We start from the raw sequence: 115343 nt of genomic DNA, 5'->3' as shown, positions 1-115343 counted from the left end.
GCGTTCTCGACGTCGCCACCCTTGGCCGACAGGCGGATGAAGCCGCCACCGTCGAACTTGTATTCCAGCATGCCCTTCAGGCGCCAGCCGGCATAGTCGAAGGGATTGTCGCGGACACCCGGGCTCGACTGGATGTAGCCGCCGACGTTGAACGCCAGCTTGTCGCTGATCGGCGCGGAATAATAGAAGTCGCCGCGCTTCATGCCGTAATTGTATGCGGTGACGCGCGCCTGGCCCTCGGCGTGGTCGAAGTTCGGCCGTTTGGAGATGAAGTTGATCGTCGCGCCGGCGCCGTTGACCGTCAACACACCCGACGATCCGCCCTTGACCGCTTCGAGCCGGTCGATGGTCAGATCCTGATCGAAGAAGAAGTCGGCGCCGCCACCACCGTAGAGGATCGGCATGCCGTCCTCTTCGAGCTGGATGAAGCGCTGGCCGCCGCCCTGCAGGCCACGCACCGAGTAATTATTCGAGACCTGGCCGGCGGTACCCTCGACGAAGATACCGGGGACCAGCTCGAGCATGTCCGCGGTCGAGCGCGGCGCGCGACGGTCGATCGCGTCACGATTGGCATAAGTGATGTCGGCGGACGCGCTGATCAGCGGCCGATCGCGCGAGGTCGTGCCGGTGACGACGATGTCGCCGAGATCCTCGTTGCTCTGCGCGGGGGCGGTGTTCGGATCAGTCTGGCCGGTCGCCGGGGGCGTGTCGTTCGCCACCGTCTGGGCTGCGGCCGGAGCCAGGGGCAGCGCGGCAGCGCCGAGCAGAAGCGCAACCCGAAGGCTGCGACGCGAAATGGACAACACTATCCTCTCCCGAGATCACCCAAAGGCGCGGTTCGTCCGACGCCCTGATCCCTTTTTATGGCCGCAACGGACTGGCGACAATCGATGCCACGATCATGTAACCGCTTTCTCGGCGACTGTTGCAGCACGGCAACGCCCGGCGTGGGGCAGAAATTCGGGGATACGGGCCGGACATCGTGAGGCGGGAGCAGAGGCGGACGTTCGCCGTTTTCGCCATAGCGACCGGCCACCGAACGCGATCCCACCGCGACGAGCCATTGAACCCGGCCGCCGGCCGACGGGCCTCAGAACAGCAGCTTGACTCCGACGATGGCGAGCACCGTCGCCAGGATCGGGCGCAGCACGCTCTCGCGCATCGATCCGGCGAGCAGGCTGCCGACGACGATGCCGGGGATCGAGCCGATCAGCAGCGACCCGAGCAGGCCGAGGTCGACCGAGCCGAGCAGCCAATGGCCGGCGCCGGCGAGCAGAGTGAGCGGCACCGCATGCGCGATGTCGGCACCGACCAGGCTTTTCAGCGGATGGCGCGGATAGAGGACGAGCAGGGCGGTCATGCCGAGCGCACCGGCGCCGACCGACGTCAGCGAGACGAGCACGCCGAGGATCGCGCCGAGCAGGATCGTTAGCAGCCCCGGCCGCCGCCCCTCGCGTTCGCCGAGCCGCGGCGTCAGCGCCGCAACGATCCGGTGGCGGAGCAGCGTCGCCACGGCGGAGACGACGAGGACGATGCCCAGCAAGGTTGCCAGCAGATGCTCGGTCGCCGGCGAATGTTCGCTGGCGCGGCCGAGCAGCAGCAGCGTCACGATCGTTGCCGGCACGCTGCCGGTCGCCAGTCGCCCGACGATCCGCCAGTCGAGCGTGCCGCGCCAGCCGTGGACGGTGGTGCCGACCGTCTTGGTCGCCGCGGCGTAGAGCAGGTCGGTACCGACCGCGGTCGCCGGGTGGAAGCCGAAGGCGAGCACCAGGATCGGCGTCATCAGCGATCCGCCGCCGACCCCGGTCAGCCCGACGAGCACGCCGACCAGCACGCCGGCGAGCGAATAGAGCGGCTCGATCGTCATTCGGCGGCCATCGGCTCGGCGTCGGCGCTGCGGGCGCGGACGCCAGCGTTCATCGTCTCACGGCGCATGGTCGGCGGCTCTGGACTCCTGCACGGGCGGGAACCCGAACGCGCGCTGGGTGAAGGGCTCAACCCGCGTTCCGGCTCGGCGTGTTGACGCCCATGCTGGCGAGGTAGCGCTTCACGTTGCGCGCCGCCTGGCGCAGCCGCTGTTCGTTTTCCACCATCGCGATGCGCACGAAGCCCTCCCCATTCTCGCCGTAGCCAACCCCTGGCGCAACCGCGACCTGGGCGTGAGTCAGCAATTGTTTGGAGAACTCAAGGCTGCCTAAGTGCTTCAGCGCGGGCGGCAGGGGGGCCCAGGCGAACATCGAGGCGGGCGGCGCGGGGATGTCCCAGCCGGCGCGGCCGAAGCTTTCGACCAGCACGTCGCGACGCTTGTGATAGAGCTGGCGGTTCGCCTCGACGATGTCCTGCGGGCCGTTGAGCGCGGCGCAGGCCGCCGCCTGGATCGGGGTGAAGGCACCGTAATCGAGGTAGCTCTTCACCCGCGTCATCGCCGCGATCAGCTTACGGTTGCCGACCGCGAAGCCGATCCGCCAGCCGGCCATCGAATAGGTCTTGCTGAGCGAGGTGAATTCGATCGCGACGTCCTTGGCGCCCGGCACCTGCAGGATCGAGACGGTCGGCTTGCCGTCATAATAGAGCTCCGAATAGGCGAGGTCGGAGATGATCCAGACCTGGTTCTCCTTCGCCCAGGCGACGAGGCGTTCGTAGAAGGCGAGGTCGACCGTCTCCGCGGTCGGATTGGACGGATAGTTGACGACCAGTACCGACGGACGCGGGATGGTGAATTCCATCGCGCGCTGCAGGCTCTGGAAATAGGCTTCGTCGGGCGTCGTCGGCACGGCGCGGATCGTCGCGCCGGCGATGATGAAGCCGAAGGTGTGGATCGGATAGGACGGATTGGGCGCGAGGATGACGTCACCCGGGGCGGTGATCGCAGTGGCGAGGCTGGCCAGCCCCTCCTTCGACCCCATGGTGACGACGACCTCCGTCTCCGGATCGACGTCTACCCCGAAGCGGCGGCCGTAATAATTCGCCTGGGCGCGGCGCAGGCCGGGGATGCCCTTGGACTGCGAATAGCCATGCGCCGACGGCTTCTGTGCGACCTCGACCAGCTTCTCGATCACGTGCGGCGGCGGCGGCAGGTCGGGATTGCCCATGCCCAGGTCGATGATGTCCTCGCCACCGCTGCGCGCCGCCGCCCGCATCGCATTGACCTCGGCGATGATATAGGGCGGCAGGCGTTTGATGCGGTAGAAGTCGTCGGACATGGGGCACCTTGTGGTGGGAAGGTGCCCCGAGTCTTACCCGTCGTGACGCGGCGAGGCCAGTCCGGGGCGAAATGGAGCGATCACCCTATAAGGAGTGCCACCTCTTGGTCGGTGCATGGCCATGCCGCGGCGGACATGACCATGCGTCGGTCAGAACCGGAAGCGTACGCTGGTCTGGATGGTGCGCGCCTGCACCCGGATGCCGACCGGCAGCGCATTATAGGCGCCGAAGTACGACGGCGTATTGTCGTGCAGTAGGTTGGTCGCCTCCAGGCTGAAGGTCGCATATCTGACGGGCGTGACGTTGATCGCGGCGTCCAGGCGGGACGTACCCCGATTGTAGACGGAGTAGCCAGGGTTCACATAGTCGATCCCCGTCTTGTATTTCGAACGGAAATTATAGGCGAGGCGCGCGCTGAACACCGGGGTTTCATAGATCAGCGCCGCATTGCCGCTGTACTTGGATGTGAATGGAGCGTCGTAGAGCCCCTGCGTGTCGGCTACGGTGTCGGCATAACCCAATTGCAGCGACGCTGTCGGGATATAGGTAAAGTTCGCGTTGACGCCGAAATGACGCGCGAAGCCGGGCAGGAAATCGAAGAAGGTGTTCAGCTGCGATTCGATGCCGAAGATCTTGCCGGGTCCAGCGTTGCGCGGCTTTCCGACGATATAGAGCCCGTCTGCGGCGTTAGGGTCCGGAGCGAGCCCCGCTACTGCTTCACGTTGCTCGGTATAATAGATAAAGCCGATCTGATTCTTCAGGAACGCGCCCACCGACACGAGGTCGCCCTGGCCCCAGTAATATTCGAGCGATGCATCGTAATTGTTTTCCTGCACTGGCTTGAGATCGGGGTTGCCGGAATAGACCCGTCCCGCCGTGGTGGCATCGAGGATGTTCACAGCCGACCGCATGCTGTAGAAGTCCGGACGCTGCACGTTGTGCGTGTACGACAGGCGCAATTGTAGCTTGGGTGTGAAATGCAGCCTCGCGGTCGCACTCGGAATCAGGTCGACATAATTGGCCTTGCTGCCAATCGGCGTATAAATGACCCCCTGACCGTAATCCGGTGTGCCGTTCGGCAGAAATGCACGCCACTGATAGCGCGAACTGACCGCATTGCCCCAGGTGTTGACGTACCGGAGGCCCAATTCGCCATCGACGGGAAAGCCGGCTGTGAACGCGTAGTTCATCTGGCCATAGAAGGCGAAGGTCCGTTCGTGCTCCTGGAAGCTTTCGCCGGGATCGGTGGTGGCGGGTACCGGGAGGGTCCAGTCACGCCCGGTCAAATCGGCACCGTTGTTGATGATGTAGGTGCGCAACGCGCCGAAGCGATCATACGTGCCCGCTCCGCTCAGCTGGTACCAGGTCGGCGCGTTGGCGATCTGCGGTGTCACCGACGAGATACCGATGCCCGTCGCGGAAGAGACGGCGCCCAGCGTCGGTGCGGCCGCCGTATTGAAGTAGAAGGCGTCGCGATACCCATAGTCGCGATAGGCGGTCCGCTTCGAGAAGCGTGATCCGAACTGCAGCGAGCGAACCAGCCCGGTCGGGCTCGCCTGCACCGTCACGTCGAATTTCGCGGCGAACAGCGTGTCCTGATTGTCGCCGCGCTGATCATGGACCTGATACAGCTTGTAATTGGCCGGGTTGCCGAGGTCGCTATTTGGATAGGTGACATACGGGCCGCCGCCCGGCACCAGCGGCGAATTGAAATCGACATTGATGACATTGCCACCGGTCAGGCGATACTGCGTCTGGTCGAAATACTGGTAGACATCGGTCCAGTTGTACTGGGCGCCGAGGTTGATCTGTACCTTGTCCGAATTCCAATGCGTTTCGAAATTGGTGTTGTAGGTGTCCGACTTCGTCTTCTGGTAAATGGCCAGCGGCCCGCCTGGAACGCCTTCGTTGCCGTTGTTCGTGATCGTCACCGACCGGATGGTACCGTCGCTGTTGGCGACCAGATTGCTGTACGATCCCTGGTCACTGTTGGTCTGGATCCGGATATTGTTCCGTTCGTCGGTCGACCGGACGCCGAAGTACGAGCCTTCCAAGACGAAATCGAGCCTGCTGTTCGCGCGCCATTGATAAGCGACGTTCAGTGACGGCCGTTCGACCGATCCGGTTTCGACTCCGTAATTGATCGCGTAGGGAATGATCGTATTCTGCTGCGATACCGGAAGACGCGAGTTTGAACCGCTGCCGGTGAAGAAGCCGATCTGCTGCGGCGATTCGCTGACGATATAGTTCTCGAAGTAATTGTTCTTCGTGTAGGAGCCATTGACCAGGAAGCCCATCTCGCCGATCGGCGTGTCGAACCGCTCGGCGACCAGCAGGCTGGCATAGGGGCTCTTGGTGTCGCCGAGGTCCGAGAAGGTTTCTCGGAAGCTGCCGGCGAGCGTCAGTCCCTTCACCAGGTCGAGTGGCCGGCGCAGTTCGACGTTGACCGTGCCGGCGATGCCGCCTTCAACCTGGTCGGCGCTTCGCGTCTTGTAGACGTCGACCGACTTCAACAGCTCGGCCGGAATGTCGGCCAGGTTGAGCGCCCGTGTGCCGGCCGTTCCGGCCTCGTTGCCGTTGATCGTGGTCTGCACGTCGGAGAGGCCGCGGATCGTGACATTCTGCCCTTCCCCGCGCGCACGGTCGATCTGCACGCCAGAGACGCGAGAGAGCGCTTCCGGCACATTGTTGTCGGGCAATTTGCCGACATCCTCTGCAACCACCGAATCGACGATCTGCTTCGACCGACGCTTGCGGTCGACGGCCTTCTTCACGCTTTCACGCAGGCCGACGACGATCACGTCCTCGTCGGCGGGTTGTGGTGTCGTCGCATCCTGATCGGTGATGACGGGCGGTACGGGTCGATCCTGCGCATGGGCCGCAGTGCCGATCATCAACGCCGCAACCGCCCCCGAAGTCAGCAATGCTCCCCGTGCCATGCCATTTCCCCTGTTTCTGCTGAATCTGCTCAGCTTATTTGTCAGGGTATACGTTATGCGAAGATGGTGCTGTCAAGACCGTATGTTGCGTGCTGTGTGCCCTCAGCCACAAAAAATGTCTTCTGGCCCAACCTTTGTAGCAAAAGGCCGCCCGACCCGATGGTCGGACGGCCCCTCAAGCTTTACGAACTTTGGTGGAGAGAGCGCTCAGCCCTTGGCCGCGCCTATCCAAGCATCGACCTGCTCCTCGAGCACGCCGAGCGGCAGCGCGCCGCTGGCAAGGACGACCTCGTGGAAGTCGGGCAGCTGGAAGCGGGTGCCGAGCGCGGCCTCCGCTTTGCGGCGCAATGCGGCGATGCGCAGCTGGCCGACCATGTAGCTGGTCGCCTGGCCGGGGTTGTTGATGTAGCGGTCGACCTCTTTCACCACGTCGCGCTGCGACAGCGGCGCATTGGCGGTGAAATAGGCGATCGCCTGGTCGCGGCTCCAGCGCTTGGCATGGACGCCGGTGTCGAGCACCAGCCGGCACGCGCGCCAGACCTGCAGCGACAGCATGCCGAGCTCGGCATAGGGATCGGCATAGGCGCCCATCTCCTTGGCGAGCCGCTCCGAATAGAGGCCCCAGCCTTCGGTATAGGCGCCGTAATAGCCGAAGCGGCGGAACTTGGGCACGCCGGTCAGCTCCTGCGCGCGGGCGATCTGGAAATGATGGCCCGGCGCGCCCTCGTGATGGGCGATGCCCTCGACCTGCGGCTTCTGCACCTGGGTCATGTCGGCAAGGTTGACGTAGAAGATGCCGGGTCGCGAGCCGTCGGGCGCGGGCTGGTTATAGAAGGCGACCGCCGCCGTCTCCTGCCGCCACGGCTCGACCGCGCGCACCTCCAGCGCCGCCTTGGGCAGGCGGCGGAAGAAGCGCGGCGCCGCCGCCATGGTCTGGGCGATCGCGGCGCGCGCGTCGGCCAGATAGTGCTGCCGCCCCGCCTCGTCGTTGGAATATTTGAAGCGGGGACTGGTGCGCAGCTCGGCGAACAGCTGTTGCAGCGTGCCCGTATAGCCGATGCGCGTCATCACCGCCTGCATCTCGCCATGGATCGCCTTGACCTGGTCGAGGCCGAGCTGGTGGATCTGATCGGCGGTCAGGTCGGTGGTGGTGTAATAGGCCAGTCGCGCTTGGTAATAGGCATCGCCGCCGGGCAGGCTCCAGGCGCCGTCATTGCCCTTGGCCAGCGGCTCGATCGCATCGAGCGCGGCGAACAGCACGTCGAAGCCCTGGCGGAACGGGCCGGTCAGCGCCGCAACGGCGTCGGCGATCAGCTGCGTCTTGGTCGCGGCGGGGGCGTCGAGCTTGCCGACCTTGGCCTTGAAATCGGCCAGCACGGTGCTGTCGGCGCCGCCGTCGAACGGCGCGCCGGTGATCACCTTGCGCGCGTCGCCGCGCGCCGGCGCAAACACCATCTTGGGCGGGACGATGCCCTTGGCGGCCTGGGCGCGCATCTTCGCCGCCACCTCCTGCATCACGCGGCGGGTGTCGCGCAGCCGCGCGATATAGGCCCGCGCATCGGCGACGTTGTCGACGCGATGCTCGTTGATCAGGAAGACCGGGATCTCGCCCGCCGGGCTGCCGTTGGTCGAGACGGGGAAGGCATAGTCGCGGAACCGGAACTGGCGCGCGTCGGTCGCGACCTGATCCTCGAACAGCCGATAGCTCAGCTTCGCCTGGGCCCCCAGCCGCGCGAGCGGGAAGCGGCGCTTCATCTCGGCGAGTTGGCTTTGCTCCAGTGCCAGGCTCTTCTGCGCGGCGGCGTCGGTATAGTCGTCGAGCTTGTCGTTGTTGGTCTTGAGGCCGAGGCTGGTCTGGCCCTGCGGGCTGAGCGCAAGCTGCGCGTCGAACGCCGTGTCGAGGAAGGCGAGCAGCGCGGCATCGTCCGGCCCGGCGGCGGGCGCCACGGCCTGGGCGAGCAACGGCGCCGGCACCAGCGCCGCCGCGGCAGCACCGCCCATCATCCTTACATAGGTCCGCCTGTCGATCCGCACCATTCCCGCTCTTCCTTCGCTGTTTCAGGGAGCTAGGCCGGTTCGTCGCGCCGGAGCAAGCGCATTTCCCGCCCTCTGCCGGACTCGGCGGCAATGCCGGTTCCCCGCGTGGCGCGAAGCCGCTATGCCGGCCGGCGGAGAGGAAGCGCCATGGCCGACCCGAAGGATCCCCGTTCGACGCCCGATCTCGCCGAACTGCAGCATTGGACCTGGGTGATGGGTCGCGCGCAGCAGATGGCGATGGAGCAGGGGCTCGACTGGTTCGACGCCGCCCGGCTGCCGGGCGTCACCGACACGCCCGCCGCGGCCCAGGTGCGCGATTTCTGGACCGACAGCCTGACGCTGTGGCAGCGTTTCCTCGATCCCGCCGCCGCGCCGCCGCCACCCGCCGCCTCGGACGGCGACGCACGCGACAAGCGGTTCAAGGATCCGGCGTGGCGCGACGATCCCTGGTTCGACTGGCTGCGGCGCAGCTACAATCTGGTCGCCGATCATATGCTGCGCGGCGTCGACCAGCTTGAGGGGCTGGACGACAAGCAGAAGCAGCAGCTCCGCTTCGCCGCCAAGGGCTTCGTTGATGCGATCAGCCCGTCCAACTTTCCGGCGACCAACCCGGAGGTGATGGCCAAGACGATCGAAACGCGCGGCCAGAACCTGCTCGACGGGCTGCAGCACATGCTCACCGACATCGGCAAGGGGCAGATGACGCACAGCCCGGCGGGCGCATTCGAGATCGGCCGCGACCTGGCGACGACGCCGGGCAAGGTGGTGAAGCGTACGCCGCTGTACGAACTAATCCAATATGCGCCGACCACGGAGCAGGTGCTGGCCACGCCGGTGGTGATCTTCCCACCGTGGATCAACCGCTTCTACATCCTCGACCTGACGCCGGAGAAGAGCTTCATCCGTTGGGCGGTGGACCAGGGCCTCACCGTCTTCATGGTGTCGTGGAAGTCGGCCGACGCGACGATGAAGGACGTGATCTGGGACGATTATGTCGGTGCGCAGGTCGATGCGATCGACACCGTCCGCGGCCTGCTCGACGTGCCGGCGGTGCATGCGATCGGCTATTGCGTGGCGGGCACGACGTTGGCGGCGACGCTGGCGCTGCTCTCGGCCTGCGGCGCGGCGGACAAGGTCGCCTCCGCCACCTTCCTGACCGCGCAGGTCGATTTCGCCGCGGCGGGCGACCTCACCCATTTCGTCGACGACGAGCAGCTCGCGCTGATCGGCGCGCTGTCGCCGCAGGGGTTCCTCGACGGGCGCTACCTGGCCGCGACCTTCAACCTGTTGCGCGGGCGCGACCTGATCTGGAGCTACGTCACCAGCAACTATCTGCTCGGCAAGGATCATGCGCCGTTCGACCTGCTCCACTGGAACGGCGATGTCACCAACCTGCCGGCGAAATGGCATCTGTCCTATTTGACCGATCTGTACCGCGACAATCTGCTGGTGCGGCCCGGCGCGCTGTCGGTGGCGGGGGTGCCGCTCGACCTGACCAAGGTGGCGACGCCAGCCTATGTCCAGGCAGGCCGCGAAGATCATATCGCGCCGCCGGAAAGCGTATGGAAGATCACGCATCTGTTCACCGGACCGCTGCGCTTCGTGCTCGCCGGGTCGGGCCATATCGCCGGGGTCGTCAATCCGCCGGCGGCGGGCAAATATCAATATTGGACCAACGATCACGCCGCTGACTCGCTCGACGAGTTCGTTGCCGGCGCGACCGAGACGCGCGGCAGTTGGTGGCCGGACTGGGCGGCGTGGCTGCGTGCCCACGGCGAGGCGACCGTGCCGGCCGACGGCGCACGCAGGCCGGGGGAGGGCGCGCTACCCGCGCTTGCCGACGCACCGGGGGACTATGTCCGCGCCCGCTGAAGAGCGGATTTCGTAGCGTTTTCTCTTGCATCCGGCCGAAACAGGCCTTATTGTGCAGTGCAGCAAAACGCTGGAGCAGGACCATGGCAGACTCGCCCCCCAAGCCCGCCCGCAAGTCGGCGAAGGCCGGCAAGCCATCCGCCGCCATCGCCCGTGCCGCCGACGTGGTGCAGCAGACGCTCGCCGCCGCACCGGCGATCCCGCCCGCACTCGCCGCCCCCGCCGCCCCGCACGAGGCGCCGGTCGCGGGGCTGCCCGAACCGATCAAGCCGACCGGCGCACAGCCGGCCCCGCGCGCGGCGACACCGCCCGTGCGCCCCACCCCCGCCGCAGCGCCCGTCGCGCCTGCCGCACCCGCAGCGAAGGACATCAGCATGGACACGATCGATACCGCCAAGAGCACCGTCGACAACGCCACGGCCAAGGCCGAGACCCTGTTCAACGAGGCCGGCGACCGCGCCAAGGGCGCGATGGAAAAGGGCCAGAAGTATTTCGAGGATGCCGCCGACTTCGGCCGCGGCAATCTGGAGGCTTTGGTCGAATCGTCGCGCGTCGCCGCCCGCGGCCTCGAGACGCTGAGCCAGGACAGCGTCGCTTACGCCAAGAAGGCGTTCGAGGAGGCGACCGCCGCCGCCAAGCAGCTCGCCAGCGTCAAGTCGCCGACCGAATTCCTCAAGCTGCACAGCGACTATACGCGTAACGCGTTCGACTCGCTGGTGGCGGAAAGCTCGGCGCGCGCCGAGGCGGTGCTGAAGCTCGCTGGCGAGATCGCACAGCCGATCTCCAACCGCGTCGCGCTCGCCGCGGAGAAGATCAAGGTCGCTGCCTGACGCACGGCCTTCCCGATTATGGGACGAAAGGGGCGGCCGCAGCGATGCGGTCGCCCTTTTTGCGGCGACAGGGCCTTGCCCCGGCGCACCGGCGTGCCATATTTCGACGCCTTACCATGACAGCCGAACCGATCCACATGGCGCAGCGCCGCGACGATGGTCAGGACGATGGCACGGGCACCGGCCTCGCCACCAAGACGCGTGCGCGGACCAAGCAGCCGACGCCGTATCGCGTGCTGATGCTCAACGACGATTACACGCCGATGGAATTCGTCGTCCTGTGCCTGCAGCGCTTCTTCCGCATGAACATGGAGGAGGCGACGCGGGTGATGCTGCACGTCCATCAGAAGGGCGTCGGCGTCTGCGGCATCTTCTCCTACGAGGTCGCGGAGACCAAGGTCGGCCAGGTCATCGACTTCGCGCGGCAGAACCAGCATCCGCTGCAGTGCACGCTGGAAAAGGCGTGAAGGCCCGTTCCCGCCGATAGGGCAGGGACGAGGCTCTAGCGCCCGGCGGGCAGCCAGGCGAGGTCGACCCCCGCGCCGCGCTCGACATGGTTGGCGGCGCGCATCAGCCCACTCTCGTTGACGAAGGTGAAGCGCCCGCCGTCGCGTGCGATCAGCCCTTCGTCCTCCAGCTGGCGCAGCATCCGGTTGACATGGACCGCGGTCAGGCCGGTGGCGTCGCCGATCTCTTCCTGCGTCAGGCCGAGGACGAAGGCATCGTCGACCCGGCCGTCGCGCACGCGCAGCCGGTTGCGGATCTCGATCAGCAGCGCCGCGACGCGCGCCTTGGCCGAGGTGCGACCGAGGCCGGCGAGGCGGTCGGTCAGCGCCACCCGCTCCATCTGGTCGAGCGCGATCAGCAGGGCGGCGAGCCGCGGATGCTGGCCGATCACTTCGGCGATCAGGCCGCGCTCGAGCGGGGCGACCGCGCATTCGGTCAGCGCCATCACCGTTTCCGGCGAGCTGCGATAGACCAGGCTGGCCATGGCGATCAGATCGCCGGGGAACAGGAAGCGCAGGATCTGGCGGCTGCCGTCGGGCAGGATGACATAGCTCATCATCGTCCCGCGTTTGACGACGAACAATTCGCTCAGCCGGTCGTGCTCGCGCAGCAGCACCGCGCCACGGCGCAATTGCCGCTCGCGCTGTTCCAGCCGGTCGAGCGCCGCCGTCTCGCTCTCAGACAAGTCGATCAGTTCGCCGACACGTGCGGCGAGGCAGCTGGCCACGCTGTTGGAACCCCCAAAACCTTGCCTGTTGCACAAAGCAAATGGCCAAGATTGCTGCATTAAAATCGATCAAGGGTCATTTCGCACTCGTACCGGCAGTGGAACCGAATCGCGTCTGTTGCGGGCGCGCGGGGGAGCGCTTAGACGCCATCCGATGGACCGTATCCTTATCCGCGGCGGCCATCGCCTGTCCGGCCGCCTGCCCATCTCCGGCGCCAAGAACGCCGCGCTGACGCTGATGCCCTGCGCCTTGCTCACCGACGAACCGGTGACGTTGCGCAACCTGCCGCGGCTCGCCGACGTCGACGGCTTCGGCCATCTGCTCAACCAGCTCGGCGCCTCGACCGCGATCCAGGGCACGCGGCCGGAGGATTTCGGCCGGGTGATGACGATCCGCGCCGGCATGCTGACCAGCACCGAGGCACCCTATGACATCGTGCGCAAGATGCGCGCCTCGATCCTGGTGCTCGGCCCGGTGCTGGCGCGCGCCGGCCAGGCGCGGGTGTCGCTGCCCGGCGGCTGCGCGATCGGCAACCGACCGATCGACCTGCACCTCAAGGCGCTGGAGGCGATCGGCGCCGAGCTGGAAATGGCGGCCGGTTATGTCACCGCGACCGCGCCGGGCGGGCGGCTGTCCGGCGGCCGCTACCGTTTCCCGGTCGTCTCGGTCGGCGCGACGGAGAATGTGCTGATGGCGGCGGCGACGGCGCGCGGCACCAGCGTCATCGAGAATGCGGCGCGCGAGCCGGAGATCGTCGACCTGTGCAACCTGCTGGTCGCGATGGGCGCGCGGATCGACGGCATCGGCACCGAGACGCTGGAGATCGAGGGCGTCGACCGGCTGCACGGCGCCACCTATGCGGTGATGCCCGACCGGATCGAGGCGGGCAGCTACGCCTGCGCCGCGGCGATCACCGGCGGCGAGCTGGAACTGGTCGGCGCGCGCGCCAGCGACATGCAGGCGACGGTCGACGCGCTGCGCGAAGCCGGGGTGACCGTCACCGAGACGCGCGACGGGATCAAGGTCGCCGCCGACGCGCCGCTCGGCCCGGTGACGCTGTCGACCGCGCCCTTCCCGGGCTTTGCGACCGACATGCAGGCGCAGTTCATGGCGATGCTGACCCAGGCGGACGGTGCCAGCGTGCTGACCGAGACGATCTTCGAGAACCGCTACATGCACGTGCCCGAACTGGCGCGGATGGGCGCCGACATCCAGGTGCACGGCCGTACCGCGGTGGTGAAGGGCAAGAGCGCGCTGGTCGGCGCGCCGGTGATGGCGACCGACCTGCGCGCGTCGATGAGCCTGATCCTCGCCGGGCTGGTCGCCGAGGGTGAAACCGCGGTCAGCCGCGTTTACCATCTCGACCGCGGTTACGAGCGGCTGGAAGAGAAACTGTCCGCGGTCGGCGCCGACATCGAACGCGTCAGCGACGGCTGATGCGTCAGGCGATGCGGTCGGGCACCTCGGCCGCATCGTCTTCGATCGCCGCCTGCGGTGCGACCGCCTCCCAAGGAAAGACGTACCAATCCTTGGTCGTGGTGCGGTCGATCGTACGGGCGCGATAGTCGACGCGCTGCGCGGACACGACATTGTCGATCAGCGTCGCGAAGCGGATATGCGCCGCCGGCGCCCCGGCCGCGGCGAGCTTGTCGCGCAGCAGCCCGATCGTCCGGCCCGAATCGTTGATGTCATCGACGAACAGCAGGCGCTCGCCGGCGCCCGCCCGCGTCGCCAGCCGGACCAGCACGTCGTCGGCGAAATCCTTGACGTTGCTCGACAGGTCGCAGGATAGCGTCGCGAGGCCGGTGGCGTGGCTGAGGTACACCGCCGGCACCAGCCCGCCGCGCCCGATGCCGATCAGGTAATCCGCCCGCCAGCCGGCGTCGGCGCTCAGCGCGGCCGCGAGCGCGCGCACGTCGGCGACGAAGGCGTCATGGCCGATCGGGGTGAACACCGGCATCAGGCAGCCCCTTCCACATAGGCGTCGACCGCCGCGACATGGCGCGCGATCGTATCCGCCGGCAGGAACGATCCCAGGAAGCTGTTGCGCGCCAGCGTCGCCAGCTGCGCGTGCGACAGGTCGCGCGCCGCCGCCGTCGCACGAAAATTCTCGGCGATATAGCCGCCGAAATAGGCCGGGTCGTCGGAATGGATCGTCGCGCGCAGGCCGAGATCGAGCATCCGGTCGATCGGATGCGCCGCCAGCCGATCGACGTTGCGCAAGGCGACGTTGGACAACGGGCAGACGGTCAGCGTCATCCGCTCGGCGACCAACCGCGCGACCAGCGCGGGATCTTCCAGGCTGCGGTTGCCATGATCGATCCGGTCGACGTGGAGCACGTCCAGCGCCTCACGGACATAGTCGGGCGGCCCCTCCTCGCCGGCATGGCAGCACAATTTCAGCCCGCGCTCGCGGCTGGCGGCGAAGACGCGGGCGAATTTGGCGGGCGGGTTGCCGAGCTCGGAGGAATCGAGACCGACGCCGACGAAACGATCGAGCCACGGCTCGGCGAGGCGCAGCGTCGTCAGCGCATCCTCCTCGTCGAGATGGCGCAGATAGCTCATGATCAGCCCCACGCTCATCCCGTGCCGCGCCTCCGCCTCGGCGATGCCGGCGGTGAGACCGCGCATCACCGTGTCGAAGGCGACGCCGCGGTGGGTATGCGTCTGCGGATCGAAGAAGATCTCGGCATGGGTGACGCCGTCGGCGGCGGCGCGATCGAAATAGGCGACGGCGAGGTCGCGGAAATCCTCTTCCGTGAGCAGCACCGCCGCGCCGGCGTAATAGATGTCGAGGAAGCTCTGCAGGTCGGTGAAGCGATAGGCGGCGCGCACCTCCTCGACGCTGGCGAAGGGGATGGCGACGCGATTGCGGCGGGCGAGCGCGACCATCAGTTCGGGCTCGAGGCTGCCCTCGATGTGCAGATGGAGTTCGGCCTTGGGCAGGCCGGTGCAGAAGGTCGCGAGATCGGTCATCCGCGCCATCATCGCCGCGGTGCGGCGGATCGGCAAGGTTCTTCCCGCGGGATCACCCTCACCCTTCCGGCGCGACGCGCCTCCCTCTCCCGATGGGAGAGGGAAGGGGCCCATCGCCAGCGGCGATGGGAAGGGTGAGGGTGACGCGGCTGGCCGGGGCGTGGCCCTCAGATCGCCGCCAGCGCCTGGTCGAAATCGGCGATCAGGTCGTCGGCATCCTCGACGCCGATCGAGATGCGCACCAGATTGTCGGTGATGCCCAGCGCCTGCTTGCGCGCCTCCGGCACCGACAGATGCGTCATCGCCGCGGGATGCGACGCCAGCGTCTCCGTGCCGCCCAGGCTGACCGCCAGCTTGGCGATCTTCAGCGCGTCGAGGAAGCGGAACGCCTCCGCCTCGCCGCCCTTGACCAGCAGCGAGAAGGTCGAGCCGGCGCCGCTGCAATGGCGGTCGTAGATGTCCTTCTGGCGCGCATCCTCGATGAAGCCGAGATAGCCCATGCTGTCGACCTTGGGATGCTGGCGCAGGAAGGCGCAGACCTTGGCGGCATTCTCGCCCGCGCGGCTCATCCGCAGCTCCAGCGTTTCCAGCGACCGCAGCAGCATCCACGCCGTATTGGGGTCGCAGATCGTGCCGATCGTGTTGCGCATCGAGCGGATCGTGTTGATGTGCTCCTTGCTGCCGAGCACGCCGCCGGCGACCAGGTCGGAATGGCCGCCGGCATATTTGGTCAGGCTGTAGACGACGATGTCGGCGCCGTGCTGCAGCGGCTTCGACCAGAGCGGCCCGAGGAAGGTGTTGTCGATCGCGATCGGCGGCTTGGTCGGGCTGTTCGCGAAGATCGCGTCGCGGCTGGCGCGCACCGCCTCGACGTCGACCAGGGCGTTGGTCGGATTGGCGGGGCTTTCCAGATAGATCAGCGCGACATTGCCGCTCGCCGCCTTGCTCAGCACGGCGTCGATCTCGGCGCGCGTCGCGCCCGCCGGGAAGTCGAGCCAATGCACCCCGAACCGGCCGAGGATGCGTGCGATCAGCGTCTCGGTCGCCGCATAGAGCGGCCCCGAATGCACGATCGTGTCGCCAGGCTTGACCATCGACAGGAACAACGTGGCGATCGCCGCCATGCCGCTGGAAAAGGCGAGCGCGTCCTCCGCCTCTTCCCATACTGACAGGCGATCCTCGAGGATCTCCTGATTGGGGCCGTTGAAGCGCGAATAGACGAGGCCCTCGGCACCGCCCGGCCGCTTGCCGGTGACGCCTTCGAAATGGCGCTTGCCGGCGGCGGCATTGGGGAAGACGAAGGTCGAGGTGAGGAAGATCGGCGGCTTGAGCGATCCTTCCGACAGCGCCGGGTCGAAGCCATGGCCCATCATCAGCGTCGAGGGCTTGAGCTTGCGGCCGGCGATCGTCTTCGGCGTGGTCGGGCCGGCGTCGGGCGCGGGCACGCCGGTCATGTCGGCTACGGTCTCGCGGTTCGGCATCGTCATCTCCTTGTGATGCGGGAGCATAACGCCGGATCGTAACGGAGGATACCAGTTTGCCGCGCGGTCCGTCCTCGTCAGCCTGTCGTCCCGGCGTGAGCCGGTGTCGGGTGAGGCGGGCTGGCTTTGGGGTTCGCGCGAAGACGCGAAGACGCGAAGACGCAGAGGAATGTTCGCGCGGAGGTATCCCGCGTTGGGGAGCGGCTCCGATTCTCAATCTGGCGAAGGAAGAGCCGCTGTCGCGGCAAGCGCATCATCTCCGCGTCCTCCGCGCCTCCGCGCGAACCAAAATCTTCGCGTCTTCGCGCGAACTCAATCCGCAACCCCGATCACGCTGATCTGCCGCCCGTAATCCGCCTCCCTCCGATGCGTCGCGCGGCGGAAGCTGAAGAACCGCTCTTCGCCCGCATAGGTGTCGAGCCCCAGAGTCTCGACCCGCGCCACTCCGGCGGCGGCGAGGCGATGCGCGACATAGGCCTCGAGGTCGAATTGATGATGCCCCATCCGGCCGTTGGCGAAGAAGCGCTCGTTGGCCGGATCGGCGGCGGCGAAGCGCGCGAGGAACGCATCGTCGACCTCGTAGCTTGCCCGCGCGATGCACGGACCCACTGCGGCGACGATCCGGCCGCGGTCGGCGCCCAGCGTCTCCATCGCGGTCAGCGTCGCATCGGTGACGCCGGCCAGCGCCCCCTTCCACCCCGCATGCGCCGCGCCGACCACGCCGGCGGCGGGATCAGCGAACAGCACCGGCGCGCAATCGGCGGTCAGGATGCCGAGCAGCAGTCCGGGCCGGTCGGTGACCAGCGCATCGGCGCGCGGCCGCGCCGCCTCGTCCCAGGGCGCGGTCACCACCAGCGCATCGGCGGAATGGACCTGATAGGGGGTGACCAGCGTCGCGCCGGGCAGTACCGCCGCCGCGGCGCGACGCCGGTTCTCCGCCACCGCCGCCGGATCGTCGGCCGAACCCAGTCCGACGTTGAGGCCCGCCGTGCCGCCCACCGACACCCCGCCGCGCCGTCCGAGGAAGCCGTGCGGCACCGCCCCGAGCGCGCGGGCGCGGATCACCTCCACCCCGTTTGGATCTCGCGGGTTCACAGCGCCAGCCGCATCAGATCGTCCTCGTCGCGATGGTTGCCGACCATGAAATCGTAGAGGCCGACCGTCGCGAATCCGTAGCGCTCGTAGAAGCGCCGGGCGCGGTGGTTGTCGACATAGACCGACAGGAACAGTTCACCGGCGCCGCGCTGCCGTGCGGTGGCGATCACCCAATCCATCATCGCCTGCGCCAGGCCGCGGCCATGCTGGTCGGCGGCGAGGTACAATTGCCTGAGCTCGATCATCGGCCCCGTCGGCGTCACGGGAAGCGAATGCGGCCCCAGCTTGGCGAAGCCGACCAGCCGGCCATCCTCTTCGGCGAGCAGGAAGGCGAAGGCGGCGTCCGCGATCTCGGCGCGCCAGCGTTCCAGCGTCAGCCCGTCTAGGAAGGCGGCGAGATCCTCCGGTGCATAGAGATGCCCGAAGGTGGCGGTGAAACAGTCGCGCATCAGCGCGGCGATCGCCGGCGCGTCGGCGGCGCTCGCCGGGCGCAGCGTCGCGCTCATGCGCCGAACCCCGCCGGCACCGGCCAGTCGCGCTGCGTCAGCGCCAGTGCGCGGAACAGCTCGCCCATCTCGCCCATCAGCCGGTTGCGGTCGGCGAGCACTTGCCCCTGCCGCTCCGGTGTCGCCCGCGCCAGCGCGCTGGTCCGCGCATCGATGCCGAGCTGGCCGAGCAGGTTGCGCTGGCTGATCGGTCCCCAGGCGACCGCACCCTCCGCCTGCGCCGCGGCGGCGAGCGTGGCGAAATCGACATGGGCGCTGAGGTCGACCTCGCCCGGCGTGTCGAAGGGGTTGGCGAAGCCGTGGCCGCGCACCGCCTGCAACGTGTCGCCCAGCGCCGGCCCCTCATAGCCGTAATCGATCGCGAGCAGCGCGCCGCCCTGGCCGGCGATCCGGCCGGCGAGTGTGCGGACGATGCCGACCGCCGCCGGCGACGTTTCCAGGATCGCGCCGGCGGGGGCGTCGCGCAGCCGCTCGGGCAGCAGCTCGCCTGGCACCGGCTTGCCCGCGATCGGCAGGAACAACGTATCCTGGCAGGCGATCAGCCGCTCGTGCCAAGCATCGCTGCGCCGGATCAGCTGGCGGATCGGCAGCGCGTCGAAGAATTCGTTGGCGACGACGATCAGCGGCCGGTCGGTCGGCAGTGTCTCGACCGAATCATGCCAGTGCGCCTCGGCGAGTCGCTGCGCCTGCGCCGCGCGCAGCGTCGGGCTCGTCTCGACCAGATGGACCGGCGGCGTCAGCCCGGCACGCGCCATCGCCCGGCGCGCATCGGCGGCGAGGGTGCCGCGGCCCGGCCCCAGCTCGACCCAGGCGATCTCCGGCCGGCCGGCGCGGTCCCACAAATCGGCGCACCATAGGCCGACGAGCTCGCCGAACATCTGGCTGATCTCCGGCGCGGTGACGAAATCGCCGCCCGGCCCAAGCGGATCGCGCGTCGCATAATAATGCGCATTGGCCGCCGCCATGAACTGCGACACCGGCATCGGCCCGGCGAGCGCGATCGCGCGCGCGAGTCGTTCGGGCAGGGGGCCGTCGTCGGGGGGAGAAGAGTGCGTCACGCGCGACGAAATGACGGCGCGGGGGGCGGGGCGCAAGGGCCACTCCCGTTCCCGCTTATTCGTCATCCCCGCGCAGGCGGGGATCCAGACGCGCAGGTCCCCGCGTGAGCCGCACCGGCAGCGTCTCCGGCCTCCCGCCTCCGCGGGAATGACGACGAAGGACGGCCGTGAGTCATTCTCCTCACGTCGTCATCCCGGCGCACGCCGGGACCCATGGACACGCAACGATCGGTGGTTGCGCGCCATCACCACCGGACCGTATCCATGGGTCCCGGCTTGCGCCGGGATGACGATTGGGAGCGTAGGCGCCCTCGGTCTTTCGAGCGTGGGCGAGCCCCCCTAAGCGACGCTCTCCGTCCCCCAGGTCGGCTCCACCCGTACGCGGCGCTTCGGCGCGGTCAGCATCAAATACAGGCCGCCGGCGATCATCGGCACGCACAGCCACTGGCCCATATGGATATGCGTCGCCTCGATGAAGGTGCCGCGGAACTGCGCGTCCGGCTCGCGGAAGAATTCCACCGTGAAGCGTGCGATGCCATAGCCGAGCACGAACAGGCCGGTCAGCCGCCCCGGCTGGTAGCGCGCCTTGGTCCGCCAGAAGGCGAAGGCGAGCACCGCGAACAGCAGCACGCCCTCCAGCGCCGCCTCGTACAGCTGGCTCGGGTGGCGCGCCGGCTCGGGCACGCCGAACGGCACGGTGCGGTCGAAGACGATCGCCCAGGGCACGTTCGCCGGCTTGCCCCACAATTCGCCGTTCACGAAATTGGCGAGCCGCCCGAAGAACAGGCCGAAGGGCACGCAGCAGGCGATATAGTCGTGCACGCGCAGCCAGTTGAGCCCGTGTTTGCGCGCGAACAGGATCAGCCCGATCGAGGTGCCGATCACCCCGCCATGGAAGCTCATGCCGCCGTCCCACAGCCTGAGGATGCGGATCGGGTGCAGGATCATCTCCGGCGCGTAGAAGATCACATAGCCGATCCGTCCGCCGAGGATGATGCCGAGCGTCGCATAGAAGACGAGGTCGTCGGCATGGCGCCGCGCCATCGGCGCCCCCGGCTGGGCGAGCAGCTTCAACAGGTACCACCAGCCGATCAGGATGCCGGCGATATAGGCCAGGCTGTACCAGCGCAGCGTGAAGACGCCGATCGAGAAGACGTCGGGGTGCAGCCCGAGGTCGTCGAAACGGATGTGGCCGGCCGCGGGTGCGGCAGCGGCGGCGAGGACGGACAGGATCACGGGCTTCCCCCAGGGCTTTGCCGTCTGCATAGTGGCGCAAACAGATAAGACCAAGCGGAGAGGTTTGATGCGGACCGAACTCGACCAGCGGATGGATGCGACCATGGCCGCGCTGACCGCGCCCGGCGGCATGCTGGCGCTGACGCAGGTGGAGCGCCCCTGGGGCAGCCTGCCCGCGATCGCCGCGGCGCCGCCCAGCCTGCCGCTCTATTTCACCCATTATTGCGCCGAACATGCCGATAAGACGCTGATCGTCGCCGGCGCGGAGCGGCTGAGCTTCGCCGAAACTTATGCGCTGGCGCAGCGCGTCGCCCGTGCCCTCGTCGCGGGCTATGGCATCGGCAAGGGCGACCGGGTCGGCATCGCGATGCGCAACTCGCCGTCGTGGATCGTCCTCTACATGGGCATCGTCATGGCGGGCGGCGTCGCCACCCTGCTCAACGGCTGGTGGCAGGCAGAGGAATTGGGCGAGGCGATTGTTGCGGTCGATTGCGCCCTGGTCGTCGCCGACGGGCCGCGCGCCGAGCGGATCGCCGCCGCTCCCGGGGTCAAGCCGGCGATGGTGACGATCGAGGACCGGCTGCCGCTCGCCCAGGCCTTGGAGCCGGTGATCGCCCGCGACGTCGCCGACACCGCTCTGCCCGCGGTCGGGGCGGAGGACGATGCGACGATCCTGTTCACCTCCGGCTCGACCGGCAAGTCGAAGGGCGCGGTGTCGCAGCATCGCGCCGTGGTGCAGGGCACCTTCAGCTTCCTGTCGCAGGCGCTGATGATGCTCGCCATCGCCACCGCCGACGGCAATGCGCCGACCATCCAGCCGGCGACGCTGCTCACCCTGCCGCTGTTCCACGTCACCGCCGAGGTGACGGTGATGCTGCAGAGCTTCGCCATGGGCCGCAAGCTGGTGCTGATGCCGAAATGGGATGCGCTGGAGGCGATGCGGCTGATCGAGGCGGAGCAGGTCACCTATTTCGTCGGCGTGCCGCTGATGAGCTTCGAGATTCTCACCCATCCCGAGCGCCACCGCTTCGACCTCAGCACCGTCACCGACTTCGCCGCCGGCGGCGCGCCGCGCCCGGTGGAACACGTCCGCCGCCTCAACGAGGAGCTGGGCGGGCCCGCCCCCCTCATCGGCTATGGCCTGACCGAGACCAACGCCGTCGGCGCGGGCAATTGGCGCTCCAACTATCTCAACAAGCCGGCGAGCACCGGCCGCCCGTCGGCGCCGCTGGTCGAGATCGCCATCCTCGACGAGGCCGGCGCGCGCCTGCCGCAGGGCGAGCGGGGCGAGATCGCGATCCGCTCGATCTGCAACTTCCGCGGCTATTGGAACAATCCGGAGGCGACCGCGGCCTGCATCACCGCCGACGGCTTCTTCCGCACCGGCGACCTCGGCTATCTCGACGAGGACGGCTATGTCTTCATCGTCGACCGCGCCAAGGACATCGTCATCCGCGGCGGCGAGAACATCGCCTGCCAGGAGGTCGAGGCCGCGCTCTACGCCCATCCGGCGGTGGCGGAGGCGGCGGTGTTCGGCCTCGCCGACGAACGCTATGGCGAGGTGCCGGGCGCGGTCGTCCACCTGCGCGAGGGGGAAGGAGCGGGTGGGGGCGTCGACGAGGCGGCGCTGCGCGCCTTCCTCGGCGAACACATCGCCGCCTTCAAGGTGCCGACGCGCATCTGGCTCTCCGCCGTCGCCCTGCCACGGCTGGGGACGGAGAAGATCGACAAGGTGTCGCTGCGGAACATGTACCGGGCGCTGGCGGCGGCGTGAGGGGCGGCCTTGTTTCCTAGAAACGATTGGAAAACGGGAAAGGCTGCTTGCCCGATGACCGCGAGTAGCCGGTAGGCATCACTCGCTCCACGATGTTCAAAGCGGTCCAATCGGCACAGGACGCCGCCCATTCTGCTATCTCGACTTTCCCCCGCGCACGGGTGGACGCGGCAAGCACCGCCTGCCGCGTCAGGGCATATGCGGCGATCCGCGGCACGGTACATTCCGCATGTCCGTAAGCCGCTGCAAACAGACCAAGGCGGCGCACCTGCTCGGCAGGGGCATGATCGTCATTGCCTAGATCGAGCCAAGTGAAAGCGGAGTACCCCAAATCCCACAGCCTCTCCCCCGGCTGTGCCGTATCGAAGTCGATCATCGCCGCTGGCATGTCGTCCACGAAGACGGTGTTCGTCGGAGCCCAATCGTTATGACAGGCCACCTCGAACCCGCCCGCCCGGATCGCCGGCATGTCAGCTGTGGCATCGTGAAAGCAGCGAAGCAGCTTGGCGGCTGCTGTCAGTTGATCGTCTGAGTATGCTCCCAAATCAGAGGGCACGACGCCGGGAATGAACGATAGCACCTCGCGGCCGGCATCATCTATGCCTTGGAACCGGGGAGAATGGCGGAAGCCGATACTTTCGAGGTGGAGCAGGCAAGCATGTCCGAACGCCGCCTCACGCATGATCGGACGCCGCACCGTATCGCCGATCCGAACCACGCCGCTTGTGCTGCGACCGCCTGAGAGGGGCTGACCGTCCATCTTGCCAACCTATCAGGACCGTTGGTCTAAGGCTTCCCGCAAAGGAAAGTCCGATGAGAAACGCGGCAGCGTGGCTTAGCCAGGACGATCGCAGCGGCGTGATTCCCGTAAACTGTTCCGAATAGGGTTTCACCGAAACTGCGGGTCGGAGATAGGGAAACGGGAAGGATCATGCCAGACGAAGCGCAACCGACTGAGGCCGCATGCTACGGGCGGCGTCACGATCGCGACGCGGCCGTTCCTCGATTATCGCTGTCCTACAAACAGGGCCGTCGCTAGACTCAGTTGATTTCGACCGCTCTTTTGATCGTCCAGAGTTCTACTGTCGCGCCCTCGCGTAGAGGTGCGACCTTCGAGACTTTTCAAGCCTCCGCGGAACAATCGTTCGTGACTGGGATCGAATCCATCCGTATCAGGCGTCAATTCTGTCAAGACTCGCCGCAAAGCCCCGCTCCCGCAATGCCTTCCCACCATCGCCGCACACCGGTAGAGCCGCGGGCATGGCAGTGATCAGCAGGCGCGGGGTGATCGTCGGCGGCGGCGCGGGCGTCGGGCTCGTCGTCGCCTGGGCGCTGTGGCCGCGCCGCTACCAGCCCAATCTCGCCGCCGCGCCGGGCGAGAGCCTGTTCGGCGCGTGGCTGAAGATCGGCGACGACGGCCATGTCACCGTCGCGGTGCCGCAGCTCGAACACGGCCAGGGCGTCTATACCGCGCTGCCGCAGCTGGTCGCCGACGAGCTCGGCGCCGACTGGCGGACGATCGCAATCGAGCCGGCGCCGCTCAACCCGCTCTACGCCAATCCGCTCGCGCTGACCGAGCTGTTCGAGGGCCAGTTCGACCGCGTCCCGCAACGGCTGCGCGACACGTTGGCCGAGCGCGCGACGCTGATGCTGACCGGCGGCTCGACCTCGATCCGCATGTTCGAGGAGGGCGCGCGCGAGGCGGGGGCGGCGGCGCGGGCGCTGCTGTGCAAGGCGGCGGCGGCACGCTGGAACGTCGCCTGGTCCGATTGCGTCGCCGAGGGCGGCTTCGTCCGCCACGGTACCCAGCGGCTGCGCTTCGCCGAGCTTGCCGCGGCGGCGGCGGCCGAGAGCCTGCCCGAACCGCTGCCGCTCGGGGTGCAGGGCGCGGGGCGGCTGGCGGGGCGGGCGGTACCGCGGCTCGACGTGCCCGCCAAGGTCGACGGCTCGGCCAGCTTCGCCGGCGACATCCGCCTGCCCGACATGGTCCATGCCGCGATCCGCCAGGGGCCGATCGGCGACAGCCGGCTGGTCGGGCTCGATCGCGCCGCGGCGGACCGTATCCGCGGCGTGCTGGCGGTGGTCGAGAATCCGCGCTGGGTGGCGGTCGCGGCGACGACCTGGTGGGCGGCGGAGCGGGCGCTGGCCGCGATCCATCCACGCTTCGCGACGCCGGGGCCGGCGGTCGACGATGCCGGGATCGCCGCCGCGCTCGACGCGGCGCTGGCGCGGCACGGCGCGGCGCTCGGCCGGATCGGCACGGTCGGCGACCGGCTGCAGGGGGGCGGCGTGATCACCGCCGATTATGCCGCCGCTCCCGCGCTCCACGCCGCGCCGGAGACGCCGAGCGCCACCGCCGCCTATCGCGACGGCCGGCTGGAACTGTGGCTGGCGACCGGCGCGCCGGCGGTGGCGCGCGCCGCGGCGGCGCGGGCGGCGGGCCTGTCGGAGGGGGCGGTGGTCGTCCACGTCACGCTCGCCGGCGGGCGCTCCGCGGCGACCTTCGACCCGCGGGTGGCGGAGCAGGCGGCGCTGCTGACGATGCGGCTGAAGCGGCCGGTCTGCCTCAGCTGGTCGCGCGGCGAGGAGATCGTGCAGGACACGATGCGCGCCCCGGCCCGCGCCAGGCTGTCGGCGCGGCTGGCGGCGAACGGCACCATCGCCGCCTGGGGCGCGAAGATCGCTGCACCGGCGACCGGCCGCGCGCTGGCGGCGCGACTGCTGCCGTCGGGCTTTGTCACCGCGGCGAGCGGCGCGGGCCATGCCGATCGCTATGCGGTGGCCGGCGCGATGCCGCCCTATGCGATCCCGGCGGTGGCGATCGACCATCATCCGGCCGAGCTCGCCCTGCGCATCGGCCACGTCCGCGGCGGTGCCCACGGTTACACCTGCTTCTTCACCGAGAGCTTCCTCGACGAGCTCGCCCGCGCCGCCAATTCCGAACCCCTGTCCTACCGGATCGGCATGCTCGGCGGTAATGCGCGGCTGGCGCGCTGCCTGTCGACGGTGGCGGCGCTGGGCGGCTGGGACGGCGGCGGCCCGGGCAGCGGCCAGGGCATCGCCTGCCATGCCTTCCGGGGCAGCTTCGTCGCGGTGCTGGCGGAAGCGGAACTGGCGGAAGGGCGGCCGCGCGTCGGCCGGCTCGTCGCCGCCGTCGACTGCGGGCGGATGGTCAACCCGGATCTGGTGCTGCAGCAGATCGAGGGCGGGCTGCTCGACGGGCTGGCGATGGCGCTCGGCGCGTCGAGCCCGATCGCTGCCGGCCTGCCGACGCACCGCCGGCTCGGTGCGCTTGGCCTGCCGCGGCTCGCCGATTCGCCGGACATCAACGTCGAGCTGATCCGCTCCGACGAAGAGGCGGGCGGCGTCGCCGAGCTGGCGGTGCCGCCGGTCGCGCCGGCGGTGGCCAATGCGCTCTTCTCCGCCACCGGCCGGCGCTGGCGCCACCTGCCGCTGCGCGCCTGAGCGCCTGAGCGCCGCGACGCTGGATCAAGCCGCGCGCCGGCGCGTATAGGCGCTGTCATGCTGCCCCCCGCCGACCACCCCGCCATTCCGCCGCGCAAGGTCGGCGTGCTGCTGATCAACCTCGGTACGCCCGACGGCCCCGACGCCAAGTCGGTGAAGCGCTATCTGGCGGAATTCCTGTCGGATTCGCGGGTGGTGGAGATCCCGCAGCTGCTCTGGCAACCGATCCTGCGCGGCGCCATCCTGACCACCCGGCCGAAGAAGAGCGCCCACGCTTACGGCCTGGTCTGGCGCGAGGATGGCTCGCCGCTCGCAGCGCTCACCCGCGCCCAGGCGGCCGGGCTGGCCGGTGCGTTCGGATCGAACGTCGTCGTCGATTGGGCGATGCGCTACGGCAATCCGGCGATCGCCGACCGGCTCGCCGCGCTCAAGGCGCAGGGCTGCGAGCGCATCCTGCTCGCCCCGCTCTACCCGCAATATTGCGCCGCGACGACCGCCACCGCCAACGACAAGGCCTTCGCCGCGCTCGCCGCGATGCGCTGGCAGCCGGCGATCCGGACGCTGCCGCCCTATTATGACGACCCCGCCTATATCGACGCGCTCAAGGCGTCGGTCGAGGCGCAGCTCGCCGCCCTCGACTTCACGCCGGACGCGCTGCTGGTCAGCTTCCACGGCATGCCGCAGCGGACGCTGGAGCTCGGCGATCCCTATCATTGCCATTGCCAGAAGACCGGTCGGCTGCTCGGCGCGGCGCTGGGGCGCGAGGTGGTCGTCGCCTTCCAGTCGCGCTTCGGCCGCGCCAAGTGGCTCGGGCCGGCGACCGACGAGACGCTGTCGGCGCTGCCTGGCAAGGGCGTGAGGCGGGTCGCGGTGGTCGCGCCGGGCTTCTCCGCCGATTGCATCGAGACGCTGGAGGAATTGGCGATCCGCGGCCGCGAGAGCTTCGAGGCGGCGGGCGGCGAGCGCTTCGCCTATCTGCCCTGCCTCAACGACAGCGCGGTCGGCCTGGCGATGCTGCAGGCGCTGCTCGCCCGCGAATTGATGGGCTGGGCGTAAACCTCGCGTCGGACATCGAAAGTTACGGCCCGCGCCATTGCCGTTTGGCGACGGCGGCCGTAGCGTCAGGATAGCACCGATACGGGAGAGGTTCTGATGGCACGGGTGGCGATCGTCACGGGTGGAACGCGCGGGATCGGCGAGGCGATCAGCCTGGCGCTCAAGGACGCCGGCGCGACCGTCGTCGCCAATTATGCGGGCAACGAGGAGCGCGCCAAGGCCTTCACCGATCGCACCGGCATCGCCGCCTATCGCTGGGACGTCGCCGACTACGACGCCTGCCAGGACGGCTGCGCGCGCGTCGCGGCAGAGGTCGGCCCAATCGACATCGTCGTCAACAACGCCGGCATCACCCGTGACGGCACGATCCTGAAGATGGACTATCAAGCGTGGAAAGAGGTGATCGACACCAATCTCGGCGGCTGCTTCAACATGGCCAAGGCGGTGTTCGCCGGCATGCGCGAGCGCAAATGGGGGCGGATCGTCAACATCGGCTCGATCAACGGTCAGGCCGGGCAGTACGGCCAGGTCAATTACGCCGCTGCCAAATCGGGCATCCACGGCTTCACCAAGGCGCTGGCGCAGGAGGGCGCGAGGTTCGGCGTGACGGTCAACGCGATCGCGCCGGGCTATATCGACACCGACATGGTCGCTGCGGTGCCGGGCGACGTGCTGGAAAAGATCGTCGCGCGTATTCCGGTCGGCCGGCTCGGTCAGGCCAGTGAAATCGCGCGCGGCGTCGCCTTCCTCTGCTCGGAAGAGGCAGGCTTCGTCACCGGGTCGACGCTCAGCATCAACGGCGGCCAGCACATGTACTGACGGCGGCACCGCCGTCACACAAAGGGGCCGGCTCTCGCGAGCCGACCCCCGCCCCCGTTACGCTACGCGGGAGACTTTGACTGCCGGTTCAGCGGCAGTATCCGGGACGATCCGAGCGCTCGACCGCGCGGCCGGCGAGGGCACCGGCACCGGCGCCGAGCACCGTGCCGAGGGTGCGGTCACCGCGGGTATCGATCGTGCGACCGAGCAGGCCGCCGGCGATCGCGCCGACGATGGTGCCGGTCGTGCCGCTGTTGCAGCGACGGTCGCCCCGATCGCGATAATAGCCGCGGTCGCCGCGATAGACGCGGTCCTGATAATAGCCGCGGTTGTCGCCATAGCCGCGGTCGTAATAACGGTCGCCATAGTAGCGCTGCGCGGCAGCGGGGACGGCGGGAACGATCGCGCCGGCGGTCATGGTCAGCGCGGCAGCGGCGAGGCTCAGGGTCTTCAGCATGGGTCTTCTCCCGTGTTCGTTTCGACTTCGGCGGCGGGTCGGGCCAAGGCGCCATTCCGTCGTCGATGATGCGCTTTTGCCTGATTCGCGTTGAGCCGACCCTGAATGCGTGCGTTATCGCGCGTTCAGGCTTTCGCCCCGCGCCCGGCTGCCTATGAGGCTGGCCTATGAGGGCGGCGGTACGCATCCTGTTCGTGATCCTGGCGGTATCGCTGGTCGTACCCGGCTGGACCGGCGAGCCGCGGCTGGCCTTGCTCGGCGACCGTCCCAAGCTGATCGCGAGCCGGGTCGCGCTCGACCCGCGTGATCCGAGCCGCACCCGCCTCGGCGCGCTGACCTATCTGGGCGGTGTCGTCCTGCGCAGCCTCGATCCGGCGTTCGGCGGCTATTCGTCGCTGGCGGTGGTGGGTGACCGTTTCACCCTGCTCAGCGACGGCGGCAATGTCGTCGCCTTCACGATGGAGGGAGACTGGCGCCCGCGGGCGCTGGCATTCCGCAACCTGCCAGCCGGTCCGGGCATCGGCTGGGACAAGCGCGACCGCGACACCGAATCGCTGGTGCTCGATCCGGCGACCGGCCGGTCGTGGATCGGATATGAGAATTACAATGCGATCTGGCGCTATGCCCCTGGCTTCGCGCGCGCGGAGCGCTGGCGCAACCCGCCGGCGATGAAGAATTGGCCGGTCAACGGTGGTCCCGAATCGCTCGCCCGCCTACCCGACGGCCGATTCGTCACGATCAGCGAGACCGGGCATGTGCCGCCGAGTCGCTGGCATGGTTCGCGTCGCGACCGGCTGCGCACCCGCGATGCGTTGATCTTCGCCGGCGATCCGACGCTTGACAGTGCGCCGTCCTTCTTCGCCTATGCACCGGAGGGGAGGTTCGATCCGGCCGATGCCACCGCGCTGCCCAACGGCGACCTGTTGGTGCTCGAACGCGACTTCCGTTTGCCCTACCGCTTTCACAATCGGCTGGCGCTGATATCCGCCGCGCAGATCCATGCCGGGGCGATCGCCCGGGGTCGCACGCTCGCCTATCTCGATGCGCCGCTGATCCACGACAATTTCGAAGGCATCGCGGTGAGCCGCGAGGGCGGGGCGACGATCATCTGGATCGTCTCCGATGACAATCAGTCGCTGCTGCAGCGCACGCTGCTGCTCAAGTTCCGGCTCGATCCGCGCTAGCCGTCGAGCACGCCGCAAACGCCGACAGCCCACCGTTCCAACGTTGAACGGCGGGCCGATCGGGCGTGTTGGTCGTAAGGAGGCTTAGGCCGCCTGAGCGGCGGACAGCTTCTTGACGATGTCGCGCTTCAGACGGCGGCAGCGCAGCGACAGCTTGTCATCATTGGTCTTGACCAGCCAGTTGTCGAGGCCGCCATTGTGCTCGACCGAACGCAGGCCATGCGTCGAGACGCGCAGGCGCACGCTCTTCTCCAGCGCGTCCGAGATCAGCGTCACGTTCTGCAGGTTGGGCAGAAACGTCCGCTTGGTCTTGTTGTTGGCGTGGGAAACGTTGTGACCCACCTGCCGGCCCTTGCCGGTCAGCTCGCAAATGCGCGACATCGCTTTGATCCTGAATTTCGCTTCGGGTTCCGGTTGCCCGGAAAGTCGGCGCCGATAGCGGTTGATGGGCATTTCGTCAACCTGGCCGTCGCGTCGCTGTCATGGTGACGTGCGATGCAACCGGCGTCGGATGGACTCGTTGTTACGCCCGTGAACCATTTTAGGGAAGGGGTGCCGGAATGCGTACGTTGCTCGCTCTGGTCGGGATCATCGCGCTGGTGGTGATCGCACTGATGTACTTCGGCTTCATCAACATCGACCAGACCCGCCCGGCCGTGGTCCAGGCGCCGCAGTTCAAGGCGGACGTCGCGCGGGTCAGCGTCGGTACCGAGAACAAGACCGTCGCCGTTCCGACCGTCGACGTCCAGAAGCCGGCGAACTGATCTTTACCCCCGCCTATCGGGGCGGCACAGCGGCGGAACCATGATCCCGTTGCCGCCCCCGATGCGCCAGGCGCTCGATGCCGCCCGCGAGGCGGCGAATCAGGGGGAGGTGCCGGTCGGCGCGGCGCTGGTCTGGCAGGACGCGGTGATCGCGGTCGCAGCAAACGCGCCGCGAGCCCTCTCCGACCCAACGGCGCATGCGGAGATGCGCGTGATTCGCGCCGCGGCGGCGACCCTGGGCCGGGATCGCCTCGAACAGGCGGAATTGTGGGTGACGTTGGAGCCGTGCGCGATGTGCGCTGGCGCGATCGCCCATGCCCGCATCGGTCGCCTCTATTATGCGGCAAGCGATCCCAAGGGCGGGGCGGTCGAACACGGCCCGCGTCTGTTCGGCCAGCCGACCTGCCACCACCGTCCCGACGTCTATGCCGGGATCGGCGAGGGCGAGGCGGCGACGCTGTTGCGCGATTTCTTCGCCGCGCGGCGCTAGCGTCGGCTCCCTCCCGCCGGTGGGAGGGGGCTAGGGATAAGTCACCGCTTACTGGCGCAGGTCGCTCTGATTGATCGGCACGATCTTGATCTCGACCCGGCGATTCGCCGCGCGGCCGGCATCGGTGTCGTTCGACGCGATCGGCTGGCTCTCGCCGAAGCCGCGCGTGCCGATACGCGCCGGCTGGACGCCGCGGCTCGATAGATAATCGGCAACGGCGACCGCACGGCGTTCCGACAATTGCTGGTTGTAGGCGTCGGAGCCGGTCGAATCGGTGTGGCCGTACACGTCGATATAGGTCTGGTTGTACTGGGCCAACGTATCGGCGACCTGGTCCAGCGTCCGCTGGAACTGCGGCTGCACCGCCGCGCTGTCATAGGCGAAGGTGATGCCCGACGGGATGTTGAGCAGCAGATTGTCGCCCTCGCGCACCACCTGCACGTCGGTGCCGCGTGTCCGCGCCCGCAGGTCGCGCTCCTGCTTGTCCATATAGGCGCCGATGCCCGCGCCGGCGAGGCCGCCGATTCCGGCGCCGAGGATCTTCTCGGTGCGGTCGCGCCGCCCGCCGACGAGGTCGCCGAGCACATAGCCGCCCAGCGCGCCGCCGATCCCGCCGATCGCCGTCTTCGACAGGCGCCGCTCGCCCGTTTCCGGGTCGGTGGTGCAGGCGCTGGTCGCGACCAGTGCGGTCAGCGCGGCGGCGGCGAGGATGTTGCTCTTCATATCGTCCCTTTCCTGATCGGTCCTAAGAACACAGGTCCGAAGCGGCTTGTTCCGCCTGCGATCTGAACCGGCCATGACGCGACCGCCGTGGCACGCAAGCTTTCCGGCCTGCACTGGACGCAGGCCATTGTCGTTGTCGCCGATGTCGGGCAAAGAGCGTCGACACGCCGATGGCTCCGCTCCCGCCCTTCCCCTGGATCGACGTCCTCATCATCCTCGCGCTGGTCGCCCTCAATGGCGTCTTCGCGATGAGCGAGCTGGCGATCGTCTCGTCGCGCAAGGCGCGGCTGGAGGCGATGGCGCGCAGCGGGCGCAGCGGCGCCGCGACCGCGGTGACGCTGGCCGCCGATCCCGGCAAGTTCCTGTCGACGGTGCAGATCGGCATCACCCTGATCGGCATCCTCGCCGGCGCTTATTCGGGATCCAGCCTCGGCGGGCCGACCGCGGCACGGCTACAGGCCCTGGGCCTGTCACAGCATAGCGCGGAGACCGCCGGCTTTGCGCTGGTCATCGGCCTGACGACCTATGCCTCGTTGATCATCGGCGAACTCGTTCCCAAGCAATTCGCCCTGCGCAAGCCGGAAACGGTTGCGGCGCTGGTCGCGGTGCCGATGCGCTGGATCGCGATCGGCTGCGCGCCGCTGGTCTGGCTGCTCGATTCGTCGAGCGCGCTGGTCTTTCGCCTGATCGGCCTCAATCGCGAATCGGAAGACCAGGTGACTGCCGAGGAGCTGCATCTGATCGTCGCGGAAGCATCCAAGTCCGGCGTGATCGAGGAGCATGAGCGCACGATCATCTCCGGTGTCGTCCGTCTTGCCGACCGGCCGGTGCGCGAGGTGATGACACCGCGCACCGAGGTCGACTGGCTCGACGTCAACGCCAGTGCCGACGAGGTGCGCGACGCGCTGCTGGCGTCCCCGCATACCCGGCTGCCGGTGGCGGAGGGGTCGATCGACGCGGTGGTCGGCGTGGTTCAAGCCCGCGACATCGCCGGCGCCCTGTTCCTCGGCAAGCCGCTCGATCTGGCACAGCTAATGCGCAAAGCGCCGGTGGTGATCGACCGGATCGATGCGATGGACGCGCTGATCGAACTGCGCCAGGCCGAGGTGCCGATGGCACTGATTCACGACGAATACGGCCATTTCGAAGGGATCGTCACCCCATCCGACCTGCTGGCAGCGATCGCCGGCGAATTCGTCTCGGACGCCGATCCCGACGACGCGCCGTCGTTGGTCGAGCGAGACGATGGCTCGTTGCTGGTCGCCGGCACGATGGCGGCCGATGCCTTGGCCGAACGGCTCGGCATCGACCTGCCCGAAGACCGCGACTATGCGACCATGGCCGGCTTCGCCCTGGCCGCCTTCCGCCATCTACCGGGCGAGGGCGAGCATTTCGAGGAACAGGGCTGGCGGTTTGAGGTCGTCGACCTCGACGGCCGCCGGATCGACAAGCTGCTCGTCAGCCAGGTCTGATCTGGTCCTGCCGGGGCGGAACCGTCTACTTCAACCGCCGCGGGTCGATGACGACGTGGCGGATGCGCGTCCGATTCCAGGTGTAGGTGACATGGACCAGCCCGTCGTGGGTCTGGATCACCGCGGGATAGGCATAGCCGTCGGGCATCGGCGCCGATTCGAGCGTCAGTACGGGGCGCCAGCGCACGCCGTCGTCGGACAGCGCGACGTTGAGCGGCCAACGCGGGCCGTCGCCGGGCCGGTCGGGCCAATGACCAGCGTGATTGTAAACGATCAGCTGTCGCCCGTCCGCCAGCGTCACCGCATCGGTGCCGGCATTGGGGTTGGGCAGGTCGATGGCGGCGAGCGGCGACCAGCTGCGTCCCGCGTCGCGCGACCAGCTCATCGCCAGCGCGCCCTGGCGGGTGCGTGCGACGATCTCCAGCCGCCCGTCCGGATAGTGCAGCACGCTCGGTTGGATCGCCTCGATCCCCATCGGCGACGCGATCGGCGGCAGCGCTGTCCAGTGAATCCCGCGGTCAGTTGAGCGTTCCATGCGGACGAACCAACGATTGCGTTCGGGCGTGCCCTCCTCGCGGCTGGACGGCGCGATCCAGGCGCCGTCGGACGCGACCGCCATCTTGTTCTTGATGGGGCCAAGGATGCCGTCGGGCAGCCGTTCGCCCGTACCCCAATGGCGTCCCCCGTCAGTGGAGCGGCGGACCATGCCCCACCATTCGCGCGGATTCGGTCCGACCTTGTAGAACAGCAACAGCGGGCCGCCCGGCGATTGGAACAATACGGGATTCCAGGTCGGGTAACGGGGCTGGCCCGGCGTGACGCCGTCGGCGACTACGATCGGCCGCGCCCAGCCATGGCGCGGATCGCGGCGCGCGAACCAGATGGTGACGTCCGGTCGGCCCTCGCCGCTGCCGCCGAACCAGGCGGCGGCGAGCGCACCATCGGCCAGCTCGACGATCGTCGAGGCATGCGCCTGCGGATAGGGAGGGGCCGGGTCGATGAACTCGCTCAGCACGATCGCGGCTGGGCGGGCCACGGCGCCCGTCTCTGCACGAGCGGCCATGACGGCAACGCCGGTGAACGCTGCCGCCGCCGCGGCAAGCAATGGGAAAGTGCGGCTCACAGTCGGCCGAAGACCGCCTCGAAACCCTTCACGTCGCCGGCCGCGAGCAGCCGCGCCTGTTCGACCCAGCGGTCACGGCTCAGTCGGCCGCGGAAGGTGCCGAGTTCCGCATCCAGCGCCGCAGCCTCGTCATCGCTCAGCACCGCCAACTGACCGACGCGGGTGATGCCGAGTTCGGCAAGCCGCGTCGCGACTTTGGGGCCGAGGCCCTTCAACTGTGTTACCGGCGCATCGGCAGGGTCGCTGGCGCTGTCTGTCGACGGCGCCGAGATGGCTTCCTGCTGCGGCCCGGCGGTGAGGGGGGCATTGGCGGCGATCGGTTCGTCGGCGAGCGGCTGCGTCGCGGCGGGATCGCCATCCGCCGGGGGGGGCGCCGGACGTATTGGAGGCTGGATCGTCGCGGGCATTTCGACGTCCTGATGCGTCGCGGCCGACGCGGACGGTTCGGTTGTTGCCGTCGCCGCGGGCGTGTCGCGACGCACCTCCTCGTTATGCGCGACGATCTGCCGCTCGGCGGCCTTGCGCCGTGCCTTCAGTCGAGCCCCCCAGACCAGGCCAAGGATCGCCAGGAGCGCGAAGATGCCGATCACCACCAGATGGGCGGTGGTGAAAAGCGTGGTAGTGTCGGGCAACAGGCTGCTGCCGGGAGCCGAAGTGGCGCTGTCGTTCATGCGATCATCCTAACGTCGCTGCGTCGGTCGGCAAAGATTGTCGTCGCAAGACGGTCGGTCAGCGCGCCAGTTCCCGCCAGCCGATGTCGCGGCGGCAGAAGCCGTCGGGAAAGCGGATCGCATCGACCCCTCGATAGGCGGCGTCGCGCGCGGCGCGGATGTCCGGCCCCGCCGCGGTGACGGCGAGCACCCGGCCGCCGGCGGCGACGAGACGGTCGCCGTCCTGGCGCGTGCCGGCCTGGAAAACCGTCGCGCCCATCGCCTCCGCCGCGTCGATCCCCGCGATCGTGCCACCCGCGGCGGGCGTTCCCGGATAGCCGCGCGCGGCCAACACCACCGTCATCGCGACATCGTCGGTGAACGCCGCAGGCGCGGCCGTATCCAGCCGCCCCTCCGCCACGGCGAGCAACAGGGCGACGAGGTCGCCGCGGAACCGCAGCATCAGCACCTGGCATTCGGGATCGCCGAACCGCGCATTATATTCGATCAGCTTCGGCCCGGTCGGCGTCAGCATCAGCCCGGCGTAGAGCACGCCGCTGAACGGCATGCCGTCCGCCGCCATCGTCCTGATCGTCGGCGCGACGATCTCGTCGATCGCGCGGCGTTCCAGCGCGGGGGATAGTACCGGGGCGGGGCTGTAGGCACCCATGCCGCCGGTGTTGGGGCCGGTGTCGCCCTCGCCGACGCGCTTGTGATCCTGTGCGCTGCCGAACGGCATCAGCGTCGTGCCGTCGGTCAGCACGAACAGACTCGCCTCCTCGCCGGTCAGGAATTCCTCGATCACCACCGGGGCGTCGCCGGCCGCGAACATCGCGTCGAACGCCGCCGTCGCCTCCGCCTCGCTGGTGGCGATCACCACGCCCTTGCCCGCGGCGAGGCCGTCCGCCTTGATCACGACCGGATAGCCGAACGTCGTGGCCAGCGCGGCCTCCGCCTCGGCGCGATTGCCGACGCGGACATAGCCGGCGGTCGGGATGTCGGCGCGGCGGCACAGATCCTTAGTGAACCCCTTGGATCCCTCCAGCTGCGCCGCCGCCTTGTTGGGGCCGAATACCGCTATGCCCGCCGCGCGCAGGCTGTCGCCCAGGCCGTCGACGAGCGGCGCCTCGGGACCGATGATGACCAGGCCGATCGCATGATCGCGCACGAACGCAACGACGTGCCCGTGATCCGTCGCATCAAGGGCGACGCAGGTCGCATGCTGCGCGATGCCGGGGTTGCCAGGCGTGGCGTAGAGCGTATCGAGGGTCGGCGACTGTGCCAGCCTCCACGCCAATGCGTGTTCGCGGCCGCCGGAGCCGACCAACAGGACGTTCATGCCCGATCCCTTTCTCGATGACGATCCGCGGCTGCTAGCCGAGCCGCGCCCCGGCGACAACGCGCTCGCGCTGTCGGTCGGCGAGCTCAGCTTCAAGCTCAAGCGCATGGTCGAGGGCGAATTTGGCCATGTCCGGCTGCGCGGCGAGATTTCCGGCTACAAGCGCGCCGCCTCGGGCCATGCCTATCTCTGCCTCAAGGACGATCAGGCGGTGATCGACGGCGTGATGTGGAAGGGGCAAATGGCCGGCCTGGCCTTCGCGCCGCAGGACGGCGTCGAGGTGATCGCGACGGGCAAGCTGACCACCTATCCTGGCCGGTCGAAATATCAGATCGTCATCGAACGGATGGAGCTGGCGGGCGCCGGCGCGCTGATGGCGCTGTTCGAAAAGCTGAAGGCCAGCCTCGCCGGCGAGGGGCTGTTCGATCCGGCGCGCAAGCGGCGCCTGCCCTATCTGCCGCGTACGATCGGCGTCGTCACCTCGCCAACCGGCGCGGTGATCCGCGACATCCTCCACCGGCTGGAGGACCGTTGCCCGACGCACGTCATCGTCTGGCCGGTCAAGGTGCAGGGTCAGGGCGCGGCCGACGAGGTCGCAGCCGCGATTCGCGGCTTCGACGCCCTGCCGGCGGACGGGCCGGTGCCGCGGCCCGATCTCGTCATCGTCGCCCGCGGCGGCGGTTCGATCGAGGATTTGTGGGCGTTCAACGAGGAGGCGGTCGTGCGGGCGGTTGCCGCCTGCACCATCCCGATCATTTCCGCGGTCGGGCACGAGACCGACACCAGCCTGTGCGATTATGCCGCCGACCTGCGCGCGCCGACGCCGACCGCGGCGGCGGAGCTGGCCGTGCCGGTGCTCGCCGACCTGCGCCTGACGGTGCAGAGCCATGCCGCGCGGACGCTGCGTTGCGCCAGCCGGTATGTCGAGCGCGGGCGCGAACGACTGACGGCGATGGCGCGATTGTTGCCGAAGCGCGACGCGCTGCTCGGTCCGCAGCGCCAACGCGCCGACGAGGCCGGGCAGCGGCTCGACCGCGGCCTCGAGCGGCGCGTCGCCAGCGCCCGCAGCCAGCTCGACCGGGCGGGGGGCGCGGTACGCCCGGCGCTGCTGCAGCGGCAATGGGAGCGACAGCGCGATCGGCTGGCGGCGACCTGGCGGCTGGCGGCGTCGCTCAATCCCGACGCGGTGCTCGATCGCGGCTATGCACGGGTGACGACGCGGACCGGCGATACGCTGATCAGCGCCGCCGCGGCGCGCGAGGCGGGGGCGCTGACGCTGCGCTTCCGCGACGCCCCGCTCGACGTCGTGGTCGACGGCCCGCCCGTGCCGACCGGCAAGGTTGAGGCGAAGCGGGCGCGCCCCTATGTTGCCGCCAAGCCCGATCAGCCGACGCTGCTCTGACAGGATCTCGCATGCTCGTTTCCAATTCCGACCGGCCTGCGCGGCTGCACTATATGGCCAACGGCTTCCGTGTGCTCAGCCCCGGCGACCATGTCACCTGCGCGGTGACCGGCGCGCGTATCCCGCTCGACCTACTGCGCTATTGGAGCGTGACGCGGCAGGAGGCCTATGCCGGCGCCGACCAGGCGAGCGAGGCCCTGCGCCCGCAATGAGGCGGTGGGCCGCCGCGGCGCTGCTCGCGCTGGCCGCCGCGCCGACCTTGGCGCGGCAGGCAGAACCGGTCGCCGGCCAAGCCGCAGATGCGGTGTTCCGCTGGAGCGGTACCGCGAGCCAGGGCGGCCTGATCCATATCTTTGCGCCGATCGGCACGACGACACTGACTCTGGATGGCGTAGCGGTGCCGCTCGCTGGGCGTGACGGCCTGATCGGCTTCGATCGCGATGCCGGTCCCGATGCGGTGCTGACCGCGACCCTTGCCGACGGTCGCAGCGTCAGCCAGCATATCGCCGTCGCGCCGCGCGCGTGGCGGATCGAGCGGCTCGATACGCTGCCACGCTTCCCCGCCCCCGATCCCGTCTTTGCGCAATTGCGCCCGCCCGAACTCGCCCAGATCGACGCCGCGCGGCATCGTCGCACCGATGCGCAAGGCTGGCGCCAACGCTTCCTCTGGCCGGCGACCGGACGCATCTCCGGTCTGTTCGGGGCGCAGCGTGTCTATCGCGGCGAGCCGGGCAGCTACCATGGCGGCACCGACGTCGCGCTGCCGACCGGGACGCCGGTCCGGGCGCCGGCGGACGGGGTGGTGGTGCTCGCCGCCGAAACGCCCTTTACGCTGGAAGGCCATCTGCTGATGGTCGACCACGGCATGGGCCTTTCCAGCGCCTTCCTGCATCTATCGCGGATCGACGTGGGTGTCGGCGACACCGTGCGGCAGGGGCAGGTGATTGGCGAGGTCGGCGCTACGGGACGCGCGACGGGGCCACACCTGCATTGGGGCTTACGCTGGCTGGACGCACGGCTCGACCCGATGCTGGTCGCCGGCCCGATGACGACGCGATAACGTCTGCACGCGGATGCAGCATTTTTGCTGTGTCTGCTCAGCAAACTAGCAATTTTGCGTCGCGAAACCGGCCAAAGCCTGCCGTTGTGTGGCTTTTTCGGCACATTGGTCATGAAAGCTTCATGTTCCGATGAACGCCACCTTTACAGTGCCGACGCAGGTCTGCTTTCTTCCGGGTCATGTCTCTTGGGGGCTGCGTCAGCAGCTTAAAGGGGGCTTGGCACAGCCCGGGGGCGGCACCGTATAAGCGGGCCGACACACCCCCTCGGGCCAAGCGAGGGAAACACATGATCGAAACTTTGAACTTCGCGCGCCGCGCGTTGCGCGCCGGCACGGCGTTCCAGGCGCTGGCGCTGATGGGCGCCGGCGTCGGGCTGGTTGCGCTGGCCGCTCCGGCCACTGCGCAGGATTACACCAACGTCACCGCATCGGGCCGCGTGCAGTCGACCGAGGGGCGGCCGATCGCCAATGCGACCGTCGAACTGCGGTCGGATCGGCAGGGCTTCAGCCGCACCGTCACCACCGACGCCAACGGCGGCTTCCAAGTGCCGCAGATCCCTGCCGGTACGTACACCTTCACAATTACGGCCGATGGCTATGACACCTATACCGAAGCCGCCATTCCGCTGACGCAGTCGGGCGCCGCCAACCAGTTCACGCTGGCCAGCGCGGGTTCCGCGGCCAATTCGGGCGATATCGTCGTCACTGCCGGTCGCCAGCGCGTCGCCGACTTCAACCAGACGACGACCGGTGCGGTCATTAACGTGTCCGACCTCGCCAACCGCGTTCCCGTCGCGCGCGACATCAACTCGATCATCCAGCTGTCGCCGGGCACCGCGCAGGGCGATTCCGCGTTCGGCAATCTGGCGTCGGTCTCGGGTTCGTCGGTCGGCGAGAATCAGTTCTTCGTCAACGGCCTGAACATCACCAACTTCCGCAACTTCCTCGGCGCCAATGCCGTGCCGTTCGAATTCTACGATACGGTCGATGTCAAGAACGGCGGCTATCCGGCGGAATTCGGTCGTGCGACCGGCGGCTTCGTCAACGCGACGACCAAGTCGGGTTCGAACACCTTCCACGCCGGCGCGCTGTTCATCTGGGCACCCCGCGATCTGCGCGACACGTCGCCGAACACCCAAACTGCCGACAACGATTCGGCTTATTCGGAAGACACGCGCGCCGACTTCTATCTGTCGGGTCCGATCATCAAGGATCACCTGTTCTTTTACGGCCTTTATGAGAACCGCTACGTCAAGTCGGGCTCGGGCGGCCTGATCAGCAAGACATTCACCGACACGAAGACCACTTCGCCTTTCTTCGCTGGCAAGGTCGACGCGATCATCACCGACGGGCAGCGGCTCGAATTCACCTATTTCCGTACCACCGGTGAATCGACCAACGTCTATTCGACCTACGATCCGACCACGAACCGTATCGGTGCTTATCAGTCGAACAACATCAGCCAATATGGCGGCGACAATTACGTCGGTCGCTATACCGGCACGTTCGCAAAGTGGCTGACCGTATCGGCCGCTTATGGCCGCAGCAACGACCGTCAGAACACGATCTCCAGCACACCGAACCTTGCGACGGCGATCGACTATCGCTCCGGTACGCCCGGCGTGAACAATGCGGCGGGTGTTCTGGTCCCGGGATCGAATGCCGTCACGACGCAAACGCGCAACGAGGACAAGCGCGAATTCTATCGCGGCGACGTGGACATCTATGCCAAGTTCCTCGGGTCGCATCACTTCCGCTTCGGTTACGATCGTGAGAACCTGACCACGATCGGCACCACAAACTATACCGGCGGCGCATATTATCGCATCTATAGCTCGGCGACGCTGGGCGATTACGTCATTCGCCGCCAGTTTGAGAACGGTGGCTCGTTCACGTCCGAAAACACCGCTTATTATGCTGAAGATCAGTGGTCGCTGTTCGGCAACCGCCTATCGTTGAACCTCGGCATCCGCAACGATCGCTTCGAGAACAAGAACCCCGTCGGCACGACCTTCTACAAGTCGGGCAATCAGTGGGGGCCGCGTCTCGGCTTCACCTTCGATCCGATCGGTAACGGCCGCAGCAAAATCTATGGTTCGTTCGGCCGCTACTTCCTGCCGATCGCAGCGAATACGAACATCCGCTTGGCGGGCGCGCAATACGACGTGTCGGACTACTTCCTGCTCAGCGGCATCGGTGCAAACGGTCAGCCGATCCTCGGCGCGCCGATCAACACGCGCTCGCTCTGCATCCGTAACACGAACCGCAACTGCAGCATCACCGGCAATGGTGTCGTGCCGTCCACAGATACGACGGTCGGTACCAATCTGAAGCCGCAGTCGGTGGACGAATACATCCTCGGCGGTGAATTCCGTCTCGGTCAGTATTGGAAGTTCGGTACCTTCTTCACGTATCGCAACCTGAACCGCGCGCTGGAAGATTCCGCGATCGACCAGGCGGCGATCAAATACTGCAACGCCAACAATCTCGGCTGCGCCGGCCTCTACTCGGGGTTCAGCCAGTACGTGCTGAACAATCCGGGCGAGTCGCTCGATGTCACGCTGCTCGACGGCACCAAGGCGACGTTGACCCCGGCACTGCTCGGCTACCCGAAGGCGACGCGCACCTACAAGGCGATGACCTTCACTGTTGATCGTGAGTTCGACGGCAAGTGGAGCATCTCGGGTTCGTACACGCTGGCATCGAACGTCGGTAACTACGAAGGCGGCGTGAAGTCCGACATCGGTCAGGCCGATACGGGCCTGACCCAGGACTTCGACCAGCCCGGCTTCACCTATGGCGCATACGGTTATCTGCCGAACCATCACCGCCATAACATCAAGCTGTATGGGTCGTACGCGATCTCCGACTTCTTCTCGGTCGGTGCTAACCTGCAGGTGGTGTCGCCGCGTAAGTTCGGTTGTATCGGTGTCGTGCCGACTAGCATCGACCCGTACGCAGCCGCCTATGGCGTTGCCGGTAACTATTGCCGTTACGCCAACGGCTCGGTCAGCAACTCCAATCCAATCGTGCTGGTGCAGCGCGGCTCAGCCTTCCAGTCCGACTGGCAGACCAGCCTCGATCTGACCGCGCAGTTGGTCCTGCCGACCGATGCGATCAACGGCTCGCTGCGCTTCGAGGTCTTCAACGTCCTGAACTCCAAGGCGGTGCTGAAGCGCAACGAATTCGGCGGCGTCGACGACTCGACGCTTTCGGCGGCGAACAATTATAAGCTGCCGACCCAGTATCAGGCGCCCCGTTACGGGCGTGTCACGCTGGCGCTTCGCTTCTAAGCGTCACGATCAGCACGACTCACCTAGGGGCCGGGAAACCGGCCCCTTTTTTGTTGCCCGTGGCGCCCGCCCCCGCTTAGGTCATGACTAATGACGTCGCCTTCCGCCGCATTGGCCGCTCTGCAGACCGCCTTCGGACGGCGGGATCGCCGGACGATCAACGCCATCCTGTATGAGCTTCTCGATCGGGACGCGAACATCGGCGATCGGTGGCCGATGATGGCCGATGTCCTGGCCATGCATGGGGAATGGACGCTGGCGATCCGGGCAAGTGAACGGGCTGTCAGCTCTGTCCCGAACGATCGCGCCCGGCGGCTGGCGCTGGCCGCGGTGCTCGCGCGTAGCGGGCGACACGATGCGGCGCGCGCCGCCCTCGAAAGGCTGCTGACGCAGGCGCCGGACGACGCCGTTCTCCACCATTTCGCCGGCGCGCTTGCATCCGAAGACGGCCGTTTCAACGCGGCCGAAGATCATTTCCGGCGGGCCCTGGCCCGGTTTCCGGCGTCCGGACAGACATGGCTGGAGCTGGCGGCGATCCATACTTTCACTGTGGATGATCCGCTGTTCGGTCAGATGCGTGACATATCCGGGAAGCCGCCGGCGGCGCCCCTGCACTATGCGCTCGGCAAGGCATGGCATGATGTCGGGGAGTTCGATCGGGCCTTTGCCGATTTCATCGCCGGCGCGCGCATCGTCGCGAAGGAACGCCCCTATGATGCGCACACGGACCGCCGCGAAGCGGAGGCCGCCATCGCCGGCTGGCGTTCGCGCGCGCTGCCGGGTGGGGATGGCGGTGCAGAGACCATCCTTATTACCGGCCTGCCGCGGTCGGGAAGTACGCTGGCCGAGCAGATTTTGAGCAGCCATCCGCGTGTTGCGGCGGGCGGCGAGCTCAATGTTCTACCCATCCTGCTCGGCGATCGGCCGCCCGACCGCGGCGATGTCGACGCGACCGCTGACGAGTATCGCCGCTTGGTCGGCGAGCGGCTGACGTGGAACGATCGTGTCGCCGACAAGACGCTCGACCTCGGACGCCGCCTGGGCCAGGCGTTGACCGTGCTGCCCGGTGCACGGTTGATCTGGATGCGCCGCGCGCCGCTCGATCTCGCCTGGTCATGCCTGCGCACCTATTTCGCGCAAGGTGTGCCATGGAGCTGGGACCAGCGGTCGATCGCCCGACATATTCGGATCGAGGAGATGCTATTGTCCTTCTGGCGGGAGCGGCTCGGCGACCGCCTGCTCGTCGTTGACTATGAGGCGCTGACCGCGGACCCGACCACCCAGATCCGGCGAATGGAAGAACATGTCGGGCTCGATCACGACGAGGCGACGCTCGCGCCCCATCACAACACCCGCCCGGTGCTGACGTCGAGCGTGTGGCAGGTGCGCCAGCCGCTCAGCCGCCGCGGCGTCGGTGTCGCCGAACCCTATCGGCGACACCTGGAGCCCTTTCTCCGGGAATATGAGGCGGCTCAGTCGACCTGAAGCGCCAGCTTCCCTTCGCCCTCGTCGACGTGCACCGTCGACCCGTCCTTGACCTCGCCGCGCAGAATCGCCTCGGCCAGCGGGTCCTGCAGATAGCGCTGCACCGCCCGCTTCAGCGGCCGCGCGCCATAGACGGGATCGTAGCCGACCCGGCCGAGCCACGCGCGCGCCGCGTCGGTCAGATCCAGCGTCACCTTGCGGTCGGCGAGCAGCTTGCCGACGCGCGCGACCTGGATGTCAACGATCGGCCCCATATGGCCCTGACCCAGCCGGTGGAACAGGATCACCTCGTCCAGTCGGTTGAGGAATTCCGGCCGGAAGTGCGCACGGACGATCTCCATCACCTGCGGCTCGACGGTCTCGACCGGCTGCCCCTCCTCCAGATTGGCGAGATACTGGCTGCCGAGGTTGCTGGTCAGGATGATCAGCGTGTTGCTGAAATCGACGGTGCGGCCCTGGCCATCGGTCAGCCGGCCATCGTCGAGCACCTGCAGCAGCACGTTGAACACGTCGCCATGCGCCTTCTCGACCTCATCGAACAGCACGACCTGATAGGGCCGGCGCCGCACCGCCTCGGTCAGCACGCCGCCTTCCTCATAGCCGACGTAGCCGGGAGGCGCGCCGATCAGGCGCGCAACGGCGTGCTTCTCCATGAACTCGCTCATGTCGATGCGCACCATCGCGCTCGCGTCGTCGAACAGAAATTCAGCGAGCGCCTTGGTTAGTTCGGTCTTGCCGACACCCGTCGGCCCGAGGAACAGGAACGAGCCGAGCGGTCGATTGGGATCCTGAAGACCCGCACGGGCGCGCCGTACCGCCGTCGACACGGCGCGGACCGCGTCCGCCTGGCCGATGACACGCTGGCCAAGCACCTCTTCCATCTTGAGCAACTTCTCGCGCTCGCCCTCCAGCATCCGGTCGACCGGCACGCCGGTCCAGCGGCTGACGACGCCGGCGATATCGTCGGCGGTGACCTCCTCGCGCAGCATCGCGCCCTTGGTCGCGCCCGCCGCCTCCGCCAGCTGCTTCTCCAGCGCGGGGATGCGGCCGTAGGACAGCTCGCCCGCCTTGGCGAGATCGCCCTGGCGCTGCGCCTGCTCCAGCTCGAGCCGGGCGGCGTCGAGCTGTTCCTTGAGCTTGGCCTCGCCCGCGATCTTGTCCTTCTCGGCCTGCCAGCGCGCAGTCAGTTCCGCCGACTGCTGCTCGAGATTGGCGAGCTCGTCCTCCAGCGTCTCCAGCCGATCGATGCTGGCGGCGTCGGTTTCGCGGCGCAGCCCCTCGCGCTCGATCTTGAGGCGCAGGATACGGCGGTCGAGGCCCTCGATCTCCTCGGGCTTGCTCTCCACCTCCATGCGGATACGGCTGGCGGCCTCGTCCATCAGGTCGATCGCCTTGTCGGGCAGGAAGCGGTCGGTGATGTAGCGGTTGCTGAGCGTCGCCGCCGATACGAGCGCGCCGTCGGTGATCCGCACGCCATGGTGCAGCTCATACTTCTCCTTGAGCCCGCGCAGGATCGAGATCGTGTCCTCGACCGTCGGTTCGCCGACGAAGACGGGCTGGAACCGCCGCTGCAACGCCGGGTCCTTTTCGACGTGCTTGCGATATTCGTCGAGCGTGGTCGCGCCGACGCAATGCAGTTCGCCGCGGGCGAGCGCAGGCTTGAGCAGATTGCCGGCGTCCATCGCGCCTTCGGATTTACCTGCACCGATCAGCGTGTGCATCTCGTCGATGAACAGCACGATCTGGCCCTCGGCGCCCTTGACCTCGTCGATGACGCCCTTCAGCCGCTCCTCGAACTCGCCGCGATATTTCGCGCCCGCGATCAGCGCGCCCATGTCGAGCGCCATCAGCGTCTTGTCCTTGAGCCCGTCGGGTACGTCGCCGTTGGCGATGCGCAGCGCGAGGCCTTCGACGATCGCGGTCTTGCCGACGCCGGGTTCGCCGATCAGCACGGGATTGTTCTTGGTGCGGCGCGCCAGCACCTGGATCGTACGGCGGATTTCCTCGTCGCGGCCGATGACGGGATCGAGCTTGCCGTCGCGCGCCGCCTCGGTCAGGTCGCGCGCGAACTTCTTGAGCGCATCGTAGCGATCCTCGGCGCTCGCGGTATCCGCGGTACGGCCGCCACGCAGCTGGTTGATCGCGGCGTTGAGCGCCTCGGCGCGGACGCCCGCCGCCTGCAGTGCCTTGCCGGCCGCGGTGTTGAGGCTGAGCGCGAGCGCGACCAGCAGCCGTTCGACGGTGACGTAACTGTCGCCCGCCTTTTGCGCGATCTGCTCGGCCTGGTCGAGCACGCGGACTGCGTCGTTCGACAGGCCGGGCGAATTCTGCGCCCCCGAGCCGGAGACGGCGGGGATTTTCGCCAAGGCGGCGTCGATTTCGGTCGCGGCTCGACGGGCGTCGCCGCCCGCGGACTGGATCAATCCGGCCGCCATGCCCTGCTCGTCTTCGAGCAGCGCCTTGAGCACATGTTCGGGCGCGATCTGCTGGTGGTTCATGCGGATCGCGACGGTCTGCGCGGATTGCAGGAAGCCCTTCGCGCGGTCGGTGAATTTCTCGAGATTCATCTGGAGGCCCTGTTTCCTTGGGGTGTCAGATGGTGTTGCATTTGAGCAACACAAGGGGGTGGCAGATCGCGTCGAGAAGATCGCGGCGCCGGACACCGTTCGTCAAGCGACAGTGTAGGGTCGACAAGCCCCAACACTATTGCACGGTCGTTATCGACCGTTATGCTCCCCTCAAACACCGGATGGGGAGACTCCGAATGAAGACGCTTTGGCTCGCGGGCGCGGCATTGACTGCGCTTGCCACACCGCTTTCCGCGCAGACCGCCAAGCCGGTCCCTGCCGCGGAACTGGTCCGTCAGGTCAACATCCCCTATCAGCAGTTCACCCTCGCCAACGGATTGCGCGTCATCGTCCATACCGATCGCAAGGCGCCGGTCGTTGCGGTCAGCGTCTGGTACGATGTCGGCGCGAAACACGAGCCGAAGGGTTCGACCGGCTTCGCGCATCTGTTCGAGCATCTGATGTTCAACGGATCGGAAAACGCGCCGGGCGACTTCTTCGAGCCGCTGAAGCAGGTCGGCGCGACCGACTTCAACGGCACCACCAATCTCGACCGCACCAATTATTTCGAGACGGTGCCGACCGCGGGCCTCGACCGCGCCCTGTACCTCGAGTCGGATCGCATGGGCTATCTGCTCGGCGCGATCACGCAGGCGAAGCTCGACGAGCAGCGTGGCGTCGTCCAGAACGAGAAGCGCCAGAACGACAACCAGCCCTATGGACTGGTGCAGTACAAGGTCACCGAGGGCCTGTATCCCGCGACGCATCCGTACGGCCATACCACGATCGGTTCGATGGCCGATCTGGACGCGGCGAGCGTCGATACGGTCAAGAACTGGTTCCGCGACCATTACGGCCCCAACAATGCGGTGCTGGTGCTCGCCGGCGACATTGATGTCGCCACGGCGAAACCGCTGGTCGAGAAGTATTTCGGGGCGATCAAGCCGGGGCCGAAGAGCGTCCGGCCGAATGCGCCCGTTCCCACGCTCGCCGCGCCCAAGGCGGAGACGATCAAGGATCGGGTCGCCGCCGTGATGGTCAGCCGCTTCTGGACCATTCCGGGTGGCAACGATCCCGATTCGGCCGCGCTCGAGGTCGCCGGTTCGGTGCTCGGTGGGCTGGCCTCGAGCCGCCTCGACAACATTCTGGTCAAGCAGGAGAAATTGGCGGTCAACGTGTCGGCGGGGGCGAGCCCTGGCGCGCAGGTCGGCACCTTCTCGATCCGCGCGATCGTGCGGCCGGGCGTCGACCCGGCGCTGGTCGGGCAGCGGATCGATGCGATCCTCGCCGATTTCCTGAAGAACGGCCCGACCGCGGACGAGGTCAATCGCGTCGTCACCACCCGGGCGGCCGGAACGATCGAGGGACTGGAATCGGTCGGCGGCTTCGGCGGCAAGGCGGTCGCGCTGGCGCAGGGCGCGCTGTTCTACGACGATCCGGGCTATTACAAGAAGCGGCTTGCGGCGCTGGCCGCGCAGACCCCCGCCAGCGTCAAGGCGGCGGCAGACAAGTGGCTGACGCGTCCGGTCTATGCACTGACCGTCGAGCAGGGGCCGCGTGCCGCCTATGAGGAGGCGCGGGTGCCGGCACAGACGCCGGTCGTCGCCGCGCCCGACACGCCGGTGAAGGGCACCCGTGGGCCGCTGCCCGCGGTCGGCCAAGTCGCCGCGCTCAGCTTCCCGACGGTGCAGCGCGCGCGCCTGAAGAACGGCATCGAACTGGTCTATGCGCAGCGCAATGCAGTGCCGGTCACGCAGATGTCGTTGTCGTTCGATGCCGGCACCGCCGCCGACGTGCCGGGCAAGCTCGGTACGCAGGGCGTGACGCTGGCGATGATGGACGAGGGCATCGAGGGCCTGAATTCGATCCAGCTCGCCGAGGCCAAGGAGCGGCTGGGCGCGACGATCGGTGCCGGCAGCAGCACCGATCGCACGCTCCTGCAACTGGAAGTGCCGAGCGCCAATCTCGTGCCCGCGCTCGACCTGTTCAGCAAGATCGCGCGCGCGCCGACCTTCCCCGACGCCGAACTGGCCCGCGTCAAGCAGCAGACGCTCGCCGGCATCGCGCAGGAACTGACCAGCCCGAACGGCCTGGTCGGCCGCGTGGTGCCGCCGCTCGTCTACGGCCCGACCTACCCCTATGCCAAGGCCCAGGGGGCGGGGGATCCGCGCGCGGTCGCCAGCCTGACCCGCGCCGACCTCATCGCCTTCCAGCAGGCGTGGCTGCGGCCCGACAAGGCGAAGGTGTTCGTGGTCAGCGATCGGCCGCTTGCCGAGGTCAAGGCCGCGCTCGACGCGCGCTTCGGCGACTGGCAGCCGACCGGGGCGGCGGGCGTCAAGGACTTCTCCGCGCCGCCGCAGCCGTCCGCGCCGAAGATCGTGCTGGTCGACCGGCCGGACAGCCCGCAGTCGGTGATCGTCGGCGCGATCCCGACCGCGCTGAAGGGGACGCAGGATACGCTGCCGCTGACCACCGCCAACGACGCGCTGGGCGGCAGCTTCCTCAGCCGGCTCAACATGGACCTGCGCGAGACGCGCCATTGGTCCTATGGCGCCAATGGCCGCTTTCAGACCGCGGTCGAGGCCGCGCCCTATGTGATCAGCGCGCCGGTGCAGGCGAACCAGACCGGCCCGTCGCTCGCCTCCGCGCGCGACGACGTCGTCGGCTTCCTCGGCAAGCAGCCGATGACACAGGAGGAGTTCGATCGCGCGATCAAGGGCGGGATCAATGCGCTGCCCGGCAGCTACGAGACGTCGGATGCGGTGCTCGCGGCGATGCAAGGCAACGACACCTACAAGCGCCCCGACGATTACCAGATGACGCTGGCGACCCGGCTGCGCGGCTTCACGCTGCCGCAGCTCAACGCCGCCATTCAGGGCGCGCTCGATCCCAAGCGGACGATCTGGATCGTCGTCGGCGATGCCGCCAAGGTGAAGCCGCAGCTTGACACCCTGGGGCTGCCGGTCGAGGTCGTACCGGCGAGCGCAGTCGCCGGCACTCCTGCCGGCGCGGCGCCGGTCGCGAAGTAACCCTTTGTTTCTCGGAGAGTGATGATGGCCGAAATCGACGGCACCTGGGACTGCACGGTCAAGTCGCCGCTGGGCGACCAGAACATGACGCTGACCATCGCCACCGACGGGGGCAGCTTCACCGGCACCGCGTCGGGCGCGATGGGATCGAGCGACATCAGCGGCGATGCCGCCGGCAATACGATCACCTGGAAGCAGCAGATGACCTCGCCGATGCCGATGACGCTCGACATCGAGGCGACCGCGGACGGCGACACGCTGACCGGATCGGTCGGCGCCGGCGCCTTCGGCAGCTTCCCGCTGTCGGGGACCCGCACCGCGTGAGGATCGCTCCACGCTGAATACCGGGCCCGTCCCGCTCCACCGATGGTGGCAGCGGGACGGGCCTTTTTCGTTGCACCGCCCGCCATGTTGACGGGCTCGTCGTCTTGAGGAGGATGTCGATGAACCGCCCGCTGCTGCTCGCCAGCGCTTTCGCCCTGTTGGCCACTGCCGGCGCCGCCCCGGCGCAGCAGCGGGTCAAGCCGGTGACCTGGACCGAACGGCCCGCCACGCCGCCGGTGGTGCCCGACGCGTACGGCTATACCCGCCGCGTCGTCGACATCCCGATGCGCGACGGGATCAAGCTGCACACCGTGATCGCCATTCCCAAGGGCGGCCGCGACCTCGGCATCCTGATGACGCGCACGCCCTATGACGCGGAAAGCGCGCTCGGCGCCAATCCCAGCGGCTATGCCGCGCCGACCGACGACGGCACCACCGGCGCCGATCCGATCACCGCCGGTGGCTATATCCGCGTCTTCCAGGACGTCCGCGGCATGCACAAGTCGCAGGGCGGCTATGTCATGAATCCGGCCCCGGTCGGCACGCCGTTCAACCCCAGCAAGGTCGACGATTCGACCGACACGTACGACACGATCGATTGGCTGGTGAAGAATGTGAAGGAATCGAACGGGCGGGTCGGCATCACCGGCATCAGCTACGACGGCTTCCTGTCGCTGATGCCGCTGATCAACCCGCATCCGGCGCTGAAGGTGGCGGTGCCGATGAACCCGATGGTCGACGGCTGGCGCGGCGACGACTGGTTCCACAACGGCGCTTTCCGCCAGACGATGATGCCCTATATCCTCAGCCAGCAGGCGACCGCAGCGGCGGACACGCCGTTCCGCACCGGCTATTCGGACGATTACGAATATTACCTCAAGGGCGGATCGGCGGGCGCGATCGCCGCCGCGACTGGCGTCGACAAGATGGGCTTCTTCCAGAAGATCCTCGAACACCCGGCCTATGACAGCTATTGGCAGAGCCAGGCGATGGACAAGGTGCTCGCCGACCAGCCGCTCAAGGTGCCGGTGATGCTGGTCGATGGCCTGTGGGACCAGGAGGACATCTACGGCGCGCCCGCGGTCTATCGTGCGCTTAAGCCCAAGGATACGCGCGGCGACATGGTCTTCCTGTCGGCCGGCCCGTGGTTCCATGGCCAGGAGGCGGGCAACGGCGATGCGTTGGGCGCGATCAAATGGGACAGCGACACCGCCAAATGGTGGCGCCGCAACGTGCTGGCGCCGTTCCTCGCGCATTATCTGAAGAGCGATCAGCCGGCGATGGATGTCGCGCCGGTGACCATCTTCCGTACCGGCACCAACGAATGGCAGCGGCTGCAATCCTGGCCGACGGTCGCCGCGGCATCGGCCACGCGGCTGTACCTGAAGCCGGGCGGCGCATTGGGCTTCACGCCGGCCGACGGCACCGCGCAGACGGTCGACTATGTCTCCGACCCGGCGGCACCGGTCAGCTTCCGCGTCCGGCCCAACAAGCCGACCTACGCCCCCGGCTCGACCTGGCGGCAGTGGCTGGTCGACGATCAGCGCGCGGTGTCGGGCCGGCCGGACGTGATCACCTTCGAAACCGGGCCGCTGACCCAGGCGGTCACCGTCGCCGGCGTGCCGGAGGTGCATCTGAACGCCTCGACCAGCGGCACCGATAGCGACTGGGTGGTCAAGCTGATCGACGTCTATCCGGAAGGATTGAAGGCCGACACGACCATGGGCGGCTATCAGCTGGCGGTGTCGATGGACATCTTCCGCGGCCGCTATCGCGAAAGCCTGTCCCAGGCCAAGGCGCTGACCCCCAATGTCCCGCTCGGCTATCAATTTGCGCTGCCGATGGTGAATCATGTCTTCCAGCCGGGGCACCGGATCATGGTGCAGGTCCAGTCGAGCTGGTTCCCGCTCTACGATCGCAATCCTCAGACCTTCGTGCCCAACATCTTCCGCGCCCAGCCCGCCGATTACGTCAAGGCGACGCAGAAGGTGACGGTGGCGGGACCGGACGAAAGCTTCATCGCGCTTCCGGTGGTGAAGTAACGGCGGCCGGTCCGCAGTTGGACCTCCGCAGATGACCGGGCCGGCAGCACCCGATCGCCGCGCGCTGGCGCTCGCCATCGCACTGCACGGGATGCTGCTGGCAATGCTGCTGATGCAGAGGGCGGCGCCACCGCCTGTACGGGAGGAGGCCCATGCCCTGGCGGTGTTCGACGTCACGCCGCCACCGCCGCCGCCGCCCCCGCCTGAGCCGCCACCGGCGAAGGCAGCGATCCGACCGATCGCGCGTCACGCGTCGGCGCCGTCCGGAGGTTCGCCCCGCCCGCCGCCGCTTGCCGCTGACACGACGCCGGAGCCTTCGGCCCCACCGTCGACCCTGTCTGCAACGGTTCCGTCGCCCTTTGCCGCCGACGGAGTCCCCGACCAATTGGCCGGTCAGGGTGGCGACGGCCGCGGCACCGGACAGGGACGCGGTGACGGCGATGGACCGGGCGGCGATAGCATAGGCTACGGGCGCGCGGAGTGGATCCGCATGCCGACCAACGACGAGATGGTGCGTCACTGGCCCGACCGCTCGCTGCGGCAACGGATCGACGGCACGGTCTATCTGGGCTGCGCCGTTCCCAAACCGGGGCCGCCACGCCGTTGCTGGGTGTTGAGCGAACAGCCGCAAGGGATCGGGTTCGGCCGGGCCGCGCTGGCGATGGTGCCGGACTTCCGCATCCGGCCGGTGACGCGCAACGGGCTCGTCACCGATCTTCCCGTCATCGTGCCGCTGCACTTCGCGGTGAAGCGCACCGCGTCGCGGTTCAGCGGCTCACGACCGTGACGTGACCCATCTTGCGGCCGGGACGCGCCTCGCCCTTGCCGTAGAGGTGGAGGTGCGCGCCGGGCTCCGTCAGCGCCGGCGCCCAGGGATCGTCGCCGATCAGATTGCGCATCTCGACCTGCCCGGTCGGTGTCGTCGAGCCGAGCGGCAGGCCGCAGATCGCGCGGATATGATTCTCGAACTGCGAGGTCTCGGCACCCTCGATCGTCCAGTGACCGGAATTGTGGACGCGCGGCGCCATCTCGTTGAACACCGGGCCGTCCGCAGTGGCGAAGAATTCGCAAGCGAGCACGCCGACATAGCTGAGCGCATCGGCGATGCGGCAGGCCAAGGCCGTCGCCTCCGCTGCCTGCGCCAGCACCGCTGCCGGTGCGGGTACGGTGGAGCGGCGCAGGATCGCGTCCTGATGGACATTGTGCGGCGGATCGTAGCGGACCGCGGCACCGTCGTGACCGCGCGCGATCAGAATGGAAAATTCGTGACTGAAGCGGATGAACCCCTCCAGCACCGCCGGGCCACCGATCGTGTCCCACACCTGCGCTGCGTCGTCGGGACTGGCGATGACCGCCTGACCCTTGCCGTCATAGCCGAAGCGCGTCGTCTTCAGGATCGCCGGACAGCCGATCCGCGCCAAAGCGGCGTCAAGGTCGGCACGGCTGTCGACCGCAGCCCAGGGCGCAGGCCGGCCGCCGACCTGTTCGACGAAGCGCTTTTCGGCAATGCGATCCTGCGCCACGCGCAGGGCGGCCGGGGCGGGATGAACGGGGACGCGGCCGGCGAGCCATTCGACCGGCGTGACGTCGATATTCTCGAATTCGTAGGTGACGACGTCGCAGGCGGCGGCGAAATCGGCGAGGACGATCCGGTTGTGGTAGTCGGCGCGGGTCAGGCTCGACGCGGTCTGCGCAGCAACGCTCTCGCGATCCGGTGCAAGGACGTGGGTGCGATAGCCAAGCTGCGCCGCGGCGACCGCAAGCATGCGGCCGAGCTGGCCGCCGCCGAGGATACCGATCGTCGCGCCGGGATCGAGCCTCATGCCGGATCCACCGCGACACCGTCGGTCTGGCGCCGGCGCCAGTCCTGCAACCGCTGCGACAGCGCATCGTTGGCGGTGGCGAGGATCGCGGCGGCGAGCAGGCCGGCGTTGATCGCACCCGCCTTGCCGATGGCGAGGGTGCCGACCGGGATGCCACCGGGCATCTGCACGATCGACAACAGGCTGTCCTGCCCCTTCAGCGCCTTGCTCTCGACGGGGACGCCGAGGACGGGAAGGTGGGTCATCGCGGCGGCCATGCCGGGCAGGTGCGCAGCCCCGCCGGCGCCGGCGATGACGACCTTGAGGCCGCGGGCGGCGGCGGACTTGGCGTAGTCGTACAGGCGGTCGGGGGTGCGGTGCGCGGAAACGACCTTGGTCTCGTGCGGCACGCCGAGCTCGTCGAGGACGGCGGCGGCGTGGCGCATCGTGTCCCAGTCGGACGTCGATCCCATGATGATGCCGACCAACGGGTCTGTCACGCACTGCTCCTCGCGAGGGAGACGTTGCCTAGCCAATGGTCGGGGGGAGGGCAATGTTTTGGGTGGGTAAAGAGGGCTTCCGCGCTTGTTCGTCATTCCCGCGCAGGCGGGAATCCAGAGACGCTGACGTGGCGGCCTTTACGAAGACCCGCGCGTCTGGATCCCCGCCTCCGCGGGGATGACGGCGATGGGTCCGCGGCGCTCACCCCCCTCTCGTCATCCCGGCGGACGCCGGGATCTATGGACAGCGCGCCACTGGCGGTGATGCGCTGCCTTCGCCGATCACCTCCATGGGTCCCGGCTTTCGCCGGGATGACGAGAGATGGTACGGTCAGCGCTCGCTGAGGTAGTAGCGATCCGTCGCGTTGAGCTGGTCGTCCAGCTCGTAGACGATCGGCTGACCGGTCGGGATCTCCAGCCCGGTGATCTCCTCGTCCGATATGCCCGACAGATGCTTGACCAGCGCGCGCAGCGAATTGCCATGGGCGGAGATCAGCACGCGCTGGCCGTCCTTCAACGCCGGCGCGATGCGCGCATCCCAATAGGGCAGGACGCGGGCGATCGTGTCCTTCAGGCTCTCGGTCTGCGGGATGGCGATGCCGGCGTAGCGGCGGTCCTGCGACAGATCGTAGGCGCTGCCCGGCTCGAGCGGCGGCGGCGGTACGTCGAAGCTGCGGCGCCAGATATGCACCTGTTCGTCGCCGTGCCGTGCCGCGGTCTCCGCCTTGTCGAGCCCGGTCAGGCCGCCGTAATGCCGCTCGTTGAGCCGCCAGTCCTTCTCCACCGGCAGCCACAGCCGCCCCATCGCCTCCAGCGCCAGGTTGAGCGTCTTGATCGCCCGCGTCTGCAGCGAGGTGAAGGTCATGTCGAAGTCGAGGCCCTTGGCGGCCATCAACTCGCCGGCCGCGCGCGCTTCGGCAGCGCCCTTGTCGGTGACGTCGACGTCCCACCAGCCGGTGAAGCGGTTCTCGAGGTTCCAGGCCGACTGGCCGTGGCGGATCAGGACGAGTTGCGGCAATCAAACCTCCAGCGTCAATGTCATGTAGCGGTTCTTGGGACTGTCCGCCGGATAATTGGCGAAGGCGGCGCAGTCGACGAAGCCGAAGCGGCGGTAGAGCGCATGGGCGGGTATGAAATCGTCGTCAGTGCCCGTCTCCAGGCTGAGCCGCACGATCCCTTCGTGGCGGGCATGGGCGATCAGCGCCGTCAGCATCGCCGCGCCGACGCCCTTGCCGCGATGGCCGTCGGCGGTGCGCATCGATTTGAGCTCGGCGTGCGTCTCGTCCAGCCGCTTCACCGCGCCCATGCCGACCAGCGTCTCGCCCTGCCAGGCGGTGAAGAAGGCCGTGCCCGGCTGGGCGAGCTTCTGCGCGCCCAGCGCGAAGCGGAAGGCGGAATCGGTGTTCGCCTTGGCGAAGGCGAGATGCTCGTTGATCAGCCCCGCCACCGCCGATGACAGCGGATCGTCGCGTCGAACCTCGATCACAGTTCGTCGATCATCCCGGTCAGCACCTCCAGGCACGCCACGGCCAGCGCTTGGCTGCGGTCCGGCGACCAGCCGAATTCGGCGTCGGCGTTCGGATCATGGTCCTTGAACGGCATCTCCAAGGTCACCGATACCGCGCCGAACCGCTGCGCCAGCTGGTTCGTCGACATCGACAGGTTGGCATTGCCCGCGCTGGCCTTCTCATAGCCCTTTTCGACCTGGAAATCCGGCGTATGCGCGGCGAGGCGACGGCCGAATTCATAGAATTTCGCGCCGTGATCCTCGGTCCAGTTTGGGATGCCCTCATAGCCGGCGATGAAGTTCGCCGGGATCGCCTCGTCACCGTGCACATCGATCGCGAAGGCGACGCCGGTCTCGTCCATTGCATTGCGGACGCACAGCACTTCCGGGCTGCGCTCGGCGCTTGGCGCGTGCCATTCGCGGTTGAGATTCACGCCTGCGGCGTTGGTACGCAAATGCCCGCGGCGCGTGCCGTCGGGATTCATGTTGGGCACGACGTGGACGGTCGCCTTGGCGAGCAGCGGCGCGGCGGCCTCGCTGGTCAACCAGGCGAGCGCGCCGTCCATCCACCATTCGGCCATCGATTCGCCGGGATGCTGGCGCGCATAGAGCCACACCGGCTTGTCGCCCGAACCGATGCGGAAATAGTCGATCGCCTGGCCATCGAGCGAGGTGCCGAGCTGGCGATGGACGACGCCCGGTGCCAGCGCGGTGCGCGCCACCAGGGCGTCGTGCATCTCCATCGTATAAGGCGCGAAATAGGCGAACCAGGCGAGTTCGGCGTCGAGCCGATAGTCGAACGACAGCACACCGCCTTCGTATCGGGTGTCGATCATCCGCCACGCGTGCCGGTCGGTGCTGGCGCGCGTCTTGTAGCCCGGCCAGCCGAACGGATAGGCCGACTCGCCGGCGTTGACGATGCGGAAGGTCAGCTGCCGCCCGCGCGCGCCGGCGACGCGGAAGTAGAACCACTGGAAGAAGTCCGATTCGCGATCGCGGACGATCTCCAGATCGACACGATCGCCTTCGATGGCGACGAGGCGGATGTTGCCGCCATCGAAGGCGGCGTTGATGTGGATGGTCATCGGACCTCGATAGTGCGACCGGACTCGCCGGGGAACCCCGTGAACAGCGCATGGGCGAGGCGCGGCGCCTGTTCGTCGGCGCGCTTGATGTCGCTGATCCCCTGGGCGCGGCCCTCCCAGACCGGCGACTGGTCGCGTGCATCCTTGATCGTCACCGCCAGTTCGGCGACCAGCAGGTTGGTCGGCCGGCTCTTGCCGATCGGAAAGCCGATGCCGCCGCCCAGGCCGACGCCGCCGCGGCGACCGCCGCTGAAGGATCCGCCGCCGATGCCGATGCTGAACGGCGAGGGGCGGGGCGGTCCTTCCTGCGTGGTGCGGGTGAAGTTGACGGTGGCGACGTAATCGGGACGCGCGCCCTGCGCGGGCAGGCTGTAGCCGGCCTTCAGCAATTCGCCCTCGACCGCGGCGGCATAGGTCTTGAACTCAATGCTCGCATTCGACGCATCGAGCGGCTGGACCGCGATCGTGCCGCGCGCGATCGGGCGATCGAGATGGTAGCGGATCACCTCCGTCGGCGGCAGCGGCTGGGTGGTGGCGCAACCGGCGAGCGCGGCGGCGACGGCGCCGAGCGCCAGGTACGGACGAAGGGACATGGGTACGCGAATCCTATGACTGTTGCGCATGGGAAACGCTCTAACGCCGCCCACGTTGCTTGACTATTGCACCGCTTGTGCCTAGGCGCTCGCGCTTTCCAGAACACATTCCAATTCGAAAAGAAGCGAATCGATCATGAAGATCCGCAACAGCCTGAAGTCGCTCAAGGACCGTCATCGCGACAACCGCGTGATCCGTCGTCGCGGCCGCACCTACGTCATCAACAAGACCAACCGTCGCTTCAAGGCGCGCCAGGGCTAAAACAGCCGTGGGCGTTCCGACCGCCGTCATCTTCGACGTCGGGCGGGTCTTGTACGACTGGGACCCACGGTTCCTGTATCGGCGCCTGATCGACGACGATCGGGCGCTCGATGCGTTTGTGCGCGACGTCGTCACACACGAATGGCATTTCCAGCACGACGCTGGACGCGACTTCGCCGACACGTCGGCGGAGCTGGTCGCCCTCTATCCTGAGCATGCCGAGCTGATCGCCGCCTGGGGACCGCGGTTCCTGGAGAGTATCGGCGATCCGATGCCGGGCATGCACGGCCTGGTCGACGATCTGCACGACCGCGGCACGCCGCTATATGCGATCACCAACTTCAGCCATGAATTCTGGCCGCCGTTCCGCGCGCGCGAGGCGACGATGTTCGATCGCTTTCGCGACGTCGTCGTCTCGGGCGAGGAGAAGATGGTGAAGCCGGACCCGGCGATCTACGCCCTCGCGCTCGACCGCTTCGGGCTGACGGCGGCGGAGACGGTGTTCATCGACGACAATGCGGCGAATATCGCGGGCGCGAAGAGCGTCGGCCTGATCGCGCTGCACTTCACCGGCGAACCCAAGTTGCGGCGCGAGCTGGTGGAACTGGGGCTGCTCTAACCTCTAAGCCCCTCCCCTGAAGGGGAGGGGCTTTCACGGTATCAGCTATAATCCTTCAGCTCGTCGCCGATGATGCGGACGACGTGGATGACGTTGGTCGAACCCGGCGTGCGGAACGGCACGCCGGCCATGACGATGACGCGGTCGCCCGCCTTGGCGATGCCGGTACGCAGCGCCATCCGCTTCGACTTGCCCACCATGTCCTCGAACGATTCGACGTCGCGGGTGAACACCGCATGCGTGCCCCACAGCAGGCCGAGCCGGCGCGCGGTGTCCTTGTTGGGCGTCAGCGTCAGGATCGGCACCGGCGGCCGCTCGCGCGCGACGCGGCGGGCAGTCGAGCCCGAGGTGGTGAAGCAGATGATCGCCGTCGCCCCGGTCGTCTTGGCGATCGACTTGGCCGCCTCCGCCAGAGCGTCGGCGGTGGTCGGGTCGGGGCGCGTCACGGTGAAGTGGATGCGGTCACCGTGGCCGGGATCGCCCTCCACGGAGATGCCGATCGCGTTCATCATCGCGACCGATTCGATCGGCCAGGCACCCGCGGCGCTTTCCGCGGACAGCATGATCGCGTCGGCCCCGTCGTAGATCGCGGTGGCGACGTCGGACACCTCGGCGCGCGTCGGCGATGGGCTCTGAATCATCGATTCGAGCATCTGCGTCGCGACCACCACCGGCCGGCCGAGCCGGCGCGCGGTCTCGACGATGCGCTTCTGCAGCGGCGGCACGGACTGCGGCGGCAGTTCGACGCCCAGGTCGCCGCGGGCGACCATGACGCCGTCGCACGCCTCGACGATCTCCTCGAGCCGGTCGATCGCCTGCGGCTTCTCGATCTTGGCGAGCAAAGCCGCCTGACCGCCGATCAGTTTGCGCGCCTCCCACAGATCCTCGGGCCGCTGCACGAAGCTGAGTGCGATCCAATCGACGCCCTGTTCGACCGCGAAGGCGAGGTCGCTGCGATCCTTTTCGGTCAGCGCTGCCATCGGCAGCACGACGTCGGGGACGTTGAGACCCTTGTTGTTCGACAACGGGCCGCCGACCTCGACCGTGGTGACGATCCGCTCCGCGTCGTGATCGCTGACCCGCAGCACCAATTTGCCGTCGTCGAGCAACAGGCGCGCGCCCGGCTCGATCGCCTCGAAGATCTCGCGGTGCGGCAGTTCGACCCGGGTCGCGTCGCCTGGCGTCGGATCGCGGTCCAGGACGAAGGTGCTGCCGTGTTCGAGCACCACCTTGCCGCCGTCGAACTTGCCGACGCGCAGCTTCGGGCCCTGCAGATCGGCGAGGATCGTCGTCGGCCGGCCGAATTCCTTCTCCAGCGCGCGGATCGCCTGGATGACGGGGATCTTCGATTGCTGGTCGCCGTGGCTCATGTTGACGCGGAAAGCGTCGGCGCCCGCCTGGAACAGGTTGGCGATCATCTCGGGACTGTTGCTCGCGGGACCGAGCGTCGCGAGCACGCGTACTTTCCGCGATCGGGGCGCGATGGCAGTGGTCATGAATAGGCTCCTGGGGAATGGCCGCGGCCTCCTCTAGCTCCTATTGGGTCGGGATCAACCTGTTGGAAGGCCGTTACGTGATGACCGATCCCCTCGACACGCTCGACGATGCCGTCGCGGCGGCGGCGTTCCGCCGCCTCGTCCGCCATCTTCGCCACCGCACCGACGCGCAAAACATCGACCTGATGGGCCTCGCCGGCTTCTGCCGCAATTGTCTGTCCGACTGGGTGGAAGAGGCAGGCGGCCTGTCCAAGGATCAGGCGCGCGAGACGATCTACGGCATGCCGCAGGCGGAGTGGAAGCGCCGCTACCAGACCGAGGCGACGCCCGAGCAGATCGCCCGCATGGATGCCAGCGTCGCCAAGAACCGGCGTGACGACGCAGTGGACGGGGCGCTGGACGAGGCACTAGACGAACCGTTTCCGGCCAGCGATCCGCCGGCGATGACCGAGCCGGGGCGCTGATCGCAGCCGGGCTTGAGCGCGTCGTGGTAAACGCCTAGACGCGCTGCCCTGCCGGCGCTGCCGGTGCATCAGCGAATCATTTCAGGAAGGGCCGCGACCGGTTCGCGGCGGGTGGGACATATGGCCGAAGAACGTGGCGAAGGCATGGGCGGCGGGCAGGTTGCGGCGGACGAGCTGCGCCTGCTGATCGAGCGCGCCGAGCGTCTGGAAGAAGAGAAGAAGGGCATCCAGGACGACATCAAGGACGTCTTCGCCGAGGCCAAGGGCCGCGGCTACGATCCCAAGGCGATCAAGAAGATCATGTCGATCCGCAAGAAGAAGCGGGAAGAATATCAGGAAGAGGAAGCGATCCTAGAGGTCTATATGCAGGCGCTCGGCATGCTGTGATCCGGATGGGCACGGGTTGACCGATCGGCTGGGCGTGTTATTCACATAATACGCTATCGATCGAAAGGTTTAGCCGATGCCCGTCTTCTTGGCCGCCGCCTTGTTCGCGGCGACTCCCGCATCTCTCGCAACGGACGTCGGCCAATTGGTCGATCGGTTCAATGCCGCACGGACGGCGTTCGACGATCGGGGTCTCGCAGCGACGCTGGCGCCCGATTTCCAGGAAATCTCCCCGGTCGGCGATGTCGACAGCCGCGATCAAGTGATCGGCTTCTACCGCGCCGATCAACGCAAGCCGGTGCCGGCGATGACGTCGAGCGAGCGCAGCGTTGCGCTACATCGCGATTGGGCGCTGGTGACCGAGCGGGTATCGTTCGACATGGCCAAGCCCGATGGCACCACGGTGACGCGGTCGCTGCGCGTGCGCTACGTCGCGGTGAAGGCCGGTCCTGGATGGCAGCTCGCCTCCGCGCAATATACCGGTATCCCCAATCGATGACGGGAATGCGCCGCCTCGCGCCATGAGGATCGGAACGACTAGGCGGCCTCCGCCGCGGCGGTCGTCCAGCCCAGCCGCGGAATCGTGATCGAGCGCTTGCCGGACAGGTCGGTGCGCAGCACGAACAATTCGCGGCTTTCGATATAGCCGACCAGGCGGCGAACGCGGCCAAGCGAGCTGGTGCCATAGGTCTCCGCCAGCGCGACGTCGGACGGGCAGGGCTCGCCTTCGCGCGCGGCGCGCGCGACGAGCAGGAATGGCCCGATCATGTCCTCTGGCAGCGTATCGGCGAGCGCCATCGCCTCCGCCCATTCGGGATCGGTGATGTCGAAGATGCCGGCGCGCGCCGCCGACAGCCGCCGAGTGAAGCCGGCGAGGTCGAGCGGCGGCTTGGCCAGTCCCGCCATGCGGCAGCGGACCTGAAAATCCTGGAACAGCACCGACGGCGGCCGCAACGCCGCCTCGCCATCGGCGACGATCGCGCGCAGCACGTCGGCGTAGATCGTTTCCACCTCCTCGTCCGACTTGTCGGGCAAGCGCGCCAGGCTGGGCTGCGTCGGCGTCGGCCGTTCGATCGTGTCGAGCAATTCGTCCGTCGGCACCCGCCGCGGCCGGGGGTCGAAGGTCATCGGGAGCTGCGGCGCGGTTTCCGGCGGCGGCGCGAAGATCAACTGCTGCAGATTCTCGACCGGCGCGGAAGGCAGCGGCGTCAGCTTCGGGCTGCCGGAGCGTGCCGAGGTCTCGACTGCGCCGATCTTCACGGTGATCGGCCGCCGCGACACCGCCGGTCCCAGCGCCAGGAAGGTGCCGCGCGCCAAGTCGCGGATCGATTCGGCCTGGCGCCGCTCCATGCCGAGCAGGTCGGCGGCACGGGCCATGTCGATGTCGAGGAAGGTACGCCCCATCAGGAAGTTGGACGCTTCGGCTGCGACGTTCTTGGCGAGCTTGGCCAGCCGCTGCGTGGCGATCACGCCGGCGAGACCACGCTTGCGACCACGGCACATCAGATTGGTCATCGCCGACAAGGAGGCGCGGCGTACCTCTTCGGCCACCTCGCCACCGGTGGTCGGCGCAAACAATTGCGCTTCGTCGACGACCACCAGCGCCGGATACCAATGTTCGCGCGGCGCATCGAACAGCGCCGAGAGGAAGGCGGCGGCGCAGCGCATCTGTCCCTCCGCCTCCAGCCCTTCCAGGCTGAGCACGACGCTGGCACGGTGTTCGCGCAGACGGCCGGCGATGCGTGCGATCTCGCGCTCCGAATAGTCCGCCGCCTCGACCACGACATGGCCATAGGCGTCGGACAGCGTGACGAAATCGCCCTCGGGATCGATCACCACCTGCTGCACCTGGCCGGCCGAGCGTTCCAGCATGCGGCGCAGCAGGTGCGACTTGCCCGACCCGGAATTGCCCTGGACGAGCAATCGGGTGGCGAGCAGTTCTTCGAGGTCCATGGTCACGGGCGCGCCGCGTTCGTCGCTGCCCATGTCTACGCTGACGGTCATGATCGGATCAGCGTTTGGCCGATCTGGGGGTGTGCGGGCAAGCGCTTTGCGGCGGGTTGGCGGCGAGGGCGCGGCCGGCTAGGCGCGCGGCCGGACCTTTCCTCCGGAAGATACGCGTCATGGCCCAGCGTCCTCCCTTCGCCGACATTGCCCTGCGGCTGCTGAAGAAGCCGAGTCACGCGCTCGATCCCGAGGAACAGCGCGTGCTCGCCAGCATCGATGCGGGCACGCTGGTCAGCCGCGACGCGGCGGACGAGGCGGACTTGCGCGCTAGCGTCGGCGATCGGCTCGCCGATCGCGTTGCCGCGGTCGGTGGCTCGTGGGGCTTCATCATCGCCTTCACCCTGGTGCTGCTCGGGTGGATGATCCTCAATTCCGACGTGCTCGGCCATTTCGGCCTGGTCTTCGATCCCTATCCCTACATCTTCCTCAACCTGATGCTGTCGACGCTCGCTGCGATCCAGGCGCCGGTGATCATGATGAGCCAGAACCGTCAGGCCGCGAAGGACCGGCTGGCGGCGAGTCTCGATTATGAGACCAACTTGCGCGCCGAGTTGGAGATCCTGCGGCTGCACGAGAAGCTCGATCTGCTCGTCGCGGACCGGCTGGCGGGACTGGAGGCGAAAATCGACCGCTTGGCGAAGACGGGTCCGGCAGCTTAAAGGCCGACGATTATCCGTCAGAGGCGATCATGGCAGGCCATTCCAAGTTCAAGAACATCATGCACCGCAAGGGCGCGCAAGATAAGAAGCGCTCGAGCATGTTCTCCAAGCTCAGCCGCGAAATCACCGTGGCGGCGAAGATGGGGCTGCCCGACCCCGACATGAACCCGCGCCTGCGCGCCGCGATCGCCGCGGCCAAGGCGCAGTCGATGCCCAAGGACAATATCCAGCGTTCGATCGATAAGGCGTCGCGCGGCGATGCCGAAAGCTACGAGGAAATCCGCTACGAGGGCTTCGGACCCGGCGGCGTCTCGCTGATCATCGAGGCGCTGACCGACAATCGCAACCGCACCGCGACCAATGTGCGCACCGCGGTGTCGAAGAACGGCGGCAATTTGGGCGCGAGCGGATCGGTCAGCCACGGCTTCGACCGCATGGGCCTGATCAATTATCCGGCCAGCGCCGGCGATGCCGAGAAGGTGTTCGAGGCGGCGCTGGAAGCGGGCGCCGAGGACGTCACCTCGTCCGACGAGGGTCACGAGATCTGGACGGCGCAGGGCGACCTGCACGAGGTCGCCAAGGCGCTGGAGCCGGTGCTCGGCGAGGCGGAGGGCGCCAAGCTCGCCTGGCGGCCGCAGACGATGGTGTCGGTCGACGAGGGCGATGCGGCGACTTTGTTCAAGCTGATCGACGCGCTCGACGACGACGACGACGTGCAGACCGTCTGGGGCAATTATGAAGTCTCGGACGAGGTGATGGAGAAGCTGGGTTGATGAGCCTTGTCCTCCCCGGCACGGGGAGGGGGACCGCGACGCGAAGCGGCGTGGTGGAGGGGGCTGTCCACGAGCGCTGTGCTTGGGGAGCCCCCCCTCCACCAGCCTGCGGCTGGTCCCCCTCCTCGCGCGGCGGGGAGGATCTTGCCACATGATCATCATCGGCCTCGACCCCGGGCTCGGCACCACCGGCTGGGGGGTGATCCATGCCGACGGCAACCGGCTGCGCCATATCGCCAACGGGCAGATCAAGACCGATCCGTCGATGCCGCTGCCACGTCGACTCGCCAACCTCAACGCGGCGCTGACCGACGTCATCCTCGCCGAGCGTCCCGAGAGCGCGGCGGTCGAGGAGGTGCTGGGCAACACCAATGCGCAATCGACCCTGAAGCTGGGTCAGGCGCGCGGCGTCGTGCTGCTGACCGCGGCCAATGCCGGACTGTTGGTCGGCGAATATCATCCCTCGACGGTCAAGAAGGCGGTGGTCGGCACCGGCGGCGCGGAAAAGCGTCAGATCCAGGCGATGATGGCGGTGCTGCTGCCCGGCGCCAAACTGGCCGGCCCCGACGCTGCCGACGCGTTGGCGGTGGCGATCACCCACGCGCATCATCTGGCGAGTGCGCAGGGCATGGCGCGCAGGGCGAGGATTACGGCATGATCGCACATCTCAAGGGCCGGCTGGATTCGACAGGAATCGACCATGCGGTGATCGATGTGGGCGGCGTCGGCTATCTCGTCGGCGCATCGTCGCGCACGCTGGCGGCGATCGGGCCGGTCGGCGAGGCGGCGACGCTGTTCACCGAGATGCTGGTCGGTGAGGATTTCCTGCGCCTGGTCGGCTTCGCCACCGCCGGCGAGCGCGACTGGTTCCGGTTGCTGACCGGGGTTCAGGGCGTCGGCGCGCGCGTCGCGCTGGCGATCCTGTCGGCGCTGGAGCCGGGCGAGCTGTCCCGTGCGGTCGCGGCGCAGGACAAGGCGATGGTCGCCCGCGCCAATGGCGTCGGACCGAAGCTCGCCGAGCGGATCGTGCGCGAGCTGAAGGACAAGGTCGGCGCGGTGGCGACGCTGGGGCCGGCAGCGGCCGCACAGGTCGCTCCGATCGGGGCGGGGGCGGACGCGGTCTCGGCGCTGCTCAATCTCGGCTTCCGCCCTGCCGAGGCAGCGAGCGCGGTCGGCGCGGCGGAAGAGGAGCTGGGACCAGGCGCGACGCTGGACGCGTTGGTCCGGCTGGCCTTGCGCAAGGCGGCCAAGGGATAATCCTCACAGGGGCGTATTGCCCCTTATCCTCCCGTCTTGGCCCCGGCACGCCGTCCGGATCGGCTCCCGGGGTATCAGCGCTCAAACGTCGGGCATGCAGCCGCGGCCCGCCCCTTGGTCAGAAACAGCGTCACCACCGATCGCGGCGGGGCGACCGTGCCGGCCTCGCACGCGGCGCGGTGGGTGGCATCGGTCAGCACCATCTGCACGGACCAGCCCGACGGCACGAGCAGCCGTCGCGAGACCGGCGCCGGATTGACGTGGACGAGCACCAGGCGCGTGCCGTCGGGCGACAGCGCGCCCGCCGTGTCCATGTCGTCGACCGGGACCAGCCGATCGCCGGGGCGGATGAAGCGGCTGAACTGCGCCATTGCCCAATATTTGCGGGTCACGTGGATGGCGTGCGGGTTACTGGCGGGGGCCGCCAGATCGGCCTTGACCAGCCCCCAATTGGAGCCCGGCTTGCCGTCGCGTGCGCTGAGATTCTCGACTGCCTGCCAGAAGACCCAGGCGGCCGGCTCGAGCCGCTTGAGGTCGGCGACGACATGCTCGGCAAAGGCGAGGGGGCTCGTCATCCCCTCGAGATCCTCCGGATCGCCCGGCAATGGCGTGTCGTCCTCGCTCATCCACAGGCGGATGCCGCTCGCCCGCGCGACGTCGCGGACGCCGGTCTGATGCACGGTGCCGTAGCTATGGACGTTGAGCTGCCCGATCCTGGCACGGGTCGCGGCGGGATAGCCGGCCCAATCGACCAGAAAGGTGTGCGAGTTGGTCTCGTCCGGCGCGGCGACCAGCGTGGCGAGGCCGCGCGCGCGCAGCGCCGCGTCGGTCGCGTCGATCATCGCCGCCTGACGCGCCGGGCTCCAATGCGCGCCTTCCTGCGTATTGGCGGCATACCAATAATCGGTGTTGGGCTCGTTCACCGGCGAAAGGGTGCGGAACACGATGCCGTGACGCCGCTGCAACGCGTCCACCGCAGAGGCGAGGTAGCCGGCGAACCGCGCCTCCTGACCGGGGCGGAGATTGTCGTCGGTCGCCTTGACCGCGCCCGAGACGCGGCCCGACACGGTCATGAACCAGGGCGGCGAGTTGGAGAAGGCCTCGAAGATCGGCGCACGTACCCGCGCCTTGACCGCGTCGAGCCACCAGCGCTGGCGCGCGTCCTGTGACCAATCCCAGGCGGCGGGATCGTCGGCGCGCCAGCGGGCGGCGTCACCGACGGGCAGCCGCCAGAAGCCCGGCACCGCCGCGCCGGGGCGCAGATAGGGCTTCACCGTCGCCGCATTGCCGCCGCCGATATTGTAACGCGCGATCGTCCAGCCCAGCCCCTGCCGGCCGTAGAACAGGTCGGCGAGCCGGTTGCGCTCCGCATCGGGCCAGCCGCCGGTGACCTCGGCGAACCAGGCGAGCGCCGTGCCCCAGCCCTCGAAGCGGGTCGTCGCGCGGTCGATCGCCGGGTGCAGCGCCACCGGCACCACGGGCGTGGTGCCGGCGGATTGCTGTGCAGATGCGGGCGTCGCCACGAGCACCAGCGCGGCGAGCGTCGGACGGATCACGCGCGCGACAGACGATAGAGGCCCGCACCATGCGGCGGCAGGGTGCGGGCGATCCGGCCGCCGGCCCGGCCATCGGCCGCTCTCGCCCACAGATCGCGCACCGCGACGCCGCCGTCGAGGCCCAGCATCGCCAGCGGCAGGCCGACCTCGCGCGCGCCGTCGCTGGTGTTGAACAGGGCGAGATAGGTGTCCCCATTCGCCGCTGTCGCCGACCAGATACGCGTGCCGTCGGTGACGAAATGGGGGCGGTTGCCGCTCGATGCCTGATTGACCGCAATGACTTCGGGATTGGTCAGCAACGCCGTGGTCGGCGCGTCGAGATGGCGCAGGTCGCCGCCCATGATCAGCGGCGAACGGGCGATCGACCACAGGGTCATCAGCGTGCGCTGTTCGTCGGGGGTGAATTTGGTGTCGCGCTGCCCCATCGCCAGCCTGCCCAGCGGCAGCATGTCGGCGTCCGGCCAGCGGCCGTCGCCCATATAGGGATTCCAGTTCTCCAATCGGGTGAACTGTGCCGCCAGCAGGCCCCAATCGTCCCAGAAGTCGTCGGAGATGCGCCACATCTCAGCATGGCGGCGGGCATGGTCGCCGCGGACCACCGGCGTCTCGCCCGGCGACATGCTGAGGATCATCGCCCGGCCGCAGCGCTGGATGGCGCGGTGGATCGCCTCGATCTCCGCGGCATGGGCGTCATAGGGGCGGCTGAGGTCGTCGACCTTGACGAAGTCGACGCCCCAGCGCGCATATTCGGCGAAGACGCCGTCATAATAGGCCTGCGCGCCAGGCTTGCTCATGTCGACGCCGTACATGTCGACGTTCCACGAACAGATGCTGGCCGTGTCCGCGATATCCTGCGCGCGATACCGCGTGCCGAACACGGGCAGGTTGGCCTTGACCGCGGCGCGCGGGATGCCGCGCATCCGGTGGATGCCGAAGCGCAGGCCGAGGCCATGGACATAGGCGGCCAGCCCCGCGAACCCCTTGCCGCCGGCGGCCGACGGAAAGCGGACCGGATCCGGCTGGAACCGGCCGTAGCCGTCCATCACCGGCTGGATGTCGCTGTTATAGGTATAGCCCTTGGCGCGCGGATCGTACCATTGGTGGTCGACCGTGAAGATGTCGTAGCCCGCCGGTTTCAGCACGCGCGCCATGATGTCGGCGGTCTCGCGCGCCTGCGCCTCGGTGATGGTGACGGCGAAGCTGTTCCAGCTGTTCCAGCCCATCGGCGGGGTCGGCGCGAGCTGGCCGCCGCTCGCCGCGGCGGCGGGGCCGGCGAGGGCGGGCAGCATCGGCACGGCGGCCGCTCCGGCGATCAAGGTGCGTCGCGATAGCCCGCCCACACGGGTGTCGTTCGTCGTCATTGTGTATCCCCCCGGATAAAGGCGGCGGGATCGGGCAGCGCCCGGTCCGGCCGCCAGTTGCAACGCTAGGCCGGCGCTGCGGGGGCGACCGGCCGCCCCCGCCCAGACGTCAGACCGCCGCCTGCTGATCGGGCAGCGGATTGGTCGGCCTGGACCCGACCAGCGCGTAGAACAGCACGTAGAGCGCGCAGCCCGCCGGGATCAGGAAGCCCCAGTGCAGGCCATAGGTGTCGCCGATCTTGCCCTGGATCGAGGCGAGCGCGCCGCCGGCGATCGACATGATCAGCAGGCCCGAACCCTCCTCGGTCAGCGGGCCGAGGCCGCGGATCGCGAGTGCGAAGATCGCCGGGAACATGATCGAGATGCCCAGGCCCGAGACGATCAGGCCGTACATCGCCGCCGGCCCGGTCACGAAGGCCGCGGTCAGCGTCCCCGCCAGCGCGATCAGCGAGAAGAGCGCGAGCACGTGCTGGGCGGCGATCTTGCGCATCAGCGCGGCGCCGGCGAAGCGGCCGACCATCATCCCGCCCCAGAAGAAGAGGAGGTAGGAGGCGGCATGCTCCTGCGTCAGATTGGCGATGTCGGGCTGCGACACGAAGTTGATGAAATAGCTGCTGACGCCGATCTCGCCGAGCACGCAGAGCGCGATGCCGACGCAGCCGAGGATCAGGTTGCGGTGGTTCCACAGCGACAGGCCGCGGCGATCCTCGGCATTGGCGCGCTGGGTGGCCGCGCCGAGCGCGGGCAGTTTCGCACGGGCGATCAGCACCGCCAGCAGCGCCAGCACGATCGCGACGATGAAATAGGGCAGCTCGGTCGCCTGCGCATCGGCCATCCGCTGCGCCTCGGTCAGCTGCGTGCCGTGCGCCGCGGTGCCGGCGGTGGTGCGGGCGAGGATCAGATATTTGCCGAAGATGATCGCGAGCACGTCACCGGTGGTGTTGAACGCCTGGACCAGCGTCAGCCGGCCCTCGGCGCTCTCCGGCGGGCCGATCACCGCGACATAGGGATTCGCCGCCACCTGCAGCAGCGCGATACCGCACGACACGACGAACAGCGAGGCGACGGTGACGCCGTAGGACACCATCGATGCCGCCAGGATCATGCCGAGCGAGCCCAGCGTCATCACGCCGAGGCCGGTCGTCAGGGCGCGTTGATAGCCGATCCGCTCGATCAGCTTCGCCGCCGGAATCGAGGCGAGCAGATAGCCGATGAACCATACCGACTCGATCAACCCGGTCTGGAAATAGTTGAGCTCGAACACGCTGCGCAGATGCGGCAGCAGCGTGTTGTTGATGACGGTGATGAAGCCCCACATGAAGAACAGCGAGGCGAGCAGCGCGAGCGCGGGCCGGTAGGAGGCGGAAGCCCCCCCGACGGGCGTACCCGCGGATGTGTTGACGAATCCTCCGGCCATCGAACCCTCTCCTTCACGGCGCGCCGTGCCCCACCGATCGCTCCCCGCCCGGCAGAACGGCTTGCGCTCTTATATGTCTGACTATAAGCCGTCCGTGATACGGTCAATCGGAAACGACCGGTCCCGGAGGAGAACGATGCCCAAGCCTTCCACGATGATCGCGCCGGTCGTAGTCGCGGCGCTCGGCCTTGCCGCGCCGGCCGCGGCCTCGACCGCCAAACGCGAAGCATTCGGTACGCTGCCCGATGGCACGCGGATCGAGGCGGTGACGCTGACCGGCACCAATGGCGTCACGGCGCGGATCATGACGCTGGGCGCGACGCTGCAGTCGTTCCGCGCGCCGGACCGTAACGGCACGATCGCCGACATCGCGCTCGGCCACGACGATGCCGCCAGCTACGTCACCAAGCCCAATTTCTGGGGCCAGACCGTCGGCCGCTATGCCAACCGCATCGCCGGCGGCAAGTTCACGCTGGATGGCAAGACCTATCAGCTGCCGCTCAACGACAAGACCAATTCGCTGCACGGCGGCACCACCGGCTTCGACAAGGCGGTGTGGCGGATCGTGTCGGTCCACCAGGGGCCGCAGGCGAGCGTGACGATGGCGCTGACCAGCCCGGCGGGTGACCAGGGCTATCCCGGCAAGCTCGACGTCACCGTCACCTATGCGCTGGACGACAAGGGCGCGCTGACCATCGACATGCAGGCGAAGACCGACGCGCCGACGATCATCAACCTGACCAACCACGCGCTGTTCAACCTGGCGGGCGAGGGGTCGGCCGGCGGCATCTATGCGCAGCGCATGACGGTGCCGGCGGCGCGCTTCACGCCGGTCGACGCGACGCTGATCCCGACCGGCGAGTTGAAGCCGGTGGCGGGAACGGTGTTCGACTTCACCAGGGGGCGGGTGATCGGCCAGGATATCCGCGACGGTCGCGATCCGCAGATTGCGATCGGTCGCGGCTACGACCACAATTTCGTGCTCGACAAGGGCCGCACCGCCGAACCGCAGCTCGCCGCGCGGGTCGAGGATCCGGCATCGGGCCGCGTGCTGGAGGTGCTGAGCACCGAACCGGGCGTGCAATTCTATTCTGGCAATTTCCTGGACGGAACGATCGCCGGCAAACAGGGCCATGTCTATCGCATGGGCGACGCCTTCGCGCTGGAGCCGCAGGTGTTCCCGGACACGCCCAACCATCCCGCCTTCGGGTCGGCGCGGCTCAACCCCGGCCAGACCTATCACCACCGCATGATCTACCGCGTGTCGACGACACGCTGACCGGAGCCTTCCCCCATGACGAGCGAAGCCCCGACGGGCAAACTGCGCAGCCGCGCATGGTTCGACAATCCCGCCAACATCGACATGACCGCGCTTTATCTCGAGCGCTATCTCAACTTCGGTCTGAGCCTGGAGGAACTGCAATCGGGCAAGCCGATCATCGGCATCGCCCAGACCGGCAGCGACCTGTCGCCCTGCAACCGCCATCATCTGGTCCTTGCCGAGCGGGTGCGTGAGGGCATTCGCGAGGCGGGCGGCATCGCGATCGAATTCCCCGTCCACCCGATCCAGGAAACGGGCAAGCGGCCGACCGCGGGGCTCGACCGCAACCTGTCGTACCTCGGGCTGGTCGAGGTGCTGTACGGCTATCCGCTCGACGGCGTGGTGCTGACCATCGGCTGCGACAAGACGACGCCGGCTTGCCTGATGGCGGCGGCGACGGTGAACATTCCGGCGATCGCGCTGTCGGTGGGGCCGATGCTCAACGGCTGGCACAAGGGCGAGCGCACCGGATCGGGCACGATCGTCTGGAAGGCGCGGCAGATGCTCGCCGCGGGCGAGATCGACGACAAGGAGTTCATCCGCCTCGTCGCCTCGTCGGCGCCGTCGACCGGCTATTGCAACACGATGGGCACGGCGACGACGATGAACAGCCTGGCCGAGGCGCTGGGCATGAGCCTGCCCGGCTCCGCCGCGATTCCCGCGCCGTATCGCGACCGCCAGGAAGTGTCGTACCGCACCGGCAAGCGCATCGTCGAGATGGTCGCCGAGGACCTGAAGCCGTCCGACATCCTGACCAAGGAGGCCTTCCACAATGCGATCCGCGTCAATTCGGCGATCGGCGGGTCGACCAACGCGCCGATCCACCTCGCCGCGCTGGCGCGCCACGTCGGCGTCGACCTGCCGCTGACCGACTGGCAGGAGCAGGGGCATGACGTGCCGCTGCTCGTCAACCTGCAGCCGGCGGGCGAGTATCTCGGCGAGGATTATTACCGGGCCGGCGGCGTGCCCGCGGTGGTCAACCAGCTGATGGGCCAGGGGCTGATCCATGAGGATGCGCCGACGGTCAACGGCCGCACGATGGGCGACAATTGCCGCGATGCGACGATCGAGGACGAGGCGGTGATCCGCCCGTTCGATCGGCCGCTGAAGGAGCGGGCGGGCTTCATCGTCCTGTCCGGCAATCTGTTCGATGCAGCGATCATGAAGACCAGCGTGATCTCCGACGAGTTCCGTGACCGCTATCTGTCCAACCCCGACGATCCCGATGCGTTCGAGGGGCCGGCGGTGGTGTTCGACGGACCGGAGGATTACCATCACCGGATCGACGATCCGTCGCTCGGCATCACGCCGCAAACGCTGATGTTCATGCGCGGCGCCGGGCCGATCGGCTATCCGGGCGCGGCGGAAGTGGTCAACATGCGGCCGCCCGCCTATCTGATCACCGAGGGCGTCCACGCGCTGCCGTGCGTCGGCGACGGCCGCCAGTCGGGGACGAGCGGGTCGCCGTCGATCCTCAACGCCTCGCCCGAAGCGGCGGCGATGGGCGGGCTGGCCTTGCTGCGTACCGGCGATCGCGTTCGCATCGACCTCAACAAGGGCACGGTCGACGTGCTGATCCCGGACGCGGAACTCGCCGAGCGGCGCCGTGCGCTCGAGGCGGCGGGCGGCTATGCCTATCCCGCGTCGCAGACGCCCTGGCAGGAGATCCAGCGCAGCGTCGTCGGCCAGATGAACACGGGGGCCATTCTGGAAGGCGCGGAGAAATATCAGCGCATTGCGCAGACAATGGGACTGCCGCGCGACAATCACTGACGCGGCTTTGCGCCGACGAAGGAACCGGGGTCGCCCCGCGGCCCCGGTTTTTTCGTGTCGACCGTTACGTTGCGTCCACACGCACATCGATAGATCGGTGCTGCAAGCTATACGGGAGCAACAAAATGGCGCTATAGAGACATTCTATTACTCTTATGGATGTACGGACGCGTATAGCGTGACATTAAGGCCACATCGGTTGCCTTTTCTTGGCTTTGATACGCACCGCGGCCCCTCTGACGACGATTTCATTTGTCTGGGAAAATCTTCCGGTATTATGTCCGACATACGGCTGGTAAGCGGCTGATCATGGGGAGGATGTATGAAGACGGGACACCTGCGCCTGCTGGGTGGCGCATCGGCCGTGGCGATGAGCCTGGGCCTGGCCGCCACGGCAAACGCCCAGACTGCGGCGCCGAGCAGCACGGTCGCCGCCGCGGCGCAGGTCGCGGCGCAGACCGCCGATCAGGCGGCCACCACCCCCAGCGACCAGGACATCGTCGTCACCGGCGTGCGCGAATCGTTGCGCTCGGCGCAGGCGATCAAGCGCAACGCCAACCAGATCGTCGATTCGGTCAATGCGCAGGACATCGGCAAGCTGCCCGACGCCAATACCGTCGAGGCGCTGCAGCGGATCACCGGCGTGCAGATCCAGCGTCGCTATGGCGAGGGCGCGACCGACTTCGACCACCGTACCACCCCGGCGATCACCGTGCGCGGCCTGACCCAGGTCAGCAACTTCATCGACGGCCGCGCCGCCATCTCCGCCTCCGGCGGCCGCACGCTCGATCTCGAAGCGGTGCCGCCCGAACTGCTCGCCGGCATCGACGTGTTCAAGAACCCGCCGGCCAGCACGATCGAGGGCGACGTCGCCGGCGTCGTCAACATCCGCACCCGCCTGCCCTTCGACCAGCCGGGCCAGCTGATCAGTGCGACCTTCAAGGGCAATTACTACGATCGCGCCGACAAGTTCGGCGGATCGGTATCAGGCCTGTACAGCAACCGTTTCGAGACCGGCATCGGCGAGATGGGCTTCCTGCTCAACGGCAGCTACGCCAAGAGCTCCTATCGCCAGGACGCGATCCTGATCGGCGCCTTCGGGCCGATCCCCGCCGGTATCACCATCCCCGGCGCCCCCGCCAATGCGCAGGTTCCCTATGGCGAGCAGATCTACGACGATGGCGGCGACCGCAAGCGGCTCGGCATTGCCGGTGCGTGGCAGTGGCAGGCGGCGCCCAATCTGCTGGTCACCGCGCAGGCGCTCTATTCGCGCTACAAGTTCTTCCGCCAGGGCAAATATTTTTATTACAACAACAACGGCAATGCGACGACGACGCCGCTGAACGGCGCCAACTTCACCTTCGACAGTGCCGGCTATGCGACCTCGGGCTCGCTGGCCAACCAGGTGTTCGAATCGGCACGCTTCGACCAGGATCTGACCAACACCACCGGCAATTACACGCTGTCGGCGAAATGGGACGTGACCGACCGCCTGCATGCGGTGTTCGACGCGCAATATCTCAAGTCGTCCTACAATGCCGATCGCAACGGCTTCGTCATCTCGCTCTACGACCAGACCGGGCAGACGCCCTATACGGCGAAGAACCAGAGCATCGTCGACTTCGATCTGCGCGGATCGCGGCCGGTATGGAACGTCCGCAACCCGGCGCTGCTGTCGGACCCGAACAACTACGCCTTCACCTACATGGCCGATTCGATCACGCGCAACGACGCGGACCAATTGGCGCTGAAATACGACCTGGAATATGACGTCGAGGGCGGCTTCCTGCAGAAGCTGCGTGGCGGCCTGCGCTATGCCGACAGCACGATCGACCTGCGCGGCACGTGGAACGGCTTCTGCCTGCTGCCGTCGGGGCCGAACCCAAGCTGTTCGTCCGCCAACGGCCTGCCCTTCGTCCGCCTGTCGCAATTCCCCGAATTGGCGCTGAAGGGGCCGACGCCCAATTTCTTCGACGGCCGCACCCTGCCCGGCGGCATCCTCTATCCGAACTTCGAACCGGGCAGCAGCCTGTGGGACAGCCTGGTCAAGACCGAGGCGAAGTTCGGGGCGACGCCGAAGAGCAGCTTCTCGCCCGGCGACCTCAACCATCAGACCGAGCGGACGCTGGCGACCTATCTGACCGCCGATTATGCCGGCACGATCGGCGGCATCCGCATCGACGGCAATGCCGGCGTCCGTGTGGTGCGGACGCGCACCGGTTCGGCCGGGACGATCTTCAACAGCGACGGCACGCAAGCACCGATCGACGTCCAGCGCGAATACGTCAAGGCGCTGCCCAGCTTCAACATCCGCGCCCGCCTGACCGATACGCTGCAGTCGCGCTTCGCCTATTCCAAGTCGTTCGCCCGGCCGAACTTCGACCAGATGGCGACCAACGTCTCGCTCAATGCGCCGAACATCATTGGCTTCACGCAGCGCGACGCCAATGGCAACGTGATTGCCCAATATCCGACCGGATCGTCGGGCAATCCCTATCTGCGGCCGATCACCTCCGACAATTTCGACCTGACGACCGAATGGTATTTCGCACCGACCGGATCGGTGACGTTCGGCGCCTTCTACAAGAAGGTCGACGGTTTCCTGGCCGGCGGCACCACCTTCCTGCCGTTCAACGGCGTGACCTATGCGATCGGCACGACGGTCAACACCGGCAGGGGTACGGTCAAGGGCGTCGAAGCGGCCTATCAGCAGTTCTTCGACTTCCTGCCCGGCCTGCTCAGCGGCCTGGGCGTGCAGGCGAACTACACCTATGTCGACAGCAGCGTGACCAATCCGTTCGCGACGGCGGGGTCGAACGTGCCGACGACGGTGCCGCTCGAGAAACTGTCCAAACACAGCTACAATCTCGTCGGCCTGTACGAAAAGGGTCCGGTGACCGCGCGGCTGGCGTGGAGCTGGCGCGGCAAATATTTCGACACGACGCAGGGCAGCGGCGCCAACAACCAGGTGCAGTTCCAGAAGCCCTATGCGTCGCTCGATGCGTCGATCAGCTACAATTTCAGTGCGCATCTCGCGCTGTCGGTCGATGCGGTGAACCTGACCAACCGGATGAATCTGACGTACATCAACACGCTCAGCCAGCCGCTGCAATACACGCTCAACGACCGGCGCTTCGGCTTCTCGCTGCGCGCCACCTATTGATCCTCCCTGGCCGGCATGGTCTGATCCTCGCCATGCCGGCCATTTTTATTGGGGAGGGATGCTGATGCCCGCCGAATCGCGGCACTCCACGCCCTTCACCACCAGCCCACAGATCGCAGTGATGGCCGTCGGCGAGGAACGCGAGCCCGTCATCGTCATTGACCGAGCCACCGGGTGGCTCGACCGGCTCCGCGACGCCGCCGCCGCCGCCGGCGCGGCCTTCGCCGCCGCCGACACCATCGGCAGCCATTATCCCGGCCTGCTCGCACCGGCGCCGGTCGCCTATCTCGACGGTCTGGTCCGCTTCGCCCTGCCACTGATCGCCGCGCATTTCGGCACGGGGGCGGTGATGCCGGCCCGCGCACGGGGCAATTTTTCGTTGGTGACGCTGCCAGGCGAAGCGCTGAGCGCGGAACAGCGGGTGCCGCATGTCGACGCTGCCGACCGGATGCAATTCGCCGCGGTGCACTATCTGTCGGATTCGCCAGATGGCACCGGCTTCTTCCGCCACCGGGCGACTGGCTATGAGACGATCGATCCCGATCGGCTGCCCGCCTATCGCGCCGCCCTCGACGCCGAACTCGCCGCCTTGCCGGCCGGCGGCTATATGGATGAGGACGATGCGCGGTTCGTGCGCACCGCGGCCGTCGCGGCGAAGCCCGACCGGCTGATCCTCTATCGCGCCGCCTTGCTGCACAGCGGCCTCATCTCCCGACTGCCGCGCGACGCCGCCGATCCGCGCGCCGGCCGGCTGACCGGCAACCTCTTCCTGCAATGCCGCACGGTGGCGGCATGAGTGACGACCGGCCGCTCGCCAGCATCGCGATCGTCGGCGGCGGCACCGCCGGCTGGATGGCGGCGGCGGCGCTGGCCCGCGTGCTCGGCCTGCAGGGACCGGCGATCACCCTGATCGAATCGGAGGAGATCGGCACGGTCGGCGTCGGCGAGGCGACGATCCCGCCGATCCAGGCCTTCAACGCGCTGCTCGGGATCGCCGAGGACGATTTCGTCCGTGCCACCGGCGGCACCTACAAGCTCGGCATCGAATTCGTCGATTGGTGGCGGCAGGGGCATCGCTATTTCCACCCCTTCGGCACCTACGGCGTCGATGCCGGCGCGGTGCCATTCGAGGCGATCTGGCAGCGGCTGCGACATGAAGGCGGCGCGGCGCCGCTCGACGCCTATTCGATCTGTGCCGCCGCCGCCGCCGCCGGCCGCTTCATGCGGCCGCAGGCGGGCCACACGCCGCTGGCGCAGATCGGCTATGCCTTCCACTTCGATGCAGGCCTCTACGCCCGCTTCCTGCGTGGCCATGCCGAGGCGGCGGGGGTGCGGCGGGTCGAGGGCAAGGTCGTCGACGTCGTGCTGCATGGCGACAGCGGCGCGATCGAGGCGGTAACGCTGGCGGACGGCACGCGGATCGCCGCCGATCTGTTCGTCGACTGTTCGGGGTTCCGCGCGCTGTTACTCGGCCAAGCGCTGGAGACGGGGTTCGAGGATTGGGCGCATTGGCTGCCGAACGACCGCGCGGTCGCGGTGCCCAGCGTGCCGTCCGGCCCGCCGGTGCCCTACACCCGCTCGACCGCCCGCGCCGCCGGCTGGCAATGGCGCATCCCGCTGCAGCATCGCATCGGCAACGGCTATGTCTATGCCAGCGCGCATCTGTCCGACGACGAGGCCGCGGCGCAGCTGCTGGCGTCGCTGGACGGCGCGCCGCTGGCCGAGCCGCGGCTGCTGCGCTTCCGCACCGGGCGGCGCGACGCCTTCTGGGTGCACAATTGCGTCGGCCTTGGCCTCGCCAGCGGCTTCATGGAGCCGCTCGAATCGACCAGCATCCACCTCGTCCAGGCGGGGATCGCGCGGCTGCTGGAGATGCTGCCGACGCGCGGCTTCGAACCGGCCGACATTCGTCGCTACAACCGGCTGATGGTGGCGGAGTTCGAAAGCATCCGCGACTTCCTGATCCTGCATTTCCACGCCAGCGAACGCGACGACAGCGATTATTGGCGCGATTTGGCGGCGATGCCGATCCCCGACAGCCTTGCCGAACGGACGGCGATCTACCGTGCGACCGGCCGCGTCTATCGCGAGGCGGACGAACTGTTCACGCGGACCAGCTGGCTGGCGGTGATGGACGGGCAGGGACTGCGCGCGCGCGGCTTCGATCCGATCGCCGCCGGCATGCCGGCCGAGGCGGCGCGCGCCCGGCTGGAGCGGATCGCGGCGGTGACGCAGGCGGCAGTCGGTCACATGCCCGCGCATCAGGACTTTATCGCACGCCACGGCGCGGCGGGGATTGCGCGCTGACCCGCCCCGTCTATTGTCGGACAAGACTGACAGAATGATTGCGTAGCGGGAGGATCGGATGCGGGCTTGGATGGGCGCCGGTGTGGCGCTGGCGGCGTTGGTGTCCGCCACGGGCGCAGCGGCACAGGATGATGCACCCCGGGTGCAGCCGGTGCAGGTCGATCCGTCGCGCCCCGATTGGGAAAATCCGGCGGTCTTTGCCCGCGGCAAGGAGCCGGCGCGTGCCACCGGCTTCCCGTTCGAAACTCGCGAGCGCGCGCTGGCCGGGCATCGCACCAAATCGTCGCGCTTCCTGCTGCTCAGCGGCACCTGGAAATTCGCGCTCTCGCCCGATGCCGACAAGACCCCCGTGGGCTTCGAGCGCCCGGACTATGACGTGTCGGCCTGGAAGGACATCAAGGTTCCCGCCGACTGGCAGGCGGAAGGATATGACCAGCCGCGTTACAACAACATCACCTATCCCTTCCCCGCTAACCGGCCGCTGATCCCGCACGCGACCAATCCGGTCGGTTCATACCGCCGCGACGTCGACGTGCCGGCCGGCTGGCAGGGTAGCGACATCATCCTTCACATCGGCGCGGCGGGATCGGCCTATGACGTCTGGGTCAACGGCCGGAAGGTCGGCTATTCGGAAGACTCCAAGCTGCCGAGCGAATTCAACGTCAGCCGTTTCGTGACGCCGGGCCGCAACACGGTGGCGATCCAGATCCACCGCTGGTCCGATGGCAGCTATCTGGAGGACCAGGACTTCTGGCGCGTCTCGGGAATCGAGCGCGAGGTGTTCCTGATGGCGGCGCCGAAGACGCGGATCTGCGACTTCTTCGTCCATGCCGGGCTCGACGACCGCTATCGCGACGGCCGGCTGGCGGTCGATCTGGCGGTGACGCCGGGCGCCGCGACCAGCGCGCGCTACGTGCTGATGGACGGCGACCGGATCGTGCAGCAGGGGCAGGCGGCGGTGCCGGCCGGCAATGCCGAGCGCATGGTGACACTGACCGGCAGTGTGCCCGGCGTGAAGCCGTGGACCGCCGAGACGCCCGACCTCTACATGCTGCTGGTCGAGCTGTACGATGCCAAGGGCGCGATCATCCAGTCGACCTATGCGCGGATCGGCTTTCGCACCGTCGCGATGCTGAACGGCCGCGTCACCGTCAACGGCAAGCCGATCACGATCCGCGGCGTCAATCGCCACGAACACGATCCGGAAACCTTCCACGTCGTCAGCCGCGAATCGATAGAGCGCGACATCAAGCTGATGAAGCGCAACAATATCAATGCGTTGCGCACCTCGCACTATCCCAACGATCCGATTCTGTACGAACTGGCGGACCGCTACGGCTTGTATGTGATGGACGAGGCGGACATCGAGAGCCACGCCTATATGGAGCAGGGCAACCATCATCCGGCGGAGCGCGCCCAATGGCAGATCGGCTTCGATCCGGCCTGGAAGGACGCGCATGTCAGCCGCGTCGCCAACATGGTCGAGCGCGACAAGAACCATCCCTCGGTGATCTTCTGGTCGCTCGGCAACGAGGCGGGGATCGGCCCCAATTTCGAGGCTGCGGCGGCCGCGGCCAAGGCGCGCGATCCCGGCCGGCTGGTCAGCTATCTCGGCTGGGGGACGCTGGGCGGGATCGGCGACTATCGCCCCAATGCCTATGCCGACATCTATGCGCCGATGTACGATCCGGCGGTCAAGCTGGCCGATTATGCGGAGCATGCGACCTTCAAGCAGCCGCTGATCGAATGCGAATACGCCCATATGATGGGTCAGTCGGGCGGCGACTTGAAGGAGTATTGGGACACGATCTACGCCCATCCCGACCGGCTGCAGGGCGGCTTCGTCTGGGATTGGGTCGACCAATCGATGTACCGCTATACTAAGGACGGGCGCCGCTATTGGGGTGACGGCGGCGAGTACGGCCCCAATCCGGGCGGCGACATCGAATTCGGCGACGGGCTGCTGCAATCCGACCGGACGCCCAATCCCCAGCTCTATGAACTGCGCAAGGTCTATGCGCCGGTGCAGTTCGACGGCTTCGATCCCGCCACCGGCCGGGTGACGGTGCGCAACCGGCATGACTTTCGTGACCTTTCGGGCTTCACCTTCCACTGGGTACTGGCGGAGGATGGGGTCCCGGTCGCGCACGGCGACCTGCCGCCGCTCGCCACCCCGGCGCGCGGGGCGGCAACGATCACGCTGCCGCTCGCCGGCCGGACGCTGCAGCCGGGCCGCGAATATTTCGTCACGGTCAACGTCCGCACCAGGGACGGTGCCGTGCCCGGCGTCGCGGCCGGCACGCTGGTCGGCTTCGAACAGTTCGCGCTATCAGGACTGCCGGGTGAGCCCGCTGCGCGTCCCAAGGGCATGGTCAAGATCGTCCAGCGCGACGGCGCCTTCCTTCTCGCCGCGGCGGGCGCCGAGTTGCAGATCGACCGCGGCACCGGTCTGATCCGCCGCTACGCCGCACAGGGCCGGCCGATCGCGACCGGCGCCGAACCGCATTTCTGGCGCGCGGTCACCGACAACGACATCGGCATCGGTACCGATCGCCTGCTCGCGATGTGGAAGACGATGAGCGAGACCCGCCGCGTCCGCGCGATCCGCGCCGCGGGCGATACGGTGACGGTGGACTATGATCTGGGCGATGGCGCCGCGACCTTCACCACCCGCTATGCGATGGCAGCCGACGGCAGCGTCGCGATCTCCGGCGAGCTGACGCCGGTCAAGCCCGACCTGCCGCCGCCATTCCGCGTCGGCTATGCCTTCGCGCTGCCGACCGACGTGACCGAGGTCGAATGGTATGGCCGCGGGCCGCACGAAAGCTATGTCGATCGCAAGACCTCGGCGCCGATCGGCCTGTGGCGCGGCCCGATCGCGGCGCAGAACCACGACTTCATCCGGCCACAGGAGACGGGCAACAAGGTCGACGTGCGCTGGCTGGAACTGTCCGGCGCCGGTCGCGGCCTGCGGGTGCAGGGCGCCGCGCCGCTGATGATGAACGCGCTCGCCTTCCCCTATGCCGATCTCGATCGGCATCCGCCGGGCAGCTGGAAATCCACCGACATCGTTCCGCACGGCCAAGTGACGTTGCTGGTCGATTCGGCGCAATGGGGCGTCGGCGGCGACACGCAATGGAGCCTCGTCGGCCAGCCGCTGCCGCAATATCGCACCAAGGCGGGGCCGACGCGCGTCGCCTTCACCCTGACGCCGTTCGCCGGTGCCGGGACGACCCCCGGCAAGGCCCAGCCCGCCAGCGCGACGGGAGCGGAGTAATGGCGATACGCCCCCTGCTGCTCGCACTCGCCGCGACGGCGATCGTCGCCGCGGATGCGCCGGCGCCGCGCTGGGATACGCCGGGCGACGGCAATCCGCTGCTGCCCGGCTATTTCGCCGACCCGTCGATCGTCCATGACGGTGGCCGCTGGTACATCTACGCGACGATCGACCCCTGGGGCGGTGACCGGCTTGGCATGTGGACCAGCGACAACGGCCGCGACTGGCGCTTCTCGACGCCGGACTGGCCGACCAAGCAGGCGGCGACCAGCCCATCCTCCGGCGATGCCAAGGTCTGGGCGCCGTCGGTGGTCCGGGCGCCGAACGGCCGCTGGTACATGTACGTCTCGGTCGGCAGCGAGGTGTGGGTCGGCAGCGCGCCGTCGCCCGCCGGGCCGTGGCGCGACGCGCATGGCGGCACGCCACTGATCCGCCGCGACTTCGCGCCGGCCTATCACATGATCGACGCCGAGGCGTTCGTCGACGACGACGGCCGAGCCTATCTCTACTGGGGATCGGGGCTCAACTGGACCAACGGCCATTGTTTCGTCGTGCGGCTGAAGCCCGATATGGTCGGCTTCGACGGCACGCCACGTGACGTCACCCCCGCGCATTATTTCGAGGGGCCGTTCATGGTGAAGGCAGGGGGCAAATACCTGCTCACCTACAGCGACGGCAACACGACCAAGGATACGTACAAGGTGCGCTATGCGGTCGGCGACACGCCGTTCGGCCCGTTCACCGAGGGGCCGAACAGTCCGATCCTGCAGACGGATCGGGCGCGCGACGTGATCAGCCCCGGCCACCATGCCGTGTTCCGGTCAGGCGGGCAGGCGTACATCCTCTACCACCGTCAGGCGCTGCCCTGGCCGCAGCCGGGGGATGCGGTGCTGCGCCAGGTGGCGGTCGATCCGCTGGCGCTGGGCACCGACGGCACGATCGCGCCGGTGGTGCCGTCGCATGGCGGGCCGGTGCGCGGCTTTGCCACGGCGCGCCATACCGGCCTGCGCTGGCGGGCGGCCGATGCGGAAAGCGCCAACGCCGGCGACGACAATTATGCGACGCTATGGCGGGGGCAGACGCTGGTCGCCGATCTCGGCCGGCAACGCGCGGTCAGGGCATCGCGGCTGCTGCCCGAGTTTCCGACCCGATCCTATCGCTTCGGGCTCGAGGCGTCGGACGACGGCCACCACTGGCGGAGGGTCGCACCGGTTGCGGAACGGCAGGGATCGCCGATCGTCGTGCCGCATCCGGCCAGCGCGCGCTTTCTGCGCCTGACCTTCCCCGATGGCGGCGCAGCCTGGGAATGGCTGGTGGAGTGACGCCCCGGCGGTAGCCGGGGCGATGCTCACGCCGTCATTCTATGAACGGTTCGACGCTGACGTGCCGGCCGCGTAGAAAGGCATCGGCGACATGGCGAAGCGGTGCGACGTCGACGTCCGACGTGCCCGCCCGCACGATCTCGGCGAAACGGGCATAGAGGCCGGGATATTCGCCGTGCAGCGCATCCTCGGCGACCGGCACCTCGCCGCCGCCGATCGACAGTTCCGACCCACCCTTGGCGAGCGTCAGCGTGCCGTCGTCGGTCTCGACGATGATGTCCCAGCTTTGCGGCCCCTCCTGACGGAAATCGAGATCCATCGCGATCGGCACGTCGGCGGCATCGCGGAAGGCGATGCGCGCGGCGATCGGCGCGGCGCAGTTGGACGGCACGTCCAGCTCCGCCTCCTCGACGAAGAACGGCCGCGGCAGGATGCGGGTCGCGATCGACAGGGCATTGATGCCCGGATCGAAGACGCCGAAGCCGCCCGGTTCCCAGATCCAGGCCTGGCCCGGATGCCAAACCCGCACATCCTCGCGCCAAGTGATCGTCACCGCGCGGATCGTCCGATCGGCGAGCCACGCCCGCGCCGGTTCGACGCCGGGCGCGTAGCGCGAATGCCAACTGGCGAACAGGCTGATCCCCTTGGCGTCCGCGGCATTGCGCAGCGCCTCCACCTCGGCCAGCGTCGCGCCGGGCGGCTTTTCGAGAAAGACGTGCCAGCCTTCGGCGATCGCCGTCTCGGCGATGGCACGACGGACCTGCGGCGGCGTGCACAGGGCGACCGCGTCGACCGTCACGTCGCTGGCAGCGAGCGCCTGGATGTCGTGGAAGAACGGCAGGCCGCCCTCCGGCCCGCCGTGGCGGCTGACCGTCGCGACCAGTTCGAAGGCCGGATTGCCGGCGATCGCGGGCAGATGCTGGTCGCGCGCGATCTTGCCCATGCCGACGAGCGCAAGGCGGATCGGCGTGCTCACAGCGCGCGCACCGCGACCGTGGCCGGCTCGGCGATCGCCAGCGGGTTGCGCAGCGGCAAGGTGAACGGCGCGGCCTCGATCTCGAACACGTCGCCGGCCCGGGTCGCCACCTGATCCGAGAAGGACAGGGTGGCGGTGCCGAAGAAATGGACATGGACGTCGCCGGGCCGCCGGAAATTGGGATATTTGAAGTGATGCCCCTCCAGATTGGCGAGGCTGTGCGACATATTGTCCTCGCCGGTCAGGAAGGGCTTCTCCCACAGCGTCCGGCCGTCGCGGACGATGCGGCTGGTGCCGCGGATGTCGCCCGGTACGTCGCCGATCAGCAATTCGGGTCCGAGGGCCGCCTGACGCAGCTTGGAATGGGCCAGCCACAGGTAATTGTGCCGCTCGGTGACATGGTCGCTGAACTCGTTGGCGAGCGCGACGCCCAGCCGATAGGGCGTGCCGTCGTCACCGATCAGATAGATGCCGGCGAGTTCCGGCTCCTCGCCGCCGTCCTGCGCGAAGGCGGGGGAGGTCAGGGGCTGTTCGGGGCCGACGAGCGACTGGCCGTCGCCCTTGTAGAACCATTCGGGTTGCTGGCCGACAACGCCAGCGGCGGGCTTGCCGCCCTCGACGCCCTCGAGGAACATGCGCATCGAGTCGGTCGGCTTGTCCGCGCTCGCCGCCGCCTTGTGCATCGCGTCGCGGCCTTCCGCGGAGCCGAGATGGGTGAGGCCGGTGCCGGCCAAGGTCAGCCGGGCGGGATCGTCATGGTCGATCGCCGGCAGGATGCGGCCGGCGTTCAGCTCCGCCGCGACGTCGACCGTCTCGTCCGTCCGCCGGGCGCGCGCCGCTTCGGCGAGACTGGTCCCCTCGGCGATCGCGGCGCGAGCGAGCGCCAGCGTCGTCGCGACATCGGCGAGAAAGCGGCTGTCGCCCTCCTCGCTCAGGATCACGCGGCGGCGGCCGTCAGGGCCGCGATGCTGAAGAAGTCGGGTCGTGGTCATGCCGGATCCTTGATGGCCGAAACGAAACGCGCCGCATCCGCCGCCACGTCGGCGGCGGACTTGCCCGCGCGATAGAGGTTGGAACCCAAGCCGAACCCATCGGCGCCGGCGGCGCGCCAGGTCGGGATATTCTCGGGCGAGACGCCGCCGACCGCCAGTACCGCGATGTCGCGCGGCAGCACGGCGCGTTGCGCCTTGAGCGTCGCCGGGCTCGCGCCCTCCGCCGGGAACAGCTTGAGCGCAGTGGCGCCGGCGGCGAGCGCGGCGAACGCCTCGCTCGGGGTGAAATAGCCGGGCAGCGAGATCAGCCCGGCGGCGACGCTGGCACGGATGACGGCGACATCGGTGTTGGGGGAGACGATCAGCTGGCCGCCCGCGGCGGCGACGTCGGCGACTGCCGCCTCGGTCAGCACGGTGCCGGCGCCCACCAACGCGCGGTCGCCGAGCCGGTCGACGAGCAGGCGGATGCTGTCGAGCGGCCGCGGCGAGTTGAGCGGCACTTCGATCAGGGTGATGCCGGCCTCGACCAGCGCGTCGCCGACCGCCGGCGCCTCCTCCGGGGTCAGGCCGCGCAGGATCGCGACGAGGGGACAGGCGGCGAAGGCGGCGGCATAGCGCTGCGCGAGATCGGTCATCGGATCAGCTCCTGAAGGGCGTGGACGCCCGCGACGAAGGCGGCGTGGCTGTCGATCGGCATCGCCTCGCCGCCGCGCTGGCGGATCGCCACCGCATAGAGATCGGCCAGCGCACCATTGGCGAGCAGGTGGACGGTACGGGCGGCGACGTCGTCGCGCGCGCCGACATCCGCGCCGATCAGCAGGCCACTGGCGAAGGCCGCGGCATCCTCGGGCGCACGCGCGCCGAGCAGCACCGAGGCGCGGATCTCGAACAGTGCGGCTGGCAGGTCGCGCGCGCCCGCGCCACGGCGCAGCCCGGCGCGGAAGGCGTCGCCGTCGCCCACCGGTCCGTCGAGCATGCCGGCGAGGATGCCATGCCCCTTGAGCAGCGCGAACAATTCGCCGGTCATCGCGGTGGTGACGTCGGCGATGCGCCCGTCGGCGAGCGCGATCCATTTGTTGTGCGTGCCCGGTTGGGCAAGCAGCGCGTCGGGCGGCACGAGCCCGGCGGCGACGGCGCCCAGAGCCTGAACCTCCTCGCCGCGCATCACGTCGTGCCGCGCCCCGGTCACCGCGACCCCGGGCACGATGGTGACGTCGTCTTCCAGGCGCAGGCAGGCGGCGGCGAGATCGGCAAGCCCGGCCGGGGCAGGGACATAGGCGGCCTCACGCCAGCCGCGGGTCGATCCGACCATGCCGACCGCGATCACCGGCAAGGAACCCCAGCGCGTCCGATAGGCGGCGATGTCGCGCGGATATGCGTCCGCCGCCATCGCCAGCACGCCGCGATCGTCGCGGACCGTCTCCACCACGCCGCCGTCGGCGTCGAGCCGATAGGCGCGGCGGTTGGTCGTCCCCCAATCGATGGCGATGCAGCCGTCGCTCATCGACGTCCGTCTCGCGGTCCGCGTCGCACTGGCATTCCTCTCCTGTATTTGTTGGACAATATCTCAGATTGGCGTTGGGTCAAGGGGCTGCCCTCCCGCCCCGGCGGGAGGGCGAGGGGCGTGCTACGCCGCCTGGCCGTCGACCAGCTTCGGCCCCTGCGCGCCGTCCTGCAGGTCGGCGGGAAGCAGTTCCGCGGGCAGGTCCTGGTAGCAGACCGGGCGCAGATAACGGTCGATCGCCAGCGAGCCGACCGAGGTGGTGCGGCCGTCGGAGGTTGCCGGGAAGGGGCCGCCATGCACCATCGCATGCGCGACCTCGACACCGGTCGGCCAGCCATTGGCGAGGATGCGCCCGGCCTTCCGCTCGAGGATCGGCACCAGCTTGGCGGCATCGGCACGGTCGCCGGCCTCGAGGTGCAGCGTCGCGGTCAGCTGGCCCTCCGCCGCCTCGAGCACGCGGGCGAGCGCGTCGAGGTCGGTGCAGCGCACCAGCAGCGACGAGGCGCCGAACACCTCATGCCCCATCGCCGCATCGGCGAGGAAGGCGTCGGACGTGGTGGAGAAGAAGCGGGCGGTTTCGCGCGCGACGCCGTCACCGGTGCGGCCGGCGGCGACCTCTTCGACCTTGGGATTGGCGGCGAGCGCGGCGGTGCCGTGCGCGAACGCCTGGCGGATGCCGCCGGTCAGCATCGGCTGCGGCTCGTGCGCCGCGATCGCCTGTTTCGCCGCCTCGACGAAGGCGTCAAGGCCGGGGCCCTCGATCGCGAGCAGCAGGCCGGGATTGGTGCAGAACTGGCCCGCGCCCATCGTCAGCGAGCCCACGAAGGCGGTGCCGAGCGCTGCGCCACGGTTGGCGAGCGCCTCCGGCATCAGGATCACCGGGTTGATGCTCGACATCTCGGCATAGACGGGGATCGGCACGTCGCGGCTTTGCGCGATGCGAACCAGCGCCAGGCCGCCGGCGCGCGAGCCGGTGAAGCCGACCGCGGCGATGCGCGGATCGGCGACCAACGCCGCGCCGAGCTCGTTCGCCGGCCCGCGGACATGGCCGAACACGCCCTCGGGCATGCCGGTCCGCTTGGCGGCGGCGCGGATCGCATCGGCGACCATCGCATCGGTGCCGGGATGTGCCGGATGGCCCTTCACCACCACCGGGCAGCCGGCGGCGAGCGCGCTGGCCGTGTCACCGCCCGCGGTGGAGAAGGCGAGCGGGAAGTTGGATGCGCCGAACACCGCGACCGGGCCGACCGGGATCATGCGCAAACGCAGGTCGGGCTTGGGCAGCGGCTGCCGGTCGGGCTGCGCAGTGTCGATGCGTACCCCGCGCCAGCGGCCGGCACGGACGACGTCGGCAAACAGCTTGAGCTGGCCGACGGTGCGCCCGCGCTCGCCGGTTAGTCGTGCGACGGGCAGGCCGCTCTCCTTCGACGCGCGCTCGATCAGCGTATCGCCCAGGTTCATGATCTCCTCACCGATCGCCTCCAGAAAGCCGGCGCGGGCCTCCGCATCGGTGGCGCGATAGGCGTCGAATGCGGCCGCCGCGGCGGCGCAGGCGGCGTCGACATCGGCGAGCGTGCTGACCGGATAGGCGGGGTCGAGCGGCGTACCGGTCGCGGCCTCGATGCCCCGGAAGCTCTGCTGCGGATCGGCTTCACTCACGACGGTCTCCACTTCTGTCTGACTTATTTTGCGGTATAGGGGCCCTATAGGTAGGCGCGCGCCGAACCACAACAATGCAACCGACCGACAGAGAGGACGATCCGATGACCGACATCCGCACCGTTTGGGATGGCCAGGCCGCGCTGGGCGAGGGGCCGGTCTGGGATGCGTCGCGCGATTGCCTGTGGTTCGTCGATATCAAGCGGCAGCATGTCTATCGCCTGACGGAGGGGCAGCCGGCGGAGCGCTGGGACGCACCGGCGCAGATCGGCTGGGTGCTGCCCGCCGCCGACGGCACGCTGCTCGCCGGCCTGCAGACCGGCGTCGCGCGCTTCGATCCGGCGAGCGGCCGGTTCGACCATCTCCACGACCCCGAGCCCGACTTTCCGGGCAACCGCCTCAACGATGCGACGGTCGGGCCGGACGGCACGGTCTGGTTCGGCACGATGGACGACGGCGAAAGCCATCTGAGCGGCCGGGTCCACCGCTTCGACGGCGGCGTCGTGACGACCACCGACATCCCTGCGGTCTGCATCACCAACGGTCCCGGCATCGCGCCCGACGGCAGGACGTTGTACCACGTCGACACGATCGGCGGCATCATCCACGCGGTGCCGATCGCCGCCGACGGCAGCACCGGCACGCCGCGCGATTTCGCGCGGATCGATCCGGCCCATGGCAATCCCGATGGCGTCTCGGTCGATGCCGCCGGCAACGTCTGGGTCGGACTGTGGGGCGGCTTTTGCGCGCGCCGCTATGCCCCGGACGGCACGCTGTCGCTCGAGGTCGCGCTGCCCGCCGCCAACATCACCAAGGTTGCGCTCGGCGGGCCGGACCTGATGACCGCATATGCGACCAGCGCCAGCATCGGACTGACCGACGAAGCGCGCGCCGCCCAGCCGCAGGCGGGCAACGTCTTCGCCTTCCGCGTCGACGTGCCGGGCCAGCGCCAGGTCTTCGCACGACTGGCGTAGGACGTCGCGCGGCGCGGCTCAGCCCAGCGCCAGCCGCACCCCCAGCGCCGCCGCGAGCGCGATCGGCATCGCCAGCGCGCCGACTTTGAGGAAGCGCCAGAAGCCGACGTCTTCGCCCTCGCGGCGGATCGCCTGCAGCCACAGAATTGTCGCCAGCGAGCCGGTTACGGACAGGTTTGGACCGAGGTCGACGCCGATCAGCAGCGCGTCGACCATGATCCGCGGCGGGTGCGCTTGCGCCACCGCCGTGCTGGCGATCAGGCCGGCGGGCAGGTTGTTCATCAGGTTGGACCCAAAGGCGAGGATCGTCCCCGCCCAGGCGGCGCCGCTGACCGGCTGCGCCGCCGCGCCGCGCAGCAAGCCGGCGACCCAGGCGATCACGCCGGTCCGGTCGAGCGCCTCGACTAGCACGAACAGCCCCGCGACCAGCGGCAGCACGCCCCACGACACGTCCTTCGCCAGCCTGAGCGGCGAGCGGCGCGCGATGGCGGAGACGATCACCGCGGTGGCGATGCCGGCGATCGCGGTCGGTAGGCCGAGTTCCCGGTCGAGTGCGGAGACGACGGTCAGCAGCACCGCGGTGGCGATGATGCCGGCGAGCGCCGCGCGGCCGGCGTGCGACAGGCTGGGCGCGTCGACGTCGCATTCGCACTCCCCGCCGAGCCGGGCCCGCTCGACCCAGCGCAGCACCAGATAGGTGGCGACGATCGAGGCGAGCGACGGCAGCGCGAACGAGCCCAGCCACTGGCCGAGCGGCGGCATATGGCCGCCGTACAGCACGAGATTGGCGGGGTTGGAGATGGGCAAAACGAAGCTCGCCGCATTGGCGATCAGCGCGCAGGCGAGCAGCAGCGGCAGCGGGTCCGCCTTGGCGCGGCGCGCCACCGCGAACACCGCCGGGGTCAGCACCACCGCGGTCGCATCGTTGGACATGAAGCTGGTGACCACGACGCCGGTCAGATAGACGAGGCCGAACAGCCGCGTCGTCGACCCCTTGGCGCGGTTGACCGCGGTCGCCGCGACCCAGTCGAACACGCCGTGCGCGCGTGCCGTCTCGCTGAGCAGCATCATGCCGATCAGGAACAGATAGACGTCGCGCCCCTTGGCGACGGCACCCCCCGCCGCGGACAGCGGCACCAGCCCGGCGACGACCAGCACCACAGCGCCCGCCACCGCCCAGATCCATTCCGGCCAGCGCATCGGCCGCGCGATCACGCCGGCGGTGGCCAATCCCGCCACCGCCCAGGTCGCGCCCGTCGCGAAGCTCACCATTTGCCCCCGTTCCTGTTCGGTCCCAATTGCGTGCCCGCGATCCCCGCCGCAGGCCATGCGCCGACGCTGTGGCAGCTGTGGCCGCCGGCGACCAGCGGCCCCCGCCTCGGCACCTGATCGGCGGGGCGGACGAGCAGGTCGATCCGATCCTCGCCCGCGCCGCAGACGACGCGGATGCGGCGATGGCCGGCGGTCAGCACGAGGCTCGCGCGCCACTGGCCGTCGCCGTCGCGGGTCATCAGCGCCTCCGCGCCGTCGTCGACCGAGACGCGGACCGGCGCGTCGCTGTGGCCGAAGACGCGCGCGACGATGTCGACCGATCCGGGCCGCGGCACCTGCACCGGATCGTACGGCCGCGTTACCAGCCGCAGATCGCAGGGGCTGACGATCTGGACGTGCGGAAAGGGCGCACCGGTGCGGCGGAAACGCCAGCTCGGCACGCGGTCGTGGACCGTGACGATCGTATAGCCGGGCTGGCCGTCGTCCTCCTCGATCTGGCCGGTCGAGCGCGTCGCGCCATAGACGACCGCGCCGTCGTTGAGGATGTCGTTGTAATGCGTATGCCCGGTGTCGACGAAGGCGACGCCGGCACGGGCGAAGGCCTCGGCGACCTCGGCACCATCGGCGGCGAGATCCTCGGGAAAGGCATGCATGAACACCAGCGGCACCTCGCCGCGCGCCGCCGCGGTCGCCAGTTCCTCGCGCAGCCGGTTGCGGTGATGCATGGTCAGGCGGAAGTCCGGACCGCCGGCGCCGGCGGAGACGATGTCGAGGAAGATGCAACGATGGCCGGCGATCGTCTCCCCCTCCGGACGGTTGGCGGGCGGCACCGCTTCCTCATAGGCGGTGAGGTCGCCGGGCTCATAATCGTGGTCACCGGGGATGATCCGCCACGGCAGGGCGGCGGGCAGGCCGGCGAGCGCGCGGCGCATCGCGGCATATTGGTCCGGCGTGCCGTGATTGGCATTGTCGCCGGGCAGGAAGACGAAGTCGACCTGACCGGCCAGATGCTCGGTCACCTCGGCGACGATCGCCTCGAACCGCGCAAGGCTTTCCCAGCCGTCGGCGTCTTCCAGATGCAGGTCGCCGACATGGACCCAGGCGATCGTCGCGTCGCTCATGCCGCCTGCTCCGTCGTGTCGTCGGTGTCGCGCGTGCCGCTGCAGGCGGGGCGCAGGGTGGCGGCGAAGCCGATCCACAGCGCCAGGCTGACCAGCGCGAAGCTGCCGAGGATGAAGAAGGCCGCCTTGTAACCGAGCAGCTGCGCCAGCCAGCCGCCGATCGCCGGCGACAGGCTGGCGCCGACGCCCTGGATCGTCATCACCGCGCCCTGGCCGACATTGACCCGGCCGGTGCCGTTGAGCAGGCAGGCGACGAGACCCGGCACCGCGACGCTTTGCAGCCCGGCGCCGATGCCGTCGAGCGCCTGGACCGGCCACACACCCCAATGTTCGATGACGCTGCCCGCGATCAGCCCGCGCACCGGCAATGCCGCGAACGAGATCAGCAGCACCAGCCAATAGCCGCGCCCGGCCGCGACCTTCATCGCGATCAGGCTGGTGACGATCATCACCGCCTGCGCGACGACGACGGTGGTGGCGGTGAACATCGCCGCATTGCCCTTGCCGGCGCCGACGACGGCGAGGCCGTAGAGCGGCAGCATCGCGCCATTGCCGAGGTGGAAACAGGCAAGGCAGGCAGCGAGGATCAGCATCGGCTTGTTCCGGAGCAGCGTCTTGAAGCCCTCCGCCTGGCCGCCCTGGTCCTCGTCCTTGCCCTTGTCGCCCTCCAGCCCGCGCGCGGCGCGGTGGTCGATCGCGCGTTCCGGGATCATCAGCACGCTGATGATCGCCAGCACGCCGAAGGCGGCGGCGAGATAGAAGATCGCCGGCATGCCGAACTTCCAGCCGAGCCAGCCGGACAGGCCCGCACCGATCATGTTGCCGGCGTGGTTCCACGCCTGGTTGCGGCCGTTCTGGGCGTTGAAGCCCTTCTGCCGGACGATGCCGAGCGTCATGCCGGTCACCGCCGGGCCGATCGCCGCGCCGGCGATCGCGGTGGCGACCTGGCTGACCGTGACGACCAGTCCGGTCTGCGACCACAGGATCAGGAACGAGGCGAGGACCGTGCAGATGCCGGTGACGATTACCACCCAGCGCTTGTGCGGAGTATGGTCGATGAAGGCGCCGGCGGGCACCGTCATCACCATGCCGGCGACGCCGCCGGCGGTCATCACCGTGCCGATCGGCCCCGTCTGCCAGCCGCGCTGCTGTAGGAAGACGCCCAGGAAGGGGCCGATGCCCGCCTGCATGTCCGCCATGAAGAAATTGAGCGACTGCAAGGCCTTGCGCGCGCGCTTCGTGTCATCGGGGCGCGGCGGTGCCGCCCCCGTCAAGGTCGCTGCTGTGGTCGCCATCGGGCACCTCAATCTGGGCTGGGTGCGGGCAAAACTATGTTACAAACCTTTGTGTCCGTATCGGCAGCATCGCTGTCGTAAAAAGTATACTCGTGTCTGGTCCGGCAAAGCCGGATCGGGGTCGGAGCGGGCCAACGCCCTGCCCGACCGCCGAATCAGGTTACGCTGTGGGCGATCGGATGGGGCTTGGGCCGCTGCCGCTTCTACGTCGGTGGATCGGCCCCTAGGACCGATCGCCATTCAGCGTCGCAGGCTTTGGAAACGCCCTGTCGTCATTCCCGCGAAGGCGGACATCCACACGCGCGAAGGCGGCTTGTAGAGCGGTGACGTCAGAGGGTCTGGATCCCCGCCTCCGCGGGGATGACGGACCATGGCCGGCCATGCCGAATGGCGATCGGCTCCCGCGCGCCGGCGCGAGGCGGCGGGACAGCAGAGCGACGAAGCGGGGCAACGGGCACAGCGTCGCACAGCCCGGCATCCGCAGCGTCGTGCTGGTCACCCCGGGCGTCAGATGGCGCAGCGCCGCCAGCGGTTGCGTGCGGTAGCGGATGCGGACGTAGCCGGCGCCGGTGACCGGATCGCGCAGCAGCGTCAGCGCCAGCGCGCCGCCCGGCGCGACGTCGCCATCGGCATAATCGGGCGTACGCAGCGGCACGCCGAGCGCCGCGGCGAGCGCCGTGACGTTGGTGTCATGGCCGACATAGAGGGACAGAGCCGATCCGTGCTGGGCGGTCAGGTCGGCGATGATCGCGCGGCCGATCGGCCCAGCCTGATGCGCGGCCATGTAGGGCGGCCGGGTGAAGACGTCGAACAGCGCGGCGTGCAGCCGGCCGAGCCGCCGGATTGTCACCGCATCGGCGCGGCCCCAGCCGACCTCGTGCATCGGCAGTCCTTGCGCATATTCGAGCAGCAGCACCTGCGCCGTGCCCGACGCCTTGCGGATCGCGCCGCTCAATTCGATGCCGCGGCCGTCGGGCGTGGCGCCGACGGTCTCCGGTGCGGGCGGCGTACAATCGTGGGTGCCCGGGCAGGCGAGGACGTGGTCGAGCAGCGTCAGTTCGCCGCGATGGCGCGCCGCCAGCCGGGCGATGCCGCCGGTATGCCGCTCGATCGCCTGGACCGCCGTCGCGGCATCGAAGTCGGTGGCCCCGGCGCGCAACGGTTCGAACAGGGGGTCGACGGTGCCCTCGCGCTGATGCTCGACCGCGATCGGACAGCCGGACGCGAAGCCGGCCAGAAAGGCAGCGGCGCTGTCGATCGTGCGCTGGCTGACGTTGCTGTGCACGCGCACCTCGCCATCGGCGGGGCAGTCCCGCCGAGACAGCAGCCCCGCCGCCGCCAGCCACGCGCGATCGTCCCGACCGCGGATACGCAGCGCGGCAAGCCCGTGCGGCGTCATCTGTTCCGCCGCCACCGGCCAGTGCGGCCACGGCGCGGCGCTGCGCGTGTCGGCAGGGGCCTCGCCGTTGATCGGCGCGCGGACGCCGTGGCGCATGAGCATGACGACTCGTTCGGGAACGAGCCGGCTGGCGATCGGGGTAGAGGCTAGTGCGACGGCAAGGAGGAAGATCATGACGGGCGACCGATGCTGTGGAGGGCGACCGATCGCGCGCCAGTGTTACAGGCTGATGCAACACACCTGCAGGACCGTTCAGTGGTGCGATGCCGCCAGTTGCGCCCGAAAGCTTTGCAGTACGTCCTCCGCAACCGGGGGAAGCGGAGTCGCCGCCTTGCCGCGCCGCAGCCGCGCCCGATCGCCCTCGTCCGGCGTGACGACCCGCACGCGCACGGCCGCCGGGCTGCCCGTCAGCCCCAGTTCGTTCGCCGCGCCCTGCGCCAGGTCGATGATCCGGCTGTCGCCCCCGGCGAATGGTCCGCGATCGTTGATCCGCACCAGGATGCGACGGCCGGTGGCGAGCGATGTGACCTCGACATAGGTCGGCAGCGGCAAGGTGCGATGCGCGCCGGTCAGCCAGCGTGCCCTGAACTTCTCGCCGAGCGCGGTACGATGTCCCGATTCCCCGCCATACCAGCTGGCATAGCCCAGCATGTCGTAATCGGGCGCGGGCGCGGGCACATAGCGATGGCCGCGCACGCTGTAAGGCCGACCGATCTGTACCGGCGTGTCGCTGACCGGGCGATAGCCGCCTGCGCAACCGGCCAGCACCAGCACGGCGAGGGGCGTCAGCCGCCGCAGCGGCATGGCGCCATCTCGCCACCGCGGTCGAGGCCGCCGGCCGTCTGCCGTGGCGGTACCAAGCGCCTCCCGTCGTCGCCCGGATGCCGGGTCACGACCGGCCCGACCGTACACCTAATCGCACCAGGTCGAAGGTGCCGTGCACGCCGTCCGCCTGCGCCGAGGGGGCGATCCACACGTCGAACGTACCCGGCTCGACGGTCGGCTGCAGGTCCTTGCCGAGGAACTGCAATTGCTCGCGGGTCAGGGTGAAGGCGACGCGCTCGCTCTTGCCGGGCGCCAGCGCGACCTTGCGGAACGCCTTCATCTCACGGACCGGCCGGGTGATGCTGGCGACGCGGTCGCGGATGTAGAGCTGCACCAGCTCCTCGCACGGCCGCGTGCCGCTGTTGGTGACGGTCGCCGCCACCTCGATCCGCCCGTCCCAGGGCAATGTCGCGGGCACCACCGGCGCGGCATAGCTCACCTTGCCGTAGGTCAGGCCGTGGCCGAACGGATAGAGGGCGGCGTTGGGCGAGGTGCGCCACTGCGCCTTGTAGGGCTGCCGCGGTCCGTCCGGCGCCGGCCGCCCGGTCGCCTTGTGCGCGTAATAATAGGGCTCCTGTCCGCTTTCGTGCGGGAAGCTCAGCGGCAGGCGGCCGGAGGGACCGACCTTGCCGAACAGGACGTCGGCGATGGCATGGCCGGTCTCCGACCCCAAGAACCAGGTGACGAGGATCGCCGGCGCGTCCTTGACCGCGCCCTCCAGCGCGAGGCCGCGGCCGTTCTTGAGAAGCACGACGATCGGCTTGCCGGTCGCCGCCACCGCCTCGGCCAGCGCCATCTGCGGCGCGGGCACGGTGATCGCGGTGCGCGACTGCGCCTCGCCGGACATCGTCTCGCTCTCGCCGATCGCCAGCACGACCACGTCCGCCGCCCGCGCCGCCGCGACCGCGGCGTCGATGCCGCCGGCCAGCGGCTCCTCGACGCCCGAGCCCGGCGTCACCGAGACGTTGCGTGCCCCCGCCGCCTTGACGCCGGTCGCCAGGTCGATCGCCTGATTGTTGTCGCCATAGACCACCCACGGGCCGTTGAGGTCGTGCTGGCCGCTGGCGAACGGGCCGATCAGCGCGATCCTGCGTGACGGGGCGAGCGGCAGCAGGTCGCCGTCGTTCTTCAGCAGCACCATCGCCTTCTGCGCCGCCTCGCGCGACAGGGCGAGCGCCGGCTTGGTGCGCGACCGCGCGGTTTCGCGCTTGGTGTCGATGCGGCGGAACGGGTCGTCGAACAGGCCGAGCTGGTGCTTCACCGCCAGCACGCGCCGCACCGATTCGTCCAGCACCGCCTGCGGCACCGCGCCCTCGCGCACCAGCGCCGGCAGATGCTGCGCATAGAGGTTGGACTGCATCGACATATCGACGCCCGCCAGCAAGGCGATGCGCGCGGCATCCTTGCCGTCCTTGGCGAAGCCGGCCGCGATCATCTCCTCGTCGCCGGTATAGTCGCCGACGATGAAGCCGGGGAACCGCCATTCGTCGCGCAACACCTTGCGCAGCAGCCACGGATTGCCGTGCGAGGGGATGCCGTTGATCTCGTTGAACGAGGCCATGCCGCTCATCGCGCCGGCATCGAACCCGGCCTTGTACGGCGGCAGATAGACCTCGCGCAGCGTCCGTTCGGACAGGTCGACGCTATTATAGTCGAGCCCGCTTTCCGCCGCGCCATAGGCCGCGAAATGCTTGACGCAGGCCATCACCGCATCGGCATCGGCGAGGGTCCTGCCCTGGAATCCCTTGACCCGTGCCGCGGCGAACAGCTGGCCGAGCAACGGGTCCTCGCCGGCGCCTTCCATCGTCCGGCCCCAACGCTGGTCGCGGGCGATGTCGACCATCGGGAAGAAGGTCCAGTCGATGCCCGCCGCCGCGGCTTCATAGGCCGCCATGCGCGCAGTGCGCATCGCCAGATCGGGGTCGAAGCTCGCCGCCTCGGCGACCGGCACCGGGAAGATGGTGCGATGGCCGTGGATCACGTCGGCGGCGAAGATCAGCGGGATCTTGAGCCGCGACTGGCGCATCACCGCATCCTGCATCCGCCGCGCCATTTCCGCGCCATTGCCGTTGAACACGCCGGTCAGCTTGCCCGCCACCGCATCCGCGACCTGGCCTTCGAAGCTCGGGCCGTTCGACGGCGGGTTGAGGCCGGTGGCGATGCCGCCGCTCCATGCCGCGGCGTTGAGCTGCAGCTGCCCGGCCTTCTCCTCCAGCGTCATGCGCTGGACGATCGCTTCGATGCGCGCGGGCAGCGCCTGCGGGTCCGCCTCGGCGAGCAGCGCGCGCGCCGGGCTGGACGCCCAGGCGACGATCGCGCCCGCGCCCATCAGCGCCGCACGCCGCGAAATGGTGATGTCGGTCATAGCTAACGAAACTCCCCTCACGCTCGCGTCCGCCGTGTACCCGCGATCCGTCGTCGGACCATCCGGCTTTTCGCGTTGACGCGTTGTTGTAACCGGTTACACAGCCGATAGGGATCGCACAAGCCGCGATGCCGCCGGTATAGCAGCGCCGGCTCGACTGGGGAGGGGAGGGACGTGAGACAGGCATCCGCCACGATCCGCGACGTGGCGCGCGAGGCCGACGTATCGGTCGCCTCCGTGTCGCGCGCGCTCAACGGACACAGCAGCGTCCATCCCGACACGCGGGCCCGCGTGCTCGCCGCCGCCAAGTCGCTGGGCTATGTGCCGCATGCCGGCGCGCGCAGCCTGTCGCTGGCGCGCAGCCACGCGATCGGCGTCGTCCTGCCCGATCTGCACGGCGAGTTCTTCTCGGAGATCGTCCGCGGCATGGACCGCGAGGTGACGGCGCGCGGTTACCACCTGCTGCTGTCCAACATGCACGCCGATGCGGCGCTGGCGGCGCAGGCGGTGCGATCGATGCGCGGGCGCGTCGACGGGCTGGTGGTGATGGCACCACAGCTCGATGCCGCCGGCCTCGACGACGCCTTGCCGCGCGACGTGCCCGCGGTGCTGGTCAATTCGCACGACGGCGCCGGCCATGCCGCCTTCCGCATCGACAATGGCGCCGGGATGGCGGCGGTCGTCGCGCATGTCGTCGCCGCCGGGCGCCGCGCGCTCGTCCATATCGCCGGCCCGGACGGCAATATCGATGCGCAGGAGCGGCGCGACGCCTTCCTCGCCGCCTGCGCGCGGCATCTGCCCGGCGTGCAGCCGACCGTCGTCGTCGGCGACTTCCACGAGGAATCGGGCGGCGCGGCGGTGGCGATGCTGCGCGCACGCGGAATCGCCTTCGACGCGATCGTCGCCGCCAACGACCAGATGGCGCTGGGCGCGCTGACCGCCTTGCGCGACGCCGGCACGGCGGTGCCGGGCGAGGTCGCCATCGCCGGTTTCGACGACATTCCACTGTCCCGCTATCTCGGCCTGACCACGGTACGCGTGCCGCTGGCGGAGATGGGCGCGCGCGCCGTCGCCCGGCTGATCGACGCGCTGGAGGGCGCGACGCTGACGCCCGAGACGCAGACCGTGCCGACCGAATTCATCCCCCGCCTGACCACAGCCGCCGGAGCATCATGACCTTTTCGCCGTTTCCGCTCGATCGCCGCACCCTGCTGGCGCGCGCGCCGCTCGTCGCCGCGGCCGCCGCCGGCCTGCCGCAGGCGGCCGTGGCCGCGCCGGCGGCGACCAAACTGCCGGGCTGGTTCGACGACCTCGAACAGCGCACCTTCCGCTTCTTCTGGGATCTCGCCAATCGCGACAACGGCCTCGTGCCGGATCGCTGGCCGACGCCGTCCTTCGCCAGCATCGCGGCGGTCGGCTTCGCGCTGACCGCCTATCCGATCGGAGTCGAGCGCGGCTGGATCACGCGGGCCGAGGCGCGCGAGCTGACGCTGACCACCCTGCGCTTCTTCGCCACGGCGCCGCAGGGCGACGCGCCGGCCGGGATGAGCGGGCACAAGGGGTTCTTCTACCATTTCCTGGACATGAAGACCGGCGCGCGCTTCCGCGACACCGAACTGTCCAGCGTCGACACCACCCTGCTCTTCCTCGGCATCCTGTTCGCCGGCGCCTGGTACGACCGCGCCGACCCGGCGGAGGCGGAGATCCGCCGGCTGGCGCAGACGATCACCGATCGCGCCGACTGGCCGTGGTTCACCAACGCCCGCGGCAGCGTGTCGATGGGCTGGCATCCCGGCCAGGGCTTCATCGAGCGGCCGTGGGAGGGGTATAACGAGGGGATGATGGTCTATGTCGTCGGCCTCGGCAGCCGCGGCAAACCGCTTGCCGACGGGGCCTGGGATGCGTGGACGAGGACCTATCCCGGCTTCTGGCGCGGGCAGGGGGCAACCCGTCACCTCGCCTTCGCGCCGCTGTTCGGCCACCAGTACAGCCAGATGTGGATCGACTTCCGCGGCATCCGCGATGCGACGATGCGGCAGGCGGGGTTCGACTATTTCGAGAACAGTCGCCGCGCGACCTATGCCAATCGCGCCTATTGCATCGCCAATCCGATGCAGTGGGATGGCTATGGCCGCGACATCTGGGGCCTGACCGCCTGCGATGGGCCCGGCAATGTCCAATTGCCGTTCAAGGGGCGCACCGCCGAATTCTTCGGCTATTCGGCACGCGGCCCGCTTGGCCAGCCCGACGAGCGCGACGACGGCACGCTGGCGCCGACCGCCGCGCTCGGCAGCCTCGCCTTTGCGCCGGAGATCGTCGTGCCGGCGGCGAACGCGATGAAGGCCTGGCCGAAGCTCTACGGCCGCTACGGCTTCCTCGACAGCTTCAACCCGTCGTTCCGCTATGCCGACTTCAAGCTGGAGAACGGATCGGTCGACCCCAAGTCGGGCTGGGTCGACGGCGACTATCTCGGCATCGACCAGGGCGCGATCATCGGCGCGATCGCCAATACCCGCGACGAGGGGGTGTGGCGCGTCATGCGCCGCTCGCCGACGATCCGCCGCGGCCTGCAGCGCGCCGGGTTCACGGGCGGATGGCTGGGGTGATGGGCCTCTTCTGTCATTCCCGCGAAGGCGGGAATCCAGACCCGCTGGCGTTGCGGCTCTTGCAGAAACCTGCGCGTCTGGATCCCCGCCTCCGCGGGGATGACAGGAGAGAGTCATGACGGACCCGCACCCAAACCCCCCGATCAAGACGATCACCATCGTCGGCGGCGGCACCGCGGGCTGGATGACCGCGGCGCTGCTCTCGCGCCTGTTCCTCGGCGCCTATACGATCCGCCTGATCGAATCGGACGAGATCGGCACGATCGGGGTCGGCGAGGCGACGATCCCGGCGCTGCGCAGCTTCATCGGGCTGGCCGGCATCGACGAATTCGAATTCGTCCGCGCGACGCAGGCGACGTTCAAGCTCGGCATCGAATTCCGCCACTGGCGCGCGCCCGGCCACAGCTACATCCACGGCTTCGGCAAGATCGGCCAGGACCTCTACTGGCTGCACTGCCACCAGTTCTGGCTGAAGGAACAGGCGGCGGGGCGCGCCAAGCATCTCGATCTGTATGCCTTGAACACGCTGGCGGCGCGGATGAACCGCTTCGCCATGCCCGATCCGTCCAATCCCCATTCGCCGATGGCGGATCTCGACTATGCCTATCATTTCGACGCCTCGCTGTTCGCGCGCTTCCTGCGCGGGCGGGCGGAGGCGGCGGGGGTGGAGCGGATCGAGGGGCGGATCGTCGCCGCCAACCGCCGCGGCAGCGACGGTTTCCTCGACCATGTCGTGCTCGCCGACGGGCGCCGCGTCGACGGCGACCTGTTCGTCGACTGTTCGGGGATGCGCGGCCTGCTCATCGGCGACGCGATGGGCGTCGGCTATGAGGACTGGAGCCAGTGGCTGCTCTGCGACCGCGCGCTGGCGGTGCCGACCGCGCGCGGGACGGGGCCATTGACCCCCTATACGCGATCGACCGCGCACGACGCGGGGTGGCAATGGCGCATCCCGCTTCAGCACCGCACCGGCAACGGCCATGTCTATGCCAGCCGCTTCACCAGCGACACGGACGCGGCGGACACCCTGCTCGCCCATCTCGACACGCCGGCGCTCGCCGATCCGCGCGCGGTGCGCTTCCGTCCGGGCAAGCGGACCAAGGCGTGGGAGAAGAACGTCGTCGCGCTCGGCCTCGCCGGCGGTTTCCTCGAGCCGCTCGAATCGACCAGCATTCATCTGATCCAGACCGGCATCCTGCGCCTGATCGCGCTCTTCCCCGGGCGCGGCTTCAACGCCGCCGACATGGCCGAATACAATCGCCAGACCGATTTCGAATATCGCGACGTGCGCGACTTCATCATCGCCCACTACAAGGTGACAGAGCGCGAGGACACGGATTTCTGGCGCTACGTCAAGCATATGGATGTGCCCGACAGCCTGACCGAACGGCTCGACCTGTTCCGTGCCTCCGCCCGCTTCTTCATGCACGGCAAGGCCGAGCTGTTCCGCGAGGAAAGCTGGGTGCAGGTGCTGCTCGGCCAGGGGCTGCAGGCGCATTATGACCCGATGGTCGACATGATCCCGGCCGATCAGGCCACCGCCTTCCTCAAGGATGTCGAGGAGGTGATCGCCGACGTCGCCGCCGGCCTGCCGACCCACGAGGCGTTCATCGCCAGACATTGCGCGGCGCCGCCGATCGCCTGAACCGCCACCACTGCGCCGGCCGGTCCGGGCGGAGTGTGACCCGGCTGCAACACTTCGCAGCATAGTGACGCAAGGCTGATCCATGCCGTTGTAACCGGTTACGCAGGCGAGTAACCGGTTCCACACGCCTCTCGCGATCCGCGGGCCGACTCCTGTCGTCGGCACGCCGGAAGCAAAGACGGGGCAAGGGACGACCGTGGAGGGGTTTGAAATGGCATCCAGGATTCATCGCGCGCGCACGGTTCGCGGCATTTCGGCGGCGGCGCTGGCCGCGGCGCTGGTCATCGGCACGCCGGCCTTTGCGCAGGCGACCTCCACCCTGCGCGGCCATATCGAGGGCGCGGCGGCAGGGACCACTGTCGTCATCACCGATCTGACCACCGGCCAGGTGATCAACGGCCGCACCAATGCGACCGGCGACTATACCATTCCCGGTATCCGACCGAGCACCTATCGCGTCGACGTACAGGGCCAGCGGCCGGAGCAGGTCGTCGTCCCCGTCGGCCAGACGATCACGCTCGACATCGGCACGCCGGCCGCCAATGCGGAAGCCGGCACCGCCGAGACGACCACCTCCGCCGACGCCGGCAACGGTTCGGGCAGCGACATCGTCGTCACCGGCCGCCGCACCCAGGAAGTGCGCACCGCCGAGGTCGCGACCAACGTCTCGCAGCAGCAGATCGAGAGCCTGCCGCAGAGCGACCGCAACTTCCTCAACTTCGCCGCGCTCGCCCCGGGCGTGTCGGTCACCCCGGGCCGCAGCAACCGCCAGGTCCAGGCCGGTGCGGTCAGCGCCGACAACGTCAACGTCTTCATCGACGGCCTCAGCCTCAAGAACCAGGTCAATCACGGCGGCGTCGCCGGCCAGAATTTCAGCCAGGGCAACCCCTTCCCGCAGCTCGCGGTGCAGGAGTTCAAGGTCGATACCCAGAACTACAAGGCCGAATACGAGCAGGCCGGCTCCGCGATCATCACCGCGGTGACCAAGTCGGGTGGCACCTCGTTCCACGGTGACCTGTTCGGCGAATGGCAGCCGAGCTCCTTCTACGGCACCAAATATTTCGACCGGCCGGGCAATCACAACAATCTCGACGGTTCGAACAAGCAGGGCGACTACGATCGCAAGCAATATGGCGGCGATCTCGGCGGGCCGATCATCAAGAATGTGCTGCATTTCTATGGTGCGTTCGAGGCGACCGATCAAAGTGCCCCGTCGACGGCGGTGCAGCTCGCCACGACCAACTCGCAGAACCCCAGTCAGGTCGTGCCGCAGGCGATCGCCCAGCAGTATAACGGCAGCTATCCGCAGGACTTCAACCAGCGGCTGTACTTCGGCAAGCTGACCGCCTTCGTCAGCAATGCCGACACGGTCAACTTCAGCGGCTTCTTCCGCCGCGAGAGTAACCTTGCCGACTTCGGCGGTACCTCGGTGCCGTCGCATGGCCACCTGTTGCAGTCGAAGATCGACCTCTACCAGCTCGAATGGAACCATCGCGGCGACAATTGGCTGAACGAGGCCACCGTTGCCTACAACACGGTGTTCAACGGCACGCCGCGCACGTCGAGCGGACCTGAAATCAATCTTGGTACCCCCGGCGCGATCCTTGCGGCGCTCGGCACCAACGGCTTCGAACAGGCTGACAACCAGAAGACCTGGACGTTCAAGGACAACGTCACCCTTTACGGCTCCAGCCATGTCGTGAAGGCCGGCGTCAAGGTCGCACTCAACGACCTGTCGCGCGCGGAGGACAATCTCGGCAACGGATCATACTATTTCACGCCGGCGACGTTCACGAGCTTCGATGCCTCGACCCCGGTGCAGGCGGCGATCTCGGTCGTGCCGGTCCAGCCCGCCAAGGCCAAGGACACGCAGATCGGCCTGTTCATTCAGGACGATTGGACGGTCAACGAGCATCTGACGATCAACGCTGGCCTGCGCTGGGACTATGAGACCAACGCCAAGAACGACAATTTCGTCACCCCGACGGCGATCGCGACGGCGCTGCGCAACTATCAGCCGTGGAAGGCCGCCGGCATCAATCCGGAGGATTACATCTCCACCGGTAACAACCGTAAGCCCTATTGGAAGGCGTTCCAGCCGCGTCTCGGCTTGTCCTACGACGTCTATGGCGACCGGGACACGATCCTATTCGCCGGCGCCGGCCGCTATTATGATCGGCCGCTGTTCATCACCGCCGGCATCGAGACGGTGAAGGCGCTGTATCAGCGAACGGTCACGCTCAGCTTCTGCGACGGTCCGGGCCAGCCGAGCTGCGCCAGCGTGCGCGCGGGCAACGGCGGCGCGCTGCCGGCGACCACCCTCGCCTGGAACGCCAATTACAAGAACGTCGATGCGCTGCGTGCCGCCGCTACCGCGACCGGCGTCGGCGGCGACGTCTGGCTGCTCAACAACGACACCAAGCTGCCCTATTCGGATCAGTTCAACTTCGGTGTCCGCAAGCGGCTTGGCGCGATCCAGACCTCGGTCACCTTCAGCCACATCCGCAGCCACAACATCTTCAAGTACGTGCGCGGCAACCGTCTGCCGAGCGGCCAGTACACGACGCAGGGCGATCAGTGGATCGAGGACAACTTCCCGGCATCGGGCATCCTGCCGGGCTATAGCGGCAAGCTGAACATCGGCTCCAATGACGGCAAGGCCTATTATACCGCCGTCTACGTCACCGCCGAAAAGCCGTTCGTCACCGGCTCCACCTGGGGCTTCACCTCGACGCTGACGTTGCAGCGTGCGCGGTCGAACGTCGCGCAGGAACTGGGCAGCGACGAATTCTACAACGGTCCGCGCGTCGATGCCTATGGCGTCAACTATGTCGCGGGCGTGGAGAAGTGGCGCTTCGTCGGCACCGGCATCGCCCGCGGCCCGTGGGACACGAAGATCTCGGTCACCGGCACGTTCAGCTCCGGTCCGTCCTTCGGCCAGGTCATCTTCCCGGCCAACCCGCCGGAGAATGCCAACGCCTACGGCAATTTCGGCGGCGTGTTCTGGCCCGACCAGATCGTCGGCTATGCCTCGGTCGACGCGCGCATCTCGAAGAACTTCCGCATGCCCTGGGGGCATGATCTCGAGATCAACTTCGCCGCGTTCAACCTGTTCGACTCGGTCAACCGAACCTATTCGGCCTGGGGCGCCGGCTCGGGCATCAACCCGACCAAGCGCGAGTTCGACACGCAGGGCGTGCCGCGCTCGTTCCAGGTCGGCGCGCGCTACAAGTTCTGATGCGCTGTCGTGCTCCTGCGGACGCAGGGGCCCAGGGTCGCAGGCGATGTCCTGTCCGGCTCTGGGTTCCTGCGGTCGCAGGACCACAACGGTCGCGGAGAAGGGGCGCATGACCCCCAGCCTGATCCGCGTCGGCCGCAGCCAGAGCCCGGTCGTCATCGTCGACGATGCCACCGGCGACGTCGACCGCATCGTCGATCTCGCCGCCGCGCTGGCGCCCTTTCCGAACGTCGCGGGCAGCTATTACCCCGGTGTCCGCCGCGTGCTCACCGCCGCCGACGGACCCGCGCATGACTATGCCACCGGGCTGCTCCAGGCGCTCGCGCCGTTCATCGGCGGCGCCTTCGAGGTCGACGGCTTCGACTGGATCGAGGGCAGCTTCTCGATGGTCACCGCCGCGCCGGACACGCTGTCGCCGGCGCAGCGCATTCCGCATTTCGATTCGTTCGACCCCTTCTATCTCGCGGTGCTCCATTATCTGGCCGATACCCCGGGCACCGCTTTCTACCGCCAGCAGGCGACGGGGATCGAGCGCGTCGACGCCGGCAATCGCGACGCCTTCGTCGCCGCCGCCCGTCGCGACGGTGCGCAGCTCAGCGGCTATACCAATGCCAGCAACGCCGCCTTTGAACGGATCGGCCTGGTCGAGGGCAAGCGCGACCGCGTCGTCCTCTACCAGGGCTGCCTGCTCCATTCGGGTATCATTCCGCACGATATGCTGCGCAGCATCGATCCGCGCGCGGGGCGGCTGACCACCAACCTCTTCATCCAGGCGCACCGATGATCGCAAGCCTCGTTCTCGCCGCCGCGGCCCAGGCCACGGCCGTGCCGCACACCTATGCCAATCCGGTCGACCTCGATTACCGCTACAATTTCGAGCAGGTGAACGAGGGCGTCTCCTACCGCACCGGCGCCGATCCGGTGATCGTGCCGTTCAAGGGCGCCTATTACCTCTTCCTGACCCTTGCCGACGGCTATTGGCGCTCGACTGATCTGGTAACGTGGCGCTTCGTCACGCCCAGCCGCTGGCCGGCGGAGGGCATCGTCGCGCCGGCCGTCTCCTCCGACGGCGAACGGCTGCTGATCATGCCGTCGATGACGGGGCAGGGCGCGATCTACGGCACCTCCGATCCAGCGAGCGGCCGCATCGACTATGTCGTCCGCCGCATGCCGGTGCTGCCCGGCGCGGTGAAATCGGGGTTCGAGGATACGATCAAGGGCGACCAGGTGCCGCCCGGTCCGTGGGATCCGGACCTGTTCCAGGACGACGACAAGCGCTGGTACCTCTATTGGAATTCGTCCAACGTCTTCCCGATCTACGGCGCGCCGGTGTCGTTCGCCGACGGCAGGATGACCTACGGCAGCCCACGCAAGTCCTTCATCCTGCTCGATCCCGATCGTCACGGCTGGGAACGGTTCGGTCAGGATCACAGCGGCACTTTGCCCAACGGCACCCCGATCAAGCCCTTCATGGAGGGCGCCTGGATGACCAAGGTCGGAGGGCGCTATTATCTGCAATATGGCGCCCCGGGCACCGAATATAATGCTTATGCCACCGGCACCTACGTCGGCAGTTCGGCGATGGGGCCGTTCACTTACGCGCCCTACAATCCGGTCGGCTACAAGCCCGGCGGCTTCGTACAGGGCGCAGGGCACGGCAACACCTTCCGCGATCTCCACGGCAATTGGTGGAACACCGGCACGCCGTGGATCGGCTACAACTGGACGTTCGAACGGCGGATCGGCCTATGGCCGACGGTGTTCGACGCCGACGGGCAGATGCGCGTCTCGACCCGTTTCGGCGACTTCCCGCAGCGCATGCCGACGACGCGCTTCACCGACCCGGATTCGCTGTTCACCGGCTGGATGCTGCTGTCCTACCGCAAGGTCGCGACGGCGAGCGGCAGCGTCGACGGGCACCCGGCGAGCGATGCGACCGATGAGAATCCGCGCAGCTTCTGGCTGTCGCCGAGCAAGGCGCCGGGCGCGACGCTGACGATCGACCTCGGCGCGGCAAAGACGCTGCGTGCGGTGCAGGTCAATTTCGCCGATTATCAGGCGGGGCGGTTCGGCGACGCGCCCGACATCTACACCGAATTCCGTCTCGAATCGTCGCTCGACGGCCAGGCGTGGCGGCCGCTCGCCCGTACCGAGCCGCCGCGGCGCGACCGCCCCAACGCCTATTTCGAACTGCCGCGGCCGGTGCGCGCGCGCTTCGTCCGCTACGTCCACGGCCATGTCGGGGGCGCGCATCTCGCGATCAGCGACCTGCGCGTGTTCGGCACCGCCGGGGGTGCCGCGCCGCCCCCACCCACGCTGCTCGCCGCGACGCGCGACCGCGACACCCGCAACGCGACGATCCGCTGGACGCGCGTGCCGGGCGCGGTCGGCTACAACGTGCGCTGGGGCATCCGGCCCGATCGGCTGGCGCTGACCTACCAACTGTTCGCCGACCGCGTCGCCGGTGGACCGGCAGCGGCATTGCCGTTGCGCGCGCTGACGGTGGGCCAGCGTTATTACGTCGCGGTCGAGGCCTTCGACGAGAATGGCGTCTCGACGCTCAGCCGGGTCGCCCCGCTGTAGCGTCTTGCGCTGTCCTACACGGCGGTGCGCTGCTACTGGTCTCCCCATGACCGCGATCCTCTCTTTCGTCCGTGACTGGTGCGTCCGGGATTGGGGTCGAAGATTGCGCGTTCAGGCGTCAATTCTGTCAAGACTCGCAGGGTGCACCGGCGCATGACCGCCAGCATCACCGTCACCCATCACGGCGCGGAGCGTCAGCCGGTCGTCGTCTTCGACGATTTCGCCGATGCCGAATTGCTGCGCGACGACGCAAGCTTCCTGTCCTTCGCGCCGATCAGCGAACATTATCCCGGCGTCCGCGCCCGCGTCGCACCAGCGATCCTGCGGCCGATGCTGGCGACGATCGCACCGGTCGTCGCGGAGGTGTTCGGCATCGCCGCGACCGAGGTGGTCGATGCCTTCTATTCGCTCGTCACCACGCCGCCAGCCCGGCTCGCCCCGATCCAGCGGCTGCCGCATTTCGACGAAGTGTCGCCGCACCGGCTCGCGCTGCTCCACTTCCTGTCGCCCGACGAATCGAGCGGCACCGCCTTCTATCGTCAGCGCAGCACCGGCTTCGAATCGGTCGATGCCGCGCGCCTGCCCGCCTATCGCGCGGCGCTCGATGCCGATCTCGCCCGCCACGGCCTGCCCGACGCCAGCTACATCGCCGGCGACACGCCCGTCTTCGACCAGCTGGCGGTACATCGCGGCCGCTTCAACCGCGCCATCCTCTACCGCTCGAACACGCTGCATTGCGCCTTCATCCCGCCCGACATGGCCTTGAGCGACGATCCGCTGAGCGGGCGGCTGACCGTCAACACCTTCCTCGACGCCGCTAACTGACACGGACGCTCTGTTGCCGGAATGCAACGCGGCTGCGACGACGCATGAATACGTATGTGGCCGCGTTGGCACATAATCTCCCTTTGTTCACAAGCGCGAGCATCACGCCGGCCGATCGTCCTTCCAAGCCAGGGGGCGGGGGCATGGCAGCACCCAAGGGGGAGGATTCTTCTCGTGTCCCGTTCCGTTCCGTCGTTTTCGCTGCGCACCCGCTGCGCGCTCCGCACCACCACCGTCGGCCTCGGCAGCCTGTTCCTGGTAACCGGCGGCGCCGCCTTCGCGCAGGAAGTCCCCAACCCGCAGTCGCCCAACGCCAACCCGCCCGCCGCCGCGACGGTGCAGGCGCCGGCGCCGGCCGCCGAGCCGACCCCGAACCAGGACGCCGAGCAGGCGCAGACCGTCGCCAATGCGACGCAGGACGACGGCGGCTCGGACATCGTCGTCACCGGCATCCGCGCCAGCTTGGCGAGCTCCGCCAAGATCAAGCGCGACTCGACGCTGATCGTCGACAGCGTCTCGGCCGAAGACGTCGGCAAGCTGCCCGACGTGTCGATCGCCGACTCGCTCGCCCGTCTGCCCGGCGTCACCGCCCAGCGCCTCGAAGGCCGCGACCAGCGCCTGTCGATCCGCGGCCTCGGCCCCGATTTCTCGACCACGTTGCTCAACGGCCGCGAACAGGTGACGGTCGGCGACAACCGCGGCGTCGAATATGACCAGTATCCGTCGGAATTCTTCCGCAACGTCAACGTCTACAAGTCGGCCGACGCCTCGCTGATCGCGGCCGGCATCTCGGGCACCGTCGATCTGCGCATGCTGCGCCCGCTCGACCAGCCGGGCCGCGTCTTCGCGATCAACGCGCGCGGCCAGATGAACGGCATCGACAGCCTCAACCCGGATTCGTCGCGCTACGGCTATCGCGCCTCGGCGACCTATGTCGACAAGTTCGCCGGCGACACGCTCGGCATCGCGCTCGGCGTCTCGGCGACGCAGACCCCGTCGCAGGACGAACGCTACAACGCCTGGGGCTATAACGGCACCGGCACCGCGGCGAGCCCCTATGTGCTCAGCGGCGCCAAGCCCTATGTCCAGTCGAACGAGCTGAAGCGCTACGGCGGCGTCGCGACGATCGAATGGCAGCCGTCCGAGAACTTCCACTCGACCTTCGATGGCCTCTATTCGCACTTCGAGGAAACGCAGCATCTGCGCGGCATCGAATTCCCGCTGGCGGGCAACGTGTCGGCGGCGAACCAGGCGATCGGCGGCGTCAGCAACGGCTTCGCGACCAGCGCGACCTTCACCGGCGTCCACGCGATCCAGCGCAACGACTACAATCAGCGCAAGGCGGACAATTTCTCGCTCGGCTGGAACAACGACCTGAAGCTCAGCGACAGCATCCACCTCAACGTCGATGCGAGCTGGAGCCACGCCAAGCGCACCGACTTCCTGCTCGAGACCTATACCGGCACCGGCTACGGCGGCTCCGGCCCGGCGGACACCGTGCGCGTGTCGCAGAACAGCAACGGCACCTATTCGATCGTGCCGACGCTGGATTACACCAACACCAGCATTCTGCGCCTGACCGACCCGCAGGGTTGGGGCTATAACGGCACGCAGGCGGTGGTGCAGGCGGGCTTCCTCAACCAGCCGAGCTTCAAGGACGACCTGAAGTCGCTGCGCGCCAGCCTGAACGGCGAATTCGAGGGCTCGCTGGTCCGCGGCTGGGAAGTCGGCGCCAACTACAGCCGCCGTCAGAAGACCAGCGCCTATCAGTCCTACTTCCTTTGCCCGAAGGGTGCCGGCAGCAACTGCACTGTGACGAGCGGCACGCCGACCTCGGCGGCGATCCCGGCAGAGGCGCTGCTCGGCGAGAACGTGCCGCTCGCCTATCTCGGCGTGCCGGCGATGCTCGCGCTCAACCCGCTGTATCTCTACAACAACGCCTACAACAGCTATTACGACAACCGGCCGAGCTCGCTGGTGCGCGACAATGTCGTCACCGAGAACGTCTGGACCGGCTATGCCAAGATCAACATCGACGGCCAGCTCGGCGGCAAGAATGTCAAGGGGTCGCTGGGTGCGCAGGTCGTGCATAGCGAGCAGCGCGGCACCGGTCAGATCGCGTCGGTCAACAACGGCATCGTGACGATCGCGCCGGCCGACCAGAAGGTGAACTACACCAACTTCCTGCCCAGCGCGACGCTGGCGGTGGAGCTGATCCCGAGCGGCTACATCAAGATGGGCGCCTCGCAGACCATGGTCCGGCCGCGCCTCGACCAGGAGCGCGTGACGCAGGACGTGTCGGTCAACGTGGCCAACATCGTCGCCAACAACCCCAATGTCGCGCTGAACCCGGTGTTCAGCTCGTCGGGCGGCAATGTCGCGCTGCGGCCCTATCAGTCGACCAACATCGATCTGTCGTTCGAGAAGTATTTCGCCGGTGGCGGCTATGTCGCGCTGTCGGGCTATTTCAAGCACCTGACCGACTTCGTCGATCCGAACAACAGCTATGCCTATGACTTCTCGTCGCTGCTGCCGGGCCTGACGCCGGCGCAGCAGGCGATCGTCACGCAGATCGGCGGCACGACGGGCCCGGTCTCGGCCCCCGCCAACACCGGGCGCGGCGAGGTGCTCGGCGTCGAGGGTACGATCTCGCTGCCGTTCAAGGCGATCACCAGCACGCTCGACGGTTTCGGCGTGTTCGTCACCGGCAATTACACCGACTCCTCGATCAAATATGCCAACAACACGACGATCACGCTGCCTGGTCTGTCGGACTGGACGGCGAGCGGCACGCTCTACTTCGAAAAGTGGGGCTTCCAGGCGCGCGCCAACTATCGTTACCGGTCGAGCTTCCTCGCCGAGGTCGCGGGTCTATCGGCCAGCCCGACCTACCGTACGGCGAAGAGCGAGGGCATCCTCGATGCCCAGATCGGCTACGAGTTCCAGAGCGGCTTCCTGAAGGGCTTCTCGATCCTCGCGCAGGGCAAGAACCTGACCGATCGTCCGTTCATCACCTATCAGAACAACGATCCGCGCCAGGTGATCGACTACCAGCGCTACGGCCGCGATTATTACATCGGTATCAGCTACAAGTTCTGATCCTTTCCTCCCCGCCTATGAGGGCTGTCGCCGCGACCCGGCGGCAGCCCTTTTTGTTGCGACCACCGTCACCCCGGACTTGTTCCGGGGGCCACCGTTCCGCAAAATGGCCGGCCGCTGCGTGCGCGACACCGGGGATGCCGGAACCAGTCCGGCATGACGACCGGCAAACCAGAGGATGCCACCCATGACCCCCACCACGATCGTCATCGCCGGCGGCGGCACCGCGGGATGGATGGCGGCGGCGGCGCTCGGCCATCTGCTCGGCGAGCATGTCACCATCCGCCTCGTCGAATCCGAAGCGATCGGCACGGTCGGCGTCGGCGAGGCGACGATCCCGCAAATCCGCCTGTTCAACCAGGCGCTCGGTCTCGACGAGGATGCCTTCCTGCGCGCCACCGGCGGCACCTTCAAGCTCGGCATCGCCTTCGACGGCTGGACCGCGCCGGGGCACAGCTACATGCACGCCTTCGGCGACGTCGGCCGCGACGTCGGACCGGTGCCGTTCCAGCATTACTGGCTACGCGCCCGCGCCGCCGGTGTCGCCGGCCCCCTCGGCGACTATTGCATGAACGAGGTCGCGGCCCGCGCCGGCAAGGTCCATCGCGGCCCGCCGCTCACCGCGCGCACCATCCCGCCGATCCCTTACGCCTTTCACTTCGACGCCAACCTCTACGCCGCCTATCTCGCCCGCTTCGCGCGCAACCGCGGCGTCGAGCGGATCGAGGGGGTGATCGCCAAGGTCGAACGCGACGGCGACAGCGGCGACGTTACGGCATTGCTGCTCGACGACGGCCGGCGCGTCGCGGGCGACCTGTTCCTCGACTGTACCGGTTTCCGCGGCCTGTTGATCGAGGGCGCGCTGGCGACGGGCTATGAGGATTGGTCGCGCTGGCTGCCCTGCGACCGCGCCGTCGCGCAACCGAGCACCGGAAGCGGCGCGCCTTTGCCCTATACGCGGGCGATCGCGCGCACGGCGGGCTGGCAGTGGCGCATCCCGCTGCAGCATCGCACCGGCAACGGCCATGTCTATTGCAGCGCCTTCACCAGCGACGACGAGGCGGCGGCGACGCTCGCCGCCAATCTCGATGGCGAGGCGACCGGCGATCCGCGGCCCTTGCGCTTCGTCACCGGCCGCCGGCGCCAGGCGTGGCGCCACAATGTCGTCGCGCTCGGCCTTGCCAGCGGCTTTCTCGAACCGTTGGAATCGACCAGCATCCACCTGATCCAGTCGGCGATCGCGCGGCTGGTCAAGCTGCTCCCCGCCATGCCCGTCGCCGATGCGCTGCGCCGCGAATACAACCGCCAGGCCGATTTCGAGATGGAGCGGATCCGCGATTTCCTGATCCTCCACTATTGGGCCAACGGTCGCGACGAGCCCTTCTGGCAAGCATGCCGCGCGATGGCACTGCCCGACACGCTGCAGGCCAAGATCGACCTGTGGCGCGAGGCGGGCGTCATCACCCGCGAGCACGAGGAATTGTTCACCGAGGACGGCTGGCTGCAGGTGCTGGTCGGGCAGGGGGTCACGGCGCACGCGCACCATCCGCTCGCCGATGCGATTCCCGATGCCGATCTGGCGGAATATATGGAGACGCTGCCCCTGCTCTACCGTCGCGAGGCGGGCGCGCTGCCGCAGCATGGCGCCTATGTTGCGCAGCATTGCGCGATGCGGCGGTAGGCCGCGGGGCTAGCTCGAGCCGCGCACCACCAGCCGCGGCTGCAGCAGCGCGGCCTGCGTCGTCTGGTCCGCGATGCGGCGCAGTAGCGTGTCGACCAGCACCTCGCCGGCGCGGCGATAGTCCTGCGCCACCGTGGTCAGCGGCGGCTGCGTCGTCGCGGCGGCGGGGATGTCGTCGAAACCAACCACCGACACGTCATCGGGCACCTTGATCCCCGCCTCCGCCAGCGCCCGCATCGCGCCGAGCGCGATCAGGTCGGAGGCGGCGAACAGCCCGTCGAAGGGGATGTCGCGTGCCATCAGCCGCTGCATCGCCTCATAGCCGCCTTGCTCGACCGACAGCGCATCGGTGTGCAGCCCCAGATGCACCGGCAGCTCCGCCGCGCGCAACGCGGTCTGCAATCCCTGATAGCGGTCGCGGAATTCGGGATAATGGTCGTCGGCCTGGCCGATGAAGGCGATCCGCCGCCGGCCGCGCGCGATCAGATGCTCGCCTGCGGCGCGGCCGCCGGCCAGATTGTCGCTGCCGATCGTCGTCGCCAGCCCGTCGGGATCGACCGAGCCCCAGCGCACGAAATGCGTGCCCTGCGCGCGCAGCGCCTCCAGCCGCGCCTTGTACACCTCGTAATCGCCATAGCCGAGCAGGATGATCCCGTCCGCCTTGCGGCTGTCCTCATAATCCTTGTGCCAGTCGGCGGACAGGTCCTGGAACGAGGTCAGCAGGTCGTAGCCACGCGCCGCGCAGGTGCGCAGGATCGACCCGAGCATCGAAAGGAAGAACGGGTTGATGTAGGTGCCGTCCGGCATCGGGTCTTCGAAGAACAGCAGGGCGATGGTCATCGCCTGGCCGCGGCGCAGTGACGAGGCGTTCTTGTCGACCTTGTAGTTGAGCTGATGCGCGATCGCCTCGATCCGCATCCGCGTCGCATCGCTGACCGTGGGGTCGCCGCGCAGCGCGCGGCTGACCGTCGGCTGCGAGACGCCGGCCAGCGCGGCGATGTCGAACGACGTCGGCTTGTCGCCTGCCCCCCTGCTGCGCGTCCTAGCCGTCATGATGGTGCAATAGACCAAGGGGATGCGCGGCGGAAGGGCGGGGGTGTGCCGCATGTGAATACGTATGCCCTGCGCTTGGCTTGTGCGCGCCGCTTTCCCAGAAGGCGTCGACCAAGCGCGGCATGAACCGCGCCGACTGGGATGACCACCGGGAGGGGAATGACATGCGCCGATCGGCGAAATCCTACGCCGCGCTGGCCGCCGCGCTGCTGGCGATGACCGGCCTCGCCGCATCCGCCGCCGCGCAACAGGCCGCGACCGACTTTCGCGCCCGCCTGCCGCAGGACGAGGTGATCTATTTCCTGCTCCCCGACCGGTTCGACAATGCCGATCCGTCCAACGACCGCGGCGGCCTGACGGGCGACCGCAGCGTCACCGGCTACGACCCGACCGCCAAGGGCTGGTATCACGGTGGCGACCTGAAGGGCGTGACGCGCCGGCTCGACTATATCCAGGGGCTGGGCGCCACCGCGATCTGGGTCGCGCCGATCTTCAAGAACAAGGCGGTGCAGGGCGGCCCCGGCCAGCAATCCGCCGGCTATCACGGCTATTGGATCACCGATTTCACCCAGGTCGATCCGCATTTCGGCACCAACCAGGATTTCGCCGACCTCGTCGCCGCCGCGCACAAGCGGGGCATGAAGGTCTATATGGACATCGTCGTCAATCACACGGCCGACGTCATCCAGTATCGCGAATGCGTCGCCACCCCCGACTGCCCGTACCGCAGCCGCGCCGACTACCCGTATCAGCGCCGCGGCGGCGTCACCGGCCCGGCGATCAACGCCGGCTTCGCGGGCGACCAGGATCGCAGCCCGGCCAATTTCGCGCACCTGACCGACCCAAGCTACGCCTACACTCCCTTCGTGCCCGAGGCGGAGAAGGCCGTGAAGGTGCCCGCCTGGCTCAACGATCCGATCTACTACCACAATCGCGGCAATACGACCTTCGCCGACGAAAGCGCGACGATGGGCGATTTCAGCGGCCTCGACGACCTGATGACCGAGAACCCGCGCGTGCTCGCCGGGATGATCGACATCTACGGCGGCTGGATCGACCGGTTCGGCATCGACGGCTTCCGCATCGACACCGCCCGCCATGTCGAGCCGGCCTTCTGGCAGGCGTTCGTGCCGGCGATGCGGGCGCGCGCCAAGGCGAAGGGCATCCCCAATTTCCACATCTTCGGGGAGGTCGCGTACGAGACGCTCGACGTCGGCCTGCTCGCCCGCCACACCGTGGTCGACCAGCTGCCCGGCGTGCTCGACTTCGCGACGCGTCAGGCGATCCTGGAAAGCGTCACCGGCAAGCAGGAGCCGGGCGCCTGGGACAAACTGACTCTGGGCGACGCGCTCTACGCGCACGGCTACGACACCGCGGTGCAGCTGCCGACCTTCGTCAGCAACCACGATGCCGGCCGGCTGGCGATGGCGATCCGCAGCGTCATGCCGCTGATCAGCGACGACGAACTACTGCAGCGCGTCCGGCTGGCACACGCCATGCTGCTCACCTTGCGCGGGGTGCCGACCATCTATGCCGGCGACGAACAGGGCTTCGTCGGCGACGGCAACGACCAAGACGCGCGCGAGGATCAGTTCGGCAGCAAGACCGCCAGCTACAACGACAATCACCTGCTCGGCACGACCACCACCACCGCGACCCCGCATTTCGGCCGCGACCATCCCCTCTATCGCGAGATCGCCGCGCTCGCGAAGCTGCGCACCGCGACACCGGCGCTCACCCGCGGCACCGAAACGCTCCGTGCACGCAGCGACCAGCCCGGCCTTGTCGCGCTGTCGCGGATCGATCCGGCAACGGGCGCGGAAGTGCTGCTCGCCTTCAACACCGCGACCAAGCCCCTGACCCGCGAGGTCGAGGTCGGCACCGCCGCCACCGCTGCGACCGTCCTCGCCGGCAGCGGCTGCGCCGCGCGCGTGTCCGCGCCGGGCAGCCTGTCCGTCACCCTTGCCCCCCTCTCTTATGCGATCTGCGCGCTGAAGGCCGACCGATGACCGATACCAGACCCTGGTGGCGCGGCGCGACCATCTACCAGATCTATCCGCGCAGCTTCGCCGATGCCAATGGCGACGGCATCGGCGATCTCGCCGGCATCACCGCGCATCTTGATCACGTTGCCGGCCTGGGCGTCGAGGCGGTCTGGCTGTCGCCTTTCTTCCGCTCGCCGATGGCCGATTTCGGCTATGACGTGTCCGATTATTGCGACGTCGATCCGGTGTTCGGCACGCTCGCCGATTTCGACGCGCTCGTCGCCCGCGCGCATGCGCTGGGGTTGAAGGTGATCGTCGATCAGGTCTGGGCGCACACCAGCGACCAGCATC

The 115343-nt window shown here is 68.2% G+C and carries 93 protein-coding genes (2 of these 93 cut by a window edge); 49 read left to right on the top strand and 44 right to left on the bottom strand.

Annotated features, from left to right (window positions below; translation table 11 throughout):
* The 5 genes from ACU5AX_RS10225 to ACU5AX_RS10205 all read right to left on the bottom strand — a co-directional run.
* On the bottom strand, positions 1–803 hold the 5' end (the start) of the coding sequence (locus tag ACU5AX_RS10225; RefSeq protein WP_446690794.1) for a TonB-dependent receptor domain-containing protein. It extends 1753 nt beyond the left edge of the window; 803 of the gene's 2556 nt are visible here — the first part of the coding sequence; its start codon is at positions 801–803; its stop codon lies off the left edge, out of view.
* Positions 804–1090: 287 nt separating this feature from the next.
* Positions 1091–1867, bottom strand: coding sequence for a sulfite exporter TauE/SafE family protein (locus tag ACU5AX_RS10220; RefSeq protein WP_446690793.1), 777 nt, complete (start codon positions 1865–1867; stop codon positions 1091–1093).
* 127 nt (positions 1868–1994) lie between these two features.
* Entirely contained in the window at positions 1995–3203 is a 1209-nt protein-coding gene (locus ACU5AX_RS10215) for an LL-diaminopimelate aminotransferase (RefSeq protein ID WP_446690792.1), read from the bottom strand.
* Between the two features lie 150 nt (positions 3204–3353).
* The gene (locus tag ACU5AX_RS10210; RefSeq protein WP_446690791.1) at positions 3354–6143 is read right to left on the bottom strand and encodes a TonB-dependent receptor; all 2790 of its coding nucleotides are present in this window, start codon (positions 6141–6143) and stop codon (positions 3354–3356) included.
* A gap of 207 nt (positions 6144–6350) precedes the next feature.
* On the bottom strand, positions 6351–8180 hold the full coding sequence (locus tag ACU5AX_RS10205; RefSeq protein ID WP_446690790.1) for a DUF885 domain-containing protein: 1830 nt from the start codon (positions 8178–8180) through the stop codon (positions 6351–6353).
* 147 nt (positions 8181–8327) lie between these two features.
* On the opposite strand from ACU5AX_RS10205, the gene ACU5AX_RS10200 reads away from it, so the two are divergent.
* From ACU5AX_RS10200 to clpS, 3 genes are all read left to right on the top strand, one after another.
* On the top strand, positions 8328–10052 hold the full coding sequence (locus ACU5AX_RS10200; RefSeq protein WP_446690789.1) for a PHA/PHB synthase family protein: 1725 nt from the start codon (positions 8328–8330) through the stop codon (positions 10050–10052).
* A gap of 83 nt (positions 10053–10135) precedes the next feature.
* The gene (locus ACU5AX_RS10195) at positions 10136–10882 is read left to right on the top strand and encodes a phasin family protein (RefSeq protein WP_446690788.1); all 747 of its coding nucleotides are present in this window, start codon (positions 10136–10138) and stop codon (positions 10880–10882) included.
* Between the two features lie 137 nt (positions 10883–11019).
* Positions 11020–11349, top strand: coding sequence for an ATP-dependent Clp protease adapter ClpS (gene clpS, locus ACU5AX_RS10190; protein WP_446690953.1), 330 nt, complete (start codon positions 11020–11022; stop codon positions 11347–11349).
* Positions 11350–11384: 35 nt separating this feature from the next.
* Here clpS and ACU5AX_RS10185 read toward each other — a convergent pair whose 3' ends face one another.
* Positions 11385–12116, bottom strand: coding sequence for a Crp/Fnr family transcriptional regulator (locus ACU5AX_RS10185; protein WP_446690787.1), 732 nt, complete (start codon positions 12114–12116; stop codon positions 11385–11387).
* Positions 12117–12270: 154 nt separating this feature from the next.
* Between ACU5AX_RS10185 and murA the strand changes: the two genes are divergently transcribed.
* Positions 12271–13554 carry a UDP-N-acetylglucosamine 1-carboxyvinyltransferase gene (murA, locus tag ACU5AX_RS10180; RefSeq protein ID WP_446690786.1) on the top strand — a complete coding sequence of 428 codons (1284 nt, stop codon included), beginning with the start codon at positions 12271–12273 and terminating at the stop codon, positions 13552–13554.
* A 4-nt stretch (positions 13555–13558) separates the two neighbouring features.
* Here the strand turns inward: murA and ACU5AX_RS10175 are convergent, their stop codons facing one another.
* The 7 genes from ACU5AX_RS10175 to lgt all read right to left on the bottom strand — a co-directional run bounded on the left by ACU5AX_RS10175 (position 13559) and on the right by lgt (position 20469).
* A complete protein-coding gene (locus tag ACU5AX_RS10175; protein WP_446690785.1) occupies positions 13559–14077 on the bottom strand; it encodes a phosphoribosyltransferase in 519 nt (172 codons plus the stop codon).
* The gene (locus ACU5AX_RS10170) at positions 14077–15093 is read right to left on the bottom strand and encodes an adenosine deaminase (protein WP_446690952.1); all 1017 of its coding nucleotides are present in this window, start codon (positions 15091–15093) and stop codon (positions 14077–14079) included. The genes ACU5AX_RS10175 and ACU5AX_RS10170 overlap by 1 nt, the downstream gene beginning before the upstream one ends.
* A 167-nt stretch (positions 15094–15260) precedes the next feature.
* Positions 15261–16574, bottom strand: a complete 1314-nt coding sequence (locus tag ACU5AX_RS10165) for a cystathionine gamma-synthase family protein (RefSeq protein ID WP_446690784.1) — start codon at positions 16572–16574, stop codon at positions 15261–15263.
* 312 nt (positions 16575–16886) lie between these two features.
* Positions 16887–17645 carry a peptidoglycan editing factor PgeF gene (pgeF, locus tag ACU5AX_RS10160; RefSeq protein WP_446690783.1) on the bottom strand — a complete coding sequence of 253 codons (759 nt, stop codon included), beginning with the start codon at positions 17643–17645 and terminating at the stop codon, positions 16887–16889.
* A 20-nt stretch (positions 17646–17665) separates the two neighbouring features.
* A complete protein-coding gene (locus tag ACU5AX_RS10155) occupies positions 17666–18175 on the bottom strand; it encodes a GNAT family N-acetyltransferase (RefSeq protein WP_446690782.1) in 510 nt (169 codons plus the stop codon).
* Positions 18172–19158, bottom strand: a complete 987-nt coding sequence (locus ACU5AX_RS10150; protein ID WP_446690951.1) for a class I SAM-dependent methyltransferase — start codon at positions 19156–19158, stop codon at positions 18172–18174. The genes ACU5AX_RS10155 and ACU5AX_RS10150 overlap by 4 nt, the downstream gene beginning before the upstream one ends.
* A gap of 414 nt (positions 19159–19572) precedes the next feature.
* Complete coding sequence (gene lgt, locus ACU5AX_RS10145; RefSeq protein ID WP_332837963.1) at positions 19573–20469, bottom strand: prolipoprotein diacylglyceryl transferase; 897 nt, start codon at positions 20467–20469, stop codon at positions 19573–19575.
* 67 nt (positions 20470–20536) lie between these two features.
* Here lgt and ACU5AX_RS10140 point away from each other — a divergent pair, with 67 nt between their 5' ends.
* On the top strand, positions 20537–22243 hold the full coding sequence (locus tag ACU5AX_RS10140; protein ID WP_446690781.1) for a class I adenylate-forming enzyme family protein: 1707 nt from the start codon (positions 20537–20539) through the stop codon (positions 22241–22243).
* 16 nt (positions 22244–22259) lie between these two features.
* Here ACU5AX_RS10140 and ACU5AX_RS10135 read toward each other — a convergent pair whose 3' ends face one another.
* A complete protein-coding gene (locus ACU5AX_RS10135; RefSeq protein WP_446690780.1) occupies positions 22260–23003 on the bottom strand; it encodes a phosphotransferase in 744 nt (247 codons plus the stop codon).
* Positions 23004–23503: 500 nt separating this feature from the next.
* Here ACU5AX_RS10135 and ACU5AX_RS10130 point away from each other — a divergent pair, with 500 nt between their 5' ends.
* From ACU5AX_RS10130 to phbB, 3 genes are all read left to right on the top strand, one after another.
* Entirely contained in the window at positions 23504–25708 is a 2205-nt protein-coding gene (locus ACU5AX_RS10130; protein WP_446690779.1) for a molybdopterin cofactor-binding domain-containing protein, read from the top strand.
* A 57-nt stretch (positions 25709–25765) separates the two neighbouring features.
* Positions 25766–26764 (top strand): ferrochelatase, encoded by a 999-nt coding sequence (gene hemH / locus ACU5AX_RS10125; protein WP_446690778.1) that lies wholly within the window; start codon positions 25766–25768, stop codon positions 26762–26764.
* A gap of 96 nt (positions 26765–26860) precedes the next feature.
* A complete protein-coding gene (gene phbB / locus ACU5AX_RS10120) occupies positions 26861–27583 on the top strand; it encodes an acetoacetyl-CoA reductase (RefSeq protein ID WP_198353770.1) in 723 nt (240 codons plus the stop codon).
* An 88-nt stretch (positions 27584–27671) separates the two neighbouring features.
* On the opposite strand, the gene ACU5AX_RS10115 is transcribed toward phbB, so the two are convergent.
* Positions 27672–28040 (bottom strand): glycine zipper 2TM domain-containing protein, encoded by a 369-nt coding sequence (locus ACU5AX_RS10115; protein ID WP_446690777.1) that lies wholly within the window; start codon positions 28038–28040, stop codon positions 27672–27674.
* Positions 28041–28207: 167 nt separating this feature from the next.
* Between ACU5AX_RS10115 and ACU5AX_RS10110 the strand changes: the two genes are divergently transcribed.
* Complete coding sequence (locus ACU5AX_RS10110) at positions 28208–29224, top strand: esterase-like activity of phytase family protein (protein WP_446690776.1); 1017 nt, start codon at positions 28208–28210, stop codon at positions 29222–29224.
* 84 nt (positions 29225–29308) lie between these two features.
* Here ACU5AX_RS10110 and rpmB read toward each other — a convergent pair whose 3' ends face one another.
* Positions 29309–29605, bottom strand: coding sequence for a 50S ribosomal protein L28 (gene rpmB, locus ACU5AX_RS10105; RefSeq protein ID WP_198354441.1), 297 nt, complete (start codon positions 29603–29605; stop codon positions 29309–29311).
* Between the two features lie 179 nt (positions 29606–29784).
* Between rpmB and ACU5AX_RS10100 the strand changes: the two genes are divergently transcribed.
* Together ACU5AX_RS10100 and ACU5AX_RS10095 are read left to right on the top strand one after the other, a co-directional pair.
* Positions 29785–29988 carry a hypothetical protein gene (locus ACU5AX_RS10100; protein ID WP_198353767.1) on the top strand — a complete coding sequence of 68 codons (204 nt, stop codon included), beginning with the start codon at positions 29785–29787 and terminating at the stop codon, positions 29986–29988.
* 61 nt (positions 29989–30049) lie between these two features.
* Positions 30050–30478 carry a nucleoside deaminase gene (locus ACU5AX_RS10095; protein WP_446690950.1) on the top strand — a complete coding sequence of 143 codons (429 nt, stop codon included), beginning with the start codon at positions 30050–30052 and terminating at the stop codon, positions 30476–30478.
* A gap of 48 nt (positions 30479–30526) precedes the next feature.
* Here the strand turns inward: ACU5AX_RS10095 and ACU5AX_RS10090 are convergent, their stop codons facing one another.
* Positions 30527–31201: a YiaD family glycine zipper/OmpA-like lipoprotein gene (locus tag ACU5AX_RS10090; protein WP_198353766.1), complete on the bottom strand. Its 675-nt coding sequence runs from the start codon at positions 31199–31201 to the stop codon at positions 30527–30529.
* Between the two features lie 170 nt (positions 31202–31371).
* Between ACU5AX_RS10090 and ACU5AX_RS10085 the strand changes: the two genes are divergently transcribed.
* The gene (locus ACU5AX_RS10085) at positions 31372–32673 is read left to right on the top strand and encodes a hemolysin family protein (protein ID WP_198353765.1); all 1302 of its coding nucleotides are present in this window, start codon (positions 31372–31374) and stop codon (positions 32671–32673) included.
* Positions 32674–32698: 25 nt separating this feature from the next.
* Here ACU5AX_RS10085 and ACU5AX_RS10080 read toward each other — a convergent pair whose 3' ends face one another.
* From ACU5AX_RS10080 to purD, 3 genes are read right to left on the bottom strand one after another with little or no spacing between them, the layout of a single operon-like run.
* A complete protein-coding gene (locus ACU5AX_RS10080) occupies positions 32699–33796 on the bottom strand; it encodes a sialidase family protein (protein WP_446690775.1) in 1098 nt (365 codons plus the stop codon).
* Positions 33793–34467 (bottom strand): helix-hairpin-helix domain-containing protein, encoded by a 675-nt coding sequence (locus ACU5AX_RS10075; protein WP_446690774.1) that lies wholly within the window; start codon positions 34465–34467, stop codon positions 33793–33795. The genes ACU5AX_RS10080 and ACU5AX_RS10075 overlap by 4 nt, the downstream gene beginning before the upstream one ends.
* Before the next feature lie 58 nt (positions 34468–34525).
* Positions 34526–35785 (bottom strand): phosphoribosylamine--glycine ligase, encoded by a 1260-nt coding sequence (gene purD, locus ACU5AX_RS10070; RefSeq protein WP_446690773.1) that lies wholly within the window; start codon positions 35783–35785, stop codon positions 34526–34528.
* Here purD and xseA point away from each other — a divergent pair.
* From xseA to ACU5AX_RS10045, 5 genes are all read left to right on the top strand, one after another.
* Entirely contained in the window at positions 35784–37187 is a 1404-nt protein-coding gene (xseA, locus tag ACU5AX_RS10065) for an exodeoxyribonuclease VII large subunit (protein ID WP_446690772.1), read from the top strand. The two genes, purD and xseA, sit on opposite strands and share 2 nt — an antisense overlap.
* An 11-nt stretch (positions 37188–37198) precedes the next feature.
* Positions 37199–37399, top strand: a complete 201-nt coding sequence (locus ACU5AX_RS10060) for a DUF2093 domain-containing protein (protein ID WP_198353761.1) — start codon at positions 37199–37201, stop codon at positions 37397–37399.
* Positions 37396–38247: a M23 family metallopeptidase gene (locus ACU5AX_RS10055; RefSeq protein WP_446690771.1), complete on the top strand. Its 852-nt coding sequence runs from the start codon at positions 37396–37398 to the stop codon at positions 38245–38247. The genes ACU5AX_RS10060 and ACU5AX_RS10055 overlap by 4 nt, the downstream gene beginning before the upstream one ends.
* 287 nt (positions 38248–38534) lie before the next feature.
* Complete coding sequence (locus ACU5AX_RS10050) at positions 38535–41540, top strand: TonB-dependent receptor (RefSeq protein ID WP_446690770.1); 3006 nt, start codon at positions 38535–38537, stop codon at positions 41538–41540.
* 90 nt (positions 41541–41630) lie between these two features.
* Positions 41631–43025, top strand: coding sequence for a tetratricopeptide repeat-containing sulfotransferase family protein (locus ACU5AX_RS10045; RefSeq protein WP_446690769.1), 1395 nt, complete (start codon positions 41631–41633; stop codon positions 43023–43025).
* Here the strand turns inward: ACU5AX_RS10045 and clpB are convergent.
* Positions 43013–45592, bottom strand: coding sequence for an ATP-dependent chaperone ClpB (gene clpB / locus ACU5AX_RS10040; protein WP_446690768.1), 2580 nt, complete (start codon positions 45590–45592; stop codon positions 43013–43015). The two genes, ACU5AX_RS10045 and clpB, sit on opposite strands and share 13 nt — an antisense overlap.
* 197 nt (positions 45593–45789) lie before the next feature.
* Between clpB and ACU5AX_RS10035 the strand changes: the two genes are divergently transcribed.
* From ACU5AX_RS10035 to ACU5AX_RS10020, 4 genes are all read left to right on the top strand, one after another.
* Entirely contained in the window at positions 45790–48621 is a 2832-nt protein-coding gene (locus ACU5AX_RS10035; RefSeq protein ID WP_446690767.1) for a M16 family metallopeptidase, read from the top strand.
* A 24-nt stretch (positions 48622–48645) separates the two neighbouring features.
* Entirely contained in the window at positions 48646–48945 is a 300-nt protein-coding gene (locus ACU5AX_RS10030) for a hypothetical protein (RefSeq protein WP_198354438.1), read from the top strand.
* 119 nt (positions 48946–49064) lie between these two features.
* On the top strand, positions 49065–50987 hold the full coding sequence (locus ACU5AX_RS10025; RefSeq protein WP_446690766.1) for a CocE/NonD family hydrolase: 1923 nt from the start codon (positions 49065–49067) through the stop codon (positions 50985–50987).
* A 31-nt stretch (positions 50988–51018) separates the two neighbouring features.
* Positions 51019–51774: an energy transducer TonB gene (locus ACU5AX_RS10020; RefSeq protein WP_446690765.1), complete on the top strand. Its 756-nt coding sequence runs from the start codon at positions 51019–51021 to the stop codon at positions 51772–51774.
* On the opposite strand, the gene ACU5AX_RS10015 is transcribed toward ACU5AX_RS10020, so the two are convergent.
* The 6 genes from ACU5AX_RS10015 to ACU5AX_RS09990 form a co-directional block, all read right to left on the bottom strand.
* Positions 51755–52810: a 5-(carboxyamino)imidazole ribonucleotide synthase gene (locus tag ACU5AX_RS10015; RefSeq protein WP_446690764.1), complete on the bottom strand. Its 1056-nt coding sequence runs from the start codon at positions 52808–52810 to the stop codon at positions 51755–51757. The two genes, ACU5AX_RS10020 and ACU5AX_RS10015, sit on opposite strands and share 20 nt — an antisense overlap.
* Positions 52807–53262 carry a 5-(carboxyamino)imidazole ribonucleotide mutase gene (gene purE / locus ACU5AX_RS10010; protein WP_446690949.1) on the bottom strand — a complete coding sequence of 152 codons (456 nt, stop codon included), beginning with the start codon at positions 53260–53262 and terminating at the stop codon, positions 52807–52809. The genes ACU5AX_RS10015 and purE overlap by 4 nt, the downstream gene beginning before the upstream one ends.
* Before the next feature lie 358 nt (positions 53263–53620).
* A complete protein-coding gene (gene gpmA / locus ACU5AX_RS10005; RefSeq protein WP_446690763.1) occupies positions 53621–54307 on the bottom strand; it encodes a 2,3-diphosphoglycerate-dependent phosphoglycerate mutase in 687 nt (228 codons plus the stop codon).
* On the bottom strand, positions 54308–54775 hold the full coding sequence (locus tag ACU5AX_RS10000; protein WP_446690762.1) for a GNAT family N-acetyltransferase: 468 nt from the start codon (positions 54773–54775) through the stop codon (positions 54308–54310).
* Positions 54772–55881 carry a M14 family metallopeptidase gene (locus ACU5AX_RS09995; RefSeq protein ID WP_446690761.1) on the bottom strand — a complete coding sequence of 370 codons (1110 nt, stop codon included), beginning with the start codon at positions 55879–55881 and terminating at the stop codon, positions 54772–54774. Before ACU5AX_RS09995 ends, ACU5AX_RS10000 begins: the two co-directional genes overlap by 4 nt.
* Positions 55878–56474, bottom strand: a complete 597-nt coding sequence (locus tag ACU5AX_RS09990) for a DUF4136 domain-containing protein (protein WP_446690760.1) — start codon at positions 56472–56474, stop codon at positions 55878–55880. The genes ACU5AX_RS09995 and ACU5AX_RS09990 overlap by 4 nt, the downstream gene beginning before the upstream one ends.
* Positions 56475–56610: 136 nt before the next feature.
* On the opposite strand from ACU5AX_RS09990, the gene ykgO reads away from it, so the two are divergent.
* Together ykgO and ACU5AX_RS09980 are read left to right on the top strand one after the other, a co-directional pair.
* Entirely contained in the window at positions 56611–56736 is a 126-nt protein-coding gene (gene ykgO, locus ACU5AX_RS09985; RefSeq protein WP_003046794.1) for a type B 50S ribosomal protein L36, read from the top strand.
* A 7-nt stretch (positions 56737–56743) separates the two neighbouring features.
* Positions 56744–57355, top strand: coding sequence for an HAD family hydrolase (locus ACU5AX_RS09980; protein ID WP_446690759.1), 612 nt, complete (start codon positions 56744–56746; stop codon positions 57353–57355).
* Between the two features lie 41 nt (positions 57356–57396).
* Here ACU5AX_RS09980 and pyk read toward each other — a convergent pair whose 3' ends face one another.
* Complete coding sequence (gene pyk / locus ACU5AX_RS09975; protein ID WP_198353747.1) at positions 57397–58851, bottom strand: pyruvate kinase; 1455 nt, start codon at positions 58849–58851, stop codon at positions 57397–57399.
* 80 nt (positions 58852–58931) lie between these two features.
* Here pyk and ACU5AX_RS09970 point away from each other — a divergent pair, with 80 nt between their 5' ends.
* The 3 genes from ACU5AX_RS09970 to ACU5AX_RS09960 all read left to right on the top strand — a co-directional run bounded on the left by ACU5AX_RS09970 (position 58932) and on the right by ACU5AX_RS09960 (position 60201).
* Positions 58932–59315, top strand: coding sequence for a DUF1244 domain-containing protein (locus ACU5AX_RS09970; protein WP_446690758.1), 384 nt, complete (start codon positions 58932–58934; stop codon positions 59313–59315).
* 120 nt (positions 59316–59435) lie between these two features.
* Positions 59436–59702: a DUF2312 domain-containing protein gene (locus tag ACU5AX_RS09965; protein WP_232474027.1), complete on the top strand. Its 267-nt coding sequence runs from the start codon at positions 59436–59438 to the stop codon at positions 59700–59702.
* 76 nt (positions 59703–59778) lie between these two features.
* Positions 59779–60201, top strand: coding sequence for a YybH family protein (locus tag ACU5AX_RS09960; RefSeq protein WP_446690757.1), 423 nt, complete (start codon positions 59779–59781; stop codon positions 60199–60201).
* 38 nt (positions 60202–60239) lie between these two features.
* Here ACU5AX_RS09960 and ACU5AX_RS09955 read toward each other — a convergent pair whose 3' ends face one another.
* On the bottom strand, positions 60240–61706 hold the full coding sequence (locus tag ACU5AX_RS09955; RefSeq protein WP_446690756.1) for an ATP-binding protein: 1467 nt from the start codon (positions 61704–61706) through the stop codon (positions 60240–60242).
* A gap of 119 nt (positions 61707–61825) precedes the next feature.
* Here ACU5AX_RS09955 and ACU5AX_RS09950 point away from each other — a divergent pair, with 119 nt between their 5' ends.
* The 4 genes from ACU5AX_RS09950 (at position 61826) to ruvA (ending at position 64398) form a co-directional block, all read left to right on the top strand.
* On the top strand, positions 61826–62368 hold the full coding sequence (locus ACU5AX_RS09950; protein ID WP_198353743.1) for a DUF1003 domain-containing protein: 543 nt from the start codon (positions 61826–61828) through the stop codon (positions 62366–62368).
* Positions 62369–62397: 29 nt separating this feature from the next.
* A complete protein-coding gene (locus ACU5AX_RS09945; RefSeq protein ID WP_446690755.1) occupies positions 62398–63141 on the top strand; it encodes a YebC/PmpR family DNA-binding transcriptional regulator in 744 nt (247 codons plus the stop codon).
* A 151-nt stretch (positions 63142–63292) separates the two neighbouring features.
* The gene (ruvC, locus tag ACU5AX_RS09940; RefSeq protein ID WP_198353741.1) at positions 63293–63799 is read left to right on the top strand and encodes a crossover junction endodeoxyribonuclease RuvC; all 507 of its coding nucleotides are present in this window, start codon (positions 63293–63295) and stop codon (positions 63797–63799) included.
* Positions 63796–64398, top strand: a complete 603-nt coding sequence (ruvA, locus tag ACU5AX_RS09935; RefSeq protein WP_446690754.1) for a Holliday junction branch migration protein RuvA — start codon at positions 63796–63798, stop codon at positions 64396–64398. The genes ruvC and ruvA overlap by 4 nt, the downstream gene beginning before the upstream one ends.
* Positions 64399–64472: 74 nt before the next feature.
* Here the strand turns inward: ruvA and ACU5AX_RS09930 are convergent, their stop codons facing one another.
* From ACU5AX_RS09930 to ACU5AX_RS09920, 3 genes are all read right to left on the bottom strand, one after another.
* Positions 64473–65954, bottom strand: coding sequence for a glycoside hydrolase (locus ACU5AX_RS09930; protein ID WP_446690753.1), 1482 nt, complete (start codon positions 65952–65954; stop codon positions 64473–64475).
* Entirely contained in the window at positions 65951–67315 is a 1365-nt protein-coding gene (locus ACU5AX_RS09925; RefSeq protein WP_446690752.1) for a glycoside hydrolase family 27 protein, read from the bottom strand. The genes ACU5AX_RS09930 and ACU5AX_RS09925 overlap by 4 nt, the downstream gene beginning before the upstream one ends.
* A 109-nt stretch (positions 67316–67424) precedes the next feature.
* Entirely contained in the window at positions 67425–68732 is a 1308-nt protein-coding gene (locus ACU5AX_RS09920) for a sugar MFS transporter (protein WP_446690751.1), read from the bottom strand.
* Between the two features lie 136 nt (positions 68733–68868).
* Here ACU5AX_RS09920 and ACU5AX_RS09915 point away from each other — a divergent pair, with 136 nt between their 5' ends.
* From ACU5AX_RS09915 to ACU5AX_RS09885, 7 genes are all read left to right on the top strand, one after another.
* Entirely contained in the window at positions 68869–70011 is a 1143-nt protein-coding gene (locus ACU5AX_RS09915) for an aldose epimerase family protein (protein ID WP_446690750.1), read from the top strand.
* Positions 70012–70026: 15 nt separating this feature from the next.
* On the top strand, positions 70027–71826 hold the full coding sequence (locus tag ACU5AX_RS09910; RefSeq protein WP_446690749.1) for an IlvD/Edd family dehydratase: 1800 nt from the start codon (positions 70027–70029) through the stop codon (positions 71824–71826).
* A 322-nt stretch (positions 71827–72148) separates the two neighbouring features.
* Positions 72149–74989, top strand: coding sequence for a TonB-dependent receptor (locus ACU5AX_RS09905; RefSeq protein WP_446690748.1), 2841 nt, complete (start codon positions 72149–72151; stop codon positions 74987–74989).
* 64 nt (positions 74990–75053) lie between these two features.
* Complete coding sequence (locus ACU5AX_RS09900; protein ID WP_446690747.1) at positions 75054–75785, top strand: DUF6445 family protein; 732 nt, start codon at positions 75054–75056, stop codon at positions 75783–75785.
* Entirely contained in the window at positions 75782–77296 is a 1515-nt protein-coding gene (locus tag ACU5AX_RS09895) for a tryptophan halogenase family protein (protein WP_446690746.1), read from the top strand. The genes ACU5AX_RS09900 and ACU5AX_RS09895 overlap by 4 nt, the downstream gene beginning before the upstream one ends.
* Positions 77297–77354: 58 nt before the next feature.
* On the top strand, positions 77355–80573 hold the full coding sequence (locus tag ACU5AX_RS09890; protein WP_446690745.1) for a glycoside hydrolase family 2 TIM barrel-domain containing protein: 3219 nt from the start codon (positions 77355–77357) through the stop codon (positions 80571–80573).
* A complete protein-coding gene (locus ACU5AX_RS09885) occupies positions 80573–81895 on the top strand; it encodes a family 43 glycosylhydrolase (protein ID WP_446690744.1) in 1323 nt (440 codons plus the stop codon). The genes ACU5AX_RS09890 and ACU5AX_RS09885 overlap by 1 nt, the downstream gene beginning before the upstream one ends.
* A gap of 34 nt (positions 81896–81929) precedes the next feature.
* Here the strand turns inward: ACU5AX_RS09885 and ACU5AX_RS09880 are convergent, their stop codons facing one another.
* The 5 genes from ACU5AX_RS09880 to ACU5AX_RS09860 form a co-directional block, all read right to left on the bottom strand.
* Positions 81930–82871 (bottom strand): Gfo/Idh/MocA family protein, encoded by a 942-nt coding sequence (locus ACU5AX_RS09880; RefSeq protein WP_446690743.1) that lies wholly within the window; start codon positions 82869–82871, stop codon positions 81930–81932.
* Positions 82868–83863, bottom strand: coding sequence for an AraD1 family protein (araD1, locus tag ACU5AX_RS09875; protein ID WP_446690742.1), 996 nt, complete (start codon positions 83861–83863; stop codon positions 82868–82870). The genes ACU5AX_RS09880 and araD1 overlap by 4 nt, the downstream gene beginning before the upstream one ends.
* On the bottom strand, positions 83860–84498 hold the full coding sequence (locus tag ACU5AX_RS09870) for a 2-dehydro-3-deoxy-6-phosphogalactonate aldolase (protein ID WP_446690741.1): 639 nt from the start codon (positions 84496–84498) through the stop codon (positions 83860–83862). The genes araD1 and ACU5AX_RS09870 overlap by 4 nt, the downstream gene beginning before the upstream one ends.
* Positions 84495–85367 (bottom strand): 2-dehydro-3-deoxygalactonokinase, encoded by an 873-nt coding sequence (locus ACU5AX_RS09865; RefSeq protein ID WP_446690740.1) that lies wholly within the window; start codon positions 85365–85367, stop codon positions 84495–84497. The genes ACU5AX_RS09870 and ACU5AX_RS09865 overlap by 4 nt, the downstream gene beginning before the upstream one ends.
* Positions 85368–85490: 123 nt before the next feature.
* Positions 85491–87026: an aldehyde dehydrogenase (NADP(+)) gene (locus ACU5AX_RS09860; RefSeq protein ID WP_446690739.1), complete on the bottom strand. Its 1536-nt coding sequence runs from the start codon at positions 87024–87026 to the stop codon at positions 85491–85493.
* 104 nt (positions 87027–87130) lie between these two features.
* Here ACU5AX_RS09860 and ACU5AX_RS09855 point away from each other — a divergent pair, with 104 nt between their 5' ends.
* A complete protein-coding gene (locus ACU5AX_RS09855) occupies positions 87131–88000 on the top strand; it encodes an SMP-30/gluconolactonase/LRE family protein (protein ID WP_198353727.1) in 870 nt (289 codons plus the stop codon).
* Positions 88001–88018: 18 nt separating this feature from the next.
* Here the strand turns inward: ACU5AX_RS09855 and ACU5AX_RS09850 are convergent, their stop codons facing one another.
* From ACU5AX_RS09850 to ACU5AX_RS09825, 6 genes are all read right to left on the bottom strand, one after another.
* Positions 88019–89269: an arsenic transporter gene (locus tag ACU5AX_RS09850; protein WP_446690948.1), complete on the bottom strand. Its 1251-nt coding sequence runs from the start codon at positions 89267–89269 to the stop codon at positions 88019–88021.
* Positions 89266–90393: a metallophosphoesterase family protein gene (locus tag ACU5AX_RS09845; RefSeq protein ID WP_446690738.1), complete on the bottom strand. Its 1128-nt coding sequence runs from the start codon at positions 90391–90393 to the stop codon at positions 89266–89268. The genes ACU5AX_RS09850 and ACU5AX_RS09845 overlap by 4 nt, the downstream gene beginning before the upstream one ends.
* Complete coding sequence (locus ACU5AX_RS09840) at positions 90390–91688, bottom strand: MFS transporter (protein WP_446690737.1); 1299 nt, start codon at positions 91686–91688, stop codon at positions 90390–90392. Before ACU5AX_RS09840 ends, ACU5AX_RS09845 begins: the two co-directional genes overlap by 4 nt.
* 223 nt (positions 91689–91911) lie before the next feature.
* Positions 91912–93261, bottom strand: coding sequence for a histidine-type phosphatase (locus tag ACU5AX_RS09835; RefSeq protein WP_446690736.1), 1350 nt, complete (start codon positions 93259–93261; stop codon positions 91912–91914).
* A 78-nt stretch (positions 93262–93339) separates the two neighbouring features.
* Positions 93340–93891 carry a septal ring lytic transglycosylase RlpA family protein gene (locus ACU5AX_RS09830; RefSeq protein WP_198353723.1) on the bottom strand — a complete coding sequence of 184 codons (552 nt, stop codon included), beginning with the start codon at positions 93889–93891 and terminating at the stop codon, positions 93340–93342.
* Positions 93892–93976: 85 nt separating this feature from the next.
* On the bottom strand, positions 93977–96277 hold the full coding sequence (locus tag ACU5AX_RS09825) for a glycoside hydrolase family 3 N-terminal domain-containing protein (protein ID WP_446690735.1): 2301 nt from the start codon (positions 96275–96277) through the stop codon (positions 93977–93979).
* 174 nt (positions 96278–96451) lie between these two features.
* Here ACU5AX_RS09825 and ACU5AX_RS09820 point away from each other — a divergent pair, with 174 nt between their 5' ends.
* From ACU5AX_RS09820 to ACU5AX_RS09780, 9 genes are all read left to right on the top strand, one after another.
* A complete protein-coding gene (locus tag ACU5AX_RS09820) occupies positions 96452–97453 on the top strand; it encodes a LacI family DNA-binding transcriptional regulator (protein WP_446690734.1) in 1002 nt (333 codons plus the stop codon).
* Positions 97450–98883 carry a glucoamylase family protein gene (locus ACU5AX_RS09815; RefSeq protein ID WP_446690733.1) on the top strand — a complete coding sequence of 478 codons (1434 nt, stop codon included), beginning with the start codon at positions 97450–97452 and terminating at the stop codon, positions 98881–98883. The genes ACU5AX_RS09820 and ACU5AX_RS09815 overlap by 4 nt, the downstream gene beginning before the upstream one ends.
* A 115-nt stretch (positions 98884–98998) precedes the next feature.
* Positions 98999–100528 (top strand): tryptophan halogenase family protein, encoded by a 1530-nt coding sequence (locus tag ACU5AX_RS09810; protein WP_198353715.1) that lies wholly within the window; start codon positions 98999–99001, stop codon positions 100526–100528.
* A gap of 211 nt (positions 100529–100739) precedes the next feature.
* Entirely contained in the window at positions 100740–103766 is a 3027-nt protein-coding gene (locus ACU5AX_RS09805; protein WP_446690732.1) for a TonB-dependent receptor domain-containing protein, read from the top strand.
* 109 nt (positions 103767–103875) lie between these two features.
* Positions 103876–104550, top strand: a complete 675-nt coding sequence (locus ACU5AX_RS09800) for a DUF6445 family protein (protein WP_446690731.1) — start codon at positions 103876–103878, stop codon at positions 104548–104550.
* Positions 104547–106349, top strand: a complete 1803-nt coding sequence (locus ACU5AX_RS09795) for a family 43 glycosylhydrolase (RefSeq protein ID WP_446690730.1) — start codon at positions 104547–104549, stop codon at positions 106347–106349. The genes ACU5AX_RS09800 and ACU5AX_RS09795 overlap by 4 nt, the downstream gene beginning before the upstream one ends.
* 153 nt (positions 106350–106502) lie before the next feature.
* The gene (locus ACU5AX_RS09790; protein ID WP_446690729.1) at positions 106503–107174 is read left to right on the top strand and encodes a DUF6445 family protein; all 672 of its coding nucleotides are present in this window, start codon (positions 106503–106505) and stop codon (positions 107172–107174) included.
* A 174-nt stretch (positions 107175–107348) separates the two neighbouring features.
* Positions 107349–110273, top strand: coding sequence for a TonB-dependent receptor (locus tag ACU5AX_RS09785; protein WP_446690728.1), 2925 nt, complete (start codon positions 107349–107351; stop codon positions 110271–110273).
* A gap of 187 nt (positions 110274–110460) precedes the next feature.
* Positions 110461–111954, top strand: coding sequence for a tryptophan halogenase family protein (locus ACU5AX_RS09780; protein ID WP_446690727.1), 1494 nt, complete (start codon positions 110461–110463; stop codon positions 111952–111954).
* Between the two features lie 9 nt (positions 111955–111963).
* Here the strand turns inward: ACU5AX_RS09780 and ACU5AX_RS09775 are convergent, their stop codons facing one another.
* Complete coding sequence (locus tag ACU5AX_RS09775) at positions 111964–113007, bottom strand: LacI family DNA-binding transcriptional regulator (RefSeq protein WP_446690726.1); 1044 nt, start codon at positions 113005–113007, stop codon at positions 111964–111966.
* 164 nt (positions 113008–113171) lie between these two features.
* On the opposite strand from ACU5AX_RS09775, the gene ACU5AX_RS09770 reads away from it, so the two are divergent.
* Both ACU5AX_RS09770 and ACU5AX_RS09765 read left to right on the top strand, forming a co-directional pair.
* Positions 113172–115016 (top strand): alpha-amylase family glycosyl hydrolase, encoded by a 1845-nt coding sequence (locus ACU5AX_RS09770; protein ID WP_446690725.1) that lies wholly within the window; start codon positions 113172–113174, stop codon positions 115014–115016.
* Positions 115013–115343: the 5' end (the start) of an alpha-glucosidase gene (locus tag ACU5AX_RS09765; RefSeq protein WP_446690724.1), read on the top strand. Its footprint extends 1274 nt past the window's final position; the window shows 331 of its 1605 coding nt (coding positions 1–331); the start codon lies at positions 115013–115015; the stop codon falls past the right edge of the window. Before ACU5AX_RS09770 ends, ACU5AX_RS09765 begins: the two co-directional genes overlap by 4 nt.

The sequence above is a fragment of the Sphingomonas benefaciens genome (assembly GCF_052907485.1).
Note: the sequence above shows the minus strand (reverse complement) of the source record. Positions and strands in the feature narration are given on the sequence as shown.

Coding starts and splice junctions, on each gene's coding strand:
- ACU5AX_RS10220 (WP_446690793.1), bottom strand. CDS start 1,867: ATGACGATCGAGCCGCTCTATTCGCTCGCCGGCGTGCTGGTCGGCGTG.
- ACU5AX_RS10215 (WP_446690792.1), bottom strand. CDS start 3,203: ATGTCCGACGACTTCTACCGCATCAAACGCCTGCCGCCCTATATCATC.
- ACU5AX_RS10210 (WP_446690791.1), bottom strand. CDS start 6,143: ATGGCACGGGGAGCATTGCTGACTTCGGGGGCGGTTGCGGCGTTGATG.
- ACU5AX_RS10205 (WP_446690790.1), bottom strand. CDS start 8,180: ATGGTGCGGATCGACAGGCGGACCTATGTAAGGATGATGGGCGGTGCT.
- ACU5AX_RS10200 (WP_446690789.1), top strand. CDS start 8,328: ATGGCCGACCCGAAGGATCCCCGTTCGACGCCCGATCTCGCCGAACTG.
- ACU5AX_RS10195 (WP_446690788.1), top strand. CDS start 10,136: ATGGCAGACTCGCCCCCCAAGCCCGCCCGCAAGTCGGCGAAGGCCGGC.
- clpS (WP_446690953.1), top strand. CDS start 11,020: ATGGCGCAGCGCCGCGACGATGGTCAGGACGATGGCACGGGCACCGGC.
- murA (WP_446690786.1), top strand. CDS start 12,271: ATGGACCGTATCCTTATCCGCGGCGGCCATCGCCTGTCCGGCCGCCTG.
- ACU5AX_RS10175 (WP_446690785.1), bottom strand. CDS start 14,077: ATGCCGGTGTTCACCCCGATCGGCCATGACGCCTTCGTCGCCGACGTG.
- ACU5AX_RS10170 (WP_446690952.1), bottom strand. CDS start 15,093: ATGACCGATCTCGCGACCTTCTGCACCGGCCTGCCCAAGGCCGAACTC.
- ACU5AX_RS10165 (WP_446690784.1), bottom strand. CDS start 16,574: ATGCCGAACCGCGAGACCGTAGCCGACATGACCGGCGTGCCCGCGCCC.
- ACU5AX_RS10155 (WP_446690782.1), bottom strand. CDS start 18,175: ATGAGCGCGACGCTGCGCCCGGCGAGCGCCGCCGACGCGCCGGCGATC.
- ACU5AX_RS10150 (WP_446690951.1), bottom strand. CDS start 19,158: ATGCCGGTGTCGCAGTTCATGGCGGCGGCCAATGCGCATTATTATGCG.
- ACU5AX_RS10140 (WP_446690781.1), top strand. CDS start 20,537: ATGCGGACCGAACTCGACCAGCGGATGGATGCGACCATGGCCGCGCTG.
- ACU5AX_RS10135 (WP_446690780.1), bottom strand. CDS start 23,003: ATGGACGGTCAGCCCCTCTCAGGCGGTCGCAGCACAAGCGGCGTGGTT.
- ACU5AX_RS10130 (WP_446690779.1), top strand. CDS start 23,504: ATGGCAGTGATCAGCAGGCGCGGGGTGATCGTCGGCGGCGGCGCGGGC.
- hemH (WP_446690778.1), top strand. CDS start 25,766: ATGCTGCCCCCCGCCGACCACCCCGCCATTCCGCCGCGCAAGGTCGGC.
- phbB (WP_198353770.1), top strand. CDS start 26,861: ATGGCACGGGTGGCGATCGTCACGGGTGGAACGCGCGGGATCGGCGAG.
- ACU5AX_RS10115 (WP_446690777.1), bottom strand. CDS start 28,040: ATGCTGAAGACCCTGAGCCTCGCCGCTGCCGCGCTGACCATGACCGCC.
- ACU5AX_RS10110 (WP_446690776.1), top strand. CDS start 28,208: ATGAGGGCGGCGGTACGCATCCTGTTCGTGATCCTGGCGGTATCGCTG.
- rpmB (WP_198354441.1), bottom strand. CDS start 29,605: ATGTCGCGCATTTGCGAGCTGACCGGCAAGGGCCGGCAGGTGGGTCAC.
- ACU5AX_RS10100 (WP_198353767.1), top strand. CDS start 29,785: ATGCGTACGTTGCTCGCTCTGGTCGGGATCATCGCGCTGGTGGTGATC.
- ACU5AX_RS10095 (WP_446690950.1), top strand. CDS start 30,050: ATGCGCCAGGCGCTCGATGCCGCCCGCGAGGCGGCGAATCAGGGGGAG.
- ACU5AX_RS10090 (WP_198353766.1), bottom strand. CDS start 31,201: ATGAAGAGCAACATCCTCGCCGCCGCCGCGCTGACCGCACTGGTCGCG.
- ACU5AX_RS10085 (WP_198353765.1), top strand. CDS start 31,372: ATGGCTCCGCTCCCGCCCTTCCCCTGGATCGACGTCCTCATCATCCTC.
- ACU5AX_RS10075 (WP_446690774.1), bottom strand. CDS start 34,467: ATGAACGACAGCGCCACTTCGGCTCCCGGCAGCAGCCTGTTGCCCGAC.
- xseA (WP_446690772.1), top strand. CDS start 35,784: ATGCCCGATCCCTTTCTCGATGACGATCCGCGGCTGCTAGCCGAGCCG.
- purD (WP_446690773.1), bottom strand. CDS start 35,785: ATGAACGTCCTGTTGGTCGGCTCCGGCGGCCGCGAACACGCATTGGCG.
- ACU5AX_RS10060 (WP_198353761.1), top strand. CDS start 37,199: ATGCTCGTTTCCAATTCCGACCGGCCTGCGCGGCTGCACTATATGGCC.
- ACU5AX_RS10055 (WP_446690771.1), top strand. CDS start 37,396: ATGAGGCGGTGGGCCGCCGCGGCGCTGCTCGCGCTGGCCGCCGCGCCG.
- ACU5AX_RS10050 (WP_446690770.1), top strand. CDS start 38,535: ATGATCGAAACTTTGAACTTCGCGCGCCGCGCGTTGCGCGCCGGCACG.
- ACU5AX_RS10045 (WP_446690769.1), top strand. CDS start 41,631: ATGACGTCGCCTTCCGCCGCATTGGCCGCTCTGCAGACCGCCTTCGGA.
- clpB (WP_446690768.1), bottom strand. CDS start 45,592: ATGAATCTCGAGAAATTCACCGACCGCGCGAAGGGCTTCCTGCAATCC.
- ACU5AX_RS10035 (WP_446690767.1), top strand. CDS start 45,790: ATGAAGACGCTTTGGCTCGCGGGCGCGGCATTGACTGCGCTTGCCACA.
- ACU5AX_RS10030 (WP_198354438.1), top strand. CDS start 48,646: ATGGCCGAAATCGACGGCACCTGGGACTGCACGGTCAAGTCGCCGCTG.
- ACU5AX_RS10025 (WP_446690766.1), top strand. CDS start 49,065: ATGAACCGCCCGCTGCTGCTCGCCAGCGCTTTCGCCCTGTTGGCCACT.
- ACU5AX_RS10020 (WP_446690765.1), top strand. CDS start 51,019: ATGACCGGGCCGGCAGCACCCGATCGCCGCGCGCTGGCGCTCGCCATC.
- ACU5AX_RS10015 (WP_446690764.1), bottom strand. CDS start 52,810: ATGAGGCTCGATCCCGGCGCGACGATCGGTATCCTCGGCGGCGGCCAG.
- purE (WP_446690949.1), bottom strand. CDS start 53,262: ATGGGATCGACGTCCGACTGGGACACGATGCGCCACGCCGCCGCCGTC.
- ACU5AX_RS09995 (WP_446690761.1), bottom strand. CDS start 55,881: ATGACCATCCACATCAACGCCGCCTTCGATGGCGGCAACATCCGCCTC.
- ACU5AX_RS09990 (WP_446690760.1), bottom strand. CDS start 56,474: ATGTCCCTTCGTCCGTACCTGGCGCTCGGCGCCGTCGCCGCCGCGCTC.
- ykgO (WP_003046794.1), top strand. CDS start 56,611: ATGAAGATCCGCAACAGCCTGAAGTCGCTCAAGGACCGTCATCGCGAC.
- pyk (WP_198353747.1), bottom strand. CDS start 58,851: ATGACCACTGCCATCGCGCCCCGATCGCGGAAAGTACGCGTGCTCGCG.
- ACU5AX_RS09970 (WP_446690758.1), top strand. CDS start 58,932: ATGACCGATCCCCTCGACACGCTCGACGATGCCGTCGCGGCGGCGGCG.
- ACU5AX_RS09965 (WP_232474027.1), top strand. CDS start 59,436: ATGGCCGAAGAACGTGGCGAAGGCATGGGCGGCGGGCAGGTTGCGGCG.
- ACU5AX_RS09960 (WP_446690757.1), top strand. CDS start 59,779: ATGCCCGTCTTCTTGGCCGCCGCCTTGTTCGCGGCGACTCCCGCATCT.
- ACU5AX_RS09955 (WP_446690756.1), bottom strand. CDS start 61,706: ATGACCGTCAGCGTAGACATGGGCAGCGACGAACGCGGCGCGCCCGTG.
- ACU5AX_RS09950 (WP_198353743.1), top strand. CDS start 61,826: ATGGCCCAGCGTCCTCCCTTCGCCGACATTGCCCTGCGGCTGCTGAAG.
- ACU5AX_RS09945 (WP_446690755.1), top strand. CDS start 62,398: ATGGCAGGCCATTCCAAGTTCAAGAACATCATGCACCGCAAGGGCGCG.
- ruvC (WP_198353741.1), top strand. CDS start 63,293: ATGATCATCATCGGCCTCGACCCCGGGCTCGGCACCACCGGCTGGGGG.
- ruvA (WP_446690754.1), top strand. CDS start 63,796: ATGATCGCACATCTCAAGGGCCGGCTGGATTCGACAGGAATCGACCAT.
- ACU5AX_RS09925 (WP_446690752.1), bottom strand. CDS start 67,315: ATGACGACGAACGACACCCGTGTGGGCGGGCTATCGCGACGCACCTTG.
- ACU5AX_RS09920 (WP_446690751.1), bottom strand. CDS start 68,732: ATGGCCGGAGGATTCGTCAACACATCCGCGGGTACGCCCGTCGGGGGG.
- ACU5AX_RS09915 (WP_446690750.1), top strand. CDS start 68,869: ATGCCCAAGCCTTCCACGATGATCGCGCCGGTCGTAGTCGCGGCGCTC.
- ACU5AX_RS09910 (WP_446690749.1), top strand. CDS start 70,027: ATGACGAGCGAAGCCCCGACGGGCAAACTGCGCAGCCGCGCATGGTTC.
- ACU5AX_RS09905 (WP_446690748.1), top strand. CDS start 72,149: ATGAAGACGGGACACCTGCGCCTGCTGGGTGGCGCATCGGCCGTGGCG.
- ACU5AX_RS09900 (WP_446690747.1), top strand. CDS start 75,054: ATGCCCGCCGAATCGCGGCACTCCACGCCCTTCACCACCAGCCCACAG.
- ACU5AX_RS09895 (WP_446690746.1), top strand. CDS start 75,782: ATGAGTGACGACCGGCCGCTCGCCAGCATCGCGATCGTCGGCGGCGGC.
- ACU5AX_RS09890 (WP_446690745.1), top strand. CDS start 77,355: ATGCGGGCTTGGATGGGCGCCGGTGTGGCGCTGGCGGCGTTGGTGTCC.
- ACU5AX_RS09885 (WP_446690744.1), top strand. CDS start 80,573: ATGGCGATACGCCCCCTGCTGCTCGCACTCGCCGCGACGGCGATCGTC.
- araD1 (WP_446690742.1), bottom strand. CDS start 83,863: ATGACCACGACCCGACTTCTTCAGCATCGCGGCCCTGACGGCCGCCGC.
- ACU5AX_RS09870 (WP_446690741.1), bottom strand. CDS start 84,498: ATGACCGATCTCGCGCAGCGCTATGCCGCCGCCTTCGCCGCCTGTCCC.
- ACU5AX_RS09865 (WP_446690740.1), bottom strand. CDS start 85,367: ATGAGCGACGGCTGCATCGCCATCGATTGGGGGACGACCAACCGCCGC.
- ACU5AX_RS09855 (WP_198353727.1), top strand. CDS start 87,131: ATGACCGACATCCGCACCGTTTGGGATGGCCAGGCCGCGCTGGGCGAG.
- ACU5AX_RS09845 (WP_446690738.1), bottom strand. CDS start 90,393: ATGAGCGACGCGACGATCGCCTGGGTCCATGTCGGCGACCTGCATCTG.
- ACU5AX_RS09840 (WP_446690737.1), bottom strand. CDS start 91,688: ATGGCGACCACAGCAGCGACCTTGACGGGGGCGGCACCGCCGCGCCCC.
- ACU5AX_RS09835 (WP_446690736.1), bottom strand. CDS start 93,261: ATGATCTTCCTCCTTGCCGTCGCACTAGCCTCTACCCCGATCGCCAGC.
- ACU5AX_RS09830 (WP_198353723.1), bottom strand. CDS start 93,891: ATGCCGCTGCGGCGGCTGACGCCCCTCGCCGTGCTGGTGCTGGCCGGT.
- ACU5AX_RS09825 (WP_446690735.1), bottom strand. CDS start 96,277: ATGACCGACATCACCATTTCGCGGCGTGCGGCGCTGATGGGCGCGGGC.
- ACU5AX_RS09815 (WP_446690733.1), top strand. CDS start 97,450: ATGACCTTTTCGCCGTTTCCGCTCGATCGCCGCACCCTGCTGGCGCGC.
- ACU5AX_RS09810 (WP_198353715.1), top strand. CDS start 98,999: ATGACGGACCCGCACCCAAACCCCCCGATCAAGACGATCACCATCGTC.
- ACU5AX_RS09805 (WP_446690732.1), top strand. CDS start 100,740: ATGGCATCCAGGATTCATCGCGCGCGCACGGTTCGCGGCATTTCGGCG.
- ACU5AX_RS09800 (WP_446690731.1), top strand. CDS start 103,876: ATGACCCCCAGCCTGATCCGCGTCGGCCGCAGCCAGAGCCCGGTCGTC.
- ACU5AX_RS09795 (WP_446690730.1), top strand. CDS start 104,547: ATGATCGCAAGCCTCGTTCTCGCCGCCGCGGCCCAGGCCACGGCCGTG.
- ACU5AX_RS09790 (WP_446690729.1), top strand. CDS start 106,503: ATGACCGCCAGCATCACCGTCACCCATCACGGCGCGGAGCGTCAGCCG.
- ACU5AX_RS09780 (WP_446690727.1), top strand. CDS start 110,461: ATGACCCCCACCACGATCGTCATCGCCGGCGGCGGCACCGCGGGATGG.
- ACU5AX_RS09775 (WP_446690726.1), bottom strand. CDS start 113,007: ATGACGGCTAGGACGCGCAGCAGGGGGGCAGGCGACAAGCCGACGTCG.
- ACU5AX_RS09770 (WP_446690725.1), top strand. CDS start 113,172: ATGCGCCGATCGGCGAAATCCTACGCCGCGCTGGCCGCCGCGCTGCTG.